This window comes from Mycobacterium sp. B14F4 (assembly GCF_039871645.1).
Taxonomy (GTDB): domain Bacteria; phylum Actinomycetota; class Actinomycetes; order Mycobacteriales; family Mycobacteriaceae; genus Mycobacterium.
This window is the reverse complement of the sequence record NZ_JBDPMF010000010.1, coordinates 57,672-173,014: the sequence shown is the minus strand read 5'-3', so window position 1 is coordinate 173,014 and position 115,343 is coordinate 57,672. Positions and strand designations below refer to the sequence as shown.

The following is a 115,343-nucleotide window of genomic DNA, read 5'->3' as shown; positions in this document are numbered from 1 at the left end:
TGCACGGGATTTGCGAGAATGATGATCTGCGAGCCGGGATTTGTGCCGTAGCCCTTCTGCGTGATCATGTTCATCGCGTCTTCGACGTCCAAACTGTCCAAGGTGGCGTTCTCGGTCGCGACGTAGTGACTCGTGCTGCTCGGGAACGTCATCCCCATATGCGGCAACGGAGCAAGGCCATCCGAGCCATTCCAGAGTCCCCGGACAGGATTACCCTCGGGCGACAGTCCCTGCGTCGGAGTGAAGATGCGCTGCAACACCTTGCCTGCGGTGAGCTTCGAATCGGCGGCCAGCACCGACGCCCAGGCTTCTCGGACCTGATCGAATGTTGCCTCGCGCAGGAACTTCCAAGTGAACCTCGTCGCGAGGTTGTAATCCTGGAAGGAGTATCCGCACAGGACCGCCGAGGCGGGGCTGACAGCCGGAGGCACCCCATACTCGGACGCGACGGTGAAGCTGTCATCCGAAAGCGTCTGCGGCACGGCGTCAGCAGCACTAGTTGTCGGATAACTCAGCAGCGCGGCGATCTTGTTTCGCTCCTCGTTCCACAAGCTGCGGATTTCGTTCAGCTCTTCCCAGACCACCGAGTAGTTGATCCCGTCGGCGGTCTTCTTAACGACGTCACCAAGAGTCTGGTAACCATTTTTGGCCATAGTGCTTCCTTCCAGGCAAGTCTTGCGATAAGCGAAGGCTACGTCTCCAAATGTGTTGACACCGGCCCAGATAAGGCCGGTTGAGTTAACAGGGAGCGATGGCGGCTCGGTGCGGACTCAGCTAGAAACCGCTATCCGCTCGAACGCGGTAGAGTAGAAGTCGTACTTCCCTGCGGGCGGAATTACCACCCGTAAGCAGTCCTCGCGATTGCGACCTCATGCGGATACGCGGAGGCAGCGAAATACACGAACGCCAACTTGGCCATCGTGTGTTCGCCATGCGAGGCCTGACCGTAAAGGGAAGCTATGTCTCGAACTTCTCCGGCACCTGCGGAGGTGCCATCGTCAAATCGTTCGACGCCTCAACCGCCGTCTGATCTGAAGCTGTCGTACGTCCCTGATATATCGCAGTACGACGGCGCGGCACGGTGGTGCAATCAACATCTTGGTGTGCCTGTCACCGGAGTGACGATCAAGAAGGCCGTCAGGAATCGGGCACTCCCGCGGACCATCCTTATGGGCCGTATGTACTTCAGCAGTCAGGACCTTTGGGATTGGTTGATGAGCCGCCGAGGGTTCCCGACCGACGATTCGGCGGTGACGCGATGAGCGAGCTCTACGACCACGAGAAGGTCGCCATGGCCGAGTATGCGCGGCGTAAGCAGGAGGAGCGCCGCGCAACTGGTGACCGTAGTGTGCCGGGGTTTCCGGAAGCGGAGTCATCGGCCGGTTTCGACATCGGCTCCGAGCCGGCCGACCTAGGCCAGGACTCGGAAGTTGCTGCGCTCGTGCGGTTTAGCAGTGACCAGGGGGACGCCGCAGCCGATCATGCTGCGCCGTATGACAATACGGATGACCTCGGACTACGCTTCTCAACGCGACTTGAGGCGCTGTTGAAGCGCATCCGCGAGCAGGTTCGGGCCAACGAATGGCATTACATGCAGTCCGACGACGGCAAGAACTGGACGCACCTGGTGTCCCGCGACGAGAAGAACTACACCATGTCGGCGCTGAAAGGCGCGATTCTGGGTGTTGTAACCCCGAGCATGCTGAGGCGCGGCGACCAGTTCCTCTACGTCATTGCGCCTGGCTCGATTCCGAAGTGGCTGGAGTACGTCGACCGGGCCGGGTGGCGGTCGTGTGCGGTTCGGCGCTGCGCGAGAAGGAACTACGGCCCGAGTGACTATCCGAACGTAGAGATCGTCGTCGTCCGGGGACAGTGGCTGTACGAGGTACCCGTCTGCTCCGGTTGCCTCAACTGGCTCCGCCATGAGTAACGACGGAAAACCCCACCGGCGCAGGCGAAGTGGACCGGGGCGGGAGGGAGACATTGAGCCGGTCGTGTACCCACATGAGCATCAGTGCTACGGCTGCGGTGCATCGACTGATGGACGGCAGATTGTTCATGCCGACGACTGCCCATATAAGCGATGACCCCGCCCAGAAGTGGCATGACCGGGCGGGGTCGAGGCACGAAAGGAAGTACCGGAATGAGTTTACCGCTGTCCCACGATCACCGTTATCTGGCCGACTGGAGTTGCCTGCCGAATGGCTTATGGCGAGCGCGGTGGGAGGTCGAGCCCCCGTGGCTGCGTGGCCTTCTGTCAGTGCCGCTGTTTGGTGGTCACGGAGATACTTTCGATGGCGGGCTGGTTGAGCTTCCCGACGTGACCGGAATGTCGAACGCGGAGGCTGCCGAGGCGTATGCCAAGGCGGGCGCTCGGATTGTTCCGGTCAAGGCGGGTACGAAGAACCCCGGGTCTTATCTCGGTCAGGGCTGGCCACAGCAGGCAACGTCCGACCTAGAAGCTGTGCGCTCGTGGTGGCGGCGATGGCCTTCCGCTGGGATCGCGATGCACGTCGGTGCAAGCCGACTGCTTGTGATCGACGTCGACCGCCCCGAAAACGTGCCCGACGAGTTGTGGCCTCTCCTGCACTCTGCGGTGTTTCGTCCAACAATGGCCGACCCCGGTTCGCGGCGCGGACATTACTTCTTTCGGCTCATGGAGGGGCAGCAGTTCGGTTGCAGCCTAGGCGCTCTCAAGCCGCCGCAGGGCGAGTCTTGGGGCGATGTGAAGTGCTACGGCGGCGCGGTCGTGCTCGCGCCCACCGTGCATCCGAAAGCAGACGACGGCCACGAGTACCGGTCGTGTCCGGCTGCGGTCGTGCCGCTGCTCCCGGTCGAGATAGCCCAGAGGCTTGTGGCGGTCGCCGACACGGGCGACTACCGCTCACTCACACCGCGAGAGCTTGCACGGCGTGCCGAGCGGTTTCTCGATGCGTACGCCGCTGAGGAGGAGCCGCGAGCGTTGAAGTCGATCCTTGCGGCGTTCGATCCGACGCCCGATGGTCGGCACGCGAGTATGTACGAGGCGCTGTGCTGGGCGATGCGGGAGGCCAAGGCCGGGCGGTTCGGCGCCCAGCATGCAATAGGTGAACTTCGAGCCGTCTGGCAGGACGCCATCGGTGGCGAGTACCGAAACGGCGACCCCGACGAGTTCGACCGCATGGTGCGCGATGCCGTCGGTGTGGCCGACGAGGAGTCGGTCGAAGAGCTTCGGGACCGAGCGCACCGGGCCGACATTCGGCGGGAGCTACAGCGGCTGCGAGTGCGTGAGTCGGCGCGCACGCTCTTCGCGGACGAGAAGGCCCGCGCCCGCCTCGGGGAACATGCGGACCGGCTGCTTGACGGCCTCGCTTTCCTGACCGACTCGTCCGCGGCAGAGCCCCTGTGGGGTCGGGGTGGCCAGGTGCTGTGGGCGCCAGGCGAGGGCCTCATGATCTGCGGACCTCAGGGCGTCGGTAAGTCGACGGTCGCGCAGGAGATCGTGCTCGCGCGCATGGGGTTACGCGCCTCCGAGCTTCTAGGATTTCCGGTCGGTACCGACGAGCGCCCTGTGCTGTATCTGGCGATGGACCGACCACCCCAGATTCGACGCTCGCTCGCCCGCATGGTCGATGTGACCGACGCTGACGTGGCGGCCCGGCTTAGACAGCGGCTTGTTGTGTGGACCGGGCCGCCCCCCTTCGACGCGGCCGAGGCTCCGGAGGTGTTCGCCGACTGGGTGGCGCAGCATGGCCGCGATCCAGGTCTCGTCATCGTCGACTCGCTGAAAGATCTTGCGTCGGGTCTGGCGACTGACGACGGCGGCGCAGGGTTCAACGCGGCGATGCAGCGCGTCTTGGCGAACGGGACGGAGTTCGTGTCGCTGCATCACCAGCGCAAGGCGAACGCCGACAACAAGAAGCCCAACAAGCTGTCTGATGTGTACGGCAGCACCTGGTTGACCTCGGGCCAGGGCTCGGTGTTGCTGCTGTGGGGCGAGCCGGGTGCGAGCAAGGTCGAGTTGAGTCACCTCAAGCAGCCCCAGGAGGTTGTCGGGCCGCTCATCGTTGACCACGCGCACGGCTCGGGCGAGTCGGTCGCGAGTGACCCGATAGAGCGACTGATCGAGTTGGCACGCCTGGCCGGCGTCGAGGGGTTCATCGAGTCGGAGGCGGTGGCCGCGCTGCATGACATTGACCGCGATCACGAGGACTACGACAAGTGCCGCAAGAAGGTCGGCCGGAAGCTGGCGCGTCTGGTCGATGAGGGAGTGCTGCTCTACGAGAAGGGCAGCCGGGGCGGCTCTGGCGGTGGCGGCACTCCGTCTCGCTGGCGGTATGCCGCAGACGCGGGCGACGCTCATGAGTGACAACGCGCAGGTGGAAAGCGAAACCCGGAACGGGCGACGTGATACGACGTCGCCCGCACGTCGCCCGGTCGCTCTGCAGCCGGCTCACGGGCGACGGAAACGCGCAGGTAGAACACGAAACCCGTTTCGGGTGACGTCCTCGGGCGACGCACCACGTATGAGCGTCGCCCGTTCCGCCCTTCCCTATAAGGGCGGGCGACGCGTAGGCCGGGCGACGGAGAACAGCCGCAGATTGTTTGTATCACTAAGGAGATCGCATGACCGACAGAGTGACTGACATCTTTCGATTTCGGAACGCGCCGAGCAAGAAATGCACGGCGCACTCGAAGCGGACTGGAGCCCCTTGCAACAACCCTCCGGTAACAGGGCTGTCAGTGTGCCGGATGCACGGTGGCGCAACGAAAGCAGCGAAGAATGCAGCGCGTCGCCGCATTGACCTTGCCGCCGACAAGATGGCGGAGCAGCTGTTGAGAATCGCCGACAGCGCCGAGTCCGAGGCAGTGAAGCTCGCTGCGGTGAAGGACGCGCTTGACCGTGCTGGCCTGAAGGCACCCGACAAGGTCGAGGTCGACGTCGGAGTGAAGCCGTACGAGAAGCTGCTCGGCGACGTTGTTGGCATCGCGCAGATGACTCGCGACGAGAGCCGGCGACAGCGCGGCCTGTCTGAGTCAGCCGCCTTGGAGTCTGCAGCACCAACAGATTCCGCCACATCCGCCCGGTCGGATGGCGAGATTGTCGACGCTGAGATCGTGGACGAGGGCGACCGACAGCCGGCCAACGGCGGCACCGAACAACGCCCTGCACGGCCCGCTGGCATGCGAACCGACGATGGCCGGGGAAACGGGCCTGGCCGCGAGCTCATGACGCTGGAGGAGGCCCAGGCGCTCGCGAACGAGGCGAACCAACGAGCAGGCGTGTACGGCAGGCGACGCCGATAGCAGAAGCATTGTGGGACAGCGTTATTCGCTAGCTCGCATTGGTACACGAGGGTACCGTTAAGGGGCGGTAACGGGCATCACCGCCCGTTACGAACCCCGAGGAGGATAGGGATGGAAGCAACCCCGACGAGGGCTATCGGGTACATCCGCGTCAGCACGAAAGATCAAGGCAGCAACGGATTTGGGTTAGAGGCCCAGACGCATCAGCTCGAATCATTCTGCGAGTCAACAGGCCTCGAACTGGTGTCAGTGATTCCCGACGTGATGAGCGGCCGGAAGGCCGACAAACTGTATGGCCGCATGGCGGCGATAGCGGCGATCCGTGCGGGCCTCGCGAACGTGCTGATCGTCAACGCACTCGACCGCGCAAGCCGCAGCACTCTAGACGGCCTGACGCTGATACAGGACGCGCAGGACGAGGGCTGGCGCGTGCTGAGCCTCGACGGCGTTGACAGTGACAAGGTCGAGAAGCTCTGGGTCACTGTGCGCATGGGCCTGGCCGAGGAGGAGCGCGACAAGATCAGCAAGCGCACCAAGGCCGGACTCATCCGCGCACGGCAGCGCGGCAAGCAGCTTGGGCGCCCGAGCCCGATTCCCCGCGACGTCGTGGCCGAGATCGTCAACCTCCGGATGCGCGACCGCCTTGGCGCGAAAGCAATCGCGACGAAGCTGACCGACGAGGGCGTGCCTCCGCCCGGTGGCGGTGAGCGCTGGCACCACAGCACTGTCCGCGGCGTCCTCGCTCGGCAAGGAATCTGCTGATGCCCCCGCTGTCCTGGCCGCAGGCATTCGCCCTCGTGTTCGCCGGCGTCCCCCTCGTTATCTTCGCGACCGCAGTCCTGGTGACATATCCGGCGATCATCCTGCCGCTCCTCGTAGTCGGTTTCAGCGCAGTATGGTTCGGGCGCAACCAATCCCGACGCGAAGCCCTTGCTGCTCGTGCGAACGAACAGCACGCCGCCCTGGCTGCGCTTGTTGCGGCGCCACTGCCTGACCTGCCAACCGTGCCGATGCGAAGGAGTGTGCGATGACCCAGCCAACCGACCAGCCCAACGACGAATCCGGCGACGACAAGCAGGCAGCCATCGAGGCCCTCGCCGACGCGATTGAGTCAACCGGCACGGCATCCGAATGCCCGGAGGGCGACTAATGGCGCACTCGAAGAAGCGGAGGACGGCGGATGGCAAGGTCGTCTGGGAGGCCGTGTGGGTCCGGGCTGATGGCAGGAGGGGCACGAAGCGACCGTTTCCGACAAAGAAGGCTGCCGACGCGTACTGCACCAAGCAGGAGGAGGCGAAGCTCCGAGGCGTCGAGTTCGACCCCAAGGCCGGACGGACGACGTTCCGTGTGGTTGCGCAGGAGTGGCTGAACTCGCGCAGCGATGTGAAGGAAACCGTGCGCGCCGCGTATCGGGATGCGCTCGCACCGACGTCTGAGACCACCCGCAAGCGCCACAAGGGGCTGGCGGGCCTCCGCATTGACGATGTGTTCGGCGGATATCCGGTCAACCGGATCACGCGGGCCCAGATTCAGGACTGGGTGAACCGAATGGTGGCCGCAGGGAGGGCACCGAGCACTGTCCGGAATGCGTACTTCCTCATTCATCAGGTGTTGAAGCAGGCGTACGTCGACGGGCTGATTCCCATAAACCCGGCGCAGCGCGGCTACATCAAACTCCCGACGAACCACTCCGTTGGGCGCCGAGCGACTGTTGATGACCCGTCGCAGTTTTTGACCGCCGCGCAGGTTGATGCGCTGGTTGCAGCGACGCCCTGGCCGTACTGCGTGCAGGTACACATCGCTGCCTGGGCGGGCCTTCGGGCGGGGGAGCTCTGTGGACTGCAGGTGGGCGATGTGCGCCTCCCCGAGCCGTCGCGGAACCCGAACGCTCCGACCCGCCCCGGCGTGTTGAACGTTGAGCGCACGGTCCAGACGATCGACGGGAAGCTGACCTACTTGACGCCGAAGACGCGGGGGAGCCGCCGGAAGGTTCCGCTGACCACCCAGACTGTCGAGCTTCTCGAACAACATCTCAATCACCACCCGCGCCGGAACGACCCAACCGCGCCGCTGTTCCCAGCAGTGTGTCTTATCACCCGTCGGCCAACCGGCGTCCGAAATCCGGACGGCGTCTCGGCGGCCACCCAGACCGCCGTCCTGGCGGGCATGTCCGTGGCCGAGGCTGAGAGTCGGCTCGACCTCGACTGGTCGCAGCCCGTTCGGCACCGCACGTTCTATAAGGCCGTGTTCCGGCCCGCGATCCTGCGTGCGAACCGCATGTTCCCGAGGGCTGCACTTCCCGAGGGCTTGGTGTGGCACGGCCTCCGCCACACGTACGCCAGCCTGTGCGTCGCAGCCGGCATTCCGCCGATGGAGATCTCGCGGTTCATGGGGCACGCGAACCCGAGCATCACGCTCGGGATCTACGCCCACCTGTTCGAGGAGAACCACGAGCCCGCCATGACGGCCCTCGGCGCAATGAGCCGGCCAGCAGTCGGCAGACCGGGCAACGTCATTCCGTTGCGGGGTTGAGCCGAGCTACTGCTGGACGTGACCGCTCTCGAACCATCCGACAAGGGTGACAGCCGCCATGACTGCTGCTTCTGCCTCAGGCTGGGTGACATCGTCCGGGAGCGGCGATTGCGGGAGCCCACCGTGCCGGTCGTGCTGCCCGACCCACAGCATCCGCAGCATGCCGAGCAAGACGTCGTGGGTCGCCGCCCTGGGGTCCTGACGCAAGTGAGGCAAATTGAACTGCCCGCCCTGTTCCATTCTGCTGATGACCTTGCCGAGAGTTGGCGCGGAATCATTCGGGATGACCACCGGTGCGCTGGCGTCCTCGACTGCCTTGACGGCGAACCAGTAGGCCTTCGAGGGATTTGGGTTGACGCCGAATGCGTCCTCCCACGCGGTGGCGAGCCGCTTTCCTGCGTTCGGCTTGTCGAAGGCAGCTTGCGCCGCAACCTTGACGCCTTCGGGCAATCGGCGAACAAGACCGACCTTGCCGTTACGTTTGCCAACTTGCCAGGCGGACCCAGCCTCAAGAAGAGAGTCCTGCAAGCTGGTGGCGTAGCTCCTGCCTGTCTCTGCCAACAAGAAGTCGACCAACCTCCAAATTTGTGGCGCCGCCGCGAAGCTTCTCCTTAATGCCGCATAGCCCTTTTCCGGAGACCAGGCACCTGCATCTCTGATTTGCACCCGCAGCACTCGCTCGCATTTTCGGGCCAGCTCAACGCGAAAGATCTCGGACAGGGTCGACGCAGACTGCCCAGTGAACCGCCTGAACACCCAGGCCCAGAGCGTGGCTTCCAGCCACGGCGGAACGTCGTCACGGAGCGCGGTGAACGTCTCGACCTCCCCGTCGCCGATCTCGAGGGGCACCCATTGGTCTTGGTCGTCGGTGGTCGTCATGCTGGTTTCGGTCCTTCTGCCCGCTTTGGGCCGCGCTTCAAGATCGCTCGTTTGTTCGAGCGTGGCTGCCAGTTTATGGCCGCCCACCGAGGAGTACGGGCATGACACGCCGTGGCGCATCCCAACTTTCGTGAGAACTCCTGCTTTAATAGCGGCCCGCTGTTACCTGTGGGGCAGGTGGGGTTTGTTCACCGCGCAGTTGCGACCGGCGTGGCGCCGCCATTCGGGGTTCGGTTGGGGTTCCAAGCCGCTGATTAAAACCAAGGCCGACCTGGGATAACTCGTCTACCAGGTCGGCCGGTGGAGCGGGCGACGGGAATCGAACCCGCGTAGCTAGTTTGGAAGACTAGGGCTCTACCATTGAGCTACGCCCGCGTGTACAGCAAGAGCAGATGGTACCGGCGGCACCCTAACCAAATCCAATTAAGGGCTTCGCGTGCTTGACCCGTAGTATCTCGCGTGGTCGTTTGAGCGTTTTTCGTCGACGACCACCACGGGAACGGGGTGTAGCGCAGCTTGGTAGCGCATCCGCTTTGGGAGCGGAAGGCCGCAGGTTCAAATCCTGTCACCCCGACCGCCACGCGAACGGACGCCAGATCCACCCCGGGAAAATGAGGAGCAGAAGTGAAGAGCACGGTCGAGAAGTTGAGCCCGACGCGGGTTCGCATCAACGTGGAGGTGCCCTTCGCCGAGCTCGAGCCGGAGTTCGACCGCGCCTTCAAGCAGCTGGCCCAGCAGGTGCGGCTGCCCGGCTTCCGGCCCGGTAAGGCGCCGCGCAAGCTGCTCGAGGCCCGCGTCGGCCGCGAGGCGATGCTCGATCAGGTGGTCAGCGAGGCCGTCCCCGGCCGCTACACCGAGGCGGTGACGTCGTCGGAGGTGAGCCCGCTCGGCCAGCCCGAGATCGAGATCACCAAGAAGGAGTACGGCGAGGACCTCACGTTCACCGCCGAGGTCGACATCCGTCCCGAGATCGCCCTGCCTGACCTGACCGAGCTGACGATCACCGTCGACCCGGTCCAGATCGACGACGACGAGGTCGACGTCGAGCTGCAGTCGCTGCGGGCGCGCTTCGGCACGCTCAAGGGTGTCGAGCGCGCCGCCGAGACCGGCGACTTCGTCTCCGTCGACCTGTCCGCGACCGTCGACGGCAAGGAACTGCCCGAGGCCGCGACCGAGGGCCTGTCGCACGAGGTTGGCTCCGGGCAGCTGGTCGAGGGCCTCGACGACGCGATCGTCGGGCTCAAGGAGGGCGAGACCCGCGTATTCACCACCAAGCTGGCCGCCGGCGAGCACGCCGGCGAGGAGGCTCAGGTCACCGTCACCGTGAAGTCGGTCAAGGAGCGCGAGCTGCCCGAGCCCGACGACGACTTCGCCCAGCTGGCAAGCGAATTCGACACCATCGAGGAACTGAAGAACTCACTGGTCGAGCAGGTGCGCCGCGTCAAGCGGGTGCAGCAGGCCGAGCAGATCCGCGACAAGGCGCTCGAGACGCTGCTCGACCAGGTCGAGGTGCCGCTGCCGGAGAAGGTGGTGCAGGCCCAGATCGACGACACGCTGCACAACGCGATCCACGGCCTCGAGCACGACGAGGCCCGGTTCGCCGAGGCGCTCGAAGCCCAGGGCAGCAGCCGTGAGCAGTTCGACGCCGACAACCGCACCAACGCGGAGAAGGCGATCAAGACGCAGCTCCTGGTGGACGCGATCGCCGACAAGCTCGACGTGCAGGTCGGCCAGAATGACCTGACCGAGCGGCTGGTGCTGATGTCTCAGCAGTACGGCATGGAGCCCCAGCAGCTGCTGCAGGCCCTGCAGCAGAACAACCAGCTGCCCGCGCTGTTCGCCGATGTGCGCCGCGGCCTGGCGGTGGCCGTCGTCGTCGAGGGCGCCACGGTCACCGACACCGACGGCAACGTGATCGACACCACCGAGTTCTTCGGCCGCCCGGGCACCCGGGCTGCGGAAGGCTCGGAAGGGTCGGAAGGCTCGGAAGGCTCTGAAGAAGCGGCCGAGCCGGCCGCGGCGGAGGCGGAACCGGCCGACGCCAAGTGACGCTGTGAGCGAACGCGGCCCGTCTGGGGAGTGCGCGTCCTCGCGGGTTGGTTAATGTCGGTGACACCGAAGACTTTGGAAGAAAGCAGGTAAGCAGTCGTGACCCACATGCGTGGCGCCTCACCAGGCCTCAATCTTGTCGACTCGGTCTACGAGCGGTTGCTGGCCGAGCGGATCATCTTCCTGGGCTCGCAGGTCGACGATGACATCGCCAACAAGCTCTGTGCCCAGATTCTGCTGCTGTCCGCCGAAGATCCCACCAAGGACATCCACCTCTACATCAACTCACCCGGCGGTTCGATCAGCGCCGGGATGGCGGTGTACGACACGATGGTGCTGGCGCCGTGCGACGTTGCCACCTACGCGATGGGCATGGCGGCGTCGATGGGCGAGTTCCTGCTCGCCGCGGGCACCAAGGGCAAGCGCTACGCGCTGCCGCACGCCCGGATCCTGATGCACCAGCCGCTCGGCGGCATCACCGGCGGCGCGGCCGACATCGCCATTCAGGCCGAGCAGTTCGCGGTGATCAAGAAGGAGATGTTCCGGTTGAACGCGGAGTTCACCGGACAGACGATCGAGCGGATCGAAGCCGACTCCGACCGCGACCGCTGGTTCACCGCACAGGAAGCCCTCGAATACGGCTTCGTCGACCACATCATCACCAGCGCCAGCATCAACGGCTCAGGACCAGGAGCAGGACTCGACTCATGACCGATCACACGGAACTCACACATCGTGGGCCTACGCCCACTGCCCGCTACATCCTGCCGTCGTTCATCGAGCACTCCAGCTTCGGCGTCAAGGAGTCCAACCCGTACAACAAGCTCTTCGAGGAGCGCATCATCTTCCTCGGCGTGCAGGTCGACGACGCGTCGGCCAACGACATCATGGCCCAGCTGCTGGTGCTCGAGTCGTTGGATCCCGACCGCGACATCACCATGTACATCAACTCGCCCGGTGGTTCGTTCACCTCGCTGATGGCGATCTACGACACCATGCAGTACGTGCGCGCCGACATCCAGACGGTGTGCCTGGGCCAGGCCGCGTCGGCCGCGGCGGTGCTGCTGGCCGCCGGCAGCCCGGGCAAACGGCTCGCACTGCCGAACGCCCGCGTGCTCATCCACCAGCCCGCGCTGTCCGGTGTCATCCAGGGCCAGTTCTCCGATTTGGAGATCCAGGCCAAGGAGATCGAGCGCATGCGCACCCTGATGGAGCAGACGCTGGCGCACCACACCGGCAAGTCCGCCGAGCAGATCCGCAGGGACACCGACCGCGACAAGATCCTGACGGCCGAGGAGGCCAAGGAGTACGGCGTGATCGACACGGTGCTGGAGTACCGCAAGCTCTCCGCGCAGACCGCCTGACCCTCGCCGGGGCCGGCGACGACAGGAGTGGCCGCGCTGACGGCCGGGCTTATTGCGGCTCGTCCGTGGCGACCCAGTAGCCGTCGATATACGTGTCCTTGCCCCAACTGCCCGCGCACGTCGAAATCCGTGTCGGCCCGCGTCCGGTCGGCCCCGGCCGCCGGTAGCAGAGCGACCCTTGCCGGAGTGCGGGTACGTTGGGGGCAGACGTCCTCTCGGTCCGGTAACGGGGGCGACACGCCAGCGACACGGCGGCGCGTTCCGAGGGGTACGTGGCTCGTCAAACGATATGTTTGCGCGACACAGTTAAATACCACCGACGCGATTCGGCTTTATCGGTCGCCCCGCGCCGGAACGAACGGGTAGCGTCGGGTTCCAACACCCGAGTGACCAGTAAAGAGATTCATTACCGACCGCGAGGAAAGTAGGACCCCACCACCATGGCGCGCATTGGAGACGGCGGTGACCTGCTGAAGTGCTCGTTCTGCGGGAAGAGTCAAAAGCAGGTCAAGAAGCTCATCGCGGGGCCCGGCGTCTACATCTGCGACGAGTGCATCGATCTCTGCAACGAGATCATCGAAGAGGAACTCGCCGACGCTGACGACGTCAAACTCGACGACCTGCCCAAGCCGGCCGAGATCCGCGAGTTCCTCGAGGGCTACGTCATCGGTCAGGACACCGCAAAGCGCACACTGGCCGTGGCCGTCTACAACCACTACAAGCGCATCCAGGCCGGCGAGAAGATGCGTGACTCCCGCACCGAGCCCGTCGAGCTGGCCAAGTCGAACATTCTGATGCTCGGGCCCACCGGCTGCGGTAAGACCTACCTCGCGCAGACGCTGGCCAAGATGCTCAACGTGCCGTTCGCGATCGCCGACGCCACCGCACTGACCGAGGCCGGCTACGTCGGCGAGGACGTCGAGAACATTCTTCTCAAGCTGATCCAGGCCGCCGACTACGACGTCAAGCGCGCCGAGACCGGCATCATCTACATCGACGAGGTCGACAAGATCGCCCGCAAGAGCGAGAACCCGTCGATCACCCGCGACGTCTCCGGCGAGGGCGTGCAGCAGGCGCTGCTGAAGATCCTCGAGGGCACGCAGGCGTCGGTGCCTCCGCAGGGCGGTCGCAAGCACCCGCACCAGGAGTTCATCCAGATCGACACCACCAACGTGCTGTTCATCGTCGCGGGCGCGTTCGCCGGGCTGGAGAAGATCGTCTCCGACCGGGTCGGCAAGCGCGGCCTGGGCTTCGGCGCCGAGGTGCACTCCAAGGCCGAGATCGACACCCAGGATCACTTCGCCGAGGTGATGCCGGAGGACCTGATCAAGTTCGGGCTCATCCCCGAGTTCATCGGCCGCCTGCCGGTCGTGGCGTCGGTGACGAACCTCGACAAGGAATCGCTCGTCAAGATCCTGTCCGAGCCGAAGAACGCGCTGGTGAAGCAGTACACGCGGCTGTTCGAGATGGACGGCGTGGAGTTGGAGTTCGCCGCCGACGCGCTGGAGGCCATCGCCGATCAGGCCATCCACCGCGGCACGGGCGCCCGAGGTCTGCGCGCCATCATGGAGGAAGTCCTGCTGCCGGTGATGTACGACATCCCGAGCCGCGACGACGTCGCCAAGGTGGTCGTCACGAAGGAGACCGTCGAGGACAACGTGCTGCCGACCATCGTGCCGCGCAAGCCGTCGCGCCCGGAGCGCCGCGACAAGTCCGCCTGACGGCTCAGTCCCGCGGCCGCAGGGGGCCGCGTTCCCGCGACACCAGGTGCGCTTCGTCGCGCCCCGGGGGGAGCACGTCGCACAGCGAGCTGGCGAGTCCCCAGATCAGGAAGACCGCGATCGCGACGAACTGCAGTTGGCTGACCATGGCTTGACCTTCCTCGTGAGACGGCTGAAGGGCATGCGTAACCGGCTACCCCACCCGCCATCGGGCTGCGGCGGGGTGGGCGGGCGGCCGAACGGATCGGCGCAGGGGCTCATCGCGCCACGGCCTGACGCTCGCTGATCACCTCGTCGACGAGGGCGGCGATCTCGGCGACCCCGTCGCGGCGGGCGAACGCCACTTCGAGTTCGCGCGCCCGGCGCAGGTACCCGTCGTCGTTGAGCACCTCCCGCACGGCGGTGCGCACCGCCCCCACACTGGGCGTGCCGGTCCTGAGGTTGACACCTGCGCCGGACCACGCCACCCGTGCGGCGACCTCCGGCTTGTCCTCGGTGTTGCCCGCGACGACCAGCGGCACGCCGGACGCCAGCGCGCGCTGCACCGCACCGAAGCCGCCGTTGGTCACCATGACGTCGACCTTGGGCAACAGCACATCGTGCGGAATGTACTCGGCGACAAAGGTATTCATCGGCAGCCTGATATCGAGCTCCGACACGTCGCGACCGCCCGTGGTGGCCACCACGACGACGTCCTCGCCTCCGAGCGCCTCGATGGTCGGTTCGAGCAGCCGCCCCAGATCGGCGTTGTCGACGGTGCCCTGCGTGACGTGCACGACCGGCCGGTCGCCGTCGAGCCGAGACCACCACGGCGGCAGCCGGAAATCCCGCGACGGGCGGGGGTGGACCGCGCCGACGTAGCGGACGTTGGCGGGCAGGTCGCTGCGCGGGTAGTCGAACTCCGGAACCGTCGGTGCGATGTAGCGGTCGGCCAGCACAGCCGAGTCGAGGACGAACATCGGCAGCGGCCGGCTGTTCAGCTGGTCCAGCAGCGAGTTGGCCACCGCGTGCGACTCGCGCAGCAGCACCTTGTGCGACAGCGCGGTCAGCGCCCGGTTGCGCAGCTGCCCTGCCCACGACGTCGACGGCGCCATCCCCATGCCGGCCGGTGCCGTGTCGCGGCTGCTGAGCATCAGCGGTGTCGTCGAATAGGTCAACACCGGCGGGCGGGCGGCGGGATCGCCGAGGAGAAACGGCGTGATGCCGAAGAACCCGGCGTCGGTGATGACGGCGTCGAACTTCGTGCGCGCCATCACGGTCGTGAGGGCACGCGCCTGGTGCGGCATGGGGCGCAGGAACAGCCTGACGATGTCCCAGTTGATCCGCTTGATGCCGGAGGTCTCGGCGCGTCCGGCGAGATCGACGTCCGGGCGGGTCAGGTCCAGATCGGCTTCGGCCGGAATGGGTTCGGCGACGGCGCCGACGGCGCGGATCTTGGCGGCATGCTCGGGTGAGGTCAGAACGGTGACACGGTCACCGCGGTCGACGAGGCCCTGGGCGACGTTGAGCAGCGGGCCGAAATGGCCGACGGGGGAGAGCGTGGCGATGAGGATCTCTGGCATGGCTCCGATGCTCGGCGACGACGGTCGCGCGAGCTTGGAGGTTTCGTGGAGATCGGGTGGAGATTGCAGGCAGGCGCGGATTCGCGCTAGCGGACCACCCGGTCGGGCCGGGTGTAGACGTTCATCGACTCGCCGCGCAGGAACGCCACCAGCGTCAGGCCGGACTGGCTGGCGAGGTCAACCGCCAGCGAGGAGGGCGCCGACACCGCGGCCAGCACGGGAATACCGGCCATGACGGCCTTCTGGGTGAGTTCGAAGGATGCGCGGCCGCTGACGAGCAGCACGGTGGCGGTCAAGGGGACGCGGTCCTGCTCGAGCGCCCACCCGATGACCTTGTCGACGGCGTTGTGCCTGCCGATGTCCTCCCGTACCGCCAGCGTGGCGCCGTCGGCGTCGAACAGCGCCGCGCCGTGCAGGCCGCCGGTGCTGGCGAACACCTTCTGCGCGTCGCGCAGGCGCTGCGGCAACCCGGACAGGGTCTCGGCGGTGACCGTGGCCGGGTCGTCGCCGGGCGCGTGCCTGCTGATCAAGCGCACCGCGTCCAGCGACGCCTTGCCGCACACCCCGCACGAGGAGGTGGTGTAGAAGTTGCGGGTCACGTCGACATCAGGCATCGCCACATCCGGCGCCAGCGTCACGTCGAGCACGTTGTAGGTGTTGACGGCGTCCGGGCCCGCGCCCTTGCAGTAGCGGACGGTCAGCACGTCGGCACGGCGGGTGATGACACCCTCGGTGAGCAGGAAGCCATGGGCGAGTTCGATGTCCGAGCCCGGCGTTCGCATGGTCACGGTGATGGGCACGCCGTTGACCCGGATCTCCAGCGGTTCCTCGACCACCAGGGTCTCCGGACGCGCGACCGCATCCTCGGCGGTGACGTGCTGCACCCGGCGCCTCGCGGTGACACGACCCATGGGACCAGCCTAGGCGGGCGGTGCGCAGCCGTGTTGGCGGTGAATTCATGCGATCGACACCACAGGGGACGCGCGTCGGCGTGCCGTATTCGACGGAATCGGCACAATGGAGTCATGGACGTAGATCCCGGACGCTCCCGCGGAGCAGCCTGGCGTGATCCGCTCTCCGTGGGTTTTTCGGCGCACCGGCAGGTGCTGCTGCTCAAGTTGCGTTGGCACGAGCGCCGCCACACCCGACCCGCCAGCCTGCGGCTACGGCGTCATCGGGTGCGTCCGCCAGAGCGCTGAGCGACTGCTTAGCCACTGCTAGCAGCCAGCTACCGATCGGTAACAAATTCCTTAGGAATCTCCGTCTCGTGACCGTGACGAACAACACAGTTCTGTCTCACGAGACCACCCGACACAACTGCTGAGCAGCGCGTTCGGCCGGCGTAACGCTGCCCCGCACCCGCGAGTCGGGTAAAGGGCTACCTAAGGAAAGTGCAATAATCGGTACTGCCAGTGACATGAAATCTTTGGTGGACGTCCACCGACGGGCGCGTCGGCTCGACTGCGACTCGGAGGACTTCGCCAGACAGGGCGGAAGGCAGGCCTAGTGGCGGCGAAGGACAACGCGGTCAGCCCGGGAAGCGCGGGCCCTCGGCAGAAGCTCGAGAAGGTCGTCATCCGGTTCGCCGGCGACTCCGGCGACGGCATGCAGCTCACCGGTGACCGGTTCACCTCCGAGGCCGCGCTGTTCGGCAATGACCTTGCGACCCAGCCGAACTACCCCGCCGAGATCCGCGCGCCGCAGGGCACGCTGCCCGGGGTGTCGTCCTTCCAGATTCAGATCGCCGACTACGACATCCTCACCGCCGGCGACCGCCCCGACGTCCTCGTCGCGATGAACCCGGCGGCGCTGAAGGCCAACATCTCCGATCTTCCCCGCGGCGGCCTGATCATCGCCAACTCCGACGAGTTCACCAAGCGCAACCTCGCCAAGGTCGGTTACGAGTCCAACCCGCTCGAGAGCGAAGAGCTCTCGGACTACGTCGTGCAGCCGGTGGCGATGACCGCCCTGACGCTGGGTGCGGTCGAATCGATCGGCGCCTCCAAGAAGGACGGTCAGCGCGCCAAGAACATGTTCGCGCTGGGCCTGCTGTCGTGGATGTACGGCCGCGAGCTCGAGCACAGCGAGGCGTTCATCCGCGAGAAGTTCGCCCGAAAGCCCGACATCGCCGAGGCCAACGTGCTCGCGCTGAAGGCCGGCTGGAACTACGGCGAGACCACCGAGGCATTCGGCACCACCTACGAGGTTTCGCCGGCCAAGCTCAAAGAGGGCGAGTACCGCCAGGTTTCGGGTAACACCGCGCTGGCCTACGGGCTCGTCACCGCGGGCCACCTCAGCAACCTGCAGATCGTGCTCGGCACCTACCCGATCACGCCGGCGTCGGACATCCTGCACGAGCTGTCCAAGCACAAGAACTTCAACGTGCTGACCTTCCAGGCCGAGGACGAGATCGCCGGTATCGGCGCCGCGATCGGCGCGTCCTACGGCGGCGCGCTCGGCGTCACCAGCACCTCCGGCCCCGGCATTTCGCTGAAATCCGAGGCCATCGGCCTGGCCGTGATGACCGAGTTGCCGCTCATCGTCATCGACGTGCAGCGTGGCGGACCGTCGACGGGCCTGCCGACCAAGACCGAGCAGGCCGACCTGCTGCAGGTGATGTACGGGCGCAACGGCGAGTCGCCGGTGGCCGTGCTCGCACCGCGCTCGCCGTCGGACTGCTTCGATGTGGCGGTCGAGGCTGCCCGCATCGCGGTGAATTACCACACCCCGGTGGTCATTCTGTCCGACGGTGCGATCGCCAACGGCTCTGAGCCGTGGCGCATTCCGGACGTCGGCGGTTACGCGCCCATCGAGCACACGTTCGCCAGCCCGGACGAGCCGTTCCAGCCGTACGCGCGCGACCCGGAAACCCTGGCGCGTCAGTTCGCGGTCCCGGGCACGCCGGGGCTGGAACACCGGATCGGCGGCCTGGAGGCCGCCAACGGCTCGGGCAACATCTCCTACGAGCCGAAGAACCACGACCTGATGGTCCGGCTGCGGCAGGCCAAGATCGACGGCATCACCGTCCCGGACCTCGAGGTCGACGATCCGACCGGGGACGCCGAGCTGCTGTTGATCGGCTGGGGCAGCAGCTTCGGCCCGATCGGCGAGGCGTGCCGGCGGGCGCGACGCAAGGGCGTCAAGGTCGCCCAGGCGCATCTGCGCAACCTGAATCCGCTGCCGGGCAACCTCGGCGAGGTGCTGAGGCGCTATCCGACGGTGGTCTGCCCGGAGATGAACCTCGGGCAGCTCGCCCTGCTGCTGCGCGGCAGGTACCTGGTCGACGTTCAGTCGGTCACGAAGGTCGAAGGCATGGCGTTCCTCGCCGACGAGGTCGAGGGCATCATCGACGCCGCCCTGGACGGAACACTGGGTGAGAAGGAAATCGACAAGGCCAAGTTCGCCCGCCTGGCGGCCGCCACGGTCGAGGTCGGTGCGACTGGTGTGGGAGTGAACGCATGACTGACTTGGTCGGAACTGACCTGGGGTTGACGACCGGCACCAGCCGGGTTCCGACGACCGACCAGCCGCAGAAGTCCAAGGACTTCACCAGCGACCAGGAAGTCCGCTGGTGCCCCGGCTGCGGTGACTACGTCATCCTCAACACCATCCGCAACTTTCTGCCGGAGTTGGGACTGCGCCGCGAGAATATCGCGTTCGTCAGCGGCATCGGCTGCTCGAGTCGCTTCCCGTACTACCTGGAGACCTACGGGTTCCACTCGATCCACGGCCGTGCGCCGACCATCGCGACCGGGCTGGCCCTGGCGCGCGAGGACCTGTCGGTGTGGGTGGTCACCGGTGACGGCGACGCGTTGTCGATCGGCGGCAACCACCTCATCCACGCGCTGCGCCGCAACATCAACATCACGATCCTGTTGTTCAACAACCGGATCTACGGCCTGACGAAGGGGCAGTACTCGCCGACGTCCGAGGTCGGCAAGATCACCAAGTCCACCCCGATGGGCTCGCTGGACTACCCGTTCAACCCGGTGTCGTTGGCGCTCGGCGCCGACGCGACGTTCGTCGGCCGCGCCCTGGACTCCGACCGCAAGGGCCTCTCCGAGGTGCTGCGGGCGGCGGCGGCGCACCGTGGTGCGGCGCTGGTCGAGATCCTGCAGGACTGCCCGATCTTCAACGACGGCTCCTTCGACGCGCTGCGCAAGGAGGGCGCCGAGGAACGGTTGATCAACCTCACCCACGGCGAGCCGGTCACCTTCGGCGCCGACGGCGAGTACTGCGTGGTGAAGTCCGGCTACGGCCTGGAGATCGCGAAGACCGCCGACGTGTCGGCCGACGAGATCGTCGTGCACGACGCCACCCTCGCCGACCCGGCTTACGCCTTCGCGTTGTCGCGGTTGAGTGAGCAGAGCCTCGAGCACATGGTGATGGGCATCTTCCGCCAGGTGAACAAGCCGACCTACGACGACGCCGCGCGCCAGCAGGTGGCGTCGGCCCGCGACGCCAAGCCGCACGACACGGCCGCACTGCAGTCGCTGCTTCGGGGCAAAGACACCTGGACCGTCGACTAACGTCACGGGCATGACGAGCACCGCTCCGCTGGCCGCAGTCATCCTGGCGGGCGGGGCATCCCGCCGCATGGGCCGCGACAAGGCCACGCTGCCGTACGGGGGCACCACCCTGGTCGAGCGGATGGTCGACGTCCTCAAACCGCGCTGCGCGCCGATATTCGTGATCGCCGCGCCGGGTCAGGCGCTGCCGGCGCTCGATGCTCAGGTCCTGCGCGACGAGGTCCGCGGGGTGGGTCCGCTGTTGGCGACGGGTCGCGGGCTGCGCGCGGCCGCCGAGGCCGGTCGGGAGCTGGCCTTCGTGTGCGCCGTCGACATGCCGCTGCTGTCGGTCGAGCTCCTCGACGAGCTGGCCGGACCAGCCGTGCGCCTCGGGGCGGACGTGGTGCTGCCGTGGGACGGCCGCGACCACTACCTCGCGGGCATCTACCGCACGTCGCTGGCCACCCGAGCGGCCGAGCTGGTGGCCGCCGGTGAGCGCAGCATGCGCGCGCTGGTTGACCGGGTGGACACGCAGCGGATCGTGATGCCCGAGCAGGCCTCGCTGACCAATGTCAACACGGCCGGCGAGCTCGCCGCCTTACGCAGCCCGCAAAGGGTCTAGCAAATTCGTTTGGCGGCTCCCGCCGAACGGATTCCACCGCGCACGCCGTTGCGACGATGTGATTGCGGTGATGGCTGCGCGTGATACGTACGAGGGCCTGTCCGGCCACTTCATCGGCGCGGCGCGGGCGGCATCGAATTGGGGGCTGAATCGTCCTGACGTCGACTGGTTTTCGCGACGTCCCGGGGCACAGTCGCGCGAGCGCTCACGAAGACGTCGCGCGGCCAGCCCTCTTCGCGGCGAGTCGGCGGCCCGTTGTCGGCGGTGGGACTGTCGGCGGCACTCGGGATGGCTCACTCATGGTTCGGCTCGACGGGAGGGGCGGGCGCGGGGCATCGGCTGACCCGCGAAACATCCTGGAAGTCAGGTGATCTCATCGGAGACGGTGCGAAACTCGGTCCGAGCGACCGCCCGTCGGCCGTCCACGCCAGGTGAGCGGTACAGGCGGTAAACTCGCTGTGTTGCAGTGTCTTTGAACGATGCCGACGGCCGGGGTGGGGCAATCGCCTGCCAGCGAACCCGATTGCCATCCACTCGGCCCAGCCAGTCGAACTCGGCGTCGACTTTGCCGCGCGCACTGCATGTTTCGAGGCCACATACCCACTCGGATGGCGCGTTCGGTAAACGTGGGCCAGGCCACAATTTGGCGGTGATATGGCTCACGGCGACACGCGGGTCACGGCAAAACCGCGGCCTCGCCAAACCCCGCGATGACCTGGGATAACGAAAAGGGCAGCCGGTCGTGATCTGGCCGTGATCTGACCGCGACACGTTCGACTCCGATATGACTTTCCCTCGGCGGGTTTGTACGGTCCGAAACGGCTTCAAACGGAGCAAATAATTTCAAAACCACGAACCTGCGCGTGAGTGGGGCTGTAACCGGGGGCCATGGGCTCCTGGCGGCCGCCGGGTGCTGATACCCGGTGAGGCACTTCCGCCTCCCGCTGTCGCACCTGACCGAGACGGTGCGGCCCTCCACATTCGCCTGTCACAGGCATTTCGCTCCCGTGCGCTCTGCACGGGTGTCGATGGCGCGCGCTTGGCGAAAGGATCGAAGTTGAAGAACATCCGCAAGACGTTCGGCCTGGCGACCATTGCCGGCGCACTCGCTGTGGCGCCGATGGCTCTGGCCACGGGCACCGCCAATGCGGACAGCGGTGTGAACTGGGATGCCATCGCGGCGTGTGAGTCGGGCGGCAACTGGGCCATCAACACCGGTAACGGCTACTACGGCGGCCTGCAGTTCACGATGGGCACCTGGCGTTCCAACGGTGGCAGCGGCTCTCCGCACAACGCCAGCCGTGAAGAGCAGATCCGGGTGGCCGAGAACGTGCTGCAGAGCCAGGGCATCGGCGCATGGCCGAGCTGCGGCGGACGCGGCTGATTTCAAGCTCCGAGACGAGGCGGCGCCGGTTCTGAACCGGCGCCGCCTCTTCTTTCTCAGAGGCCTCTTACACCAGATAAGTAACGAATAAAACTTTTGACCCTCGCGTAACAGGTGACGTTCATCACCCGAAAGACCGGATGTAACCGCGGCGCGGAACACGCCAGTTCCTCACTCGCGGGCCTTATGTCAAACGGTCGGGGAAGGACCGCAGTGATGAACATTCGCAACGCGATCACCAAGGGCTTGTGGGCCACCGTCATCTCGGGTGCGCTCGCCGTCGTCCCGATAGCCCTCTCGACGGCCACCGCACAGGCCGACTCGGTCAACTGGGACGCCATCGCACAGTGCGAGTCGGGCGGCAACTGGGCCATCAACACCGGCAACGGCCACTACGGCGGCCTGCAGTTCAAGCCGGCCACCTGGACCGCCAACGGCGGCGTCGGCAACCCGGCCACGGCCTCCCGCGCCGAACAGATCCGCGTCGCGGAGAACGTGCTGCGGACCCAGGGTTTGAAGGCATGGCCGAAGTGCGGCACCCGCGCCGGCGCGCCGGCCACCCCGGCTATCTGGACGAACCCGGCGCGGCCGTCCGCGCCCGCCACGGCCACCGGATGCGCGGCCATGCCCTCAAAGGGCCTGTTCGGCTTCGTCAACCCGCGCCAGATGTGCACCGCGCTGCTCAACCCGATGGGCACGCTCGGGGCGGCACGCTGACTCACGCCGGCTGTACGTCTCCCTCGTAGGGCAACCTGAACGCCGACCGTGCCGCCACGGTGGCCAGGTGCCGGGTCAGCAGCGCCTCCGGTCCCAGCACCGTCGCGCGACTGGCGAGCGTGCTCAGCACCGGCGGCAGGTTGACGATCCGGCCGATCAACGCCGACTCGCGCACCAGAGCGCGCACCCGTGGCCGCCGGAACTCGGTGAACCGCGCGAAGGCCGATGCGATGTCGTCGGTCCCGTCGACGAATCTCGCGAGGATGGCCGCGTCCTCCAGGCCCTGGCAGCCGCCCTGGCCCAGGTGCGGTCTCATCGGATGCGCGGCGTCGCCGACCACGACGACCGGGCCGCGCGACCACTGACGAGCCTGATCGCGGTCGTACAGGTCGTTGCGTAACACATCACCCGGATCCGTGGCGGCGAGCACGTCGGGGATGGGTTGCACCCAGCCGCCGAACCGTCCGGTGAGATAGGCGAGCTCGCCCTGCGGCGCCGCCGTCGCCTCCGCCGTCCGCTCGGTGGCGAACCAGTAAGTGTGGTCGGGGCCCAGCGGCACCAGCCCGAACTCGACCGCCGGCCCCAGCACCTCGCCGGCGACGTCGGGATCGATCCGGCAGGGGGCGACGCCGCGCCACGCCGTGTAGCCGACATATCTGTTGCGCAGCGCGCCGTTGAGGTGGCGTGCCACCACCGAATGCGTGCCGTCAGCGCCGACGACCGCGTCCGCCTCGATCGCCGCGGAGTCGGCGAGCATGACGCGGACTCCGTCGGCGGTGACGGTCAGGCTGTCGGCCGATACGCCGCAACGCAGGGTCGCTTCGGTCAGCGCGGCGGCCAGGATCGCGGTCAGTGAGGAGCGCCGGATGACGACGAGCGGTTCGCCGAGCGCCTTGACGATCCGCTGCGGCGACGGCCGCCGGAGCCAGGTGCCGTCGCGCCAGCGCAGGGCGCCGGCGGTGACCCTGCCGCCTGCGTAGCGCACCTGGTCGCCGAGACCGATCTCGTCGAGCGCGGCCAGGGCGTTGGGCCAGATGCTGATGCCCGCGCCCGACGACGTGTCGGTGCGCTCCTCCAGGAGCGTGACCTCGTGTCCGCACTGCTGCAGGGCGACGGCGGTTGCCAGGCCGGCGATGCCCGCGCCGACCACCACGATCCGCTTCGGCACCCGTCGAACGTAGCGTGCCGTGCCACCCCTTGGCACAGGTCCGTCCGCCGACGCTGTGCTACGAACGGGTCATGACCGCGACGGTTCCGGGCTTCTCGACGACTCAGTTCGACGATCTCGACGACTACCTCGCACTGCCGCGGGTGGCTGGCCTCGCGGTGTCGGCCGACGGCACCCGATTGGTGACCACCGTCGCCGAACTCAACGACAAGCGCACCGAGTACATCAGCGCCGTGTGGGAGATCGACCCGGCGGGCGAGCACCCCGCGCGCCGGTTGACCCGCGGGAGCAAGGGTGAGTCGTCACCGGTGTTCGCGGCCAACGGCGACGTGTTCTTCGTCGCCGTCCGGCCCACCGCCGACGACGACAAGCCGCCCGCCGCGCTGTGGCGCCTGCCGGCGGCGGGCGGCGAGGCGGTGGAGGTGCTGTCGCTTCCCGGTGGTGTCGAAGCGGTCCGCCCCGCACGCGAGGCCGATGTCGCGGTGGTGCGCTCGCCGCTGCTGCCGTCGGCCCGCGACGTCGACGACGACCGCCGGTTGCGCGATCTGCGCAAGGACAACAAGATCACCGCCATCCTGCACACCGGTTATCCGATTCGGCACTGGGACAGCGACCTTGGGCCCGCCGAGCCCCACCTGCTCGGGGTGGGCCCGACCGACGGGCAGGTCGACGACCTCACCGCGGCGCCGGGCGGCGCGCTGCGCGAGTCCGACTTCGACGTCAGCGCCGACGGCCGGTTCGTCGTGACGACGTGGCAGCGGCCCGCGCCCGGCGCGTCGCGGCACTCGGTGCTCGTACGCATCGATCTCGACAGCGGCGAGCGGACCGTGATCGTGGAGGAACCCGACGCCGACGCGTGGAGTCCCGCCATCGCCCCCGACGGGTCGGCGGTGGCCTACGTGCGCGAGTCGTTCTCGACTCCCGAGAAGGCGCCGCGAATGAGCCTGGCCTGCCTGCGCTTTGACGGCCAACCAGTCGCACTCGCCGCCGACTGGGAGCGCTGGCCCGCCTCTGTCACGTGGTCGCGTGACGGGTCGGCGGTGATCGTGACCGCCGACCAGGACGGCAGGCGCCCGGTGTTCCGGATCGACCTCGCCGACGGCGCGGTCACCCAGCTGACGTTCGACGACTACTGCTACACCGATGTGGTCACCGCGCCCGACGTGGCGCTGTTCGCCCTGCGCAGCTGCTACGCCGCGCCGCCGCACCCGGTCCGCATCGGCCCCGACGGGGCGGTGACCGAGTTACCGTGCGTGCCGCTGCCGGAGCTGCCCGGGACGCTGACCGAACTCGAGGCGACGGCCGCGGACGGGACGCGGATCCGGTCGTGGCTGGCGCTGCCGCCGGGCGATGCCCGGGCACCGCTGCTGCTGTGGATCCACGGCGGCCCGCTGAGCAGCTGGAACTGCTGGTCGTGGCGCTGGAATCCGTGGTTGCTCGCCGTGCGGGGGTACGCCGTCCTGCTGCCCGATCCCGGCCTGTCGACGGGCTACGGCCAGGACTTCGCCCAGCGCGGCTGGGGCGACTGGGGCGGTACCCCGTTCGACGATCTGATGGCGGCGACCGACGCGGCGTGCGCTCACCCGCGCATCGACGCCGACCGGACCGCGGCAATGGGCGGATCCTTCGGCGGCTACATGGCCAACTGGGTCGCCGGCCACACCGACAGGTTCGACGCGATCGTCACGCACGCCAGCCTGTGGGCACTCGACCAGTTCGGCGCCACCACCGATTCGTCCTACTACTGGTTGCGCGAGATGACGCGGGAGATGGCGCAAGCGAATTCGCCGCACCACCACGTGCACCGGATCACCACGCCGATGCTGGTGATCCACGGGGACAAGGACTACCGCGTGCCGATCGGCGAGGCGCTGCGACTGTGGTACGAGTTGCTCACCCACTCCGGGTTGCCCGCCGACGACGACGGCACCAGCCCGCACCGGTTCCTGTACTTCCCGTCGGAGAACCACTGGGTGCTGACCCCGCAGCACGCCAAGATCTGGTACCAGGTGGTGACCGCGTTCCTCGCCCGCCATGTGCTCGGAGAGGACGTCGAGGTGCCCGAGACGCTCGGGTAGCGTCGCGGTCATGAGCGCATCGGAGCGGGAATTCGACATCGTCCTGTACGGGGCTACCGGCTTTGTCGGGAAACTCACGGCCGACTACCTGGCCCGCGCGGGCGGCGACGCGCGCATCGCACTGGCGGGCCGGTCACCCGACAAACTGCTCGCGGTGCGAGACACGTTGGGGGAGCGGGCGCAATCCTGGCCGCTGATCACCGCCGACGCTTCGCAGCCGTCGACGCTGGACGCGATGGCCACGCAAACCCGGGTGGTGGTGACCACGGTCGGGCCGTACGCCAAGTACGGCCTGCCGCTCGTCGCGGCGTGTGCGGCGGCGGGAACCGACTATGCCGACCTGACCGGTGAATCGATGTTCATCCGCGAGAGCATCGACCTCTACCACAAGCAGGCCGCCGACACCGGTGCGCGCATCGTGCATTCGTGCGGATTCGATTCCATCCCTTCCGATCTCACCGTGTTCGCGCTCTACCGGCAGGCGCAGGCAGACAACGCGGGTGAACTCACCGACACCAACCTGGTGGTGCGCTCGTTCGCCGGCGGGGTGTCGGGCGGCACCGCCGCCTCGATGGTGGAGGTCATGCGCGCGGCGTCCACCGACGAGGAGTCGCGACGCGTGATGAACGACCCCTACACCCTCACCCCCGACCGCGCGGCGGAACCGGAACTCGGCGGTCAGCCGGACCTGCGGTGGCGGCGCGGCAGCGAGATCGCCCCGGAACTGGCCGGTTATTGGGTCGGCCCGTTCGTGATGGCCGCGGTCAACACGCGAATCGTGCGGCGCAGCAACGCATTGCTCGACTACGCCTACGGTCGTCGTCTTCAGTACGGGGAGCAGATGAGCATGGGCCGCTCGGCTCTCGCACCGGTCGCGGCGGCGCTCGCCGCCGCAGGCAACACCGCCACAATGGCGCTCGGCAGCCGTTTCATGGACCGCGTGCCGAGTCGCCTCGTCGACCGAGTGCTGCCCAAGCCGGGCACCGGCCCCAGCGAGAGCGTGCGCGAGCGCGGCCACTACACCGTCGAGACCTACGCGTCGACCACCAGCGGCGCCCGGTATCGCGCGACGATGTCGCAGCAGGGTGACCCCGGTTACAAGGCGACGTCGGTGCTGCTCGGCGAGAGCGGTCTGGCGCTCGCGCTGGACCGCGACCGGCTGCCGGATCTGCGCGGTGTGCTCACTCCCGCGGCGGCGATGGGCGACGCGCTGATGGCCCGATTCCCCGCTGCCGGAGTGGTATTGGAGACCACGCGCCTGCACTGATCGGGGTCGATAACCCCTGGTCAGCATCCTGGGCACGGCCGCTCGGCGTGGTGGCCGATGAATATCGATCGATGATGCGGTTCCATCCGCGACACGCCGGGAGTGGCGTATCGAACCGCACAACCGCGGCTCCCCAGTTTCGTCTGCCGCGCCCCATGTGGGCCCTGCTCGCGTCCATTCCTAGAATTACGGAGTGACCGCCACGCCCGATTCCGCCGCCGAAGCCCTGCCCAAGTCCTGGGACCCGGGCGCGGTGGAGAGCGACATCTACGAGGGCTGGGTCAAGGCCGGATACTTCACCGCCGACGCGTCGAGCAGCAAGCCGCCCTATTCGATCGTGTTGCCGCCGCCCAACGTGACCGGAAGCCTGCACATGGGCCACGCGCTCGACCACACGCTGATGGACGCCCTGACCCGGCGCAAACGCATGCAGGGCTACGAGGTGCTCTGGCTGCCGGGCATGGACCACGCCGGGATCGCCACCCAGACGGTGGTCGAGAAGCAACTGGCCGTCGACGGCAAGACCAAGGAGGACTTCGGCCGCGAACTGTTCGTCGAGAAGGTCTGGGACTGGAAGCGCGAATCCGGCGGCACCATCGGCGGTCAGATGCGCCGTCTCGGCGACGGCGTGGACTGGAGCCGCGACCGGTTCACCATGGACGAGGGCCTGTCGCGCGCGGTGCGCACCATCTTCAAGCGCCTCTACGACGCCGGCCTGATCTACCAGGCCGAGCGGCTGGTGAACTGGTCGCCGGTGCTGCAGACGGCGATCTCCGATCTGGAGGTCAAGTACGACGACGTCGAGGGCGAGCTGGTGTCGTTTCGCTACGGCTCTCTCGATGACGATGAGCCCCACATCGTGGTCGCCACCACCCGGGTCGAGACGATGCTCGGCGACACCGCGATCGCGGTGCACCCCGACGACGAGCGCTACCGGCACCTGGTCGGCAAGACGCTGCCGCATCCGTTCCTGGACCGCGACATCGTCGTCGTCGCCGACGAACACATCGACCCCGAATTCGGCACCGGCGCGGTCAAGGTCACGCCCGCCCATGACCCGAACGACTTCGAGATCGGTCTGCGCCACCAGCTACCCATGCCCTCGATCATGGACACCAGGGGCAGAATCGCCGATACGGGAACGCAATTCGACGGCCAGGACCGCTTCGAGGCCAGGGTCGCGGTGCGCGAGGCGCTCGCCGCACAGGGCCGCATCGTCGCCGAGAAGCGGCCGTACCTGCACAGCGTCGGGCACTCCGAGCGCAGCGGCGAGCCGATCGAGCCGCGGTTGTCACTGCAGTGGTGGGTCAAGGTCGAGTCGCTGGCCAAGGCGGCCGGCGACGCGGTTCGCAACGGCGACATCACGATTCACCCGCCGAGCCTGGAGCCGCGCTGGTTCGCCTGGGTGGACGATATGCACGACTGGTGCATCTCGCGCCAACTGTGGTGGGGCCACCGCATCCCGATCTGGCACGGACCCAACGGTGAGACGGTGTGCGTCGGGCCCGACGAGACCCCGCCGCAGGGCTGGGAGCAGGACCCCGACGTGCTCGACACGTGGTTCTCCTCGGCGCTGTGGCCGTTCTCCACCATGGGCTGGCCCGACCACACCCCCGAACTCGCGAAGTTCTATCCGACCACGGTGCTCGTAACCGGCTACGACATCCTGTTCTTCTGGGTGGCGCGCATGGTGATGTTCGGCGAGTTCGTCTCCGACGACGACGCCATCACCCTCGGCGGCCGGCGCGACCCGCAGGTGCCGTTCGAGAACGTGTTCCTGCACGGCCTGATTCGCGACGAGCACGGCCGCAAGATGAGCAAGTCACGGGGCAACGGCATCGACCCGCTGGACTGGGTCGAGCAGTTCGGCGCCGACGCGCTGCGGTTCACGCTGGCCCGCGGCGCGAGCCCAGGCGGCGACCTGGCCATCGGCGAGGACCACGCCCGCGCGTCGCGCAACTTCGCCACCAAGCTGTTCAACGCCACCCGGTTCGCGTTGATGAACGGAGCGGCCCCCGCGCCGCTGCCCGATACCGCAGAGCTCACCGATGCCGACCGCTGGATCCTCGGCCGCATGGAAGAGGTTCGCGCCGAAGTGGATTCAGCGCTGGACGGCTACGAGTTCAGCCGCGCCTGCGAGGCGCTGTACCACTTCGCGTGGGACGAGTTCTGTGACTGGTACGTGGAGCTGGCCAAAGTTCAACTGGCCAGCCAAGACAGCCGCGTGGTCCAGCACACGACGGCCGTGCTGGCCTCGGTGCTCGACACCCTGCTCAAACTGCTGCACCCGGTGATGCCGTTCGTCACCGAGGTGCTGTGGAAGACACTGACCGGCGGTGAGTCGCTCGTGATCGCCGACTGGCCGGCCCCGTCGGGTCACCGGCCGGATGCCGTTGCGACCCAACGTGTCGCCGACATGCAGAAGCTGATCACCGAGGTGCGCCGCTTCCGCAGCGACCAGGGTCTGGGCGACCGGCAGAAGGTGCCCGCCCGGTTGTCCGACATCGCGGGTGCGGATCTGCAGGCTCAGGTGCCCGCCGTCCGGTCGCTGGCGTGGCTGACCGCCGACGGCGACGGTTTCAACCCGACCGCCGCGATCGAGGTGCGGCTCGCGGGGGGTACCGTCACCGTCGAGGTCGACACCTCCGGAACGGTCGACGTCGCCGCCGAGCGGCGCAGGCTGGAGAAGGACCTGGCCGCGGCGCAGAAGGAATTGGCAGGCACCACGGGCAAACTCGGCAACGAGGCGTTCCTCGCCAAGGCACCCGCCGATGTCGTCGAGAAGATCCGCGGCCGTCAACAGCTGGCGGCCGAAGAGGTCGACCGCATCACCGCGAGGCTCGAGTCGCTGACATGAGCGACCCGGAGCCGCTACCTCCGGCCGACGTCCCGACGCCCGACGAGATCGCGGCGCTTCTGCAGGTCGAGCACCTGCTCGACCAGCGCTGGCCCGAGACCAAACTCGAGCCGAGCACGACGCGGATCGCGGCCCTGATGGAGCTGCTCGGCTCGCCGCAGCGGACCTACCCGTCGATCCACATCGCCGGCACCAACGGCAAGACGTCGGCGGCCCGCATGATCGATGCCCTGCTGTCGGCGTTCAGCCGCCGCACCGGGCGCACCACCAGCCCGCACCTGCAGTCCGCGGTCGAGCGCATCTCCATCGACGGCAAGCCGATCACCCCGGCGCGCTACGTCGACACCTACCGCGAGATCGAGCCGTTCGTCCACCTGGTCGACCAGCAGTCCGAAGCCGCAGGCGGTCCGGCAATGAGCAAGTTCGAGGTGGTGACCGCGATGGCGTTCGCCGCCTTCGCCGACGCGCCGATCGACGTCGCGGTCGTCGAGGTCGGGTTGGGCGGCCGCTGGGACGCCACGAACGTGGTCGACGCGCCCGTCGCCGTGATCACGCCGATCGGGGTGGACCACGTCGAGTACCTCGGCGACACCATCGCCGAGATCGCCGCGGAGAAGGCGGGGATCATCATCAAGCAACAAGACGATCTGGTACCCACCGACACCGTCGCCGTGATCGCCCGCCAGGTGCCCGAGGCGATGGAGGTGCTGCTGGCGCAGACGGTGCGCGCCGACGCGGCCGTCGCGCGCGAGGACTCGGAGTTCGCGGTGCTCGGCAGGCAGGTGGCGGTCGGCGGGCAGCTGCTGGAGCTGCAGGGCCTCGGTGGCCTGTACTCCGACATCTACCTGCCGCTGCACGGTGAGCACCAGGCGCACAACGCGGTGCTGGCGCTGGCGGCCGTGGAGGCGTTCTTCGGCGCGGGCGCCCAGCGCCAGCTCGACGTCGACACGGTGCGCGCCGGCTTCGCCGCGGTCACCAGTCCCGGCCGTCTCGAGCGGATGCGCAGCGCCCCAACTGTTTTCATCGATGCCGCGCACAACCCCGCGGGTGCTTCGGCGCTGGCGCAGGCCCTGGGCGAGGAGTTCGACTTCCGCTACCTGGTCGGTGTGGTGTCGGTGATGGGGGACAAGGACGTCGACGGCATCCTGGCCGCGCTCGAGCCGGTGTTCGACCAGGTCGTCGTCACCCACAACGGCTCGCCGCGCGCACTGGATGTCGAGGCGCTGGCGCTGGCCGCCGAGCAGAAGTTCGGGCCCGAGCGCGTCATCACCGCGGCGACGCTGGCCGACGCGATCGAGACGGCCACCGCGATCGTCGAGGAGTCCGCCGGGGAGGGCGAACTATTCGGCGGCGCCGGGATGGTGATCACCGGTTCGGTCGTCACCGCCGGGGCAGCGCGGACGCTGTTCGGAAAGGATCCTCAATGACCGAGCCGCACGAGGCGCAGCAGCCCGACCCGTGGCGCAGCTTCCGCGGCGTGATGGCGGGCACGCTGATCCTGGAGGCCATCGTCGTGCTCCTGGCGTTGCCCGTGGTCGGCAAGGTCGGCGGCGGGCTGACCCCGGCCAGCACCGCCTACCTGATCGGGCTGGCCGGGGTCCTGGTGCTGCTGTGCGGCGTGCAGGGTCGGCCGTGGGCGATCTGGGTGAACGTGGCCGTGCAGGTGGTGCTCGTCGCCGGCGTCGTCGTGTCCGGGCCGGTCGGCATCATCGGGGTGATCTTCCTGGTGGTGTGGCTGATGATCGCGTATCTGCGGGCCGAGGTGCTGCGCAGGCAGCGGCGCGGGCTGCTGCCGGGACAGCAGCATCCTCCCGAGTAGTCGATCGCGGCGGCTATCCTGTCGGCCGTGACTGAGCCGACCGAGCGCACCCTGGTGTTGATCAAGCCCGACGGCGTCAAGCGGCGCCTGATCGGCGAGATTCTGAGCCGAATCGAACGCAAGGGGTTGTCCATCGCGGCGCTGCAGCTGCAGAACGTCGGCGACGACCTGGCCCGTCGGCATTACGCCGAACACGAGGGCAAGCCGTTCTTCGGATCGCTGCTGGAGTTCATCACCTCCGGTCCCGTCGTGGCGGCCATCGTCGAGGGTCCGCGCGCCATTGCCGCGTTCCGTCAGGTCGCCGGCGGCACCGACCCGGTCGAGAAGGCCGCGCCGGGCACCATCCGCGGTGACTTCGCGCTGATCACGCAGGACAATCTCGTGCACGGTTCCGATTCGCCGGAGTCGGCCGCGCGTGAGATCGAGCTCTGGTTCCCCGGCGTCTAGAGGCCCGCAACGGCGCGCTCGCCCGGTCTGGTCGGGCAGCGCGACGTGATGTGGGATACTTGGCTCGGGTAGCCGGCCGCCAACCGGGGCCGGACGCCCGAATGAAGACTTAGACGTGCGCGACCATCGCCACGCGTGATGCGGCGCCGACCGTCCAGCCATCATTCAGACCGGCACCGGGACGGTTCCTCACGGGGAACCACCCGGGGCGAGACCACAACAAGTCCGGGCGAAGTCACCCGGGCCAATAGCGGAAGCCCTCGCGTGGCCGCGTCAAACAGGACGCGCCCGGGGGCTTAGAGGAGACTACGTGGCCGAAGATGCCCCCACCGAAGACCAATCAGAAGAGACGCAGCACGCGGAGGACTCTCAGCCCGACAAGCTGAGAGTGCATTCGCTGGCGCGGGTTCTCGGCACCACCAGCAAGCGGGTCCTCGACGCGCTGGCCGCACTCGACGACCGGCCGCGCACCGCGCAGTCGACCGTCGAGGAGGACGAGGCGCAACGGGTCCGCGAAGCCCTCGCCGACGCTCCCGACGAGCCGGCGCAGCCCGACCAGCCCGTCGACCCCGCCGACAGTCAGCCGGAGGACGGCGAGGAGCCGGAATCGCGGCTGATGCTCGAGACCGCGTCGCAGGACCCGGCCCAGCCCGCGGACTATCTACCGCTGTTCGTGGCGCCGCAGCCCGTCCGGTTCGAGTCCGACTCCGACGACGACGATGACGAGGACGACGGCGAGGACGAGGACGGGGACGGCGGCCCCGAGGCCGACGACGACCAGTCCGACCGGCCGTCGGGCCGGCGCCGCCGCCGGGGCAGGCGGGGCAGGGGTCGCGGCCGCGGTGAGCAGAACGGCGAGGACTCCGACACCGAGGGCGACGACAGCCAGGGCGGCGATCAGGACACCGACGATTCCGACGACTCGGACGACGACACCGGCGACGAGGACAGCGCGGGCGGCGAGGGCGGCAACCGCAGGCGGCGGCGCCGCCGGCGTCGCAAGGCCAGCCCCGGCGACGACGGCGACACCGGTTCGCCCGACGACCCGCCCAACACCGTCGTGCACGAACGCGAGCCCCGCAAGGGCAAGGCGGACAAGGACAGCAACGAGATCCAGGGCATCAACGGGTCGACCCGTCTGGAGGCCAAGCGGCAGCGTAGGCGCGACGGACGGGATGCCGGGCGGCGGCGCCCGCCCATCCTGAGCGAGGCCGAGTTCCTGGCCCGCCGCGAGGCGGTCGAGCGGATGATGGTGGTGCGCGACAAGGTGCGCACGGAACCGCCGCACGAAGGCGCCCGCTACACCCAGATCGCCGTGCTTGAGGACGGCGTGGTGGTGGAACACTTCGTGACGTCTGCGGCCTCGGCTTCCTTGGTGGGCAACATCTACCTCGGCATCGTGCAGAACGTGCTGCCGTCGATGGAGGCCGCGTTCGTCGACATCGGCCGTGGCCGCAACGGCGTGCTCTACGCGGGCGAGGTGAACTGGGAGGCCGCCGGCCTCGGTGGGCAGAACCGCAAGATCGAGCAGGCGCTCAAGCCCGGCGACTACGTCGTCGTGCAGGTCAGCAAGGACCCGGTCGGGCACAAGGGTGCCCGACTGACCACCCAGGTGTCGCTGGCCGGCCGGTACCTGGTGTATGTGCCGGGTGCGTCGTCGACCGGGATCAGCCGCAAGCTGCCCGACACCGAACGGCAGCGGCTCAAGGAGATCCTGCGCGAGGTGGTGCCGCCCGACGCCGGCGTGATCATCCGGACCGCCTCGGAGGGCGTCAAGGAAGAAGACATCCGCACCGACGTCGAACGCCTGGCGAAGCGGTGGTCCGAGATCGAGGCCAAGGCCACCGAGATCACCGGAAAGAAGGCCGGCGCGGCGGTCGCGCTCTACGAGGAGCCCGACGTGCTGGTCAAGGTGATCCGCGACCTGTTCAACGAGGACTTCACCGGGCTGACCGTCGCCGGCGACGATGCCTGGAAGACCATCAACGAGTACGTGAACTCCGTTGCGCCCGAACTGCTTCCGCGACTGACGAAGTACGAGCCGGCCTCAACGGACGGCCCCGACGTGTTCGCCGTGCACCGCATCGACGAGCAGCTGACCAAGGCGATGGACCGCAAGGTGTGGCTGCCGTCGGGCGGCACGCTGGTCATCGACCGCACCGAGGCGATGACCGTCATCGACGTCAACACCGGCAAGTTCACCGGCTCGGGTGGCAACCTCGAGCAGACCGTCACCCGCAACAACCTCGAGGCGGCCGAGGAGATCGTGCGCCAGCTCCGGCTGCGCGACATCGGCGGCATCGTCGTCATCGACTTCATCGACATGGTGCTCGAGTCGAACCGCGACCTGGTGCTGCGCCGGCTGACCGAGGCGCTGGCCCGCGACCGGACCCGCCACCAGGTCTCGGAGGTGACCTCGCTGGGCCTGGTCCAGCTGACGCGCAAGAAGCTCGGCACCGGGCTGATCGAGGCGTTCTCCACGTCGTGCACCCACTGCGGTGGGCGGGGAATCGTGCTGCACGGCGATCCGGTCGACTCCGGCTCGTCGACGGGGCGCAAGTCCGAGAGCGGCGGCAGTCGCCGCGGCAAGCGCGGTAAGCGCAAGTCCGAGGACGTCGAGGTCGCCAAGGTGCCTCCGCACCCCGCCGGTGAGCATCCGATGTTCAAGGCGATGGCGGCCGCGAACGGCCGTCACGACGAGGACGAGGACGAGGACGAGCAGAAGACCTCCGCCGAAGAGACGGCCGAAGCCGACTCCGAGGCCATCCGCGCGGCCGTCGGCGGCGGGGACGACAGCGACGACGAGAACCTCGAGGACTTCGACGAATCGGACGAGGACGAATCGGACGAGGACGAGACGGACGAGGACGAGGACGAGATCGACCTGGACTCCGATGACGACGAGGACGACATCGACGACGACATCGAGGTCATCGGCGACGACTCCGAGGACGAGGACGAGGACGAGGACGATTCGGACGACGAGGACGACTCCGAGGACGAGGACGAGGACGTGGACTCCGACGACGAGGACTCCGACGACGAGGAGTCCGACGACGAGGAGGAAACCGCCGCGGTGACCGTCCGTGGGGGCCGGCACCGCCGCCGTGCGGCCGTCCGGCCCGCGGGTCCACCCGCGTACGACGGCTGATCGTCGCGGGCGCCCTGGCGACGAGCCGTGACCTGCGGTGATTTGACCCTCGCGCGGCGTCTCAAGTAGCCTTGAGCAGTTGTCGCCAGGCTGTGGACCAAGCGAGTCGGCGGCAGTCGGAGATTCGGAAAACCCAGACATGCGCAGCAGCGACTAGCGCGCGCCCAGTGAACGACGTAGGAGCAGCAACACGATGGCGACGTACGCAATCGTCAAGACCGGCGGCAAGCAGTACAAGGTTGCCGTCGGCGACGTGGTCAAGGTCGAGAAGCTCGACTCCGAGCCGGGTGCGAACGTCTCGCTGCCCGTCGCGCTCGTCGTGGACGGGGCGAAGGTCACCACCGACGCCAAGGACCTGGCGAAGGTCTCCGTGACCGGCGAGGTGCTCGAGCACACCAAGGGGCCGAAGATCCGCATCCACAAGTTCAAGAACAAGACCGGCTACCACAAGCGGCAGGGCCATCGCCAGCAGCTGACGGTCCTCAAAGTCACCGGCATCAAGTGATGAGCCGTCAGGCGAAGAACAGCTAGCTCAGAGGGGCGAAGACATGGCACACAAGAAGGGCGCATCCAGCTCTCGCAACGGTCGCGACTCCGCCGCGCAGCGGCTCGGCGTCAAGCGCTTCGGCGGCCAGATCGTCAAGGCCGGCGAGATTTTGGTGCGGCAGCGGGGTACTCATTTCCATCCCGGCACTAACGTCGGCCGTGGCGGTGACGACACCCTGTTCGCCACCGCCCCTGGGGCCGTCACGTTCGGCTCCAAGCGCGGCCGCAAGACGGTCAGCGTTCTGCGACCGGAGGCGTAACTTCCTGCCGCGAATGTGAAGCTACTGCGAATTCTCGGCTGAATTCTCGCGGTAGCTTCACACTCGTCACCGAAAGGAAGTCCGATGCCTCGGTTCGTCGACCGCGTCGTGATTCACGCGAAGGCGGGCAACGGCGGTAACGGCTGCGCCTCGGTTCACCGCGAGAAGTTCAAACCGCTGGGCGGACCCGACGGCGGCAACGGCGGACGGGGCGGCAGCGTGGTGCTGGTCGTCGACCCGCAGGTCCACACGCTTCTCGACTTTCACTTCCATCCGCACGTCGTCGCGCCGTCGGGCAAGCAGGGCGCGGGCAGCAACCGTGACGGAGCCGCAGGCGCCGATCTCGAGGTCAAGGTCCCCGACGGCACCGTCGTGCTCGACGAGAACGGCCGGCTGCTCGCCGACCTCGTCGGCGCGGGCACTCGGTTCGAGGCCGCCGCCGGCGGACGCGGCGGGCTGGGCAACGCCGCGCTGGCGTCGCGGGCCCGCAAGGCGCCCGGCTTCGCGCTGCTCGGCGAGAAGGGCCAGGTTCGCGACCTGACCCTGGAGCTCAAGACCGTCGCCGACGTCGGCCTCGTCGGGTTCCCGTCGGCGGGCAAGTCGTCATTGGTGTCGGTCGTCTCCGCGGCGAAGCCGAAGATCGCCGACTATCCGTTCACCACCCTGGCACCCAACCTCGGCGTGGTGTCCGCCGGCGAGCACACCTTCACCGTCGCCGACGTTCCCGGCCTGATCCCGGGCGCCTCGCAGGGCCGCGGGCTGGGCCTGGACTTCCTGCGGCACATCGAGCGCTGTGCGGTGCTCGTGCACGTCGTCGACTGCGCCACGATGGACCCGGGCCGCGACCCGATCTCCGACATCGACGCGCTTGAGGCCGAGCTGGCCGCCTACACCCCGACGCTGCAGGGCGATTCGGTCCTGGGTGACCTCGCCGAACGCCCGCGGGCGGTGGTGCTGAACAAGATCGACGTGCCCGACGCCCGCGAGCTGGCCGACTTCGTCCGCGACGAAGTCGCCCGCCGCTACGGCTGGCCGGTCTTCGAGGTGTCGACCGTAAGCCGGGAAGGCTTGCGGCCGTTGGCTTTCGCGCTGTGGGACATGGTGTCGGCATACCGCAAGACGCAGCCCGAGGTGGTGCCGCGCAGACCGGTCATCCGGCCCGTGCCGGTCGACGAGAGCGGATTCTCCGTCGAGCCCGACGGCCACGGTGGCTTCGTCGTGCACGGCACCCGGCCCGAACGGTGGGTGGCGCAAACGGATTTCGACAACGACGAGGCGGTCGGCTACCTCGGCGACCGGCTCGCGCGTCTCGGTGTCGAAGACGAACTGCTCAAGCTCGGCGCGCGGCCGGGGTGTGAGGTCACCATTGGGGACGTCACGTTCGACTGGGAGCCGCAGACCCCCGCCGGGGTCGACGTGCCGCTGTCGGGCCGCGGTACCGACGCGCGACTCGAGCAGACCGACCGGGTGGGTGCCGCGGAGCGCAAGGCCGCACGACGCGAGCGCCGCAAGCCCGGGGTCGAATCGTGAGTGTGTACCGCGAAGCCGTCCGCACCGCGCGCAGCGTCGTCGTCAAGATCGGTACCACCGCGCTCACCACGCCGTCCGGCGTGTTCGACGCGGCCAGGCTGGCGACGCTCGCCGACGCCATCGAGGGCCGGATGAAGGCGGGCTCCGACGTGGTGATCGTGTCGTCGGGCGCGATCGCGGCCGGCATAGAGCCGCTCAAGCTGTCCAAGCGGCCCACGGACCTGGCCACCAAGCAGGCCGCGGCCAGCGTCGGGCAGGTCGCGCTGGTCAACGCCTGGAGCGCGGCGTTCGCCCGCTATGACCGCACGGTCGGCCAGGTGCTGCTCACCGCGCACGACATCGCGATGCGGGTGCAGCACACCAACGCGCAACGCACACTGGACCGGTTGCGCGCGCTGCACGCGGTCGCGATCGTCAACGAGAACGACACCGTGGCCACCAACGAGATCCGGTTCGGCGACAACGACCGGCTCTCGGCGCTGGTGTCGCATCTGGTCGGCGCCGACGCGCTGGTGCTGCTCTCCGACATCGACGGGCTCTACGACGCCGACCCGCGGAAGGGCAACGCCAGCTTCATCAGCGAGGTGAGCGGTCCGGAGGACCTCGACGGCGTGGTGGCCGGTCGCGGCAGCCACCTGGGCACCGGGGGGATGGCATCGAAGTTGTCGTCGGCGCTGCTGGCCGCCGATGCCGGCGTGCCGGTGCTGCTGGCCGCGGCGTCGGACGCCGCAACCGCGTTGGCCGACGCTTCGGTGGGCACGGTGTTCGCGCCGCGGCCCGAGCGGATGTCGGCGCGCCGGTTTTGGGTGCGCTACGCCGCCGAGGTGGCCGGGGCGCTGACGCTCGACGACGGGGCGGTCCGCGCGGTGCTTCGCCAGCGGCGCTCGCTGCTGCCCGCAGGCATCACCGCGGTGTCGGGCCGGTTCTACGGCGGCGATGTCGTCGAGTTGCGTGCGCAGGACGCGACGATGGTCGCGCGCGGCGTGGTGGCCTACGACCACACCGAACTGGCGACGATGCTGGGCCGCTCGACGGTCGACCTGCCGCCCGAGTTGCGCCGCCCCGCAGTGCATGCCGACGACCTGGTCGCCGTCTAGTCACACCCGGAGGCGGTCCTGCAGCTTGACCAGCATCGACTTGATCTGCTCGGCGCGCTCGTCGGCCCTGTCCATGACGTCGTCGTCGGCGGGTAGCACCGACACCCCATGTGCGCGGGCGGTCGCCTCGAAACACTGCCGCACGGCCGGATCGGCGAGGATTACCGCGGCGAGCATGCCGGGCGTCAGCTCGCGGGTGCGTAACAGGCCGTCGTAGCGGACCTCGGCGGGGATGCGGATCTCCAGCGCCCCACCCTCGAGTTGCTGCTTGGCGGCGGCCAACAGCAGCGTCAGCGCGGCGCGCGAGATCGCGCCGAGCACCGTGCGGCGGAACGGAAACCACGGCAGGGGCAGCTTGTCGATCTGCTTGTCGACCCCGCCGGTGAACAGGTACTCGATCAGGCTGCGGGTGCGGACCTCCTCGACGTCGGCCCAGTCGACGCGGTCGCCGTCGAACTCCACGGAGTCCTCACTGATCGCCACCCCGCCGAAGTGGTTGAGCTTGCGGACCAACCAGTGCAGCCGCTTCGGCGTCAGCGAGTGGTCGGCGACCATATCGCCGACGCCCAGCGCCCACCTGCCGGAAACGGGACCGGGATCGGGCCGTCGTCGCTCGAGCAGCGTCTGCAGCCAGGAGGCATCGTCTTCGTCGGACACGTCGACATTCAAGCCGAATTCGCCACGGCGGGCAGTTCGTCGACCAATAACGCCAGCATGGGCGAGCAGCCGTTGTCGACTTTCACCGTCGCGAGGTCGTCGCCGCGTGTCGGCCCGCGGTTGACGATCGCGATCGGCCTGCCCGCGGCCGCGGCGTGCCGGACGAAGCGGTAGCCGGAGTACACCGTCAGCGACGAGCCGGCGACCAGCAAAGCGTCGGCCGCGTCGACGAGTGAATACGCCTGCTCCACAAGCTCTTTGGGCACACTTTCGCCGAAGTAGACGATGTCGGGTTTGAGCATCCCGCCACACCGCGCGCAGTCGACGATCCGGAACGACGCGGTGTCGCCGACGACGGCGTCGGCGTCGGGCGCGACCGCGAGGCCGCCGACGGACTCCGCGCGCCGGGCGAACCCGGGGTTGGCGGCCTCCAGCAGATCGGCGAGCGCCGCCCGCGACATCGTGTGCCCGCAGTCCAGGCAGATCACCTGCGCGTACGTGCCGTGCAGGTTGACGACGTTGTCGCTGCCGGCCTTGGTGTGCAGCAGGTCGACGTTCTGGGTGATCAACCCGGACACCACCCCGGCGGCTTCCAGCGCGGCCAGCGCGCGGTGCCCGGCGTTGGGCAACGTCGCGTCCATATGGCGCCAGCCCAGGTGGTTGCGCGCCCAGTAGCGCTGCCGGAACACCGGGTCGGAGGTGAACTGCCGGATCGTCATCGGATTGCTCGGCGGCGAGTCCGGTCCGCGGTAGTCGGGGATGCCCGAGTCGGTGGACATGCCCGCTCCGGTCAGCACCGCGATCCGGCGACCCCGCAGCAGGGCGACGAGTTCCGGTGCGTCCACCCCGTCGAGGGTATGCGTCGACTCAGCCGACGGGCTGTTCGGCCTGGTCGTGACCGTTGTGCGCGGTTTGGACCCCGTCGTCCCCGTCGTCCCCGTAGTCCTCGTCGGCACCCGCGGGCAGGGCGACGGTGCGCTCGAACGTGCCGTACACGAACTCCGAGCGACCGCTGGGCTCGCTCGGCTCCCGGCGCGAGGCCCTGACGGCCAAATGCCCGTCGCGGACGGTGACCTCGAGATCCTCGATCGGGTCCACACCGGGCAGCTCGGTGCGCAACAGGTAGTAGCCGTCGCGCGTCTCGTCCGCCATCCGCAGGACGCGGTTGTCGGAGAACAGGCCGGCGAACGACCAGCCCGCGAAGAGTTCGGACAGCTCCGGCAGCAACTGCCGCGATTGACGTTGGGAGACAGCCTTGTTCACGGTTCCTCCTGGATTCGGTCCGCCGATCACGATGCGCGCCGAAGGGAAAATCGCCGGATCCTGCACGGTGCCGGAGAGCGAACGGCAGACCAACAGAAGGCCGTCAGTCCAAGCACTCGGCTGCACTGCGGATTTCGGCGCTCATGTTGCTCTTCATCATCGTCAGCGCCGCGTCGCTGAGTTCGGGATCGATGTGGGCGACCGCGTCGGGCGGCACCACGACTGGGAAGTGCCGAACGTAGGCGTCCAACGCGGTGTAGAGGATGCACTGCTCGGTGACCTGTCCGGTCAGGACGACGCGGCGCGGTTCCAGTTGACCGAGCAGGTAGGCCAGCGACGTCGCGTAGAACGCACTGTGGCGCACCTTCGTCATCAGTTGGCAGCCCTCGACGGGCACGATCGGTTCCACCAGATCCGGGCGCTCGCCGTCGAGCGCCGCCCGGACGAGGTCGCCGAACTGCGCGGTGAAGTCGCCGTAGTTGTCGTTGACGTAGATCAGCGCGACGTCGTCGCGATCACGCGCCTCGGCCACGAGTCCGGCGAGCGGGTCGATGATCTCGGAGACGTTCGGCGCGAGTTTCTCGGCGTCGGGGTGGCGATAGGTGTTCATCATGTCGATGACCAGCAGGGCGACATCACTCATGGCCAGTTGCATACCCCGTTCGAGTTTCGGGCAACAATGAGGCATGGACTTCTACTCGGCGTATCGCCAGGGCTTCGTCCGTGTCGCCGCCTGCACGCACCACACGACGCTTGCCGACCCGCGCACGAACGCCGACTCGGTGCTGCGCATGGCGCGCGACTGCCACGACGACAGCGTCGCCCTCGCGGTCTTCCCGGAGTTGACGCTGTCGGGTTACTCCATCGAGGACATCGTGATGCAGGACTCGTTGCTCGACGCGGTCGAGGACGCGCTGCTCGACGTCGTGACAGCCTCGACCGAATTGATGCCGGTGCTGGTCATCGGGGCACCGCTGCGGTACCGCCACCGGATCTACAACACGGCGGTGGTCATCCACCGCGGCCGGGTGCTCGGCGTGGCGCCGAAGTCGTATCTGCCCACCTACCGTGAGTTCTACGAGCGCCGCCAAATGGCCCCCGGCGACGATGTGCGCGGCGCGATCCGGATGGGCCGCGACGGTGAGTGGGCCGACGTGCCCTTCGGCCCCGACCTGCTGTTCACCGCGACCGACATGCCGGGGTTCGTGCTGCACGTCGAGGTCTGCGAAGACATGTTCGTGCCGATACCGCCCAGCGCGTCGGCGGCGCTGGCCGGCGCGACGGTGCTGGCGAACCTGTCGGGCAGTCCCATCACGATCGGGCGCTCCGAGGACCGATGCCTGCTGGCGCGCTCGGCGTCGGCGCGGTGCCTGGCCGCCTACGTCTACGCCGCGGCGGGCGAGGGGGAGTCCACCACGGATCTGGCGTGGGACGGCCAGACGATGATCTGGGAGAACGGCGAATGCCTCGCCCAGTCCGAGCGATTCCCGAAGGGGGAGCGGCGGTCGGTGGCCGACGTCGACCTGGAACGGCTGCGCGCCGAACGGATCCGGATGGGCACGTTCGACGACAACCGCCGCCACCACGCCGCGGCCACGGATGCGTTCCGGCGCATCGAGTTCGCGCTCGATCCGCCGTCAGGTGACATCGGGCTGCTGCGGGAGATCGAGCGGTTCCCATTCGTGCCGTCGGATCCCGAACGGCTGGAACAGGATTGCTACGAGGCCTACAACATCCAGGTCGCCGGTCTCGAGCAGCGACTGCGGGCGCTGGACTATCCGAAGGTGGTGCTCGGCCTGTCCGGTGGCCTCGACTCGACACACGCCCTGATCGTCGCCGCGCGCGCCATGGACCGCGAAGAGCGGCCGCGCAGCGACATTCTCGCGTTCACCATGCCCGGCTTCGCCACCGGCGACCGCACGAAGGGCAACGCCCTGCGGCTGGCCGAGGCGTTGGGTGTGACGTTCGCCGAACTCGACATCTCCTCGACCGCCGAGTTGATGCTGAAGAACATGGACCATCCGTTCGGGCGCGGCGAGAAGGTCTACGACGTCACCTTCGAGAACGTGCAGGCCGGGCTGCGTACCGACTACCTGTTCCGGTTGGCCAACCAGCGCGGCGGCATCGTGCTGGGCACCGGTGATCTGTCCGAACTGGCGCTAGGCTGGTCGACCTACGGTGTCGGCGACCAGATGTCGCACTACAACGTCAACGGGGGCGTGCCCAAGACCTTGATCCAGCACCTGATCCGCTGGGTGATCGCGTCGCACCAGTTCGACGACGCCGTCAACGACGTCCTCGAGTCGGTGCTCGACACCGAGATCTCGCCGGAGCTGGTGCCGGCCGGCGAGGACGAGGAGATCCAGAGCAGCGAATCCAAGGTGGGTCCGTATGTGCTGCAGGACTTCTCGCTGTTCCAGGTGCTGCGCTACGGGTTCCGGCCGTCGAAGGTGGCGTTCCTGGCCTGGCATGCGTGGAGTGACCCGCAGCGTGGCGACTGGCCAACCGGGTATCCGGAGAGTAAGCGACCGGCCTACTCGCTCAAGGAGATTCGTCACTGGATGCAGGTGTTCGCACAGCGCTACTACTCGTTCGCCCAGTTCAAGCGTTCGGCGTTGCCCAACGGACCGAAGGTGTCGCACGGCGGATCGCTGTCGCCGCGTGGCGACTGGCGGGCGCCGTCGGACATGACGGCCCGCACCTGGCTCGACGAGATCGAGCGCGAGATACCCGAAGAGTAGGGGTCAGCGCCGCAGGCCGACCCCGGGGACGAAACGCCCCACGCCCGCCAGGTATTCGCGGTACCCGTTGCCGTGCGTGACCAGCAGGTACGGTTCCTCGACCACGCGCACCTGCAGTTCGATCGTGACGATCAGCAGCGCCAGGCCGACGAGGGCCAGCGGGTTCGGCGTGACGGCAGCCAGTCCGACGGCGAAGACGATCATCGCGCTGAAGACCGGGTTGCGCACCCAACCGAACGTCCCGCTGCGGACCAGGGTGGTGGTCTCGTCGGCGTCGACCCCGATCCGCCAGGAGTCGCCCATGTCGACCTGGGCGTAGAGGGTCGCGGCGATTCCCAGCACGGCCAGGACTGTGCCCACGATGTTGACCCACGGCCGGTCCAGCGGCGGCAACGGGGCCAGGACGCCCAGTAACTGCAGGATCGGCGCGAAGACCGCCGCGGCCATCGCCACGACGAAGCCGACCCCGGCGAACCATTCGACCGACAGCGGCCTACCGCTGATCCCGCGAAACCCCGTCGACCCGGTCCGGCGACGTTGTGCCCAACTGCGCCAACCGAATCCGAGCACGGCGAACACCGCGAACAGGATGAGTGCGATGACGGGCATGTGCGCTCCTCTCAATCCTCGGTCGCGACTTGTGGCGCCGCACCGGCGGTGAGCGCCGGTAGCGCTGCTCGAATCGCAACCTAGAGGCGGCCCTCGACGCGCAGGTCGGGGTGCACCCAGCTGGGGGAGCGCCGCTCCTTGAACGAGCGGAACCCCTCGATGATCTCGGGTGACGACAGGCTGGCCTGCATGCCGATGCGGTCGAACAGGCCGAGGTAGCTGTCCAGGCTGGACTTGACCAGGCTCCTGGCGCCAGGCGCGGTCCGGCAGCACTGGCCGAGGACGTCGCGCGCCGCGTCGAGCAATTCGTCGTGCGGGACGACGCGCGCGACCATGCCCCAGTCCTCCGCCTCCTGCGCGGTCAGCGTCCGCCCGGTGAACATCAGGTCGCGGGTGCGCACCGGCCCGATCAGCCGCGCCAGCATCTGGCTGTAGTAGGTGTCCGCGATGCCGCGCAGGAGCTCGGGCACCCGGAACGTCGCCTTGTCGCTCACCACGGTCATGTCGCTGCACAGCGCTATCTGCAGGCCGCCGCCCTGACACAGCCCGTTGACCGCCGACACCACCGGCTTGACCGACTGGCGCAGCGTCTCGAACGGGGTCACGTCCATGCCGAGCGCCGAGCCGAAGGTCAGCCAGTTGTCGGTGCCGTCCCCGCCGCCCATGTCACCGCCGGGGGCGAACACGTCGCCGGTGCCGGTGATCAGCAGACCCGCGAGGTCGGGGTCGGCGTCGACGTGGCGCACCGCGTAGCGGATCCCGAAGTACATCGCGGGCGTCATCGCGTTGCGGGCCTGCGGCCGGTCGAGCCGGCACACCCCGAACGGGCCCTCGCGGGTGAACTTCAAGTACGGGGTGCCGAGCCAATCGCCTTCCGGCGGACGCGGTGCGGTGCTGGTTTCTGTCATCGATGTCCCTCGGTTGCCTTTCGGTCGGCTACAGCATCGTCGATGGCCTCGGCGTACGGCGCGCAGTCCCCCGCGCCAGGGACCAGTGTCGACAGGGCGGCCGCGGCGCAGGCGCGCCGCAGCGCCGTCTCGTGGCCCTCGAGCCAATGGGCGGCGAGCACGCCGGCGAACACGTCGCCCGCGCCGGTCGTGTCGACCGCCTTCACTGCGGGAGCGGGCACTCCGAAGCGCTCGTCGTCGCCCAGATAACTGGCCCCGCGGGCGCCCCGCGTGATCACCAGGTGCGGCACCGGCCAGTGCCAATGGCCCGCTTCGGTCTCGTTGACGACGACGACGTCGGCGGACTCGGAGAGCGCCAGCAGGTCGTGCGGCGCGGCGCCGGCGGGTGATGCGTTGACGATGACGACCGCGTTGGCGGCGCACGCGGCCCGTGCCGCGGCGATGGCGGTGGGGACGGGAATCTCGAGTTGCAGCAGCACCACGTCGCTGCCGGCGATGACGGCCCGGACGTCGGCGGACTCGACGCTCAGCTCGGCGTTCGCGCCGGGTGCCACGACGATCGTGTTCTCCGCCGAGGAGTCGACGAAGATGACCGCCGATCCGCTGGAGCCCGGAAGGGTGACGACACCGTCCAGCCCGACGTCGTTGGCGCGCAGGTGGCCGCGCAACTGGTCGGCCGCGGCGTCGCTGCCGAGCGCGGCGACGAGTTGCACCGAGGCGCCGGCGCGGGCGGCCGCGACCGCCTGGTTGCCGCCTTTGCCTCCGGGTGAGGACGACAGCCCGGATGCGAGCACGGTCTGGCCGGGCCGGGGCAGCGTGCGCACGCTGAAGGTGAGGTCGGCGTTGACGCTGCCCACCACACATACCCGGCTGCACACCCGTGCCACCCTGGGGACGTTAGGGAGCGCGTCGCGCTAGCACAACCTCAGGTGTCCGCACGGGTGGGCCGGTCGCCCCAGCCGGCGGCCTCGACGACGTCGAACCACGTGAGCGAGCCGCTCTCCGGATAGTGCAGCCGGTGCAGATGGTCGGGGAAGGTCAACGGCAGCCCCTTGGCCGGGTTGTCATGCACCTGCCGCGCGATCACCCCCGCCAGGGCGTACCCCAGGTCGTGGCGAGGCCAGCTCGCGTGCACCCGATCGGCGAAACCGGGCCGCAGCCGGTCTCGCCCCTGGCCGACGATGTCGGCGGCGATACCGCTTTGCGTCAAGCCCTCGACGACGCCGAACCGGGGAGCCAGCCCGGGGCTGGTGTGCAGTGCGATCGCCGTCCAGACGGTTGTCGCGCGGGCCTCGTCCATGCCCCGGTCCCGGAGGAAACCCGCGGCGGCGTCGGCCCCGTCGACCTCGAACCGCTGGTCTCCGTTGGCGTACTCGGTGACCCCGAGATCGTGCAGGACGCACGCCAGGAACAGCAGCTCGTCGTCGTAGTCCCGGCCGGCCAGGGCACCGGTCACCGCGGCGAGCTCGCGGGCGAACAGATAGCTGCGGACGGTGTGGTGGTAGACGAAGTCCGGCGAGACCTCCGCAGCCAACCGCCGGGCCGCCTGCGCCAGCGTGGTGTCCGGCAGGTCGAACGATGCCTCGGTGCGGTCGGTGGTGGTCACGGTCGTCCTTTCGTCGGTGGTCTCGAGGATGTCGCCGCAGCCGCGGTGTGGCCAGTGGCCTGAAGGACACGTACCCCTCAGATCCGGCCATCGGTCTCCCGGACCCTGGCCTCAACGCGCCGAAGGAACACCCGATACGCTGGACTGATGACTGTGCAGGCGCCAGCAGCTGTGGACTTGCGCGGGCAGGTTCACGACGCCGCCCGCCGCGCTCGCGTCGCCTCGCGTGCCCTGGCCACGCTGAGCACCGACGTCAAGAACCGCGCTCTGAACACGGCCGCCGACCACGTCCTCATGTCGACGCGGCAGATTCTCGAGGCCAATCAAGCCGATCTCGACGCCGCGCGTGCGGCAGGCACCCCCGAGGCGATGCTCGACCGGCTGGCGTTGAACCCGAACCGCATCGATGGGATCGCCGACGGGTTGCGCCAGGTGGCCGGCCTGCCCGACCCGCTCGGCGAGGTCCTGCGCGGCCGCACCCTGCCCAACGGCCTGCAGCTGCGCCAGCAGCGCGTGCCGCTGGGCGTGGTCGGCATCGTCTACGAGGGCAGGCCCAACGTCACGGTCGACGCCTTCGGGCTGACGCTGAAGTCGGGCAACGCGGTGCTGCTGCGGGGCAGTTCGTCGGCGGCGAGGTCCAACGCGGCGCTGGTGACCGCGTTGCGCGCCGCCCTGGCCACCGAACTGCTCGAGGTGGACGCGGTCCAGCTGCTGCCCAGTGACGACCGCTCCAGCGTCACCCATCTCATCCAGGCGCGCGGTCTGGTCGACGTCGTCATTCCGCGCGGCGGCGCCGGGCTCATCGACGCGGTGGTCCGCGACGCGACAGTGCCCACGATCGAGACCGGTGTGGGCAATTGCCATGTCTACGTTCATGAATCGGCCGATCTCGACGTCGCCGAGCGCATCCTGCTCAACGCCAAGACGCGCAGGCCCAGCGTCTGCAACGCGGCCGAGTCACTGCTGGTCGACGCGGCCATCGCCGAACGTGCGGTGCCCCGGTTGATCAAGGCGCTGCAGGACGCGGGGGTGACGGTGCACGCCGACCCCACCGAAGACGAGCTGCGCGCCGAGTTCCTGTCGATGGACATCGCGCTGGCCGTGGTCGACGGGGTCGACGGCGCGATCGCACATATCAACGAGTACGGCACCGGGCACACCGAGGCCATCGTTGCGACGGACCTTGCCGCTGCACAACGCTTCTCCGAACGGGTCGATGCCGCGGCGGTGATGGTGAACGCGTCGACGGCGTTCACCGACGGCGAGCAGTTCGGCTTCGGTGCCGAGATCGGCATCTCGACCCAGAAGCTGCACGCCCGCGGACCGATGGGTCTGCCCGAACTGACGTCAACCAAGTGGATTGTGTGGGGAGACGGCCACACCCGCCCGGCCTGAACAGGAGACCGATGAGCGCTTGCGCGAAGAGAATTGGACCCAGCACGTGAGCGTCCCCGCACGTCCCGCGCCGCTGTTCGCCGACATCGACGATGTCGCGCGCAAGCTGGCCGAGACCGGCTACCTGCCCGACACCGCCACCGCGACTGCGGTTTTCCTCGCCGACCGGCTCGGCAAGCCGCTGCTGGTCGAAGGCCCCGCAGGCGTCGGCAAGACCGAACTGGCCCGCGCGGTGGCGCAGGCGACCGGGTCGGGGCTGGTGCGGCTGCAGTGCTACGAGGGTGTCGACGAGGCCCGCGCGCTGTACGAGTGGAACCACGCCAAGCAGATACTCCGGATCCAGGCGGGCCACGGCGATTGGGACGCCACCCGCGACGACGTGTTCTCCGAGGAGTTCCTGCTCTCGCGCCCGCTGCTGACCGCGATCCGCCGCACCGAGCCGACGGTGCTGCTGATCGACGAGACCGACAAGGCCGACATCGAGATCGAGGGCCTGCTGCTGGAGGTGCTGTCCGATTTCGCGGTGACGGTGCCCGAGCTGGGCACCATCAGCGCCGAGCGGGCGCCGTTCGTCGTGCTCACCTCCAACGCGACCCGCGAGCTGTCCGAGGCGCTCAAGCGCCGCTGCCTGTTCCTCCACATCGACTTCCCCGACCCTGACCTCGAGCGGCGGATCCTGTTGTCGCGCGTGCCGGAACTGCCCGAACGGCTGGCCGACGAGTTGGTGAAGGTGATCGGCGTGCTGCGCGGTATGCAGCTCAAGAAGCTGCCGTCGGTGGCCGAGACCATCGATTGGGGCCGCACCGTGCTGGCGCTGGGCCTCGACACGCTTGACGACGCGACCATCGCGGCCACCTTGGGTGTGGTGCTCAAGCACCAGTCCGATCAGATCAAGGCGGCCGGCGAGCTGAGGCTGAACTGACATGGCCGTCCGCCGGACCCGTCCGCCGCAGCCGCTGGCGCCGCACGGCCTGCCGGGCCATCTGGTCGGGTTCGTCGAAGCGCTGCGCGCACAGGGCATTTCGGTAGGGCCGTCCGAGACCGTCGACGCGGGCCGGGTGATGTCGGTGCTGGGCCTCGGCGACCGGGAGGTGTTGCGCGAGGGCATCGCGTGTGCGGTGCTGCGCCGTCCGGATCACCGCGACACCTACGACGCGATGTTCGACCTGTGGTTCCCCGCCGCACTGGGCGCCAGGACCCTCGTGCTCGACGCCGAGGACGCCGACACCGACGATCAGGGCCTGCCGCCCGAGGACATCGAGGCGATGCGCTCGGCGCTGCTGGACATGCTCGCCGACAACGAGGACCTGGCCAACCTCGACGAACGGCTGGCGGCGATGATCGCCCAGATCGTCGAGGCCTACGGCCGGTACAACTCCAGTCGCGGGCCGTCGTACTCGTCGTATCAGGCGCTCAAGTCGATGAACCTCGACGATCTCGAGGGCCGGCTGTTGGCCGGGTTGCTGGCGCCGTACGGCGACGAGCCCACACCCACGCAGGAGCAGATCGCCAAAGCGCTTGCCGCGCAGCGGATCAACCAGCTGCGCAAGATGGTCGAGGCGGAGACCAAACGTCGCACCGCCGAGCAGCTGGGTCGCGACCACGTGCAGATGTACGGCGTGCCGCAGCTCACCGAGAACGTGGAGTTCCTGCGCGCGTCCGGCGAGCAGCTGCGCCAGATGCGCAATGTGGTGGCGCCGCTGGCACGCACACTGGCCACCCGGCTGGCCGTCAAGCGGCGGCGCTCGCGCGCCGGCGAGATCGACCTGCGAAAGACGTTGCGCAAGTCGATGTCCACCGGCGGCGTGCCGATCGATGTGGTGCTCAAGAAGCCGCACCCGGCCCGGCCGGAACTCGTCGTGCTCTGTGACGTCTCCGGCTCGGTGGCCGGTTTCAGCCACTTCACGCTGATGCTCGTGCACGCGCTGCGCCAGCAGTTCAGCCGCGTTCGCGTGTTCGCCTTCATCGACACCACCGACGAGGTGACCGAGCTGTTCGGACCCGACGCGGACCTGGCGGTGGCGGTCCAGCGCATCACCCGCGAGGCCGGGGTGTACACCCGCGACGGTCACTCCGACTACGGGCACGCGTTCGTGTCGTTCATGGATCGCTGGCCGAACGTGTTGTCGCCGCGCAGTTCGCTGCTGGTGCTCGGCGACGGCCGCAACAACTACCGCAACCCCGAGCTGGAACTGCTGGCGCACATGGTCAACTCCAGCAGGCATGCGCACTGGCTGAATCCCGAGCCGAAGCACCTGTGGGGCAGCGGCGATTCGGCGGTGCCGCGCTACTGCGACGTCATCACCATGCACGAATGCCGCTCCGCCAAGCAGCTGGCGTCGGTGATCGACGAGTTGCTGCCGGTCTGATCCTCGCCGACCCTCCCGTAAGCTGGCTATTCGTGGCTTCTCGACGCAGGCTGGGCGTGATGGGTGGGACGTTCGATCCCATCCACAACGGCCACCTGGTCGCCGCCAGCGAGGTCGCCGATCTGTTCAGCCTCGACGAGGTGGTGTTCGTTCCGACCGGGCAGCCGTGGCAGAAGCACCACCGCTACGTGACCGCCGCCGAGGACCGCTACCTGATGACCGTCATCGCGACCGCCGCCAATCCCCGGTTCAGCGTGAGCCGGGTGGACATCGACCGTGGCGGGCCCACCTACACCAAGGACACGCTGCGCGATCTGCGGGCGCTGAACCCGGGCGCCGACCTGTTCTTCATCACCGGCGCCGACGCGCTGGCGTCGATCCTGTCGTGGCAGAACTGGGAGGAGATGTTCGCGATCGCCAGCTTCGTCGGCGTCAGCAGGCCCGGCTACGAACTGGACGGCAAGCACATCTCGGCCGCGATGAAGGAACTGCCCGCCGGCGCGTTGCAGCTCGTCGAGGTCCCCGCACTGGCGATCTCGTCGACCGACTGCCGCAAGCGCGCCGAGGAGAACCGCCCCATCTGGTACCTGGTGCCCGACGGCGTCGTGCAGTACGTGGCCAAACGCAGGCTCTACACCGCCCAACAACTGGCAACCCACGGGAAGGACCAATGAGCGCCTCCGACGAAGCCGTCCGCATGGCCGCGGTGGCCGCGCAGGCGGCCGCGTCCAAACTCGCCGACGACGTGGTGGTCATCGACGTGTCGGGACAACTCGTCATCACCGATTGCTTCGTCATCGCCTCGGCGACCAACGAGCGCCAGGTCAACGCGATCGTCGACGAGGTCGAGGAGAAGATGCGCGTGGCCGGCTATAAGCCCGCCCGACGCGAGGGCGCCCGCGAGGGCCGCTGGACGCTGCTCGACTACGTCGACATCGTGGTGCACATCCAGCATCAGGACGAACGCAATTTCTATGCCCTGGACCGGCTTTGGCGCGACTGCCCGACGATCCCCGTCGATCTGGACGGCCAGTCGTGAGAGTCCGCCGCCTGGTCATGCTGCGGCACGGTCAGACCGAGTACAACGCGGGCAGTCGCATGCAGGGCCAGCTCGACACCGACCTGACCGACCTGGGCCGCGAGCAGGCGGTCGCGGCCGCCGAGGTGCTGGCCAAACGGCAACCGCTGACGATCATGTCGTCGGATCTGCGGCGTGCGCTGGACACCGCGGTGTCGCTCGGCGAGCGCGCCGGAATGCCGGTGCTGGTCGACGCCCGGCTGCGGGAGACACACCTCGGTGAGTGGCAGGGCCTGACCCATCTCGAGGTGGACGCCGTCGCGCCCGGCGCCCGGCTGGCGTGGCGCAACGACTCGCGGTGGGCGCCACCCGGCGGCGAGAGCCGGGTCGACGTCGCCGTCCGCAGTTTGCCGTTGGTCACCGAACTCGTTGCCGCACAACAGGAATGGGGGCGCGACGACCCCGACCGCCCAGTGGTGCTGGTGGCCCACGGCGGATTGATCGCCGCGCTGACAGCGGCGCTGCTCGGCCTGCCGGTCGACAACTGGCCGATTCTGGGCGGCATGGGCAACGCCAGCTGGGTGCAGCTGTCAGGACACAGCGTGCCCGATGCGCCTGCCGAGGACATCCGCTGGCGGCTCGACGTATGGAACGCCTCGGCTCAGGTGGCCAACGATGTCCTGTGAATCGGGGACCCGACCGACCCTGCTGGTCTTCTGCGACTCGCTGTCCTATTACGGGCCCGAGGGCGGGTTGCCGGCCGACGATCCGCGGATCTGGCCCAACATCGTCGCCCGCCAACTCGACTGGGATGTCGAAGTCATCGGCCGGATCGGCTGGACGTGCCGCGACGTCTGGTGGGCGGCCACCCAGGACCCGCGGGCGTGGGCGGCACTGCCGCGCGCGGGCGCGGTGGTGTTCGCGACGGGCGGGATGGACTCGCTGCCGTCACCGCTGCCGACCGCGCTGCGCGAGTTGATCCGCTACGTGCGACCGCCTCTGCTGCGGCGCTGGGTGCGCGACGGCTACTGCTGGGTGCAACCGCGCCTGTCGCCGGTCGCGCGGCCGGCGCTGCCACCGCACCTCACCGCGGAATACCTCGAGATGACCAGGGGCGCAATCGACTTCAACCGGCCCGGGATCCCGGTGGTCGCCTGCCTGCCCTCGGTGCACATCGCCGAGACCTACGGCAAGGCGCACCACGGTCGCGAGGGGACCGTGGCGGCCATCACCGAATGGGCCGACCAACACGACGTTCCGCTCGTCGACCTCAAGGCCGCGGTCGGGGAGTACGTCATGAGCGGGCGAGGCAATCCGGACGGCATTCACTGGAACTTCGAGGGCCATCAGGCAGTGGCCGATCTGATGCTCAAGGCGCTCGCGGAGGCCGGCGTGCCGTGTCGGTGATCGTCGTGACCGACTCGTCCTCGCGGTTGCAGGCCGACGAGCGCAAGCAGTGGGACATCCGCCAGGTGCCGCTGCATGTGCTCGTCGACATGGTCGACCTGCGCGACGGCATCGACGACGTGCCCTACGACGTGCACGACGTGCCCCGCGCCAGCACCGCAGGGGCGACGCCCGCCGACCTGACCGAGGCCTACCGCCAGGCGTTGCACGACAGCGGCGGCGACGGCGTTGTGGCCGTGCATATTTCGGCGGCGCTGTCGAGCTCCTACAGTTCGGCGGTGCAGGCCGCCCGCGAGTTCGGTTCGGCGGTGCGGGTGGTCAACTCGAGGTCAGCCGCGATGGGCGTCGGGTTCACCGCGTTGGCTGCGGCCAGAACCGCGGCGACCGGAGCTGCACTGGACGCCGTCGAAGCGGCGGCCCGCGTCGCGGTGGGGCGTACGCACGCGTTCATCGTTGTGCACCGGCTGGACAACCTGCGCCGCAGCGGGCGGATCGGCGCCGCCGCGTCATGGATGGGCACCGCGCTGTCGGTCAAGCCGCTGCTGTGTCTGGACGTCGACGGCCGGCTCGTGCTCGACCAGCGGATCCGCACCGTCAGCAGGGCCCACGCCACGATGGTGGACCGGGTCGTCGAGATCGTCGGCGAGCGGCGGGCCGCGATCGCGGTGCACCACGTCGACAACCACGACGGCGCCGACGAGGTCGGTGCCGCGCTGACCGGCCGGCTGCCGCAGATCGAGGCGCTCACCGTGACCGACATGGGGCCGGTGCTGTCGGTACACCTCGGCGCGGGCGCGATCGGCGTCGTCGTCCAGCTCTCCGAATAGCCGCCGGGGGTCCGGGGACCCTTGCCGCGGCGCTTCGGTAAGTGCTAACTTACGGTTCGTGCCGACTTACCAAGAGGCCGATGCGTGGGTGGCGATGGCCGACCGCACCCGACGGTCGATCGTCGAACGACTCGCGCACGGCCCGTTGGCGGTCGGTGAGCTGGCCCGCGACCTCCCGGTCAGTCGGCCGGCGGTGTCGCAGCACCTCAAGGTGCTCAAGCGTGCCGGGCTGGTCTGCGACCGCGCCGACGGGACCCGGCGGGTCTATCAACTGGATCCGTCGGGACTGGCCGCCATGCGCGCCGAACTCGATCGGTTCTGGTTGCAGGCCCTCGCCGGATTCAAGGAGATCGTCGAACGCGAAGGACGTGAAGGAGATGCATCATGACCCAGGCTCAATCTGCGACAGTTCGGCACGACATCACGGTCAACGCTCCCCTCGACAGGGCGTTTCGGGTGTTCACCGAGCGGTTCGGCGACTTCAAACCGCGCGAGCACAACCTGCTGGGCGTGCCGATCGCCGAGACGGTGTTCGAGGCCCGCGTCGGCGGCCACATCGTCGACCGCGGCGTCGACGGCAGCGAGTGCAGGTGGGCCCGCATCGTCGCCTTCGAGCCGCCGACGCGGGTCGTGTTCACCTGGGACATCGGCCCGACGTGGCAGGTGGAGACCGACCTGGACAAGACCAGCGAGGTCGAGGTCGTGTTCGCCGCCGAGGCGGACGACCGTACCCGCGTGACCCTCGAGCACCGTCACATCGACCGGCACGGCGAGGGCTGGGCATCCGTCGCGGCGGGTGTCGACGGGGAGGCCGGCTGGCCGCTGTATCTGCGCCGCTACGGCGACCTCGTCGAGGGCGACGCGTGACGATGACGGCCGGCCTGATGGACATGGCCCGCGCCGAGCGGGCCGACCTGGCGGAGTTTCTGGCCGGGCTGACCCCTCAGCAGTGGGACACGCCGAGCCTCTGCACGGGCTGGACGGTCAAAGACGTTGTGGCGCACGTCGTCAGCTACGAGGAGTTGGGTTTCGGCGGCCTGGCCAAGCGGTTCGCCAGAGGCTGGATCGTGCGGGCCAATCAGGTGGGCGTCGACGATTTCGCCGCGCTGTCGCCCGACGAGTTGCTCGACTTCCTCGACCGGCACCTGTACCCGTCGGGGCTGACCGCCGGCTTCGGCGGCATGATCGCTCTTGTCGACGGCACGGTCCATCACCAGGACATCCGGCGAGCGCTGAACCGGCCCAGGGTCATTCCCGCCGACCGGCTTGCCCGCGTGCTGCCGCTGATCCCGGGCAACCCGCGCCTGGGCGCCGGCCGGCGGATCCGCGGGCTGCGGCTGCGCACCACCGACGTCGACTGGGCACACGGCGACGGTCCCGAGGTGACCGGGCCGGGCGAGGCGCTCATGATGGCGATGACGGGTCGGCCCGCCGCCCTGGCAGACCTCGACGGGCCCGGTAAGACGACGCTGGCACAACGACTCTAAGGGTCGCCGAGCGCACAGTGTGGTACGGAAAAAGCCGAGAAAACCGTACCTAGCTGTGCGCTCGCCGCGTGGTTTACACCGCCGCGCGGCCGGTGACCGGCGGCAGGTCCTTCAGCGTGACGATGCCTGCCGGTGCGGCGACCACGGCGGGCACCGCGTTGGTGACCGGCAGTGCGGTGTAGATCATGCCCAGCCCCATGAAGCCGGGCTCGGTCCAGTCTTTCGGCGGCAGACAATGCAGCACGGTGCGCATGTTGGGCACACCGAACACCTGAATGACGTGGCCGTGTTCGAGCGGCTTCGGTGGCGTGACGTGCTCACCCATGATCCAGTTGAAGCCCACGCTCACGACGTTCTTGTCCCCGGCCCAGCCGCGGTGGTAGCCGTAGACACCGGCGACGGTCCCCGCCGGGATCTGCATGAAGCCCAGGTCCGAATCGCCGGTAGCCGCAGTGAAAGTCACGTCGAACGTCATTCGGTCCAGCTTGGCACCGATCGCGTCGGCCATCATCGCCGCCGACTCGGCGAACACCTCGCTCTCGCGCCGCACACTTTCGGCCAGTCCGGGGGTGTCGGGGTCCTGGGAGAAACCCATCGCCGTCTGCGTTCCGGCCGACTCGTAGGTCGAGCAGTCCACCGACTCGGTGATGCGGATCTCGTCGACCCGCTCACAGGCCCCGCTGAGCACCATGCCGACCATGTTGGTCATCCCGGGGTGCGCGCCGCTGCCGAAGATCGTCGAACTGCCCTTCTCGCAGGCCTTTCGGATGCGGTCGAGGTCTTCGGGTGTCTGCTTGCCGCCGGTGATCCACGCCGCGCTGGAGCAGACGTTGACCCCGGCTTCCAGCAGCCGGGTCAGTTCGTCGATGTCCGGCCACAGCGGGTTGTAGCAGCAGGCGTCCGGCTTCTGGGCCAGCAGCGCCTCGATGTCGTCGGTGGCGGTCACGCCGGTGGGTTCGGGCCATCCGGCCAATTCCGCCGCATCGACGCCGACCTTCTCCGCGCCGTGGGCGTACACGCCGACCAGTTCCATGTCGTCGCGGCCGATGATGGCGTGCAGCGACCGGCGCCCGATGTTGCCGGTGGTCCATTGGATGACACGAATCGGCTCGGTCGGCATGGTGTGGCGTCTCCTCGGTGTCCGGTGTGACCACGACCCTAGCGGTCACCGTGTCGGCCAACGGTCGACCCGGGCGGATTCCTCGTGGTTGGATGACCGGTCGTGAGCACCAGTGCAGTCCGCGCGTTCACGTTCAGTCCGGCCGACGGGGTGCCACCCGCCGTCGCTCCGTTCGCGCACGCCACCTCGGCCGGGCCCACCCTCTATGTGACCGGACAGATGCCGACCGATCTCGACGGCCGCCTTGTCGGCGCCGAGGTCGCCGCTCAGACCGACCAGGTGATGCGCAACCTGTCGCGGGTCACCGAGTTGTGCGGCGGGACGGTGAACGACGTCGTGCAGGTCCGCGCATACCTCCTCGACTGGGACGACTACGACACCTTCAATGCCGCCTACGCGCCGTGGTTCCCCGAGCGGTTGCCGTCGCGCACCTGTGTCGGCGTGACCGGACTCGCGGCCGGCGCACGCGTCGAGATCGACTGGGTGTGCTGGCGAAGCGACGGCTGGGGCTGATTCGGCCGTCGCTACATGTGTGTGCCGCCGTCGATGCGCACCTCGGTGCCGGTGATGAAGTACGCCTCGGGGGCGCCGAGCATCGCGACCACCGCGGCCACCGCGTCCGGTTCGGCGAACATCGCACCGCCGTCGAGCGGTAGCGTCGGCACGATCTTGCCGAACAGGGAATAGTCGGCGTCCGCGGGTAGGCCGGGCCCGACGCTCTGCTTGGATTCCCCTGTGCCATCGGTCATCCCGGACGAGATCGAGCCGGGCTGCACACAGTTGAACCGGATGCGCTCCTTGCTGAACTCCAGCGCCAACGCGTGCGTCATCGCCTGAATGCCGCCCTTGGAGGCCGCGTATGCCGCCATGTAGGGATGGGCGAAGCTGGCCGAGGTCGAGCTGAAGTTGACCACGGCCGGGGCGGTACCGCCGCGCAGCGCAGGAAGGGCTTCGCGCGTCACGAGAAAGGTGCCGATGAGATTGACGCGCAGGACCTGTTCGAAATCGGCGAGCGTGGTGTCGGCGAAGTGCCAGGACCGCAGTATCCCCGCGACGTTGACCAGCGTGTCCAGGCCGGCCAACGCGTCGACTGCGCTGTTGACCCCGGCGCTGACCGAGTCCTCGTCGCCGACGTCCATCACGATGGTGGTGAGCCGGTCCTGCTGCTCGCCGGCCTTGGCCCTGGTGTCGGCCAGACCGGACTCGCTGATGTCGGCCGCGGCGACGGTGCCTCCCTCGGCGAGGATGCGCAGGACCGATGCCTGGCCGATGCCGGACCCGCCGCCGGTGATGAGCACCCGACGGCCGGTGTAGCGCTGCAACGTATTCACCGGGGGGATGCTAGTTCGTCCGCGGCGACGGCCCCGACGGATTCGCCTACCGCCGACCCGAACTTTTCGCGGCCCGCGCTCGTGACTCTAGGGGGTGCTACACACGGGGAGCCGAGATGAGTATGCGGATGAACCCAGGTGTCGCTTCGGCCATCGCGGCGGTCAGCGCGGCCGCCGTCGTGGGCGGTGTGGTGACAGCGCACCCGCCGGCGGTGGAACTTCCGGCGCAGCCACCCGAGGTCCGCCTCGTCGCGGCAGACGTTCCACCCATCGGCGCGATCCCATTGGCATTCGTTCGCAACCAGTTTCAGTACTGCGCCGTCATCTGCCCCCATGTCGTCTCGGGTGTGGTCGAGGTGCCCGTCGCGGTGGCCCAGGTGCCGGGCGCGTTCATCGATGCGCTGACGACGACGGCCTCGGTTCTGAAGGCCGCGGGTGCCGCCGCGGCGTCGGTGACCGGACCGGTCGACGCGGCAGCGACACCGATTCTCGAAAACGACGTATACCGCGTCGTACCGAAGGCGTTCAACAACTTCGCGGTGGTCTTGGTCGAACTCTCGAACCTCGCCGCGGCCGTCGGTCGACCCGCCCAGTGGCTGTCGGCGGTCAACGCGGCCCGAGTGAACATCCTCGCCGCGCTGAGTCAGCCGTTGCCCCCGCCGGCGCCCACCGAGACCGGCGCACGGACCCTCCCGCAGGTGCTGGCCGTGGAAGCCGTCAAGGTGTTCAGCGCCGTGGTTTTCCAGGCGGGCGAGCTTGTCCTGCTCGGAGTCGTGCAATCGGCGGATGCCGCTGCGCGGGAGCTCGCCCGGTCGGGTGACCCCGCCGCGTCGCTGACGGCGGGCGCGTCCCGGGCCGCCGAAACGATCGGCGTCGCGGGCGGCATCGTCCGTGACGCGGTCGACACCGCGGTGACCAACATCGGCGGTTCGCTCGCCGATCCCTTCCCGGCGGCGCCGAGCCGACCGGTGGTGCTAGCCGGCGAAGAGACGCATTCTGCGGTGGCGAGCGGCGCGGATCGGCAACGCCTCAGCGCCGATTCGGACACGCCCAGCAACGGGGGCATGGATTCGCCGGAGGCCGGTGAGCAGCCGATCGGATCAGCAGGCGCCGACGCCGACACCGAGGAGGACGACGGCGGGACTCAGTCGTCGGCGCGCCCGTCGGCGGCGTCGGGTTCGACCGCTTCGACGTCCGAGCCGTCGCCGTCCGACTCGCCGTCCGCCGCGATCGGACCTGCGACGGGGTCGGTCTCGACGGACAGCGCGACGCCGAGTGCGAGGAAGAACAGGATCATCAGCGGCCCGCCGAGGTAGAAATTCATCGGCCCGCCCGGCGAGACGAAGCTGGCCGGTGGACCGATGATCGTGATCGTCTCGATCAGCTGCTCGACGGCGAAAACCGCGGCGACGATGCCGAGCCAGCGAGGAAGACGGCCGTCGTTGGCGGCCAATAGGATCGGCGCCGCGACCATGATGTTGGCCACGGTGAGCACCGGCCCGAACATCGCTACCACATCGGCGACGGTGCGCGCGGTGGCCGAGCCCAGTTCGCCGGGATGCAAAGCGATTCCGGCGGTGAACCACGTCGCGATGCTGATCTGGACCAGCACGACGGCGGCGCCGATGGTGAACATGAACGCATACGGCCCGGCCAACCGGTCACGCGCATGGCTCAGCACCACCACCAGCGCGAGCGAACCGAACGTCACCAGCAGTGCCTGTGCCCGCATGGCGCCGGAATGCTCGTTGACATGGGTGACGATGTCGTAACCGGCCTTGTCGATGCCGGGGAGGGTGGGAACCGTCGTCAGCGCAACGGTGTAGAGCACCGCGAACGCGATGGCGGCGACCATCGGCACTCGACGATCCACAGCAAGGATCGTAGACACCAGCGTTATGCACAACGCTGATTTCATCCACAGGGCGCGTCGCGCGGCCGGCTCACCGGGTCCGGAGGTCGGCACCCCGGCCTACGTTTCGGACATGCGAACCGAACTCGCGGCCCAGCGCCTTCACCGCCGATTGGGCACCGAACCCGAGGCCGAACCCGACACCGACGACGACGTCCGGCATGCCGATACCGCCCTGACACGTTGGCTGCCCGAATCGAAATCCGGCGATGCGACCGGTTGGTTCTCTTCGGTGCGGGCCGATCCCGGACGGGCCGGCGTCGTGGCGCTGGCCGTGGTGGGTGTCGTCGCCGTGCTGGTGACGGTGTTCGCACTCGTGCGAGACAAAACGCCCGCGGTGGCATCGGCGAAGTTGCCTCCGGTGCAGATGGTTTCATCGTCCAGCCCGACACCCGCCGCGGCCGATGCGCCCGTGGTGGTCAGCGTCGTCGGCCTGGTGCACGAACCGGGACTGGTCACACTCGACGCCGGCGCGCGGATCGCCGACGCGCTGGAGGCCGCCGGTGGGCCGCTGGACGGCGCGGACCTGGTGGGCCTCAACATGGCACGGCGGGTGGCCGACGGCGAGCAGGTCGTGGTGGGGATCGCCGCACCGCCCGGTGAGCCGGTCACGATGGGCAGCTCGGTCAGCGGCGGTACCGCAGCGGCCTCACCGCCTCAGGCACCCGCGAGCACCGGTGGTGACGCGGCGCCGGCCGGGCTGGTCAACCTCAACACCGCCACCGTCGACGAACTCGACACGCTCCCGGGGATCGGCCCGGTGACCGCCGCCGCCATCGTGGCGTGGCGCGACGCCAACGGGCAGTTCACCAGCGTCGAGCAACTCGGCGATGTGGACGGCATCGGGCCGGCGCGGCTGGAGAAGCTGCGCAACCTGGTCCATGTGTGACGTCGGTGGCCGACGCCGCCGCGACACCGCTCGATCTTCGACTGGTACCGGCCGCGGTGACCGGTTGGGCGGTGACGGCGGCCGGAATAATCTGGGCGACAAGCGGATCGGTGGTTACGGGTGTCGTCGCGGTCGCGGCTTCGCTCGCGGCGGGGTGGTGGGGTAGTGCCCGCCGCGGTGAGGTCGACAGGCGCGCCGTCGGTGCAGGCGTCGCCGCGGTCGGTGTGGTCGCGGCGGCATTCGGCGTCGCGGTCGGACTGCGGGTGGACGAGTTACGGCACCATCCGCTGGCCATGCGCTACGGCACGGTCGCCGCCGTCGTGGTCACACCGAGCGAGACCCCGCGCGCCGTCGGCGGTAACCGCACGATGTTTCGCGGCTCGCTGGTGCAGGCCGACGGACAGCCGATGTCGGGTCGGGTGGTGGTGTTCGCCTCCGGCGCCGCCGTAGCCGCGTTGCCGGCCGGCACGCCGGTGGCGGTTCGTGCGCGGATCGGGCGGCCCAACCGGCGCGACCTGACCGTGGCGGTGCTCTCCGTCGTCGGGAAACCGACCATCGGCGAGGCGGCCGCCATCCACCGCGCCGCGCACGGTGCCCGCGCGGGTTTCGCCGACGCTGCGCGGCGGGCGTTACCCCCCGACCAGGCGGCGATGTTGCCTGCGCTGGTGCTCGGGGACACGTCGGCACTGTCTGCGCAGACGACGGCGGAGTTCCGGGCGTCCGGGCTGACTCACCTGACCGCGGTATCGGGGGCCAACGTCACGATCGTGTGCGGTGCAGTGCTGTTGTCCGCGGTTCTTGTCGGCCCGCGGGCCGCGGTCTGCCTCGCGGCGGTCGCGCTGACGGCATTCGTGGTCGTGGTACAGCCCACCGCGAGCGTGCTGCGCGCCGCCGTGATGGGTGCGGTCACGTTGCTGGCCGTCTTGTCGCATCGGCGCCGTCAGGCGATCCCGGCGTTGGCGGCCAGCGTGCTGGTGCTGCTCATCGCGTCGCCGGAACTCGCCGTTGATCTCGGCTTCGCGTTGTCGGTGTCGGCGACCGCCGCGCTGATAATCCTGGCGCCCGTGTGGTCGCGGCGCCTCGTCGGACGCGGATGGCCCAAGCCGGCGGCCGACGCCGTCAGTGTCGCCGTCGCGGCGCAACTGGTCACCGCACCGCTGATCGCCGGAATGTCGGGTAGGTTCAGCGTCGTCTCGATTGGCGCCAATATCGCTGCGGCCGTGGTGATTCCGCCGATCACCGTGGTCGGCACCGCCGCGGCCGCGCTGGGCCCGATCTGGCCGGCGGGGGCCGAGCTGCTGATCCGCTTCACCGGGCCCGAATTGTGGTGGCTACTGCGGGTGGCGCGCTGGGCGGCGGGTGTGCCCGGCGCGTCGATACCGGTGCCCTCCGGAGTGCTCGGCGTGTTCACCATGGCCGCTGCCGGAGTGTCGGCGGTGCTGGCGTGGCGGTCGCGGTGGGTGCGGGTCGCGACGTACGGCGTCGCGCTGTGTCTGCTGGCATGGACGGTGTCGGGCCTGTCGGGCGGGCGTGACACGATCGTGGGGTGAGCCACGAATCGCGCCTGCATCTGGTGCTCGGGGATGAGGAGTTGCTGGTCGAACGCGCCGTGGCGGCGGTGCTGCGTGCGGCGCGCAAACAGGCGGGCACCGCGGATGTGCCGGTCGACCGGCTGCGCGCCGGCGAGGTCAGCACCAGTGAGCTGGCCGAGTTGCTCAGCCCGTCGCTGTTCGCCGACGAACGCGTCGTGGTGCTGGAGGCCGCCGCCGAGGCCGGCAAGGACGCCGTCGCGCTGATCGCCGAAGCCGCCGCCGACCTGCCGCCGGGCACCATGCTCGTGGTGGTGCACTCCGGCGGCGGGCGTGCCAAGGCGCTGGCAGACCAGCTCAAAAAGCTTGGCGCCGAGGTGCATCCGTGCGCACGGATCACCAAGGCCGCCGAGCGGGCGGACTTCGTCCGCCGCGAGTTCCGCGCGCTGAAGATCAAGGTCGGCGACGAGACGGTCACCGCCGTGCTGGACGCGGTCGGTTCGGACATCCGCGAGTTGGCATCGGCGTGTTCGCAATTGGCCGCCGACACCGACGGTGTGGTCGACGCCGCGGCCGTACGCCGCTACCACTCCGGCAAGGCCGAGGTGAAGGGGTTCGACATCGCGGACAAGGCCGTCGTCGGCGACGTCGCGGGCGCCGCGGAGGCGCTGCGGTGGGCGATGCTGCGCGGCGAGCCGCACGTCGTGCTGGCCGATGCGCTCGCCGAGGCGGTGCACACCATCGCCCGGGTCGCGCCGCTGTCGGGCGATCCGTACCGGCTGGCTTCCGAGCTCGGCATGCCGCCGTGGCGGGTGCAGAAGGCGCAGAAGCAGGCGCGGCGGTGGTCACGCACCTCGGTCGCCGAGGCGCTGCGCTTGGTCGCCGCGCTGAACGCGGACGTGAAGGGCGCGGCCGCGGACGCGGACTACGCGCTGGAGGCGACCGTCAGGAAGGTCGCGGAGCTCGTAGAGGACTGAGCGGACGAGCGATCAGAGCCTGTTGAGCGCCTGGGCGAGGGCCGACTTGCGGTTGGCGGCCTGGTTCTTGTGGATGACGCCCTTGCTGGCGGCCTTGTCGAGCTTGCGGCTGGTCGCTGCCAGCAGCTCGCTGGCCTTTTCCTTGTCGCCGGACTCGACGGCTTCCCGGAATCCGCGGACCGCCGTGTGAAGCGAGGACTTCACCGACTTGTTGCGCAGTCGGCGGCGCTCGTTGGTCTTGATGCGCTTTTCCTGCGACTTGATGTTGGCCACGCGCGTGTTCCTTCGTAAGTCTCGTTCGGAGTGGGTAAGTCTGTATGGCCCGGCGACGGGCAGCGACTGTTCAGGGTACCAGCGGGGCCGACCATCCCCCAAAGCGAGGGCTGCTGGCCTGCCGAAATGCATGATGTGATGCAGCATGGCAGGGGTGAGCCTGCGAACACCGCGCACGCGAGGGGCAGAAACGATGCCGCGCACCGGCGGAGCGAATGTGGCCCCGCGCCCGCGAGGAGCCGACCCCGCCGTGCCGACGCAGACCGCGCGACCGTCGCGCGGCACGGCCAAGGCGGCCAATCGGTACGAGGGCGTCTTCGCCGGCTACGGCGACCTCGGCAGCTACGCCGAAGCCTTCGACGAGATGTTCGACGGTCAAGGCAACGTGCGCGGACCCTACAAGGGCCTCCACGCCGAGCTGGCCCCCTCGGACGCCTCCGAGCTGGCGGCCCGCGCGGAGGCGCTGGGCCGGGCGTTCATCGATCAGGGCATCACGTTCTCGCTGTCCGGTCAGGAGCGGCCGTTCCCCCTCGACCTGGTGCCGCGCGTCATCTCCGCGGCGGAGTGGACCCGCCTCGAACGCGGCATCATCCAGCGGGTCAAGGCGCTCGAGCTCTATCTCGACGACATCTACGGCGAACAGGAGATCCTGCGCGACGGGGTGATCCCGCGGCGCCTGGTCACCTCCTGCGAGCACTTCCACCGCGAGGCGTTCGGCATCATCCCGCCGAACGGCGTGCGCATCCACGTCGCCGGCATCGACCTGATCCGCGACGCCAAGGGCGACTTCCGCGTGCTCGAGGACAACCTGCGCTCCCCGTCCGGGGTGTCCTACGTGATGGAGAACCGCCGCACCATGGCGCGCGTGGTGCCCAACCTGTTCGCCACCCACCGGGTGCGCGCCGTCGGGGACTACTCGTCGCATCTGTTGCGGGCCCTGCGCAACGCCGCGGCCAACAACGTCGCCGACCCGACCGTCGTCGTGCTCACCCCGGGCGTCTACAACTCGGCGTACTTCGAGCACTCGCTGCTGGCCCGCCAGATGGGCGTCGAGCTGGTCGAGGGCCGCGACCTGTTCTGCCGCGACAACGCCGTCTACATGCGCACCACAGAGGGCGAACGCCAGGTCGACGTCATCTACCGCCGGATCGACGACACGTTCCTCGACCCGATGCAGTTCCGGCCGGACTCGGTGCTGGGGGTGGCGGGCCTGCTCAACGCCGCGCGTGCGGGCAACGTCGTCATCTCCAGCGCGGTCGGCAACGGCGTCGGCGACGACAAGCTGGTCTACACCTACGTCCCGACGATCATCGAGTACTACCTCGGCGAGAAGCCACTGCTGGCCAACGTCGACACCTTCCGCTGTTGGCTCGACGACGAACGCGAAGAGGTGCTCGACCGCATCGACGAGCTCGTCATCAAACCCGTCGAGGGCTCCGGCGGCTACGGCATCGTGTTCGGCCCGGACGCCTCGGACAAGGAACTCGCCGCGATCGGCAAGAAGATCCGCAGCGATCCGCGGGGCTGGATCGCCCAGCCGGTCATGCAGCTCTCCACGGTGCCGACCCAGATCGGCGACCAGCTGGTACCGCGCCACGTCGACCTGCGCCCGTTCGCGGTCAACGACGGCGACGACGTCTGGGTGCTGCCCGGCGGGCTGACGCGCGTCGCGCTGCCCGAGGGCTCCCTGGTGGTCAACTCCAGCCAGGGCGGCGGGTCGAAGGACACCTGGGTGCTGGCGTCGCGCGCCTCGGATGCCGACCGCGAGCTCGGCGCCGCCGAAGTGGTTCGCTCGCTGCCGAAATCGGCTCGGGGGTCCAAACCGGAGAACGCCGACGGCCAGTCGCAAGACCAACAGCAGCAGCAGTAGGCGGTGATGAGACATGTTGGCCCGCAACGCTGAATCGCTGTACTGGCTCGGCCGCTACGTCGAACGTGCCGACGACACCGCGCGCATCCTCGACGTGACCGTGCATCAGCTGCTCGAGGACTCCAGCGTCGACCCCGACCAGGCGTCGCGCACGCTGCTGCGGGTGCTGGGCATCGACCCGCCCGACGAGCCGCTCGACGTCTGGTCGCTGACCGACATCGTCGCGTTCAGTCGGGGCACCGAGGGCTCGATCGTCGACGCGATCTCGGCGGCCCGCGAAAACGCCCGCGGTGCACGGGAAGTGACCTCCACCGAGATCTGGGAATGTCTCAACACCACCTACAACGGGCTGGCCGAACGGGAGCGGGCCGCCAAGCGGCTCGGCCCCCACGAGTTCCTGTCATTCGTCGAGGGCCGCGCGGCGATGTTCGCCGGACTGGCCGACTCGACGCTCTCGCGCGACGACGGCTACCGGTTCATGGTGCTCGGCCGGGCGATTGAGCGCGTCGACATGACGGTCCGGCTGCTGCTGTCGCGGGTCGGGGACAGCGCGTCGTCGCCGGCCTGGGTGACGTTGCTGCGTTCGGCCGGTGCGCACGACACCTACCTGCGCACCTACCGCGGCGTGCTCGACGCCGGCCGCGTCGTCGAGTTCATGCTGCTGGACCGGCTGTTCCCGCGCTCGATCTTCTATTCGCTGCGGCTGGCCGAGCACAGCCTCGACGAATTGATCAACCGCCCGCAAAACCGCCTCGGCGCCACCGCCGAGGCGCAGCGGCTGCTCGGCCGGGCCCGCAGCGAGCTGGAGTTCCTGCGGCCCGGTGTCCTGCTCGAGTCGCTCGAACAGCGGCTGGCCGGTCTGCAGAAGACCTGTTCGGATGTCGGAGAAGCGTTGGCGCTGCAGTACTTCCACTCTGCGCCGTGGGTGGCGTGGCATGACGCCGGGCACAACGGGGCGCTGGTGATCGAGGAAGGCGAGATCTGACCGATGAGCGCTTGCGCGAAGAGCAACAGCTGATGTGGCGGTTGCGGGTGGTGCACTCGACGGGGTATGCGTACAAGTCGCCGGTGACCGCGTCGTTCAACGAGGCGCGGCTGACGCCGCGGTCGGACTCGCGGCAGAACGTCATCCTCAACCGCGTGGAGACCGTGCCTGCGACGCGGTCGTACCGCTACGTCGACTACTGGGGCACCGCCGTCACGGCCTTCGACCTGCACGCCCCCCACACCGAACTGGAGGTGACGTCGTCGTCGGTGGTGGAGACCGACTCGGGCCAGTTGCCCGACGACCGGGTCAGCTGGGACGACCTGGCCTCCGAGGCGGTCATCGACCGCTTCGACGAGGTGCTCTCGCCGACGCACTACACCCCCGACAGCAAGCGCATCCGGCGGGTGGGGCAGCGCCTCATGAAAGACCACGCGCCGCGGGAGGCCGTCACCGCCGCGGCGCGCTGGGTGCACAGCGAACTGGAGTATGTCGCGGGCACCACCGGTGTGCACTCGTCGGGCCTCGACGCGCTGCGCGAAGGCAAGGGCGTATGCCAGGATTTCGCGCACCTGAGCTTGATCCTGCTGCGCGCCATGGGGATTCCCGCTCGCTACGTGTCGGGGTATCTGCACCCGAACGGCAAGGCCGTCGTCGGCGAGACGATCGACGGTCAGAGCCACGCCTGGGTGCAGGCGTGGACGGGCGGCTGGTGGAACTACGACCCCACCAACGACGCCGCGATCAACGAGCAGTACGTCAGCGTCGGCGTCGGCCGCGACTATTCCGACGTCAGCCCCCTCAAGGGGATCTACTCCGGCGAGGGCTCGACCGACCTGGACGTCGTCGTCGAGATCACCCGCCTGGCGTAGGTCCCCGTCCGCCGAAGGTGAATTACCGCTCGAGGAATTGGCGAGAACTCGCACACAACATCACGGTCGGCAACCGAGTCAGGAAGCGTGACACACGCCGGGGTGGATCTCGACGCGGTGCAGGTCGTCGCCGAGCTCGATCTGCCGGTCGAAGTGTTTGGCCGCCAACGCCCGCCACTCATCCTCCTGGCCGGGCGCGATCGCGGGCACGTAGTGCGTGAGGATCAGGATGCCGACACCCGCTCGCGCCGCGGTGGCGGCGGCCTGCTCGACCGACGAGTGGTAGTCGCAGATGTCGCGGATGCGCTGCTGGGGCAACAAGTCGACGAGGTCCTTGCGAATGACGGTGTGCACCAACCCGCCTGCGCCGGTAGCGAGTTCGTCGAGGCTCTCGCACGGCACCGTGTCGCCGGCCAGCACCACCGAGGCGTCGGCGTGCTCGATGCGGAAGCCGATCGTCGGCGCGACGGGCCGATGGTCGGTGGGCGCGACCCTGATCCGCACGCCGTCGCTGCCCCACACCACACCGTCGGTGACCTCCTCCACCTGAACCGACGGCGGGGCGGTGAGATCGGCGTGGTGCGCGATCCGGTAGCCGATGTCGTGGCCGAACGCCTTCAGCGTGGCGTCGACCACCTCGGCGGTGCCCGGCGGACCGATGATCGGCAGGGGTGCCGGATCGGGTCGGAAGGTGGTGATCCACCTGGTGATGAGCAGGTCGCCCAGGTCGGCGATGTGGTCGCTGTGCAGATGCGTCAGCAGCAGGGCCGTCAGCGCATTGGCGCCCACACCCGCGGCGGTCATGCGTTGTTGAACGCCACGGCCGCAGTCGATGAGAAACGTCTGGCCGCCCGCGCGCACCAACGTCGACGGACCGGCGCGATGCGCGTCGGGGACAGGGCTACCGGTGCCCAGCAAGGTGACCTCGATCATGGCCCAGGTATACCCGGCGGGCGGTGCTCGCGGGCGCTATTCGCGGCCGGCTGCGCGGAAAGCCTTGCCCGACCGCCGATCCGATGTGCCGGACCGCCCGGGGAGGGAACCCGCGCCCAGGCGGGGACGCCGGGCGACGCGACTCGCCGCGTGCGGACCCGGCCAAAGTGCTTTCACCCGACACTCCGGCGACCTAGCCTGGTGTGAGGGACATCACGAGCGGAGGCGGAGATGCGTATCGCGGACGTGTTGCGGAACAAGGGCGCGGCGGTCGCCACGATCACGCCGGAAACCTCGGTCGCGGGGCTGCTGACCGAACTGACGGTGCACAACATCGGCGCAATGATCGTGGTCTCACCCGACGGACTGGTCGGCATCGTCTCGGAGCGCGACGTCGTGCGGGCACTGCACCGCCGGGGCGCCGACCTGCTCACCCAACCGGTGTCGGAGATCATGACCACGCTGGTCGCGACGTGCGCCCCCGGGGATTCCGTGGACAGCCTCAGCGCGTTGATGACCACCAACCGGGTGCGGCATGTGCCGGTGGTGGAGAACGGCAGGCTGTGCGGCATCGTCAGCATCGGCGACGTGGTCAAGACTCGGATGGAAGAGCTCGAGACCCAGCAGGAGCAGTTGCAGGCCTACATCACCCGTGGCTGACGTCGAGGTCGCGCCTGCGAGGCAACGCGCCGCCCGCCGGATCGGCACGGTGCTGGCGCGCGCCTTCTACGAGGACCCCGTCACGTCGTGGATGTTGCCCGACGACCGCACCCGCTTGAAGGCGCTGACCAGGGCGTTCACCGGGCTGGCGCGGCTGCACTTCCTGCCGCGCGGAGGATCCGAGGTGGCGCAGCGTGCCAACGCCATCGGCGGGGCGACGCTGTGGGATCCGCCGGGTCAGCGCAAGGCATCGCGGGTGGAGGAGCTGCTCAGCATGCCGGTGATGATGTGGTCGTTCCGCTCCCGCGTCTCCGAGCTTGCGCAGGTACAGGAACTCATGGAGAAGAGCCATCCCGAAGAGCCGCACTGGTATCTGATGCTGATAGGCAGCGACCCGTCGGTGCGCGGCGCGGGGTTCGGGCAGGCCCTTATGCGCTCGCGCCTCGACCGCTGCGACGCCGAGCGCGTTCCGGCCTACCTCGAGAACAGCAACCCGCGCAACGAGGCGTACTACCTGCGCTTCGGGTTCGAAGTGATCGGCGAGATCACGCTGCCCGACGGCGGGCCGAGCATGTGGCCGATGTGGCGCGACCCGCGCTGACGCACGCTTACGCAATCCGACCGGCTAGCTCCAGGAGTAGTGGGTGCGCAGGCGGGTGGCGATGATCTCGAACTTATCGCGCTCGAGGATCGCGCCTTCGCGGCGGATGCCCTCCTCGGGGACATCGAGCACCCGGTCCAGGCGCACCCAGCTCTGCCGGCTCTCGTAGTCCCAGCCGCCGCTGCCGATCGCGACCCAGTCGGGGTCGTCGCGGTGATGGTCCTGGCTGGACAGCATGAGGCCGAGCAGCGTGGAGCGGTCGCGGCCGACGACGAGCACCGGGCGGTCCTTGCCTCGGGTCGGGTCGTCCTCGTAGACCACCCAGGTCCAGACGATCTCGCCGGGGTCGGCGCGGCCGTCGAGGTCGGGTGCGTACACCAGCTTGCGCGCGCGGTGCGCCGTCGGCACGAAGTTGCGGCTGACCGGCCGGCCCGCGGTGATGGCGGGTACCTCGTCCCGCGGCGGACCCGCGAGCACGTCAATACCTATCCGGATGCCCTGCTGAATGCCGCGTTGCACGGTTTCGGACTGGCCGATCTGACGGATGAACTTCGGCGCCTCGTTGAACACCAAATTCTCCGCGAACTTCTGGAATGTCTTCCATGGCGGAGCCATGACTCGAGCATAACGAGGCCCGCTCCGGCGCGATTGTGTGCGCGCGGCCTCACCTGGATACGCTGGTAATTCACCCGGACCGTCCCACCAGGAGATTCCCATCAGCACTTTCGCCGACAAGACCTTCACGGCGCCGGCGCAGATCCGGAACTTCTGCATCATCGCCCACATCGACCACGGCAAGTCGACGTTGGCCGACCGGATGCTGCAACTCACCGGGGTGGTCGCCGACCGCGATATGCGTGCGCAGTACCTGGACCGGATGGACATCGAGCGGGAACGTGGGATCACGATCAAGGCGCAGAACGTCCGGCTGCCGTGGAAGGTCGACGACACCGAGTACGTGCTGCACCTGATCGACACCCCGGGCCACGTCGACTTCACCTATGAGGTCTCGCGGGCGCTCGAAGCGTGCGAGGGTGCGGTGCTGCTGGTCGACGCCGCCCAGGGCATCGAGGCGCAGACGCTGGCCAACCTGTACCTGGCGCTGGACCGCGACCTGCACATCATCCCGGTGCTCAACAAGATCGACCTGCCCGCGGCCGATCCGGACCGCTACGCCGCCGAGATCGCCCACATCATCGGCTGCGAACCCGAAGACGTGCTGCGCGTCTCGGGCAAGACCGGTGCCGGCGTGCGCGAACTGCTCGACCACGTGGTCCGGGAGGTGCCGCCGCCGGTCGGCGACGCCGACGCCCCGGCCAGGGCGATGATCTTCGACTCGGTCTACGACACCTACCGCGGCGTGGTGACCTACGTCCGGGTCGTCGACGGCAAGATCGTCCCGCGCGAGCGCATCAAGATGATGTCCACCGGCGCCACCCACGAACTGCTCGAGGTCGGCATCGTCTCGCCGGAGCCGAAACCCTCCGACGGGCTCGGCGTCGGCGAGGTCGGCTACCTCATCACCGGTGTGAAGGATGTGCGCCAGAGCAAGGTCGGCGACACCGTTACCAGCGCGCGCAACGGCGCCGAGAATCCGCTGACCGGCTACCGTGAGCCGCGGCCGATGGTCTACTCGGGGTTGTATCCCGTCGACGGCTCCGACTACCCGGACCTGCGCGAGGCGCTGGACAAACTGCAGCTCAACGACGCCGCGCTGACCTACGAGCCGGAGACCTCGGTGGCGCTGGGATTCGGTTTCCGCAGCGGCTTTCTCGGCCTGCTGCACATGGAGATCACCCGCGAGCGCCTCGAGCGCGAGTTCAACCTCGACCTGATCTCCACCTCGCCGAACGTCGTCTACCGCGTGATAACCGAGGGGACGGCGCCCGATGATCCAGGGCTCGTCGTCACCAACCCGTCGGACTGGCCGGACGGCAAGATCCGCACGGTCTACGAGCCGGTGGTGAAGACCACGATCATCGCGCCCAGCGAATTCATCGGCACCATCATGGAGCTGTGCCAGTCGCGGCGCGGCGAGCTCGGCGGCATGGACTACCTCTCTCCCGAGCGGGTGGAGCTGCGGTACACGATGCCGCTGGGCGAGATCATCTTCGACTTCTTCGACGCGCTGAAGTCGCGTACCCGCGGCTACGCCAGCCTGGACTACGAGGAGGCCGGCGAGCAGGAGGCCGAGCTCGTCAAGGTCGACATCCTGCTGCAGGGCGAGCCGGTCGACGCGTTCAGTGCGATCGTTCACCAGGAGTCGGCGTACGCCTACGGCAACAAGATGACGACCAAGCTCAAGGAGCTGATTCCGCGCCAGCAGTTCGAGGTTCCGGTGCAGGCGGCCATCGGTTCGAAGATCATTGCTCGCGAAAACATCCGCGCGATCCGCAAAGACGTGCTATCGAAGTGCTACGGCGGCGACATCACGCGCAAGCGCAAGCTGCTCGAGAAGCAGAAGGAAGGCAAGAAGCGGATGAAGACCATCGGCCGGGTCGAGGTGCCGCAGGAGGCGTTCGTCGCGGCGCTGTCCACCGATTCGTCCGCCGACAAGGCCAAGAAGTAGCCGGCCCCCCTGACGATGATGCGCTCGGCGGCGATGGCGATGGCGGCGGTGGGCGCAGCCGCGATGCTCGCCGGCTGCTCGGCCCCGTCCGCCCCGGCGCCGGCCGTGCAGGTCGCCGAGGCCGTCCAGCCGACACCGGACCGTGCGCTGACCCTGGCCATGCCGACCGCCGACGAGTTGGCGAGCATGCTGGGCGCCAGCGGGTTCATGGGCCAACTCGTCGAGGGCGGTCCCGACATGCTGCTGCAGGGGGTGCGCGAGGCCGAGGCGACCCCCGTCGACTGCGTGAGCACCCGCTACCAACTGCAGAAGGTGGTGTACGAGGCCAGTCCGGTGCGGTCGGTGGCCAGCCAGTCGTGGGCGGGCGGCGACGCCGACGGGCCGTCGGCGACGGGGTTTTTCGGCGTCGTGCAATTCGGTGACCCCGCCGCCGCGCAAGCCTTCTTCGGCGCCTCGGCCGACAAGTGGCACCGGTGCAACGGCCAGACGCTGGTGCTGACCCAGCCCGACCGCGGCACGCAGGGCGCGAGCCGGATCAGCGACGTGGGAGTCGAGGACAGGATCGTCTCGGCGGTGGTGATGCACGACGCGGGGTCGACGATCCAGCGGGCGCTCGGGATCGCCTCGGACTGCATTGTCGACGTGGAGATCTCCGACGTCGCGGGAACCAGCGCACCGGGCGCGAGCGATGCGGTCGCGGTCGCGAACCTGATGCTGCAGAAGATGGGGGTCTCGTGACGGCGGGGACGGAATTGACGGCCGCCGCACGTATTTGCCATACGTCGGTCACAATAACGCGGTGACCTACATCGGTACGACGGCCCGGGCCTGCGCGGCGGGCGTCGTCTTGGCGGCATCGGTACTGCTCTCCGGCTGTGTGAGCACGGTCGCGGGGACGGCGGTGCGCGGGCAGGGCGGAGGCCGGCAGGACGTGCCGCCGCTGTCCGCCTCGAAGCTCGACGATGTGTTGCTGTCGATCGGCGAGCTCAACGGCATCATGGGCTCCACCACGATGACGGTCACCAGTGAGCTCGAGGAGATGACCGACCACTCCGACCAGGTGTCCGACAGCGACTGCCTCGGTGCCATCTACGGCGCCGAGGAGCCGGTGTACGCGGGCAGCGGATGGACTGACGTGCGCGATCAGGTGGCGCGCGAGCCCGACGAGGACAACAACCACTGGGTGGAGCAGACCGCGGTGTTGTACCCGTCGGCCGAGAAGGCCAGCAAGTTCTTCGACGAGTCGGCATCGGCATGGGAAAACTGCGCGAACTCGACGGTGGCCGTGGATGATTCGGGCTTGTCGTATCTGTGGGACCTGGACGACGTGATCACCGAGGACACGTTGATCACCCAGGTCACCACGCAGCAGGACGCCGACGGCTGGGCCTGCCAGCACGCGCTGTCGGTGGTGTCCAACCTGACCGTCGAGGCGTGGGCGTGCGGGTACGGCATCGGCGACGAGGCGGCCACGATCGCCACCGACATGGTGGCCAACGCGGCCGAGTAGGCCCCGCTACGCGGGACTCAGCTCCCGGCGCCCGACCAGCTCACCCCACACGGTGAACGCTTCGGCGTGGGCTGCACACGCCTGACCGCTGGCCAGTGCGACGAGCCCCGCGGCGATGCTGCCGATCCCGACACCGGTCTGGTTGACCACCCGCACGAGTTCGTCGAAGGCCTCGCGCTGGGTGCAGCCGCGCAGTCCCACCAGAATGCCGGTGGCGACGTCGATCACGCGCCGCGAGGTGTCGGCTTCGGGGCGATAGCTCATGACGGCCATGGTGCGCGCCGAATGCCCAACCGAGAAGATTTCGGCGCGACTAGACGCAAAGTCGCAACAAACCCGTCGTCCTATCGCTACGTCGCATTCAAACCCGGTGCGTCTCGTACATCCGCACCGCCACCACGAGTCCCGAGACGACGGTGATGCCCGCGGCGACCCACACCGCGGCCCGCAGACCCCACAGGTCCGCCGCACCGCCTCCGACGATCGCCCCGGCGGCATAGCCGCTGTCCCGCCAGAGTCGATAGACCCCGACGGCGCGGGCCCGCCACAGCGGATGGGCGACATCGCCGACCGCGGCCAGCAGCGTGGGATAGACCATGGCCGTGCCCGCGCCGAGTAGTGCGCCGGCGACGATCCACCAGGTGAAGGTGTCGACGCTCGCGATCAGCCCCAGCGCGCCCGCCTGGGTGAGCATGCCCGCGGTGATCAGATGCTTGCGGCCCCAGCGGTCCGACAGCGCACCGGTGAGGATCTGACCGACGCCCCACACGGCGGGATACACCGCGACGAGGATGCCGATGCGCTCGATCGACATGCCGGTGCTGGCGAACAGGATCGGGAACAGGCCCCATGACAGCCCGAAGTTGAGGTTGTTGACCAGGCCGGCCTGGCTCGCCGACGACAGCGCGGGCTCGGTGAAGGTGGTGAGGGCGAAGATCTCGCGGTTCGTCGTGTGGGCGCCTGCGCTCTCGTGGTGCAGGTCGGCCTCTAGGCGGGCGTGACCGCGCGTCTCGTGCACCAGCACCGCGCTGACGGCGAGCCCGATCACCGCGTAGCACAGACCGAGCAGAAACGGTGCGGGCCGCAATCCGTAGTGGGCGGCGAGATATCCGGCGAGCACGGCGGTCACCGCGACGGCGCCGTACCCGGCGGCTTCGTTGAAACCCATCGCCAGGCCGCGCTGGCGCGGACCGACGAGGTCGATCTTCATCACCACGGTCGTCGACCAGGTGAGCCCCTGACTGAGTCCGAGCAGCACGTTGGCGGCGACGACCCACCCCCAGGACGGCGCCCAGATCAGCAGCAGCGGTACCGGGATCGCGAGCAACCAGCCCGCCACCAGGACGGGTTTGCGACCGAAGCGGTCCGACCACGTGCCCGCGAAGTAGTTCGCCGCGGCTTTGGTGATCCCGAACGCGAGCACATAGGTGAGCAGGAACGTGTAGCCGGTCAGGTGGAAGTGTCGCTCGGCCAGCAGTGGCAACACCGTCTGTTCCTGGCCCACCATGCCGCCGACAAGGGCGTTGACGGCCACGAGGAGGGAGAACTGAAAGAGGTTGGCGCGCAACCCGAGCCGCGCCGGATGGGGCTTGACCGTCATGACCCTGTCTCGAGTCGGCTGCCGGTGGCCTCGGCCCAGTCGCCGGGTCCGCCGTCGAGCACCACCAGGTCGCGATGCCCTGCGGCCTCCAGCAGGCTCGCCGCGCCCATCGCGCGTTCGCCGTGGCCGCACATCACCACCGTGGGCCGGTCGGGGACATCGGCGGCCCGGTCCCCGACATCGCCGAGCTCGATGTGCAGGGCGCCGGGCAGGTGGCCGCTGTCGAATTCCGACTGCTGCCGGATGTCGAGAACGCGGCGACCGTCGATGTCGCCCGGTCGTATGAGCGGGATGCTCGCGGCGTCGTGGCCCGCCGCCAGCCAGGCGGTCATGCCGCCGCGCAGTTCGCCGACGATGGTGTCGTAGCCGATCTTGGCCGCCTGCCAAGCGATCTCGGCCGGGTCCTGGTCGTCGTCGCGCACGATGATCAGTGGCCGGTCATTCGGCGCCAGCCACCCGAGCCAGCTGGCGAAGACCGGCCGCAGGGGGATCGAGATCGCCCCGCGCACATGGCCTGCCGCGAACCGGTCCAGCGGTCGGGCATCGACCAGCACGGCGCCGTCGGCCAACCTGGCGGACACCTCGCCGACGTCCAGTGCGGCCGGCACCGGCTCGCCGTCGAGCAGCGGCGGGCCGATCCGGTTGAGCTCACCCAGCCTGCGGAAGTACGGCGGATAGCTGCCCAGCGATCCGAGAAGCCTTTCGACGAACGTATTCTCGTCCGGTGCGGCCAGTAGCGGGTTGGTGGCGAGTTCGCGGGCGATGGCGCTCGTCCGGTCCGTCCCCGGCGGCGCCGAGCATAACGATCCCGCGCCGTGGGTCGGCCACACGCCGACCTCGCCGGGCAGCTCGGCCAGCCGTCGCAACGACGCGTACTGCGCGCGGGTGAGCTCGTCGGTCCGCTCCTCTGAGACCAGGTCCGTGCGCGCCGCCGAGCCCACGATCAGCGAGCCGCCCGAGAAGACGCCGACCTCGCGGTCGCCGTCGAGCAGCAGGAACGCCATGTGCTCGTGGGTGTGGCCGGGTGTCAGCAGCGCACGAAGTCGCAGACCACCGAGGTCGACCTCGTCACCGTCGTCCAGCCCGGTGTGCGCGAACTCGCGGTGACCTGCCGCCGACGCCAGCACCTGCGTTCCCTGATTCGCGGCGAGTTGCCGTGCGCCGGAGAGGAAGTCGGCATGCAGGTGAGTGTCGGCGGCGAAGGCCACCGACAAGCCCCGCTCGGCCGCGGCGGCATGGACCGCCCGCAGGTCGCGGCTGACGTCGACGGCCAGCGCGCGGCCGTCACCGAGGTCGACGAGGTATGCCGAGTTGCCGAGGCCCTCGTCGACGATCGGCAGCAGGTCGACGCCGGATGCCCTCATCGCGGTGTCCTGCCGGATCATGCCGGGCGCGCGGTGGTGTCGGGTGCCGAATCGCCGCCGTGCCGGTGCAGGCCGGGGATCAGCATTCCGGTCCGGCTGCGGTACCGGCGGTAGTCGTCGCCGAGTGCGGCGGTCAGGTCGTGTTCCTCGAGCTGGATCGCGACGAGGATGTAGCCCGTCGTCGCGGTGGCGAAGAGCAAATGGCCCGCGGTCATGGTGGGCGTGGCCCAGAACGCGACGATGAACCCCACCATGATCGGGTGGCGCACAGTGCGATACAGCATCGACGTGCGGAACTCCAGATCGGTGTACGGTTGGCCGCGCCACGCCAGATACACCTGGCGCAGCCCGAACAGGTCGAAGTGGTTGATCATGAACGTCGACGCCAGAACGGTCAGCCAGCCCACCGCGAACAAGGTCCACAGCAGGAACCGCCCCGGCGGCCAGGCGACGTCCCAGACGATCGCCGGCATGGTGCGCCACTGCCAGTAGAGCAGGACCAGCGCCAGGCTCGCGATCAGGACATAGGTGCTGCGCTCGACCGTCGCCGGCACCAACCGCGTCCACCACCGCTTGAACCCCGGCCGCGCCATCACGCTGTGCTGCACGGCGAACAGCCCGAGCAGCAGCACGTTGACGACGATGGCCTCACCCAGTGACGCCTGTACGCCGTGATCGATGCTGCGCGGCACCACGACGTTGCCGACGAAGCCGATCGCGTACAGGAAGGTCACGAGGAATACGACATAGCACACGGCTCCGTAGCCGATGGTGAGTGAGCGCTTCATGGTGTCCTCCTACGACGCCGTGCGGACCGGGCGACCCGCAAGCCTCCATTCCGGGAATCCCTCGGAAAGCCGTTGTGCTGGAAGGCCGTTAGCGCGCAACAACGCCACCGCCTCGTCGGCGTAGACACAGTAGGGCCCTCGGCAGTACGCGATGTACTCCTTGTCGGGCCGAAGCTCGGGGAGTCGGGCTTCAAGGTCGGACACCGGCATGGAACGCGCTCCGGCGATGTGTCCGGCCGAGTACTCCTGCGCCGGACGGACATCGAGCAGCACGACGTCGTCGTCGGCCAGGCGCCGGGCCAGCTCGTCGGGCGTCACGGGTTCGAAACCGTCGCGGTCGCCGAGGAAGTCACGCACGACGCGGTCCACCTCGGCGAGGTGCTGTTCGGCGGTGTGCCGCAGCGCCAGCATGAGCGCGAGCACCTCAGGCCCGGCGAGCCGGTAATGCACGAACAGTCCCTCGCGTCGGGTGTGCACCAGCTGTGCCTGCCGCAACTGCTGAAGGTGGCGCGACGCGTTGGCGACCGACAGTCCGGTTTCGGCCGCCACGGACTCCACGCTGCGTTCACCCTGCGCCAGAACCTCGAGGATCTCCAGACGGGGAGCGCTGCCCAGCGCCTTGCCGATTCGGGCGAATTCCGCGTACAGCCGGTTCTTGAAGTCCCGCTTCACCGCGGGGTCCATAATCACCAATTCAATGTAATTCGTGAATAACGAGATGGGAAGCCTCAATCCCGAGCGGGCTGTGCGGTTTCATTCGCGACGCGCCGCGGGGTGCGCAAGACACCGCACAACCGCGCCTGGCCCAGCTCGCGCCAGGGCTACATCGGGGCGTTGGCGGGCACGAACACCCCGGAGCTATCGGCTTCCTCCTCGGCGCGGATCACGTGCACCACCGCGTTGATCAGCGCCAGGTGGGTGAATGCCTGCGGGAAGTTGCCCAGATGCCTGCCGGTGCGCGGCTCGATCTCCTCGGCGTACAGGTGCAGCGGGCTGGCGAACGACAGCAGCCGCTCGCACAGATGCTTGGCCCGGTGGATCTCGCCGATCTCGACGAGCGCGGAGACCAGCCAGAACGAGCAGATCGTGAACGTGCCCTCCTCGCCGGACAGGCCGTCGTCGGTCTCCTCGACCCGGTACCGCAGCACCAGCCCTTCCTCGGTCAGCTCGTCGGCGATCGCCAGCACGGTGGCCCGCACCCGCGGGTCGTCGGGCGGCAGGAACCGGGTCAGCACCGCCAGCAGCAGCGAGGCGTCCAGCGCGTCGTCGTCGTAGCGCTGGGTCATCACCCCGCGCGCGTCCACACCGTGCTTGAGCACGTCGGCCTTGATCTCCTCGGCGATGGCCCGCCACTGCTGGGCATAGCTCTTCTCGCCCTGCAGTTCGGCCAGCTTGGACCCGCGGTCCAGCGCCACCCAGCACATGATCTTGCTGGAGGTGAAGTGCTGCGGCTCACCGCGCACCTCCCAGATGCCGCGGTCGGGCTCCTTCCAGTGCTTGATCGCCTCCTCGACCTGTTGTTTGAGCACCGGCCACAGCGTGTCGGAGATATGCTCGCGCGACTTCGCGTGCAGGTACACCGAATCCAGCATCGTGCCCCAGATGTCGTGCTGCATCTGGTCGTACGCGCCGTTGCCGATGCGCACCGGGCGCGCGCCGTCGTAGCCGGACAGGTGGTGCAGCTCCTCCTCGTCCAGCGTGCGTTCGCCGCCGACGGCGTACATCACCTGAAGCGGATGGCGCTCACCGTTGTTCGCACCCGACACGTCGGCGATGAACGCGAAGAAATCGTCGGCCTCGCGGTCCAGGCCCAGCGTGTAGAGACCCCACAGCGCGAACGTCGAGTCACGGACCCAGGCGTAGCGGTAGTCCCAGTTGCGCTCGCCCTGAGGGGTTTCCGGCAACGACGTGGTCGGCGCGGCCAGCAGCGCACCGGTCGGCGAGTACGTCAGCCCCTTGAGCGTCAACGCGCTGCGCTGCAGATAGGCCCGCCACGGGTGGTCGGGGAAGTCGCCGATGTTGATCCACTGGCGCCAGCACTCGCTGGTCTGCCACATCTTGTCGGCCGCCTCGTCGTAGGTCTGCGGCGCCGGGTGCTTGGACCACGACAGCGCGACGAACGCGTTGTCGCCCTCCTTCATCCGCGTGCGGGCCCGCGCCTCGTGGCCCTCCAGGCCCAGCCGCAGGTTCGTGGTGAGCCGCAGCGTCGGGTGCGCGTCGGGGTCGCGGCTGGCGCGCGCGATCGCCTCGCCGTACGCCTGGGCCGAGTACTCCCACGTCGCCGCGGTGCGGTGGTAGTCGAAGGCAGGCTCGCAGTTCATCACCAGTTCGACGGTGCCGCTCACACAACGCACGGTGCGCAGCAGAATGTGCTCGGCGTCCCAGTCCATCGGCGTGCGGCGATGCGTGCGCGAGCGAGCCTCGAGGTCGTGCCACGGACCCATCACCAGCGCCTCGCGCACGATCAGCCAGCCGGTGTGGGTCTGCCACGTGGTCTCGAGGATCAGGCTGCCGGGTAGGTAGCGGCGGGCGGCGGGCACGGAAACCCCGTACGGGCCGAGCCGGAAGTGGCCGGCGCTGCGGTCGAGGATCGCGCCGAAGACGCTGGGGGAGTCCGGTCGGGGCACACACAGCCACTCGATCGAGCCGGCCGAGGAGATCAGGCACGTGTTCTCGCAGTCGGACAGAAACCCGTAGTCGGCGATCGGCGGAAAGGGGTTCCGCAACGCCCCGGTCGGCGCGTAGGGCGTCGGCGCCGTCACCGTCAGCGGGGTGCTCGACGAGACGGCGGGCGCGCGTTTGAGCCCGTTATCGGTCTCCGAAGAGGCATCCGACGGCCCGGTCTGTTGCAGAACCATGCCGACATCATCGACTGCCGACGTGCCCGGCGTCCACTCGTCGCCGCGTGTTGACGCGGGTCTGTGATCAGCGGCGGGCAAACGCCGGAATGTGTTCGGGAAGAGGTCCGATAGCGACCCCGTACCCCGCCACGGTGCGCAGGAACGGCACCTTCGACGCCATCCGCACGACCCGCGGTGCCGCCGCGGGTCCGGTCGACGTCACCGCCACCGCGATGACGTAGCGGTGGATCAGTCGCTGGACGGACTGGATGAGGACCGCGGGCAGCCACCGCCGGGCCTGGATGCGGGCCAGGTGGCGGGTCGAGACGGTGCCGGAGCGCAGGGGGCCCGCGAGCACCCGGCCGGCCGCGACCGCGTCGGCGACGGCGAGGTTGATCCCGACCCCACCCACCGGCGACATCGCGTGGGCGGCGTCGCCGATCAGCAGCAGACCGTCGGCGTACCAGCGCCGCAACCGGTTGAGCTGGACGTCGAGCAGCTTGACGTCGTCGAAGGAGGTGACGGCGGTGACGTGATCGGCCAGCCACGGCACCAGCGCCACGACCCCGCGGTGCAGCGACGCGATGCCCTGCGCGCGCAGCTCACGGTCGCGGCCCTTGGGGATGACGTAGGCGCACTGGAAGTAGTCACCGCGGTCGATGACGATCTGTGCCTGCCCCGCCCCGAGTACACCGGCCAGGCCGTGCGGGTCGTCGGGGTTGCGGGGCAGCCGGAACCACCACACGTCCATCGGCGCCCCGAAGTTCCTCGGCCGCATTCCCATCGCGGTGCGCAGCGTCGAGGAGCGGCCGTCGCAGGCGACGGTCAGTGCGGCGCGCATCTGGCGTTCCTCGCCGTCGGCGCCGCGGTAGCGCACGCCGGCCACTCGACCGCCCGCGCCGAGTACCGGGCCCAGCACCTCGGTGCTGCGCAACAGCGTGAACGTCGGCTCCTTCTCGGCGGCCGAGGCCAGCAGTTCCAGGAAATCCCATTGCGGAACCAGCGCAATGTGCTTGTGCGGGCCCGGGATTCGGCGCAGGTCCATGGTGACCTCGGTACCCTGCACCGTCATCACCAGGGTGTCGATCTCGCGATGCGGCACGTCGGCGAACCGGTCGGTCAGGCCTAGCTCGTCGAGCATCCGCAGCGTGCTGGCGTGCACGGTGTCGCCGCGGAAGTCGCGCAGGAAGTCGGCGTGCTTCTCCATCACCGTGACGTCGACTCCGGCGCGGGCGAGCAGGAGCCCGAGCATGATGCCCGCGGGGCCGCCGCCGACCACGATGCAGGTGGTGTCCTCAGCCGGCACGGGGTCATCTTCGCATCGCCTAGGCTGGCGGCGTGGGCGGCTTCCTCAATTGGTGGGACGGGGTCGAACTCTGGCTCTCCGGGCTGTCGTTCGTCGCCCAGACCGCCGTGGTGATGCCGGTGGTGCTCCTCCTGGCCTATGGGATGGCCGTTGTGCTCGACGGTGCGCTGGGCAACGGGATCCGGTTGCTGCACCGGGTGCGCCACCACGACGAGGACGCCGACCACCGATGAGCGCTTGCGCGAAGAGCAACAGGTCATGAGCGGCGGCATGCCCCGCTCACGGGTGACGTTGGTGCTGGTCATCCTGGTGCTGCTGGTCCTCGTCACGTGGCTGCTGACGCGCTGACCGGGTTCGGCTTGACCGGGCGATGAGCGCCAACTCTGTTATTGTTCGCGCCATGCGCACAGCGTCCGGCAACAAGAGCGGCCACATCCTGGCCCTCATTGCCGTGGGATTCACTGCTGTCGCAGACGTCTGTTGTTGTCGCTGACTCCATGCCCGTCCGCGGTCTGGTGTCGGTAGTGGCTGCCATTCGGTCCAGATACTGATCCCTCGCCTTGCCGTCGTGACGGTTCCCCCGTCGGTCAACCGCAAGGAAAGGTCACAATGCCCACCATCGGAAAATCCTGGCGCGCCGCAGCGGCGCTCGCGACCACCGCGACCCTTCTCGCCGCGTGCGGCGGCGGCTCGAGCGACGTCGCTGGCGGCGACGAGCAGGCCGGAGACGCCGAGACCACGCTCACCCTGGCCGCCTACGCGGTGCCCGAGCCGGGGTGGAGCAGGATCATCCCGGCGTTCGCGGCCACGGAGGAGGGCCAGGGCGTCGCGGTGACGACCTCCTACGGCGCCTCCGGCGACCAGTCCCGGGCGGTCGTCGAGGGCAAGCCCGCCGACCTCGTCAACTTCTCCGTCGAACCCGACGTCGCCCGGCTGGTGAAGGCCGGCAAGGTGGCCGAGGACTGGAACGCCGACGCCACCAAGGGCATCCCGTTCGGTTCCGTCGTCTCGCTCGTCGTGCGCAAGGGCAACCCGAAGAACATCAGGGACTGGGACGACCTGCTCCAACCCGGGCTCGAGGTGGTCAGCCCGAGCCCGCTGAGCTCCGGTTCGGCCAAGTGGAACCTGCTGGCGCCGTACGCCGCCAAGAGCAGCGGCGGGCAGAACTCGCAGGCCGGGCTGGACTTCGTCACCAAGCTGGTCGGTGAGCACATCAAGACCAGACCGACGTCCGGCCGGGAGGCCACCGACCTGTTCCTGCAGGGCACCGGCGACGTGCTGCTCAGTTACGAGAACGAGGCGATCAACATCGAGCGCCAGGGCAAGCCGGTCGAGCACGTCAACCCGCCGCAGACGTTCAAGATCGAGAACCCCGTGGCGGTGGTGTCCACGTCACGGCACCTCGAGCAGGCCAACGCGCTGAAGAACTTCCTCTACACCCCGGAGGGCCAAAAGATCTGGGCGCAGGCCGGCTTCCGGCCCGTCGACCCCGCAGTCGCCGAGGACTTCGCGATCGACTTCCCGACCCCGGAGAAGCTGTGGACGATCGCCGACCTCGGCGGGTGGAGCGCCGTCGACCCCGCGCTGTTCGACAAGGACAATGGGTCGATCACCAAGATCTACAAGCAAGCCACGGGATGACAGCCAGCCTCGACTCGAGCATTTTCACCGGCCGCTACGGCCGCACCCGCCTGCGGGTCGGGGTGGCGACGACGTGGCTGTCGGTCATCGTGCTGCTGCCGCTGGCCGCGATCGTCTGGCAGTCCGCGGGCGGTGGCTGGGCGGCGTTCTGGCAGGCGGTGACGTCGAACGCGGCGCTGGAGTCCTTCCGCGTGACACTGACGGTCTCGACCGGGGTCGCGGTGGTCAACCTGTTCTTCGGTCTGCTGGTCGCCTGGGTCCTGACGCGCGACGACTTTCCGGGCAAGCGACTTGTGGACGCGATCATCGACCTGCCGTTCGCCCTGCCCACCATCGTCGCCAGTCTGGTGATGCTCGCGCTGTACGGCCCGAGCAGCCCGGTGGGCATCCACATCCAGCACACCAAATGGGGCGTGGCCGTCGCGCTGCTGTTCGTCACCCTGCCGTTCGTCGTGCGCTCGGTACAACCGGTGCTGCTCGAACTCGACAGGGAGGTCGAGGAGGCCGCCGCGTCGCTGGGCGCGGACAACTTCACGATCTTCCGGCTCGTGATCCTGCCGGCCTTGCTTCCGTCGCTGCTGTCCGGCGCGGGCCTGGCGTTCTCGCGCGCGATCGGCGAGTACGGGTCGGTGGTGCTGATCGGTGGTGCGGTGCCGGGGGAGACCGAGGTGTCCTCCCAGTACATCCGCACCCTGATCGAGTTCGACGACAAGACCGGCGCCGCAGCGGTTTCCATCGTGCTGTTGGCGATCTCCTTCGTCGTGCTGTTCATCCTGCGCAGCATCGGTGCCCGGGCGGCGAAACGGGATGAGCTGGCGACGTGATCCTGTCGCCCGTCACGCGGCGTGTCCTGCGCTTCCTCGCGCTGGGCTATCTGCTGGTGCTGCTCGTGGTGCCCGTCGGGCTGATCCTGTGGCGCACCTTTGCGCCCGGAGTCGGCGCGTTCGTCGAGTCCATCAGCACGCCTGCAGCGATCTCGGCGCTGCAGCTGTCGCTGCTCGTCGTCGCAATCGTGGTGCCGCTCAACGTGGTATTCGGCGTCCCCACGGCACTGGTACTGGCGCGCAACCGGTTCCGCGGCAAGAGCCTGCTGCAGGCGGTCATCGACCTGCCGTTCGCGGTGTCTCCGGTGGTGGTGGGCGTCGCGCTGATCCTGTTGTGGGGCAGCGCCGGAGTCTTCGGCTTCGTTGAGAACAACCTCGGCCTGAAGATCATCTTCGGCCTTCCCGGAATCGTGCTGGCGAGCATCTTCGTCACGGTCCCGTACGTCATCCGTGAGGTCGAACCCGTCCTGCACGAGTTGGGCACCGACCAGGAGGAGGCGGCGTCGACCTTGGGTTCGACGTCGTGGCAGACGTTTTGGCGGGTGACGCTGCCGTCGATCAAGTGGGGTCTGATGTACGGCGTGGTGCTGACCGTCGCCCGTACCCTCGGCGAGTACGGCGCTGTCATCATGGTGTCGTCGAACCTGCCCGGCACCTCGCAGACGCTCACGCTGCTGGTGTCGGACCGGCACGCGCGCGGTGCGGAATACGGTGCGTATGCGATCTCGACGCTGCTGATGGCGGTGGCCGTGATCGTGTTGATAGCCCAGATCATTCTCGATGCCCGCCGCCAGAAGACGAGCAAGTAGGACAGGAGACGACGGTTGTGACGAATGCGATCACCGTGCGCGGCGCGAACAAGCGCTACGGCGACTTCGCCGCGCTCGACGATGTCGACTTCGACGTGCCCGCCGGGTCACTCACCGCGCTGTTGGGACCCAGCGGATCCGGCAAGTCCACGCTGCTGCGCGCGATCGCCGGGCTGGATCAACCCGACACCGGGACGGTCACCATCAACGGACGCGACGTCACCAAGATACCGCCCCAACGGCGCGGTATCGGCTTCGTGTTCCAGCACTATGCGGCGTTCAAGCACCTCACCGTGCGCGACAACGTCGCGTTCGGTTTGAAGATCCGCAAGCGGCCCAAGGCCGAGATCTCCGAGAAGGTCGACAACTTGCTGGAAGTCGTTGGGCTGGCCGGGTTTCAGACCCGCTACCCGAACCAGCTCTCCGGTGGTCAGCGCCAGCGCATGGCGCTGGCGCGCGCGCTCGCGGTGGACCCGCAGGTGTTGTTGCTCGACGAGCCGTTCGGCGCACTCGATGCCAAGGTGCGCGAGGACCTGCGCGCCTGGTTGCGCCGGCTGCACGACGAAGTGCACGTGACGACCGTGCTGGTCACCCATGACCAGTCGGAGGCACTCGACGTCGCCGACCGGATCGCGGTGCTGAACAAGGGCCGCATCGAGCAGGTCGGCTCGCCGACCGAGGTGTACGACGAGCCGGCAAACGCGTTCGTGATGTCGTTCCTCGGCGCGGTGTCGTCGCTGAACGGAACGCTGGTGCGACCGCACGACATCCGGGTCGGGCGCAATCCCGAGATGGCCATCGCCGCGAGCGACGACCCGGTGCAGGCGACTGGTGTCGTGCGGGCGACCATCGACCGGATCGTCATGTTGGGCTTCGAGGTTCGCGTCGAGCTGACGAGCGCCGCCTCGAATACGCCGTTCACCGCACAGATCACCCGTGGCGACGCCGAAGCGCTGGGGCTCAAGGAAGGCGACACGGTGTACGTGCGCGCCACGCGTGTGCCGTCGATTCCCGGCGGCTCGGAGGTGCCGAAGGCCGACGGCGCCGACGACGACGAGGCGCTGACCACGGCGTAAAGTGCCAGCCCGACGCGCCTCCGCTGCGGGAGTGCGCAGGGAGGCGACCGATGACGAACGAAACCGGCGCCGCCCGGGCAGGCGGTGATGCGGCCGACGACGAGCCGGACTACCGGTTCACGCTGGCCAACGAACGCACCTTCCTGGCGTGGCAGCGCACCGCGCTCGGCCTGCTGGCCGCGGCGGTCGCGGTGATCCAGTTCGTTCCGGAACTCGGGATTCCCGGCGCGCGCCACGGCCTGGGTCTGCTGCTCGCGGCCCTGGCGATCCTGACTGCAGGCATGGGGCTGGTGCGGTGGCGACAGGTCGATCGTGCCGTGCGCAGCGGTCTGCCGCTGCCGCGTCACCCGACCCCTGCCTATCTCGCCGTGGGCCTCGCGGTGATCGCCGTCCTCATCGTCGGCCTGATGATCTGGCGGGCGGCGGGCGGTTGACCTCTTCACCCGGCGCGGCGGACACCGGGCTGGCGGCCGAGCGCACCGTGCTGGCGTGGACCCGCACCTCGCTGGGCGTGCTGGCCAACGGCGCGCTGCTGCTGTTCCGGGACCTGCACGGCCATTTCGGCCTGCTCGGGCTCGCCGCGGTCGGCCTCGCCCTGGCAGTCGCCCTGTACACCTTCGTGGTCGGGATCCGCCGGCAGCGCACGCTGGCCTCCCGCCCCCTGCCGAGTCCCATCACGCCGCGCTGGGAGGTTTACCTCGTCGCCTCGGCGGTGATGTCCCTGATCGTCGTCTCGGTGGCGTCGCTGGACTTCTGAGCCCCCCTATGCGAGGCCCTTGAGCATCAGGTTCCAGTACATGAACGGCAGCCCGTACTTCTTCAGGTACCAGTAGGTCCGGTGCGGCTTGGTCGGATCGAGTAGCGGGAACGTCGGTTCCAACTGGAACTCGTAATCGAACTCGGCGAGCAGCATCGCGTGCGAGGACGTGACGATCGGACACGACGCGTACCCGTCGTAGCTGGCGCCGAGCGGTTCGCCGGCGAGGAACGACACGATGTTGTCCACGACGACGGGCGCCTGCTTGCGAATCGCCGCACCGGTCTTCGAGTTCGGCGTCGAGCCGGCGTCGCCGAGGCTGAAGACGTTGGGGTACCGCACATGCTGCAGGGTGTGCTTGTCGACCTCGACGTATCCGTTGGCGTCTCCGGTCGACAACGGGCTCGATTTGATCCAGTCGGGCGCCGACTGGCGCGGTGCGACGTGCAGGACGTCGAAGGGCAGCATCGTGCTGGTGCCGCCTTCACCGACGCTGCTCAGCGCGACCTTGTGGCCCTCGGCGTCGACGGAGGTCACCTCCGAATTGGTGTGCAGGTGGATTCCGTAGTCGGCGATCACCTTGTCGAGGTTGTCCGCGATGGCGCCGATGCCGAAGATCCGCGGAGTCGGCACGACGAGGTGGACGTCGATGTTGTTCAGCACACCGGTCTTTCGCCAGTAGTCGGCCGCGAGGTAGGCGATCTTCTGCGGTGCGCCCGCGCACTTGATCGGGCCGGACGGCATCGTGAACACGGCGCTGCCGGACCGGGTCGACCGAATGAAATCCCACGTTCGCGGCGCCAGGTCGAAGCGGTAGTTCGACGAGACACCGTTGCGGCCGAGCGAATCCCGCAGACCCTCGGTGCGGTCCCAGTCGAGTTGAATACCCGGACAGACCACGAGGACGTCGTATTCGTAGGTCGCGCCGTCGGCACAGGTGACGGTGTTGGCCGCCGGGTCGACGGACGCCGCGGCGTTCTTGATCCACGTCGCGTCCTTGGGCATCACCGACGCTTCGGGGCGTGCCGTCGACGCCGCGTCCGCCTGCCCGCCGCCGACCAGGGTCCACATGGCCTGGTAGTAGTGGGTCGGCGAGGGTTCGATCACCGCGACGTCGCGTAATCCCTTGCGCAGCAACCGGGCCGCCACCGTGATGCCGGCGGTGCCACCGCCGACGATGAGGGCGTGGTGGTGGTTTGTGGTCATCGATTTCTCCTGTCTGCTGTGTCTCAAACGTTCTGGACGGCCTGTCGCCAGGCCTCGTAACCGCCGACGATGTCGCTCACGTCGGTGAACCCGCGCTGCCGCAGCAGGCTCGCGGCGACCGAGGAGCGGTACCCGCCCGCGCAGTACACGACGGTGGGCACTGCGGCGTCGAGCTCGTCGAGCCGGCCGGCCAACTGCGCGACCGGGATGTTGACCGCGCCCGCGATCGCGCCGCCCTCGAACTCGCCGGGGTTGCGCACATCCACGATCTGCAGGCCGGGCACTTGCTCGACGCGCTCGTCGAACGCCCTCGCGGTCAGTCGCGATGCGACCACGACGTCGGGCTGGTGTTCGTACATCGTCTTGGCCGGCGACGCGAGATAGCCGATCACCCGGTCGAACCCGATGCGGGCGAGCCGGTTCTTGCCCTCCAGTTCCTGTCCCGCTTCGGTCATCAGCACGATGTCGACGTCGGAAGGCAGGATCGAGCCGGCGAACTCCGCGTACCGCCCGTCGAGGCCGATGTTGATCGCCCGCCGGAAGTGGCCCTGGGCGAATTCCTCCGGGCTGCGGCCGTCGACCAGCACGGCACCGCCGTCGAGGGCGGCCATCACCTGTGCGTAGGTCATCGGGATGGGCCGCTTGCTCTCGTCCAGCAGGCCGTGCGCCTTGCGGTTGAGGATCGCGTCGTAGACGAAGTACGACGGCGCGGGCGGCTGGCCCTCCGTGACGAGTTGCATGAAGGTCGCCTTGTCGGGCGCGCGCAGCGCATAGTTGGTCGCCTTCTGGTCCCCGATCGTCGACCACCGCTCGGTGGACAGGTTCTTGCCGCACGCCGAGCCGGCGCCGTGCGCCGGGTACACCCGGGTCGCGTCGGGCAGGGTCATCAGCTTGTCGTGCAGCGAGTCGTAGAGCTTGTCGGCGAGTTCCTCGCGGGTGAAGCCGATCGACGCCAGGAGGTCGGGACGGCCCACGTCACCGATGAACAAGGCGTCACCGGTCAGCACGCCGTAGGGGATCTGGTCGTCGGCGTGCTCGTAGACCACGATGCTCAGCGACTCGGGCGTGTGTCCCGGCGTGTGACGGAACTCGAGCGTCACGTCGCCCAGCGAGTAGCGCTCGCCGTCGTCGACACCCATGAAGTCGAACTCGGCCTCGGCGACCGAGGAGTAGACGATCCTGGCGCCCGTGGCCTGCGCCAGCTCGAGGTGCCCGGACAGGAAGTCGGCGTGGAAGTGGGTCTCGATGACGAGGTCGATGGTCAGCCCGTATGTCTCGGCGTCGGCGAGGTAACCCGACACGTCGCGTTGCGGATCGACCACCACCGCGCGTCCGGTTCCCTCGTCGCCGATCAGGTACGACGCATGCGATAGGCAGTCCAGGTAGTACTGGATGAACTTCATGGCCCTGATCCTTCGTCGGCCGGGGCATCTATACCCCAGCGGGTATTGCCACCATACCTCCGGGGGTATAGGGAGCGCCAGGGACCAAAGTCCCTCGTTGGCTCGACACCGGCTGACGAGCAGACGCAGAACCGACCAATTTGCGGCGATTTACGGCGGGTTTGCGACTGCTCGCCGCGAGGAAGTCAGGCGCCGTCGGGGCGACTTGCCTTGTCGTAGCGCTGTCGGGCGGCATTGACCTCGTCCATGTGCGTCTCCGCCCAGCCCTTGATGCCCAGCATGACGGGCAACAGCGTGCGGCCCAGGGCGGTGAGCTCGTAATCGACGCGAACTGGGACGGTCGGGGTGACCGTTCGGGTGACCAGGCCGTCGCGTTCGAGTGTGCGCAGCGTCTGGGTCAGCATCTTCTGGCTCACACCGGCGATGCGGCGGGCCAACTCGCTGTGCCGCTTCGGTCCCTCGGCCAGCGCGCCCAGCACGAGGCCAATCCACTTGTCGCTCAGTGTCTCCATCAACTCGCGGGTGGGACACTCGGCGAGGAAGGCGTCGTACCCCCGCCTGGCCTGCTGCCGGCGTTGTTCGGCGGTTCGCATCGCCAGGGAGCCCTGACCCTGCGCGTCGCCCACACCTATCCGCTGAAGGACGCGGTGCGAGCGCATACCCGGCTCGAGAAGGGCGGTGTGCGCGGGCGTCTGGTGCTACAGCCGTGACGATCAGCGCGCTTGCGCTGCGACCACCGTTCTGAGCTCGTCACGGGAGCGGATGCCGAGCTTCTGATAGACGTGGCGGAGATGGTATTCGACGGTCTTCGGGCTGAGGAACAGCGCCGCCGCGGCCTCTCTGGTGGTCGCCCCGTCCCCGAGCATCTGGGCGATGCGCAGCTCCTGCGGCGTCAGGTGGGTCGAGTACCCGTCACCGTCTCGCCGGGCGCGCTCGCCGGTGGCGTCCAGTTCGTTGGCGGCGAGCTCGGCCCACGGTTGCGCGCCCAGCCGCTGGAAGTCCTCGAGTGCGGTGCGCAAGTGACGCCGCGCGGCCACCCGCTGTTTGTCGCGGCGCAGGCTCGCACCGTAGGCGAGCCGGGTGCGTGCGGCTTCGAAGGTGTCCGGGCTCAGTTCGTGCAGCCGCAGCGCCTCGTCGAAATGCCGGGTGCGGTCCGTCGCGTCGAAGGCGACGAGCGCCATCGCGCGGTGGGCGCGGGCCAGCGCCCACGGTTGGCACTTGTCCTGGGCGCGGCGAAAGTAGTCGCGGGCGGCCTCGGTGGCGGCGTCGGCACGGCCGCTGCGAATATATGCTTCGACCAGCTCGGGCCCGGGGGAGACGTCGATATCGCGGAAGCCCATGTCGGTCAACATGGTTGACAACGCCTCGTACTGTTCGATGGCTTCTGCGGCGTGGCCGGCGGCCAGCGCGAGGTCGCCCAACGCGTACTGCGCCCAGATCTGCGCCAGGGCCATGTAGTTGCGCTGGGCAAGCGCCTGCGCCTCGGCGGCGTTGGCGCGGCACTCGTCGTCCCGGCCCATGCGGGCCTGAAGCCATGCCAAGCCCGCAAGTGACGCGGCGAGATCGGTCGTCTGGCTGGTTTCCCGCGCGAGCGCCACACTCTCGCCGTAGCTCGCGAGCGCCGACTGCCACTTGTCGGTCGTCGCCTCGTCGCGGCCCGTGTGGAACAACAGGTTCGGCAACGCGCCGATGGCCGTCCGCGCCCGGCGATCCCGAACGACGTGCTGGACGAGATCCCGGCCGGCGGCGGACTCACGCAGGAACAACGTGCCGAGGATCGGCCAGTCCGGGCGGCGCGGATCGTCGAGTACCGACGGTTGATCGCTCAGCGTTGCGACGGCGCTGCGCAGCCACCGGACACCGTCTTCGCCGGCCAGGATGCGGGCGATGCCGATCGCCAGCTCGCCGCGGACGCGAGCCGAAACCGAGCCACACGAGGACAGCAGCGCCTCGATACGGCCGGCCGTGACGAGGCCGGTTGCGGTGTCGCACAGACAGAAACAGGCGCTCACCGCGTCGGCGAGCAGGGCGACCGCGGCCTGCGGGTCGGACGGTTCGGCTCGAGAGGCCGCGTCGATCAGGAGGTCGCGGGCATCGCGGAGAGACCCCGTGCGCAACGCGATCATGCCTCGCAGGGCGGCGATCTCGGTCAGCGAGGCGACGTCGGCGGCGATCGCTTCGGCGTCGCTGAGCAATTCGCCCGCCCGCGCGATGTGTCCGGAGAACCACGCCGCCTCGGCGGCAGCGATCAGCCGTGTGCAACGCAGCGGGTCGTCGTTGGTCAGCTCGGCGCTTCGGGTCAACGCTCGGGTCGCGACGCCGTGCGCGCCTCTGGCAGAGGCGGTTTCGGCCACCTCCACCAAGTCGTCGGCGACGGCGTCGTCGGGGCCGACGGCCGCCTCGCTGAGATGCCACACCCGGCGTGCCTGCGCGGCGGCAGGCATTGCCGCTGCGACGGCGCGGTGCACCGCGCGGCGCGTCGAGGCATCGGCGGCACCGTAGATCGCCGATTTCACCAGCGGGTGCCGGAACTGTGCGCGAGCTGCGGAGACGCGAAGCAGGCCCGTCGGCTCGGCGTCTGCGATCGACGCGAGCGACGTGCCCATCGCCGTCGCGGCGCGCGATGCCAGACCGAGATCGCCGTCGGCGACCACGGCGAGCAGCAGCGCCAGCCGGGTTTCGTCGGAGAGTGCGGTGATCCGGCGCCCGAAAGCCGCGGCCACCGTTTCGCTCACCGGCACCGGCAGTTCGTCCGGGGTGTCACGGATGCGTTCGATATCGCGCGCCAACTCGACGATTGCCAGCGGGCTGCCCAGCGTGACGCGGTGGAGATGGGCGGCTTCCTCGGCCGTTGCGGTTTGGGGTGCCGACATCGCGATCAAGGCGGATGCCGCGGCGAGATCCAGCCCCGCGAGGTCGATGACCGGCAGGTCGGTCGTCGCGAACGCGGACCCGGGTTCGGGCCGGGTGCAGATGACCATGGCGACCGGATCGGCCAGCAGTCGACGGGCAACGAACTGCAGTGCATCCGCCGACGGCGGATCGAGCAGGTGCCCGTCGTCGATCAGGATCAGCAGCGGACGGTCTTCGGCGTGCCTGCTGAGCAGGCTCAGCGTCGCCGCACCGACCGCGAACCGTTCCGGGGCCGGACCCGCGCGCAGCGTCAGCGCGACGGCGAGCGCGTCGGCTTGCGGACCGGGCAGGCGATCGATGAGATGCAATGCGGACCCCAGCAACTGGTGAAGCCCCGAGAACGCGAGCGCCGACTCGGCTTCGGTGCCCGACGCCCGAACAACCGCCATGTCGTCCGCGCGTGACGCAGTGTCCTCGAGCAGTGCCGTCTTGCCGATCCCGGCCTCACCGCGCAGTACCAGCACACCGCTTTGTCCGAGGCGCGCACCGGCGACCAGTTCGGCGATGCGCTGCTGCTCGGGTTCGCGGCCGAGGAGCATGGGCCGATCCTAGGCGGCGGAACCAGGGGGGTCACCTGATTCGGCGGAGTGGCCGGCGGGCCCACCCTGGAATCGCCACAGGAAGGGGTACGACATGACCACCACCGCCACCACCGAGGCGATCGACTACGAGAAGCTCATGGCATTCGTCATGCGCGCGGTCGAGGAGACCGGCGCCGCACTGAACTCCGCGCTCGTCGTGATGGGCGACCGGCTCGGCTACTACCGCGCGCTGGATGAACACGGGCCCAGCACACCGGCCGAACTGGCCGAGCACACGGCGACCGACGAGCACTACGCCCGCGAATGGCTCAACGCGCAGGCCGCCGGTTCATTCGTCGCCTACGACACCACGACGGGGCGCTACCATCTCCCGCCCGAACAGGCCGTGGCGCTCGTCGACGAGTCCAGCCCCGCGTACGTCGGCGGGCTCTTCCAGCTCGCCTACGGAACCCTGCGGGACGCAACGCATATCGTCGACGTCGCCCGCACGGGTGACGGCATGGGGTGGGGTGAGCACAACTCCGACGTCCACGTCGGCTGCGAGAGGTTCTTCCTTCCGACGTACGCCGCCAACGTGGTCGACAACTGGATCCCGGCATTGGACGGGGTGGTGGACAAGCTTCGGGCCGGCGCCCGCGTCGCCGACGTCGGATGCGGGCACGGTGCATCGACGATCATGATGGCGAAGGCGTTCCCCGCCTCCACTTTTCACGGCACCGACGCGCACGCCGCGTCCGTCGAGACCGCCAGGGAGCGGGCCCGCGCGGCCGCGCCGGACCTGGCCATCAGCTTCGATGCGAGCGGCGCCGGCGACCTGCGCGGTGGGCCGTACGACCTGGTCACGATGTTCGACTGCCTGCACGACATGGGCGACCCGATCGGCGCCGCGCGGCAGGTCCGCGGGGCGATCGCCGACGACGGCACCTGGATGATCGTGGAGCCGGCCGCCGGTGATCGCGTCGAGGACAACTTCACCCCGATCGGGCGCGCCTACTACGGGTTCTCGACGCTGCTGTGCACGCCCTCGTCGCTGTCGCAGCCCGTGGGTCTGGCGATCGGGACGCAGGCCGGTCCGGCTCGGATCCGCGATGTGGTGACCGCCGCCGGCTTCACCCGGTTCCACCTGGCCGTACAGACGCCGTTCAACAACGTTTTCGAGGTTCGGCCCTGAAGCCGGCCGAACCGACGAGGATGGAAGCCGTGGATGGTTCGCAGCGCCGAGCCAGGCCACCGGACCTGACGGGTTCGGTGGCCCGCGGCGGCGTGTCGCTGCACTACGACGTGTATGGCGACGGACCGACGACGGTGATGCTGATGCCCACCTGGTCCATCGTGGACTCCCGGTTCTGGAAGGCACAGGTGGCGTTCCTGGCGCGGCACTACCGGGTCGTGACATTCGACGGCCGCGGTTGCGGTCGCTCCGACCGACCGCGCGGTGCCGCCGCGTACACCGACCGCCAGTATGCGGCCGACACGGTGGCGGTGCTCGATGCCACCGACACCCCGCGCTGCGTGCTGGTCTGTCTGTCGCGGGGAGCGGAGTGGGCGGTGCGCGTCGCGGCCGCTCACCCCCACCGGATCACGGGCATCTTCGCGATCGCCCCGGCCTGCGGGGTGCCCGCCGCGAAGCTGGACCTCGAGCGGGAGTGGTTGTGGTCACCGCCGGCGGTCGATGCGCCGGCCGGCTGGCAGACCTACAACCGCGAGCACTGGCTGCGCAGCGGACTGGACGGCTTCCGCCGGTTCTTCTTCGACGCGATGTTCCCCGAACCGCACTCGACCAAGCAGATCGAGGACATGATGGCGTTCTCGGCCGACATCGACGCCGAGACACTGGCCCACACCACCGACGCGCGGCTGGATCCGAATGTGCTTGCCGCAGAGCCGTTCGAGCAGTTCGCCACGGCGGTCCGCTGTCCTGTCCACGTGGTGCACGGGACGGCGGACCGCGTCAGCCGCGCCGCGGTCGGCGAGCAGTTAGCCGAGCTGACGGGTGGGTCGCTGACCCTGGTCGAGGACGCGGGGCATGCGCCGCTGGCGCGGGATCCGGTCCGCGTCAACATGATGATCCGCGACTTCGTCGAATCGGTCGCCCCGTCGGCGCCACGGCGCACGACGTGGGTGCGTGCGCCGCGCCGACGCCGGCGGGTGGTGTACCTGTCCTCGCCGATCGGGCTGGGCCATGCCCGTCGTGACGTGGCGATCGCCGCCGAATTGCGTGCTCTGGAACCCGATCTCGACATCGAATGGCTGGCGCAGGACCCGGTCACCCGCGTGCTGGCCGCCGCAGGCGAGCGGCTGCACCCGGCGTCGGCGCATCTGCTCACGGAGTCGTCACACGTCGAGCACGAGTCCGGCGAGCACGACCTGCACGTGTTCGAGGCGATCCGCCGGATGGACGAGATCCTGGTCGCCAATTTCATGGTGTTCGCCGAGATCATGACCGAGGATCCACCCGATCTGGTGATCGCCGACGAGGCGTGGGAGGTCGACCATTACCTCCACGAGAACCCGGAACTCAAGCGGTGTCAGTTCGCGTGGATGACGGACTTCGTCGGGTGGTTGCCGATGGCCGACGGCGGTTCTCGCGAAGCGGGCCTGACCTCCGATTACAACTCCGAGATGATCGAGCACCGCGACCGATTCCCGCACCTGCGGGACCGGTCGATCTTCGTCGGCAATCCCGAAGATGTCGTCGACGAACGCTTCGGCGCCGATCTGCCCGAGATCCGCGAGTGGACCGAACGCAACTTCGACTTCTCCGGATACGTGCTCGGCTCGCCCCCGCCGACCGGCCCGGAGCGGAAGGCGTTGCGCCGCAGGCTCGGTCTGCGCGAGGACCATAGGCTCTGTGTCGTCACCGTGGGCGGGACATCGGTCGGGGCGCCGCTGCTGCACCGCATCCTGGCGGCCGCCCCGATGGTCCGCCGCGCGATACCGGAACTGCGCTTCCTCGTCGTGACGGGCCCGCGGATCGATCCAGCGACGTTGCCGCGCAGGCAGGGCGTGCGGGTGCGTGGGTTCGTCCCCGATCTTTCCGACTACCTGGCCGCGTGCGACATCGCCGTGGTGCAAGGCGGGTTGACCACCTGTATGGAGTTGACCGCCGCGGGCACGCCGTTCGTCTACGTGCCGCTGGAGCACCATTTCGAGCAGAACTTCCATGTCCGTCACCGGCTCGAGCGCTACGCCGCCGGACGGCGGATGCGATACGCCGAGACCGCCGATCCGGATCTGCTGGCCAAAGTCATCGTCGACGAGATGACGGCCGCGCCGTCGTTCCGACCGGTCGAGACCGACGGGGCCAGGCGCGCCGCGGCGATGCTCGCCGAATTGCTCTGAGTCCTGCTCGCCGAGAGGAAGTCAGGCCGCGGCGCGGACGGCGGCCACGGCGTCGAACCGCTCGAGCACCGTGGCGGCGACCAGGTTGTGCGAGCCGAGCGGCTCGGCCATCGGAATGCCTTGTGACTCGGCGAAGGTCGCGATGCGGTCGGTGATCCGGCCGTGAGCCAGGAACCACGGCGCGATGACCAGTCGTTGGGCGCCGTCCGCCCGCAGCCGGGCCGCGGCGTCGGCGACACCGGGATGGGGGCCGGTGGCGAACGCGACTGCGCTGCCGCGCCAACGGGTTCCAGTGCTCAACGCCTGCGCCACGGTCGCGGTGCGCGAGTTCGCGGACTCGTTCGACGAGCCGACCGCGACCACGAGGACGCCGAGGCCGTCGTCGTCGGGGGAGACCGCCGCCTCGGCAAGGCGCCGGCGCAGCACCGTCAGCAGCGCGGGGTCCTCGCCGAGCACCTCGGCCTGCGCGACGGCCGCGCCCGAATCGTCGATCAGCGCGGGGATGTCGACCCGCGCGTGGTAGGCGTCGGCGAGCAGGAACGGGACCACCACCCCACCATCGGCCAGGCCGGCCAGCGTGTCGCGCAGGCTCGGGCCGTTCTGCTCGAGGAACGCCGGGCGTACGTCGAGCCACGGGCGCAACCGGCGGATCCGGCCCGCGACCGCGTGTGTCACCGCCGCCGACCGCGGATCGGCGCTGCCGTGGGCAGCGAGGACGAGCGTCACGACGCGTGCAGCCCGCATTCCGTCTTCGCGCTGCCCACCCAGCGGCCGCTGCGCGGGTCGGCCCCCTCGACCGGCTTCGCCGTGCACGGCGCGCAGCCGATCGACGGGTAACCCTCGTAGACGAGCGGATTGACCAGGATGCCGTTGGCGTCGATGTACGCCTGCATATCGTCGTCGGTCCAGGCGGCGAGCGGGTTGATCTTCACCAGGCCGAATGCCTTGTCCCAGCTGATCAACGGCGCGTTCGCCCGCGTCGGCGCCTCGACGCGGCGGATGCCGGTCACCCATGCGGTGTAGCCGCGCAGCGCCTTGCTCAGCGGCTCCACCTTGCGCATCCGGCAGCACTCGTTGGGCTCGCGGGCGAACAGGTCCTTGCCGAACAACTCGTCCTGCTTGGCCACGCCGTTCTCCGGTGTGACGTTGACGACGTTGACGTCGTAGACCGCCTCCACCGCGTCGCGGGTGCCGATGGTCTCCACGAAGTGGTAGCCGGTGTCGAGGAACAGCACATCGACGCCGGGCCGCACCTTCGCCGCCAGGTCGACGAGCACCGCGTCCTGCATGTTCGACGCGACAATATAGTTGCCGCCGAAGTTCTCGTCGGTCCAGCGCAGCAGGTCCAACGCGCTCGCGTCGTCGAGTTCGGCCGCGCCGCGCTCGGCCAGTGCCTGCAGGTCCGTTTCCGTCGTCGTCACCCGATTCACCTCAGATCCGCTTCGTCGGCTCGTATCGCCCACGTAGCGAAACGCTCACCCTGCTCGCGTTGTTTCACGAAGTTGCGGACGATCCGGTCGATGTAGTCACCGAGCTCGGTGGACAGCACCTTGTGCTGGCGCAGCTTGCGGCCGAACCCGCTGTCCAGACCGAGGCTGCCGCCGAGGTGGACCTGGAAACCCTCGACCGGGTTGCCGTCGCCGTCGTCGACCATCTGGCCCTTGAACCCGATGTCGGCGACCTGGATGCGGGCGCACGAGTTCGGGCAGCCGTTGATGTTGACGGTGATCGGCACGTCGAGCTGGGCCCCCATTTCGTTCGAGATGTCCTCGAGCCGCTTCTCCAGCTCCGGCACCAGCACCTGCGCGCGGTTGCGGGTCTCGGCGAACGACAGCTTGCAGTACTCGATGCCGGTGCAGGCCATCAGGTTCTTGCGCCAGTGCGACGGCCGCGACGGCAGCCCGAGCGCGTCCAGGCCGGCGACCAGCTCGTCGAGCTTGTCGTCGGGCACGTCGAGGATGACCAGCTTCTGGTACGGCGTGAACCGGATCCGGTCCGACCCGGCGGCCGCGGCCAGGTCGGCCACCTTGGTCAGGATGGTGCCCGACACCCGGCCGGCGATCGGCGCGACGCCGACGGCGTTGAGGCCGTTCTTGAGCCGCTGGATACCGACGTGGTCGATCGGATGCTTGACCGGCTCGGGTGCCGGGCCGTCGATCAGCTTGCGTCCCAGGTACTCGCCTTCGAGCACCTGCCGGAATTTCTCGACGCCCCAGTCCTTGATGAGGAACTTCAGCCTGGCCTTGCTGCGCAGGCGCCGATAGCCGTAGTCGCGGAAGACCGAGGTGACGCCCTCCCAGACGTCGGGGACCTCCTCGAGCGGAACCCAGGCGCCCAGCCGCTGGGCCAGCATCGGGTTGGTGGACAGGCCGCCGCCCACCCACAGATCCAGGCCCGGCCCGTGCTCGGGGTGGTTGACGCCGATGAACGCGACGTCGTTGACCTCGTGCGCGACGTCCTGCAGGCCCGAGATCGCGGTCTTGTACTTGCGCGGCAGGTTGGAGAACGACGGGTTTCCGACGTACCGCTTGACGATCTCGTCGATGGCCCACGTCGGGTCGAGGACCTCGTCAAGCGATTCGCCGGCCAGCGGCGAGCCCAGCACGACGCGGGGGCAGTCGCCGCACGCCTCGGTGGTCTGCAGCCCGACCGCGGCCAGCCGTTCCCAGATCTGCGGCACGTCCTCGATGCGGATCCAGTGGTACTGGACGTTCTCCCGGTCGCTGATATCGGCGGTGTCCCGGGCGAACTCCGTGGAGATCTCCCCCAGCGTGCGCAGGGCGGCGTTGGTCAGGGCGCCGCCGTCGCAGCGCACCCGCATCATGAAGTACTCGTCCTCGAGCATGTCGGTGTTCTCGTCACCGGTCCAGGTGCCGTCGTAACCCTGCTTGCGCTGGGTGTAGAGGCCCATCCAGCGCATCCGGCCCCGCAGGTCCTGCTTGTCGATGGACTCGAAGCCCAGCTTGGAGTAGACGTCGACGATGCGGGCGCGCACGTTGAGCGCGTCGTCGTCCTTCTTGAACTGCTCGTTGGGGTTGAGCGGCTCGCGGTAGCCGAGCGCCCATTGGCCCTCTCCGCGGGGGCGCTTGACGGGCTTGGGCTTCGATTCCGTGGTGGTCATGGTATTCGGCTCCTTTGTGGAGCCGGATCGCGCGTCATCACCGGGGCTGCCGGCGGCGCAGATCCGGCGGCCAGCTGAAGTACAGGTGGGCAGGTCAGCGCGTCAGGGCAGACAGCAACAGGTACAGACGCGCTTGAAATCGACATGCCGCCGCGCCACCAGCGAGACGCGCTGGGGGAAGATGCGGGCGGCGGTCACGTGGCCAATTGTGCCACGGACACCGACATATGCCCTAACCGGGAGCCCTCGACGAGATTGCATCCATGCAGCGGAAGTCCGAGTGGACGCCTGCGCGCGTGCAATCTCGCGGTGAGGCGGACAATTACTCGCATGACCGCGCCCGTCGAGCTGCCGGCCATGGCGGTGACCCCGGGCCGGCCGTTCGGCATCTACGTCCACGTCCCGTTCTGCGCCAGTCGCTGCGGCTACTGCGACTTCAACACCTACACGCCCGCCGAACTGGGCGGGGCGAACCCGGACGCGTGGCTCGGGGCGCTGCGCACGGAGCTGACGCTGGCCGCGCGCACCCTGGGCGCCGCGCCGGACGTCGACACCGTGTTCGTCGGCGGTGGCACGCCGTCGATGCTCGGCGGGCCCGGCCTGGCGGCGGTGCTCGATGCGGTGCGCACATCGTTCACGCTGGCCGGCGACGCCGAGGTGACCACCGAGGCCAATCCGGAGTCCACCTCGCCGCGGCTGTTCGAACAGCTCCGGGAGGCCGGTTACACACGGGTGTCGCTGGGCATGCAGTCCGTCGCGCCGCACGTGCTCGCGGTGCTGGACCGGGTGCACTCGCCGGGCCGCGCGCTGGAGGCGGCGCGCGAGGCCCGCGCGGCCGGCTTCGCGCACGTCAGCCTCGACCTCATCTACGGCACACCGGGGGAGACCGACGACGATCTGCGGCGCTCGGTCGACTCGGCCGTCGCTGCGGGCGTCGACCACGTGTCGGCCTACGCGCTGGTGGTCGAGGACGGGACGGCGCTGGCGCGCCGGGTACGTCGTGGTGAGCTGCCCGCCCCCGACGACGACGTGCTGGCCCGCCGCTACGAACTGCTCGACGCGACCCTGGCCGCCGCCGGGTTCGACTGGTACGAGGTCTCCAACTGGTGCAGGCCCGGTGGCGAGTGCAGGCACAACGTCGGCTATTGGAACGGCGGCGAGTGGTGGGGCGCCGGACCGGGAGCACACGGCTTCGTCGGCGCGACGCGGTGGTGGAATGTCAAGCACCCCAACGCCTATGCGCAGTCGCTGGCGGCGGGTGAGCTGCCGGTCGCCGACTACGAACAGCTCGACGCGGACTCCTCGCACGTCGAGGACGTGATGCTGCGGGTGCGCCTGCGCGACGGCCTGCCGATGGCGATGCTGCGCGAGTCCGAACGGCGCCGGGTCGACACCGCCGTCGGCGACGGCCTGCTCACCCTCGACGCCGACCGACTGGTGCTCACCGACCGCGGCCGCCTGCTGGCCGACGCGGTGGTGCGCGACCTGCTGGACTAGCTGCGGCGAACGTGGATTACCCGCTCGAAAATCCGCAGAATTTCGAGCGGTAATCCACGTTCGGCGGCGGTGGTGGTGAACGATTGGCGGGTGTGTTCCGTTGTGGTCATCGACGACGGGAGATCAAGGGTGTGCGTTGACTGAGCCGGACCAGGCCGCGCTGCTGCGCGCGATCCACGACGAGCACAGCCAGGCGCTGCTGCGTTACGTGCTGCGGTTGACGCGCGGCGACATGCCGTTCGCCGAGGACGTGGTGCAGGAGTCGCTGCTGCGGCTGTGGCGCAAGCCGGAGATCCTGCAGCAGCCCAGCGAGTCGGCCCGCGCGTGGTTGTTCACCGTCGCGCGCAACCTCGTGATCGACGACCGCCGCAGCGCGCGCTACAGCCGCGAGTTGCAGACCGACGACATCCCCGAACGGCCGTCGGTGGACGCGATCGGTCCCGCGTTCGACAAGTGGATCCTCTCCGACGCGTTGCAGTCGTTGAGCCCGGACCACCGCACCGCGATCGTGCGGGCCTACTACCTCGGCCAGACCGTCGCCGATATCGCCCAGCAGGAGGGGATACCCGAGGGCACCGTGAAATCCAGACTTCATTACGCGTTGCGCGCGTTGCGAATTGCGCTGCAGGAAAGGGGGGTGGTCCGATGACCGATCGCATGCCGGACGACGACGTCGCCGAATGGGACGCCGCCTACGTGCTCGGCGCGTTGAGCCAGCAGGACCGGCGCACCTACGAGAACTACGTCGCTTCCGACCCGCAACGGGCCGCCGAACTGACCGAGCTCGCCGGCATGCCCGGCATCCTCAACGCACTGAGCCGCGACGAGGCCGTGGCGTTGACCGACCTCGGTGGCGGCGGCGCGCCTGAGGCCGAGCGGCCCGACAACGTCGCCTCGCTGGCCCGGGCCGCGGCGAAACGGCAACGGCGGTCCCGGCGCACGGTGCTCGTGGCCGCGGTCGCGTCGGCGGCGGCGCTCGCCATCGTCGGCGGTGTCGTGGGGTCGACGGTGTTCCCGCGGGAGCAGCCCTCCGTGCAGACCGTGGCGATGCAGCCCATGCAGCAGACGCCAGGCCAGGGGCTCACCGCGCAACTGGCCGTGACCGAGAAGAAGTGGGGCACCGAGCTCAGCTGGGCGTGCGAGTACACCACGGACTGGGCGCGCGACGTCGAGAGCTACGACATCGTGGTGACGACGCGCGACGGCGCGCAAGAGACCGTCGGATCGTGGCGCCCGGCCGGTGATGAGGCCACCGGGTTGTCGGCCGCCACGAGCATTCCGACCTCCCAGATCCGCAGCGTCGACATCCGGGTGTCCGGCAGCGACGAGCCGCTGGCGATCCGCACGCTGTAGCAACCGCGTCGGCGACGCTCGCAACGTGACCGGCGCCACCGTCGACGGCCGCGCGTGGGTCCCAAAGATCAGCGCGGTTATGCCAAGATTGCCGCCATGGCGGCTGAGTTCTTAGGCAAGGCTATCCAGACTTCGATGGGCCCGAGGTCCAGCTGACGTGGCCGAACCGATCGCGATCGTCGGCTTCGGCTGCCGGCTGGCCGGTGGCGTCGGGACGCCCGCGCAGTTCTGGCGCTTCCTGCTCGACGGCGGCAGCGACGTCAGCGAAGTTCCTGAGGAGCGCTGGGAGCCCTACCTGCGCCGCGACCCGCGCAACGCCGCGGTGCTCAAGGACGTCACCAGGCTCGGCTCCTTCCTCGCGGACCTGCCCGGGTTCGACGCCGAGTTCTTCGCGGTGTCGCCGCGCGAAGCGGAGTTGATGGACCCGCAGCAGCGGCTCGCGCTCGAAGTCAGCTGGGAGGCACTCGAACACGCAGGCGTATCGCCGAAAGCGTTGGCAGGCAGCGACACCGCGGTGCTGATGGGTGTCAACTCCGACGACTACGGCAAGCTCATCATGGAGGACCTCACCGGCATCGAGGCCTGGACCGGGATCGGCACCTCGCTGTGCGGCATCGCCAACCGGGTCTCTCACCTGCTGGACCTGCGCGGTCCCAGTGTGGCGCTGGACGCCGCCTGCGCCGCCTCGCTGGTCGCGGTGCACCAGGCCTGCCAGATGCTGCGGTCCGGCGAGACGTCGCTGGCGCTGGCCGGCGGCGTCAGCGCGCTGATCGGTCCCGGGTTGACCCGCGTGCTCGACGTCGCCGGGGCGACCGCGCCCGACGGGCGCTGCAAGACCTTCGACGCCGCCGCCGACGGTTACGGGCGCGGCGAGGGCGCCGGGGTGGTGGTGCTCAAGCGCCTCGCCGACGCGGTCCGCGACGGGGACCACGTGTACGCGCTCGTGCGCGGCGGCGCCGTCGCGCAGGACGGCCGCACCGTCGGCATCATGTCGCCGAACGGCGACGCGCAGGCCGACATGTTCCGGCGCGCCTGCCGATCCGCTGGGGTGGCCCCCGCGAGCGTCGGCTTCATCGAGGCGCACGGCACCGGGACGCCGACCGGTGACCCCACCGAGGTGCGCGCGCTCGCCTCGGTCTACGGCGCCGACCGCCCCGCCGACGAGCCGTGCCGCATCGGCTCGGTGAAACCGAACGTCGGCCACCTCGAAGGAGGCGCAGGTGTTGTCGGGCTCATCAAGGCCGCGCTCGCCCTGCACCACGAGACCATCCCGCCGACGGCGGGGATCACGACGCTGACCCCGGCCGTCCACTGGACGAACAGCGGACTGCGGGTGCCGACCGCGGCCGAACCGTGGCAGCGCACCGCGGATGCGCCGCGCCGGGCGGCGGTGTGCGGCTACGGATACGGCGGCACCATCGCGCACATTCTTCTCGAGGAGGCGCCGGCCTGGACCGGCTCTGAACCCCTTGCGCCACAGTCAGTTCCGGTGATCCTCCCGGTCTCAGCGCGCTCGACCGCACGGTTGCGCGCCCAGGCCGGCGCGCTCGCCGAGCGCTTCCGCGACAGCAGCGACTCGCTCGACCGGCTCGCCGCGACCCTGTGGGCGCGCCGCGCGCATGACCAGGTCCGCGCGGCGGTGATCGCCGACGATCTCGAGGCGGCGACCGCGGGTCTGGCCGCGCTGGCCGCCGACACCCCGGACCCCGCGGTGGTCACCGGGACGGTGCTGCCGTCGGCTGCCGAGGGCGCGGTGTGGGTGTTCTCCGGCCACGGCTCGCACTGGAGCGGGATGGGCCGCGAACTGCTCTCCACAGCGCCGGAATTCGCGACAATCGTCGACACGATCGACCCGGTGTTCGAGGCGGAGCTCGGCTTCTCGGCCCGCGAGGCGCTCACCACCGGTGAGCTCGGCGGCACCGACCGGGTGCAGGCGCTGACGTTCGCGATGCAGGTCGGCCTCGCGGCCGTGCTGCGCAGTCGCGGCGTGAAACCCGCTGCCGTGATCGGGCATTCGGTCGGCGAAGTCGCCGCGTGCGTGACGGCCGGGGTGTTCGACCTGAGGACCGGCGCGGCGGTGGCGTGCTACCGGGCTCGCGGCTTCCGGTCGGTGGCGGGACAGGGGGCAATGGCACTCGTGCGCCTTCCGTTCGCCGAGGCACAACGCCGCTTGAGCGGACGAACCGACATCGTGGCGGCGATCAGCGCGTCGCCCGAATCGACGGTGGTGTCGGGCACCGCGGCCACCGTGGCGGCGGCCGGCCAGGAGTGGACGCAGCGGGGCGTGATGGTGCGCCGCGTCAACACCGACGTCGCGTTCCACAGCCCCGCCATGGACGGGCTCACCGGTGAACTCGCCCGCCTCACCGCGCAGCTGCCGCCTCCGCGTGAAGCCGAAACACCGCTGTACACCACGGCATTGGCCGACCCGCGGTCGCCAGCGCCACGGGACCGGCACTACTGGGTGGCGAACCTGCGCGACCGCGTGCGGTTCGCCGAGGCCGTTGCGGCGGCGATCGAGGACGGGCACCGGATCTTCCTGGAGGTGTCGGCGCACCCGGTGGTCGCGCACTCGATCGCCGAAACCCTGGCCCACACCGGCATCGACGATCATGCGGTGATCCCGCTGCTGCGTCGCGAACGGCCCGAAACCGCTTCGGTCGCAACGGCTGTGGCCGCGTTGCACTGCCACGGCGCGCCGGTCGCCCACGGCATCGACGCCACCGCGCCGTGGGCCGACGACCTGCCGGTGACGCAGTGGCGACACCGACGCTACTGGCGCACCCCGACGACACCGCCCGGCGGCCGCGGCGTGCACGACGTGGACGGCCACACGCTGCTCGGCGGCCGAACCGATGTGACAGGAGCCGTCGCGTCGAGGATGTGGCAGACCCGCCTGGACATGAGCACCCGGCCCTATCCGGGTGACCATCCGGTCAAGGGCACCGAGATCGTGCCCGCCGCGGTCATCGTCAACACCTTCCTCGGCGCGGCGGCGGGCCTGAACACCCGACCCGACCGCGCGGGCACCGATCTGGTCGACGTCCGGCTGCGCACGCCGGTGGCGCCGGGGCGCGCCCGCGACGTCCAGGTCGTGCTGCAGGACCGCGGGCTCACCCTGGCCACGCGCCTGGTCGACGACGACGACGGCGCCGACGACGGGGGCTGGCTGACCCACAGCAGCGCGGTGGCCGCGGCCGACGACGACATCGAGGACCTGCTCGGCCGGGTGCTCAACGAAGCCGCCGCGCGCGGGCGCTGCAGCCGGGTGCTGCCGATGGACCACGTGGTCGACACGCTGGCCACGCTGGGCGTCGCCGCGATGGGGTTCGACTGGCAGATCCTCGAAATGCACGGCGGCGACGGCGAACTGCTCGCAAGGGTCGGCGCCCACCGCGACGGGTCGGCCCCCGCCACCTGGGCGTCGCTGCTGGACGCGGCGACGTCGGCGGCGTCGACGGTGTTCGACGGTCCGCCGCGGCTGCGGATGCCCGCGAGCATCGAGCGGGTGCAGGTCCACGGCCGCGCGCCCGGGGTTGCCCTGCTGCATGTGCGGCGTCGCGCCGGCACCACGACGACCGACGTGCTGCTGGCCGATGAGTCCGGCACGGTGCTCGCGTCGCTGACGGGGATGGCGTTCGAGCAACTCGAGAATCCCTCGGGCAGCGACATTTCGCGCATGCTGCACCGGGTGGCGTGGTATCCGGTGCCGTGGCGCGAGGACAGCAGGCCCACCGCGGTGGTGGTCGTCGGCGGCGACACAGGCAGCCGCGACGTTGCCGTCCGCGAGCTGGCGGCTGCCGACGTGCCGTACTCGGCGTGCGACGAACCGGCCGAGATCGCCTCGTCGGCAGCGGTTTTGGGGCGGGATGCCGTCGTGCTGATGATCCCGCGGACGCACGATTCGCCCGAGCAGTCGGTCGCGCTGGCGACGCGGACGCTGCGGGTCATGCTCGACGAGGGTGTGAGGGCCCGGATGTGGATCCTGACCCACGAGGTGTACGAGGGCGCCAACGTGGTGCACGCGCCACTGTGGGGACTGGCCCGGGTCGCCGCGGCCGAACACCCGGAGGTGTTCGGCGGCGTCCTCGACGTGGCCACCGCCGGTCTGCCCGTCGGGGTGCTGTCCTCGGTGCAGGGGCACCCGGTCGTGGTGGTGCGCGACGGGGTCGCGCACTCGGCACGCCTGGCGCCCGCCGGGCGCGGCGCGGGCGCGCCGATGCGGTGCTCGGCCGGTGGCACGTACGTGATCACCGGGGGCACCGGCGTATTGGGGTTGCGCATGGCGCAGCGACTGGCCGACATCGGCGCGCGGCGACTGGTGCTGCTGTCCCGGTCCGGCATACCGGACCGGTCCGAGTGGCGCGGTGACTCGGAGCTGATCCACACCGTCGCGGCCCTCGAGGAACGCGGCGTGTCCGTCCACGCCGTTCCGGTGGACATCGGCGCGCCGGGGGCCGCCGACGTGCTGCGCGCGGCGCTACGTGACCTGCCGCCCGTGCGCGGCGTGATCCACGCCGCCGGCGTCGAGGCGGGCGCCCTGCTGGTCAACACCACCCCCGAGGATTTCCACGCGACGATGCACCCCAAGGTCGACGGGACACTGACTCTGCACGAGGTGTTTCCGCCCGAGCAGTTGGACTGGATGGTGCTGTTCTCGTCCTGCGGCTATCTCGCCGGCTTCCCCGGTCAGGGGGCGTACGCGTGCGCGAACTCCTTCCTCGACGCGATGGCCCGGCACCGCCGCCGCCTCGGCGACCGCACCGTCAGCGTGGCGTGGACGGCGTGGCGAGGCCTGGGCATGGGATCGACCTCGGGCTTCGTCGCAGCACAGCTGGACGCGCTCGGCATGGACACGATCGGCGCAGACGAGGCGATGCGGGCGCTTGACCTCGCGATGCGCGACGACCAGTCGAACGTGGTTGTGCTGCCGGTGCTCCCGGCCGCCGCCGCGGTGCCGATGCTGGCCGAGGTGGCCCCGACGGAGGAGGACGACGCCGGCGAGGCGCCGGTCGCCACCCTCGTCGGCGAGGACGCCGCCCCGGAGCGGGTGACCCGCCTGGTGATCGCCGCGGTCGCCGCCCAGCTGGGGTTCTCCGACGGCGATGTCGACACGGGGCTCCCGCTGGTGGAGGTCGGCGTCGACTCGATCATGACCGTCGGGCTGCTGCGGACCCTGGAGAAACGGACCGGGCTGTCGCTGCCACCCACACTGTTGTGGGAACACCCCACGGCCGCAGCGGTTTCCGACCGGATCGTCGAACTGCTGACCTCGCCCGACGTGGCCGAGCAGGTGGAGGTGTCCTGACGGGTCAGGACGCCAACTGCGCGACGACCTTCTTCTTGTCCACCTTGCCGATCGCGGTCATGGGCAGGGCCGGCAGCGGCGCCAGCACATCGGGTCGGCAGTGCGCCGATACGCCGCGGTCGTCGAGGAACCGGTTCAGCTCGGCGAGCGTGATCGGTGCGTCCTGGAAAACCACTGCGGCGCAGATCTTCTCACCCAGGAAATCGTCGGGTAGCGCCACCGCCGCCGCGGCGTAGATCGCCGGGTGCGCGAAGAGGTGCTCCTCGAGGTCCGACGCCGAGACGGTCTCACCGCCGCGGTGGATGACGTCCTTGATGCGGCCGGTGACCTCGACGTAACCGGCCCGGGCGCCGTCGGCGAAGATGCGCACCCGGTCGCCGGTGCGGTAGAAGCCGTCGGGGCTGAAGGACCGTGCGTTCGCTTCGTCGGCGCGGTAGTAGCCGTTCAACGTGTACGGGCCGCGCACCAGCAACTCGCCCTCCTCGCCGGGCGCGACCTCCACCCCGGTGTCGTCGACCACCCGCATCTCGTCGTGTGCGGACATCGGCCGGCCCTGCGTGTTGACCACGACGTCGACGGGATCGCCGGGCCGGGTGAAGTTCAGCATGCCCTCGGCCATCCCGAAGATCTGCTGCAGTCCCGGTGTCAGCCCGCCCAGAATGTAGTCGGCCTCCTGCGGGGTCATCCGTGATCCGCCCACCTGCACCAGGCGCAGTGTCGTCGGGAGAACCGGTTCCCATTCACATGCCTGTGTCCACACCTTGGCCAGCGCGTTGACGAGGGCCGTGACGGTGACGCGGTGGCGGTCGATCACCGCGAAGGCCGATTCCGGGCTGGCGTCGGTGGTGAAAACCGTTGTGGCGCCGACGGTCATCGACCCCAGGATGCCCGGACATGCCAGCGGGAAATTGTGCCCGGCAGGCAACACGACGAGATACACGTCGTCCCCGGTCATCCGGCACTCCCGAGCGCTGGCCGTCGCGTTGTAGACGTAGTCGTTGTGGGTGCGGGCGATCAGCTTCGGCAGCCCGGTGGTGCCGCCCGATACCAGCAGCAGGGCAGGCGAATCGGGGTCGACGCGGGCACGGTGTGGCAGTGGCCCGTCGAATCCGGCCAGCGCCGAGAAGGATTCGAAGTCGCCGGGCTCGCCGTCGACGAACACGTGTCGCAGGCCCGGATTGGCGGCGATGAGCTCGCCGGCGAGGTCGCGATAGTCGAAACCCGCGACGGTGTCGGGGACGATCAGGCCGACGGCGCCGCTGGTCGCAGCGAAATGATTGAGTTCTGCCGAGCGGTGCCCGGGCAGGCACATCACCGGAACGGCGCCCGCGCGCAGCACGCCGAACAGCGCGACGGCGAATTCGCACGTGTTGGGGAGTTGGAGCAGCATGCGGTCGCCGGGGGAGATGCCGCGATCGGCCAGCGCCGCCGCGATGCGGTCGGCGCGCGCGTCCAGTTCGGCGAACGTGTATCCCACGGTCTCGTCGATCACCGCCGTGCGGTCGGGCCATGCGGCCGCCGCGTCGCCGAGGATCGAATCCAGCGGGCGATCGGTCCAGTAGCCCGCTCGCCGGTACTCCTCGGCTCGGCCGGCCGGAAACGGCACGAAGCCGGTCGTGAGATCGCTCGGCCGAGCTGATGATTCTGCGGTGATGCGCTGTTCGAAGCCGGTGCTCATGGCGGATCGGGCCCCTCGGGGTAGGTGTGTGGGTGCCTCGAATATAAGGTAGCGTTCCCCGGGTTAGTTAGGGCAGCCTGCACTAATTCGGAGGATGGCGTGAGTGTTGCTGAGACCAGTCGGGAAACCGTGCGTGAGGAGGTCGCCGAACTTCTCGGCGTGACCCCCGACGCGGTCGACCCGGACGCCGACCTGATCGCATCGGGCCTCGACTCGATCCGGATGATGTCGCTGTCCGGACGATGGCGTAAGCAGGGCATCGACGTCAACTTCGCCGCGCTCGCCGAGAACCCCACCGTGGCGGCCTGGTCGGCCTTGGTGGCCGAACGCCGCGGCGACAGCCGGCCCGCGTCCGGCACCGCACCCGAACGCGGCGCCGCCGCCGACGCGGCGTTCCCGCTGGCGCCGATGCAGCACGCGATGTGGTTGGGCCGCAACGCCGACCAACAACTCGGCGGCGTGGCCGCCCACCTCTACGTCGAGTTCGACGGCGCAGGCGTCGATCCCGGACGGCTGCGCGCCGCGGCGGCGAAACTCGTTGCCCGCCATCCGATGTTGCGGGTGGAGATCCTGCCCGACGGCACCCAGCGCATCGGCGACCGGGGCCTCCCCGTCACGGTCCACGACCTGCGCGAGCTCGACGCCGAGGCGGCCGGGCAACGGCTCGAAGCGATCCGCCGGGCGAAGTCGCATCAGATCCTCGACGGCGACGTGCTGGAACTCAGCCTGACGCTGCTCCCCGAAGGGCGCACCCGCCTGCACGTCGACATGGACATGAACGCCGCCGACGCGGTGAGCTACCGAAAGTTCATGGCCGACCTGGCGGTGTTCTACCGCGGCGGGGACCTGCCGGAACTCGGCTACACCTACCGCGAATACCGCGCCGCGCTGACGGCGGCCGATCCCGGGCCCTCCGACGAGGACCTTCGCTGGTGGGCCGAGCGGATCCCCGAACTCCCCGAAGCGCCCGCGCTGCCGCTCGTCCCGCCGGCCGAGCAGGAAGATCCCCGCCGCAGCGTGCGACTCTGGCACATCTTCGACGTGCCGATCAGGGACGCGCTGTTCGCCGCGGCGCACCGCCGCGGGATCACGCCCGCGATGGCGGTGGCGGCGTCGTACTCCAACGCGCTGGCGCGGTGGTCGAGCAGTCCACGGTTCCTGTTGAACCTGCCCATGTTCGGCCGCGAACCCTTCCACCCCGACGTCGAGAAGCTCGTCGGATGCTTCACCTCGTCGCTGATGCTCGACATCGACGTGTCGACGGCACGCACACCCGCGCAGCGGGCGCGGGCCGTGCAGGAGACGCTGCACAGCACCGCAAGGCACTCGAGCTACTCGGGCCTGTCGGTGCTGCGCGACCTCGGTCGTCATCGCGGCAGCCAGACGCTCGCGCCGATCGTGTACACCAGCGCACTGGGACTCGGTGACCTGTTCGCCGGCGAGGTCACCGACCAGTTCGGTGCGCCGGTCTGGACGATCTCCCAGGGCCCGCAGGTGCTCATCGACGCGCAGGCGACCCCGCTGGCCGACGGCCTGATGATCAACTGGGACGTCCGCGTCGACGCGTTCCGGCCCGGCGTCGCCGACGCGATGTTCGCCTACCATCTCGCGGAATTGACCCGGTTGGCCACCGACGACACCGCATGGGACCGGCCCGACCCGCCCGCGGTGCCCGAGGCGCAGCGCGTCGTCCGCGGGGCCGCGAACGGCGCCACCGCACCACCCAGCCGAGAGGCGTTGCACGACGGGTTCTTCCGCAACGCCGATGTCGCGCCCGAGGCCCCCGCGGTGTTCAGTAGCGACGGCGCGATGAGCTACGGCGAACTGCGCCGTCGCGCACTCGGTGTCGCGGCGTCATTGCGCGACAACGGAGTTCGACCGGGTGACCTCGTCGCGCTGATCGGGCCGAAGTGCGCCGAGCAGATCCCCGCGGTGTTGGGCATCCTCGCCGCCGGGGCGGCGTACCTGCCGATCGGCGCCGACCAGCCCGTGGAGCGGACCGCGCGCATCCTCGCGACCAGCGGTGTTTCGGCGGTGCTGGTGTGCGGCGGGGCCGGCCCAGTGCAGCTCGGTGTGCCTGCCATCGCCGTGGCCGACGCCGTGCGACACGAGGGCGACGGGCCGGTCGGCCCCGTCGATCCGAATGCCCTTGCTTACGTGCTGTTCACGTCGGGGTCGACGGGCGAACCCAAGGGCGTCGAGCTGACGCACGACGCAGTGATGAACACCGTCGAGGTCGTCACCGACCGGTTCGGTCTCGACGCGACGGACCGCAGCCTGGCGCTGGCATCGCTGGAGGCCGACATGTCGGTGCTGGAGATCTTCGCTATCCTGCGCGCCGGCGGAGCGGTCGTCGTGGTGGACGAGGACCAGCGCCGCGCCCCCGACGTCTGGGCGCGGTTGATCGCCGAACACAGTGTGACGTTTCTGAACTGGATGCCGGGGTGGCTGGACATGCTGCTCGAGGTCGGCGGCGACCGGCTGCGCAGCCTGCGGGTGGTCCTGCTGGGCGGCGACTGGGTACGTCCGGAACTAATTCGCCGACTTCGCCACTCGGCCCAGGGGGTGCGCGCCGCGGGCCTTGGCGGAGCCACCGAGACCGCGGTGCACGGCACCATCTGTGAGGTCGACGATCTGCCGGTGCACTGGACGTCGGTGCCGTACGGCATGCCGTTGCCGAACAACGTCTGCCGCGTCGTGGCCGCCGACGGCACCGACTGCCCGGACTGGGTGCCCGGTGAGCTGTGGTTCAGCGGACGGGGCATCGCCCGCGGTTATCGCGGGCGGCCCGATCTGACGGCCGAGAAGTTCGTCGAGCACGACGGCCGGAGGTGGTACCGCACCGGCGATCTCGCGCGATACTGGCCCGACGGCACGCTGGAGTTCGTCGGCCGTATCGACCATCGCGTCAAGATCAGCGGCTACCGCGTCGAAATCGGCGAGGTGGAGGCGGCGCTCAAGCGCGTGCCGGGCGTCGATGCGGCGGTCGCCGCCGTCGTCCCCGGCGAACGGGAGGCGCTGGCGGCGCTGGTGCGCAGCGGGGATCCGGCCGTCGACGCGCAGACCGTCGCGGCGGTGCTGACCGGCCTCGTCCCGGCGCACATGATCCCCAAGGTCATCGTCATCGCCGGGACCATCCCGTTCACCGTCAACGGCAAGATCGACCGCCGGGCGGTGGCGCGACTGCTGGCCGAGGCCGAACCGCCTGCGGCGCAGGCCTATCGGGCACCAGCGGGCCCGCTGGAGTCCGCGCTGACCGCGATCGTCGCCGAGGTGCTCGACGTCGACGCCGGCGGGATCGGCGTCGACGACGACTTCTTCTCGCTTGGCGGTGATTCGGTGCTGGCGACGCAGGTGATCGCCCGCGTCCGCGACTGGCTCGACACTCCCACGGTGTTGGTGACCGACATGTTCGCCACCCGCTGCGTGGCCGGTCTCGCCGAGCGACTTCTCGCCCGCGAGTCGGACGCCGAGCGGCTCACCGCGGTCGCGGAGGTGTACCTCGAGGTGGCCGGAATGGACAGCGCCGCGGTGCTTTCCGAGCTCGAGTCGTCAGCCTAGGGCCGCGGCCAGCCGTCGCCACTGCTCGTGGGGGAACTCGCGCGGGTCGGCGGTGAGAACCTGAACGCAGACGTGGTCGGCGCCCGCGTCGCGGTGCTCCTGCACGCGGCGCAACACCGTCTCCTCGTCTCCCCAGGCGATGATCGCGTCGAACAACCGGTCGCTGACCGACGTCACGTCGTCTTCGGTGAAGCCGGAGCGCAGCAGGTTGTTGGCGTAGTTCGGCAGTGCGAGATAGGAACGCAGCCAATCGGTTCCCAGCGCGCGGGCCTCGTCCGCGTCGGTCGTGAGCAGGACCGTCTGCTCGGGCAGCAGCAGGGGGCCCTCGCCGAGGTGCTCACGCGCGTAGCGGGTGTGGTCCGGGGAGACGAGGTAGGGATGCGCGCCGCGGGACCGGGTCGCCGCGAGCTCGAGCATCTTCGGACCCAGCGCTGCGAGCACTCGATTGGCCACGGGCACAGGCTGTTCGGTGGCATCGATCCCGTCGAGGTACTTGCGGGTGGCGGCCAGCGGTTTGCGGTATAGCCCGGGCTCCCTGGAGTCGATGAGCGGTGCGTGGCTCACGCCGATGCCCAGCAGGAACCGCTCTCCGTGTGCCGCGGTCAGCTGCGCGTAGCGGGCCGCCACATCGGCGGGTTCGTGCATCCACAGGTTGAGGATGCCGGTCGCGATGACGACGTTCTCCGTCGCCGACAGCAGGTGCTCCACCGAGTCCATAACCGGACCGCCGACGTCGGGGATCCACAGCGCCTCGAAGCCGAGCGCCTCCAACTCCGCGGCGGCCTCGGCGGCCTCGCCCTGATCGCCGTAGCGCAACTGCGAACTCCAAATGCCGACGCCCGCCAGATCCATGCCGTTCATCCTTTCCGCTAGCCGACAGCCTCACGTTACGGAGCGTCCGACGACGCCTCGTAGGCCGGTGGGCACAGACCCGGAGGTAAACGTCTCCGATCGGGGAAGGATAGGGTAACCTCACCGACGACTTAGGACAGCCTGCGCTAATTCCCCGGAGGACCTGGATGCGTGTTTTCGCTGCGGACCCGCAACGATGATCGAGGAACAGGTCTTCAAGCCCTGGATCAAGCGCTCGCCCGGGCGGCCGTCACGCGATGCGACGATCGTGTTCCCGCACGCCGGTGGGGCCGCCGCGGCCTACCGGGCGCTGGGGTTCGCGCTGTGCCGGGGTGGCGGTGACGCGTTCGTCATGCAGTACCCCCAGCGGGCGGACCGGTTGAGCCATCCCGCCCCGGACACCGTCGAGGAGTTGGCCGCGGATCTCTTCGCGGCGGGTGACTGGGCCAGGCTGGGACCGCTGCGCCTGTTCGGCCACTGCATGGGCGCGGTGATCGCGTTCGAATTCGCCCGCGTCGCCGAGCGACACGGCGTCGACGTCCGGCAGCTCTGGGTGTCGGCCAGCCAGGCGCCGTCCACGATCGCGACGTCACCGCGCCTTCCGACCGCCGATGCCGACATCGTCGCCAACATGATCGATCTCGGCGGCACCGACCCCCGCCTGCTGGCCGACGAGGACTTCATCGACCTGCTGGTGCGGGCGGTGCGTGCCGACTACCTGGCGTTCAACCGCTATGCCTGCGGAACCGACGTGCGGCTGCGCGCCGACATCCACGCGCTCGCCAGCCGTGACGACCACCGCGTGAGCCAGGACATGCTGCGCCGCTGGCAGATTCATACCGACGGTGCGTTCACCCTTTCGGTGTTCGACGGCGGACACTTCTATCTCGACGACAACGTCGACGCAGTCGCGGAGCTGGTCAATGCGGGATAGCGGGCCAGGAAGCACTGCCGGCGACCCGATCGTCATCGTGGGCATGGCGATCGAGGCCCCCGGGGGCATCGCCACCGCCGACGACTACTGGGCGCTGCTGTCGCAACGGCGCGAAGCCCTGGGTCCGTTTCCGCGCGACCGCGGCTGGCGGGTTCGCGACGTTCTCGACGGCTCCGCGCGCGACGGCTTCAAGCGGATCTGCGACCTGGGCGGATTCCTTGGCACCGCAGCCACTTTCGACCCCGAGTTCTTCGGCATCTCGCCCCGCGAGGCGGTCGCCATGGACCCGCAGCAGCGGGTGGCGCTGCGGGTGGCGTGGCGCGCGCTGGAGAACGGCGGCATCAATCCCGACGACCTCGCCGGCCATGACGCCGGCTGCTACGTCGGCGCGTCGGTGCTGGGGTACGGGCCCGATCTCGCCGAGTATTCCAATCTCACCGGGCATCTGATGTCGGGAACCGCCCTCGGCGTCATCTCCGGACGGATCGCCTACACATTGGGCCTGGCCGGTCCAGCGCTGACCATCGACACGTCCTGCTCGTCGGCGCTGACGGCGGTGCACACCGCGGCGCAGGCGCTGCGGTCGGGCGACTGCGACCTGGCGCTCGCCGGTGGCGTCTGTGTGATGGGTTCGCCGGGATTCTTCGTCGAGTTCGCCAAACAGCATGCGCTGTCCGACGACGGCCACTGCCGGCCCTACAGCGCACAGGCCAGCGGCACCGTCTGGGCCGAGGGCGCGGCGATGTTCGTGCTGCAGCGGCGTTCGGCCGCTCGTCGCGAGAACCGCCGCGTGCTCGCGGAGTTGCGCGCCACCTGCCTGAACCAGGACGGCCGGTCCGCCGGCCTGACCGCCCCGAGCGGGCAGGCGCAGGCCCGGTTGTTCCGCCGTGCGCTCGAGCAGAGCGGTGTGCAGGCCGAGGACATCGGGATGATCGAGGGGCACGGCACCGGGACCCGGCTCGGCGACCGCACGGAACTGCACTCGCTCGCCCAGACCTACGGAGCCACCGCACCCGGCGAAGGTGCGCTGCTGGGCTCGGTGAAGTCGAACCTCGGGCACACCCAGGCCGCCGCGGGTGGGCTGGGACTGGCCAAGGTGCTGATCGCCGCTGAGCACGGCACCGTACCGGCCACCCTGCACAGCGAGCACGCGAGCCGCGAAATCGACTGGGACGGACAGGGTCTGCGGCTGGCGTCGCAACCGGCAGGGTGGCCCGCGGTCGACGGGCAACGCCTTGCCGCCGTGACCGCGTTCGGTATGAGCGGCACCAACGCGCACGTCATCGTCTCCATCCCGTCGGGTGCGGAGGCGGCATGACGGTGGCCGGCCTGCCCGACGGGCGCGTACCCGTCGTGCTGAGCGCACACGCCGACGACCTCATCAGGGCCGACGCCGAGGCGATCCTGCGCCACCTCGATCGACGGCCCGAGGTGCAGGCCGTGGCGGCCACCGTGCTGCGGACCCG

Annotated in this window: 101 protein-coding genes, 2 tRNA genes and 3 pseudogenes (2 of these 106 cut by a window edge); 69 read left to right on the top strand and 37 right to left on the bottom strand. The window is 69.1% G+C overall.

Annotated features, from left to right (window positions below):
- Positions 1-653, bottom strand: the 5' portion of a protein-coding gene (locus ABGB19_RS23455; protein ID WP_347688377.1) for a hypothetical protein. It extends 460 nt beyond the left edge of the window; the window shows 653 of its 1,113 coding nt (coding positions 1-653); the start codon lies at positions 651-653; its stop codon lies off the left edge, out of view.
- 605 nt (positions 654-1,258) lie between these two features.
- On the opposite strand from ABGB19_RS23455, the gene ABGB19_RS23450 reads away from it, so the two are divergent.
- The 6 genes from ABGB19_RS23450 to ABGB19_RS23425 all read left to right on the top strand — a co-directional run bounded on the left by ABGB19_RS23450 (position 1,259) and on the right by ABGB19_RS23425 (position 7,818).
- Complete coding sequence (locus ABGB19_RS23450) at positions 1,259-1,930, top strand: hypothetical protein (protein WP_347688376.1); 672 nt, start codon at positions 1,259-1,261, stop codon at positions 1,928-1,930.
- 174 nt (positions 1,931-2,104) lie between these two features.
- Positions 2,105-4,348: a bifunctional DNA primase/polymerase gene (locus ABGB19_RS23445; RefSeq protein WP_347688375.1), complete on the top strand. Its 2,244-nt coding sequence runs from the start codon at positions 2,105-2,107 to the stop codon at positions 4,346-4,348.
- Between the two features lie 257 nt (positions 4,349-4,605).
- Positions 4,606-5,286, top strand: coding sequence for an HGGxSTG domain-containing protein (locus ABGB19_RS23440; protein ID WP_347688374.1), 681 nt, complete (start codon positions 4,606-4,608; stop codon positions 5,284-5,286).
- Positions 5,287-5,397: 111 nt separating this feature from the next.
- Positions 5,398-6,048 carry a recombinase family protein gene (locus ABGB19_RS23435; protein WP_347688373.1) on the top strand — a complete coding sequence of 217 codons (651 nt, stop codon included), beginning with the start codon at positions 5,398-5,400 and terminating at the stop codon, positions 6,046-6,048.
- Positions 6,049-6,313: 265 nt separating this feature from the next.
- On the top strand, positions 6,314-6,436 hold the full coding sequence (locus ABGB19_RS23430; RefSeq protein WP_347688372.1) for a hypothetical protein: 123 nt from the start codon (positions 6,314-6,316) through the stop codon (positions 6,434-6,436).
- The gene (locus ABGB19_RS23425) at positions 6,436-7,818 is read left to right on the top strand and encodes a site-specific integrase (RefSeq protein WP_347688371.1); all 1,383 of its coding nucleotides are present in this window, start codon (positions 6,436-6,438) and stop codon (positions 7,816-7,818) included. The genes ABGB19_RS23430 and ABGB19_RS23425 overlap by 1 nt, the downstream gene beginning before the upstream one ends.
- A gap of 6 nt (positions 7,819-7,824) precedes the next feature.
- Here ABGB19_RS23425 and ABGB19_RS23420 read toward each other — a convergent pair whose 3' ends face one another.
- Positions 7,825-8,817: a hypothetical protein gene (locus ABGB19_RS23420; RefSeq protein ID WP_347688370.1), complete on the bottom strand. Its 993-nt coding sequence runs from the start codon at positions 8,815-8,817 to the stop codon at positions 7,825-7,827.
- 181 nt (positions 8,818-8,998) lie between these two features.
- Positions 8,999-9,072 (bottom strand) — tRNA-Gly (locus tag ABGB19_RS23415).
- 125 nt (positions 9,073-9,197) lie between these two features.
- Here ABGB19_RS23415 and ABGB19_RS23410 point away from each other — a divergent pair.
- The 5 genes from ABGB19_RS23410 (at position 9,198) to clpX (ending at position 13,831) form a co-directional block, all read left to right on the top strand.
- Positions 9,198-9,271 (top strand) — tRNA-Pro (locus ABGB19_RS23410).
- A 50-nt stretch (positions 9,272-9,321) separates the two neighbouring features.
- Positions 9,322-10,746, top strand: coding sequence for a trigger factor (gene tig, locus ABGB19_RS23405; protein ID WP_347688369.1), 1,425 nt, complete (start codon positions 9,322-9,324; stop codon positions 10,744-10,746).
- A gap of 108 nt (positions 10,747-10,854) precedes the next feature.
- Positions 10,855-11,457 carry an ATP-dependent Clp protease proteolytic subunit gene (locus tag ABGB19_RS23400; RefSeq protein ID WP_347688400.1) on the top strand — a complete coding sequence of 201 codons (603 nt, stop codon included), beginning with the start codon at positions 10,855-10,857 and terminating at the stop codon, positions 11,455-11,457.
- Positions 11,454-12,110: an ATP-dependent Clp protease proteolytic subunit gene (locus ABGB19_RS23395; RefSeq protein WP_347688368.1), complete on the top strand. Its 657-nt coding sequence runs from the start codon at positions 11,454-11,456 to the stop codon at positions 12,108-12,110. The genes ABGB19_RS23400 and ABGB19_RS23395 overlap by 4 nt, the downstream gene beginning before the upstream one ends.
- A 440-nt stretch (positions 12,111-12,550) precedes the next feature.
- Positions 12,551-13,831, top strand: coding sequence for an ATP-dependent Clp protease ATP-binding subunit ClpX (gene clpX, locus ABGB19_RS23390; protein WP_347688367.1), 1,281 nt, complete (start codon positions 12,551-12,553; stop codon positions 13,829-13,831).
- Between the two features lie 4 nt (positions 13,832-13,835).
- On the opposite strand, the gene ABGB19_RS23385 is transcribed toward clpX, so the two are convergent.
- The 3 genes from ABGB19_RS23385 to fdhD form a co-directional block, all read right to left on the bottom strand.
- The gene (locus ABGB19_RS23385) at positions 13,836-13,979 is read right to left on the bottom strand and encodes a hypothetical protein (protein WP_347688366.1); all 144 of its coding nucleotides are present in this window, start codon (positions 13,977-13,979) and stop codon (positions 13,836-13,838) included.
- Positions 13,980-14,088: 109 nt separating this feature from the next.
- Entirely contained in the window at positions 14,089-15,393 is a 1,305-nt protein-coding gene (locus ABGB19_RS23380; RefSeq protein WP_347688365.1) for a nucleotide disphospho-sugar-binding domain-containing protein, read from the bottom strand.
- 86 nt (positions 15,394-15,479) lie between these two features.
- Positions 15,480-16,304 (bottom strand): formate dehydrogenase accessory sulfurtransferase FdhD, encoded by an 825-nt coding sequence (gene fdhD, locus ABGB19_RS23375; RefSeq protein WP_347688364.1) that lies wholly within the window; start codon positions 16,302-16,304, stop codon positions 15,480-15,482.
- A gap of 595 nt (positions 16,305-16,899) precedes the next feature.
- Between fdhD and ABGB19_RS23370 the strand changes: the two genes are divergently transcribed.
- The 5 genes and pseudogenes from ABGB19_RS23370 to ABGB19_RS23350 all read left to right on the top strand — a co-directional run.
- A complete protein-coding gene (locus ABGB19_RS23370) occupies positions 16,900-18,855 on the top strand; it encodes a 2-oxoacid:acceptor oxidoreductase subunit alpha (protein ID WP_347688363.1) in 1,956 nt (651 codons plus the stop codon).
- Positions 18,852-19,922: a 2-oxoacid:ferredoxin oxidoreductase subunit beta gene (locus ABGB19_RS23365; protein WP_347688362.1), complete on the top strand. Its 1,071-nt coding sequence runs from the start codon at positions 18,852-18,854 to the stop codon at positions 19,920-19,922. Before ABGB19_RS23370 ends, ABGB19_RS23365 begins: the two co-directional genes overlap by 4 nt.
- 10 nt (positions 19,923-19,932) lie before the next feature.
- Positions 19,933-20,523: a molybdenum cofactor guanylyltransferase gene (gene mobA / locus ABGB19_RS23360; RefSeq protein ID WP_347688361.1), complete on the top strand. Its 591-nt coding sequence runs from the start codon at positions 19,933-19,935 to the stop codon at positions 20,521-20,523.
- A 1,159-nt stretch (positions 20,524-21,682) separates the two neighbouring features.
- A pseudogene (locus ABGB19_RS23355) lies at positions 21,683-21,907 on the top strand (transglycosylase family protein); the annotation flags it as partial.
- Between the two features lie 321 nt (positions 21,908-22,228).
- A pseudogene (locus ABGB19_RS23350) lies at positions 22,229-22,450 on the top strand (transglycosylase family protein); the annotation flags it as partial.
- A gap of 175 nt (positions 22,451-22,625) precedes the next feature.
- Here ABGB19_RS23350 and ABGB19_RS23345 read toward each other — a convergent pair.
- Complete coding sequence (locus tag ABGB19_RS23345) at positions 22,626-23,792, bottom strand: FAD-dependent oxidoreductase (protein WP_347688360.1); 1,167 nt, start codon at positions 23,790-23,792, stop codon at positions 22,626-22,628.
- A 71-nt stretch (positions 23,793-23,863) separates the two neighbouring features.
- Between ABGB19_RS23345 and ABGB19_RS23340 the strand changes: the two genes are divergently transcribed.
- The 11 genes from ABGB19_RS23340 (at position 23,864) to proB (ending at position 38,844) form a co-directional block, all read left to right on the top strand.
- On the top strand, positions 23,864-25,870 hold the full coding sequence (locus ABGB19_RS23340; RefSeq protein ID WP_347688359.1) for a S9 family peptidase: 2,007 nt from the start codon (positions 23,864-23,866) through the stop codon (positions 25,868-25,870).
- Between the two features lie 10 nt (positions 25,871-25,880).
- The gene (locus tag ABGB19_RS23335) at positions 25,881-27,137 is read left to right on the top strand and encodes a trans-acting enoyl reductase family protein (protein ID WP_347688358.1); all 1,257 of its coding nucleotides are present in this window, start codon (positions 25,881-25,883) and stop codon (positions 27,135-27,137) included.
- A 193-nt stretch (positions 27,138-27,330) separates the two neighbouring features.
- The gene (locus ABGB19_RS23330) at positions 27,331-29,994 is read left to right on the top strand and encodes a valine--tRNA ligase (RefSeq protein WP_347688357.1); all 2,664 of its coding nucleotides are present in this window, start codon (positions 27,331-27,333) and stop codon (positions 29,992-29,994) included.
- Complete coding sequence (locus ABGB19_RS23325; RefSeq protein WP_347688356.1) at positions 29,991-31,421, top strand: folylpolyglutamate synthase/dihydrofolate synthase family protein; 1,431 nt, start codon at positions 29,991-29,993, stop codon at positions 31,419-31,421. Before ABGB19_RS23330 ends, ABGB19_RS23325 begins: the two co-directional genes overlap by 4 nt.
- Positions 31,418-31,813, top strand: coding sequence for a DUF4233 domain-containing protein (locus tag ABGB19_RS23320; RefSeq protein ID WP_347688355.1), 396 nt, complete (start codon positions 31,418-31,420; stop codon positions 31,811-31,813). Before ABGB19_RS23325 ends, ABGB19_RS23320 begins: the two co-directional genes overlap by 4 nt.
- A 27-nt stretch (positions 31,814-31,840) precedes the next feature.
- A complete protein-coding gene (ndk, locus tag ABGB19_RS23315; RefSeq protein ID WP_347688354.1) occupies positions 31,841-32,260 on the top strand; it encodes a nucleoside-diphosphate kinase in 420 nt (139 codons plus the stop codon).
- Positions 32,261-32,570: 310 nt separating this feature from the next.
- The gene (locus tag ABGB19_RS23310; RefSeq protein ID WP_347688353.1) at positions 32,571-35,411 is read left to right on the top strand and encodes a translation initiation factor IF-2 N-terminal domain-containing protein; all 2,841 of its coding nucleotides are present in this window, start codon (positions 32,571-32,573) and stop codon (positions 35,409-35,411) included.
- 193 nt (positions 35,412-35,604) lie between these two features.
- Complete coding sequence (gene rplU / locus ABGB19_RS23305; RefSeq protein ID WP_347688352.1) at positions 35,605-35,916, top strand: 50S ribosomal protein L21; 312 nt, start codon at positions 35,605-35,607, stop codon at positions 35,914-35,916.
- Positions 35,917-35,959: 43 nt separating this feature from the next.
- Positions 35,960-36,217 (top strand): 50S ribosomal protein L27, encoded by a 258-nt coding sequence (gene rpmA / locus ABGB19_RS23300; protein ID WP_067226446.1) that lies wholly within the window; start codon positions 35,960-35,962, stop codon positions 36,215-36,217.
- Between the two features lie 84 nt (positions 36,218-36,301).
- Complete coding sequence (obgE, locus tag ABGB19_RS23295; RefSeq protein WP_347688351.1) at positions 36,302-37,747, top strand: GTPase ObgE; 1,446 nt, start codon at positions 36,302-36,304, stop codon at positions 37,745-37,747.
- Positions 37,741-38,844, top strand: a complete 1,104-nt coding sequence (gene proB, locus ABGB19_RS23290; RefSeq protein WP_347688399.1) for a glutamate 5-kinase — start codon at positions 37,741-37,743, stop codon at positions 38,842-38,844. The genes obgE and proB overlap by 7 nt, the downstream gene beginning before the upstream one ends.
- Here the strand turns inward: proB and ABGB19_RS23285 are convergent, their stop codons facing one another.
- The 4 genes from ABGB19_RS23285 to ABGB19_RS23270 form a co-directional block, all read right to left on the bottom strand.
- Positions 38,845-39,501 (bottom strand): hypothetical protein, encoded by a 657-nt coding sequence (locus ABGB19_RS23285; protein ID WP_347688350.1) that lies wholly within the window; start codon positions 39,499-39,501, stop codon positions 38,845-38,847.
- Between the two features lie 8 nt (positions 39,502-39,509).
- Positions 39,510-40,346: an NAD-dependent protein deacetylase gene (locus ABGB19_RS23280; RefSeq protein ID WP_347688349.1), complete on the bottom strand. Its 837-nt coding sequence runs from the start codon at positions 40,344-40,346 to the stop codon at positions 39,510-39,512.
- A gap of 22 nt (positions 40,347-40,368) precedes the next feature.
- Positions 40,369-40,764 (bottom strand): Hsp20/alpha crystallin family protein, encoded by a 396-nt coding sequence (locus tag ABGB19_RS23275; protein ID WP_347688348.1) that lies wholly within the window; start codon positions 40,762-40,764, stop codon positions 40,369-40,371.
- 103 nt (positions 40,765-40,867) lie between these two features.
- A complete protein-coding gene (locus ABGB19_RS23270; protein WP_347688347.1) occupies positions 40,868-41,407 on the bottom strand; it encodes an isochorismatase family cysteine hydrolase in 540 nt (179 codons plus the stop codon).
- A 43-nt stretch (positions 41,408-41,450) separates the two neighbouring features.
- Between ABGB19_RS23270 and ABGB19_RS23265 the strand changes: the two genes are divergently transcribed.
- On the top strand, positions 41,451-43,505 hold the full coding sequence (locus tag ABGB19_RS23265) for an NAD(+) synthase (RefSeq protein WP_347688346.1): 2,055 nt from the start codon (positions 41,451-41,453) through the stop codon (positions 43,503-43,505).
- A 3-nt stretch (positions 43,506-43,508) separates the two neighbouring features.
- Here ABGB19_RS23265 and ABGB19_RS23260 read toward each other — a convergent pair whose 3' ends face one another.
- The 4 genes from ABGB19_RS23260 to ABGB19_RS23245 all read right to left on the bottom strand — a co-directional run bounded on the left by ABGB19_RS23260 (position 43,509) and on the right by ABGB19_RS23245 (position 46,628).
- Positions 43,509-44,114 carry an isoprenylcysteine carboxylmethyltransferase family protein gene (locus ABGB19_RS23260; RefSeq protein WP_347688345.1) on the bottom strand — a complete coding sequence of 202 codons (606 nt, stop codon included), beginning with the start codon at positions 44,112-44,114 and terminating at the stop codon, positions 43,509-43,511.
- Between the two features lie 80 nt (positions 44,115-44,194).
- Positions 44,195-45,022: an enoyl-CoA hydratase/isomerase family protein gene (locus ABGB19_RS23255; protein WP_347688344.1), complete on the bottom strand. Its 828-nt coding sequence runs from the start codon at positions 45,020-45,022 to the stop codon at positions 44,195-44,197.
- Complete coding sequence (locus ABGB19_RS23250; RefSeq protein ID WP_347688398.1) at positions 45,019-45,900, bottom strand: ribokinase; 882 nt, start codon at positions 45,898-45,900, stop codon at positions 45,019-45,021. The genes ABGB19_RS23255 and ABGB19_RS23250 overlap by 4 nt, the downstream gene beginning before the upstream one ends.
- Before the next feature lie 47 nt (positions 45,901-45,947).
- On the bottom strand, positions 45,948-46,628 hold the full coding sequence (locus ABGB19_RS23245; protein WP_347688343.1) for an HD domain-containing protein: 681 nt from the start codon (positions 46,626-46,628) through the stop codon (positions 45,948-45,950).
- A 147-nt stretch (positions 46,629-46,775) separates the two neighbouring features.
- Here ABGB19_RS23245 and ABGB19_RS23240 point away from each other — a divergent pair, with 147 nt between their 5' ends.
- The 11 genes from ABGB19_RS23240 to ABGB19_RS23190 are packed head-to-tail and all read left to right on the top strand — an operon-like array spanning position 46,776 to position 55,131.
- The gene (locus ABGB19_RS23240) at positions 46,776-48,023 is read left to right on the top strand and encodes a glutamate-5-semialdehyde dehydrogenase (RefSeq protein WP_347688342.1); all 1,248 of its coding nucleotides are present in this window, start codon (positions 46,776-46,778) and stop codon (positions 48,021-48,023) included.
- A 46-nt stretch (positions 48,024-48,069) separates the two neighbouring features.
- Positions 48,070-48,945 carry a MoxR family ATPase gene (locus ABGB19_RS23235; RefSeq protein WP_347688341.1) on the top strand — a complete coding sequence of 292 codons (876 nt, stop codon included), beginning with the start codon at positions 48,070-48,072 and terminating at the stop codon, positions 48,943-48,945.
- 1 nt (position 48,946) lies between these two features.
- Positions 48,947-50,392, top strand: coding sequence for a VWA domain-containing protein (locus tag ABGB19_RS23230; protein WP_347688340.1), 1,446 nt, complete (start codon positions 48,947-48,949; stop codon positions 50,390-50,392).
- A 59-nt stretch (positions 50,393-50,451) separates the two neighbouring features.
- On the top strand, positions 50,452-51,066 hold the full coding sequence (nadD, locus tag ABGB19_RS23225) for a nicotinate-nucleotide adenylyltransferase (protein WP_347688397.1): 615 nt from the start codon (positions 50,452-50,454) through the stop codon (positions 51,064-51,066).
- Positions 51,063-51,431 carry a ribosome silencing factor gene (gene rsfS / locus ABGB19_RS23220; protein WP_347688339.1) on the top strand — a complete coding sequence of 123 codons (369 nt, stop codon included), beginning with the start codon at positions 51,063-51,065 and terminating at the stop codon, positions 51,429-51,431. The genes nadD and rsfS overlap by 4 nt, the downstream gene beginning before the upstream one ends.
- Complete coding sequence (gene gpgP, locus ABGB19_RS23215; protein ID WP_347688338.1) at positions 51,428-52,096, top strand: glucosyl-3-phosphoglycerate phosphatase; 669 nt, start codon at positions 51,428-51,430, stop codon at positions 52,094-52,096. The genes rsfS and gpgP overlap by 4 nt, the downstream gene beginning before the upstream one ends.
- Positions 52,086-52,817, top strand: a complete 732-nt coding sequence (octT, locus tag ABGB19_RS23210; protein WP_347688337.1) for a diglucosylglycerate octanoyltransferase — start codon at positions 52,086-52,088, stop codon at positions 52,815-52,817. Before gpgP ends, octT begins: the two co-directional genes overlap by 11 nt.
- Complete coding sequence (locus ABGB19_RS23205; protein WP_347688336.1) at positions 52,808-53,644, top strand: DegV family protein; 837 nt, start codon at positions 52,808-52,810, stop codon at positions 53,642-53,644. Before octT ends, ABGB19_RS23205 begins: the two co-directional genes overlap by 10 nt.
- Positions 53,645-53,702: 58 nt before the next feature.
- Complete coding sequence (locus tag ABGB19_RS23200) at positions 53,703-54,032, top strand: metalloregulator ArsR/SmtB family transcription factor (protein ID WP_347688335.1); 330 nt, start codon at positions 53,703-53,705, stop codon at positions 54,030-54,032.
- Positions 54,029-54,511 (top strand): SRPBCC family protein, encoded by a 483-nt coding sequence (locus ABGB19_RS23195; RefSeq protein ID WP_347688334.1) that lies wholly within the window; start codon positions 54,029-54,031, stop codon positions 54,509-54,511. The genes ABGB19_RS23200 and ABGB19_RS23195 overlap by 4 nt, the downstream gene beginning before the upstream one ends.
- 2 nt (positions 54,512-54,513) lie before the next feature.
- Positions 54,514-55,131 carry a maleylpyruvate isomerase family mycothiol-dependent enzyme gene (locus ABGB19_RS23190; protein WP_347688396.1) on the top strand — a complete coding sequence of 206 codons (618 nt, stop codon included), beginning with the start codon at positions 54,514-54,516 and terminating at the stop codon, positions 55,129-55,131.
- Positions 55,132-55,204: 73 nt separating this feature from the next.
- On the opposite strand, the gene ABGB19_RS23185 is transcribed toward ABGB19_RS23190, so the two are convergent.
- Complete coding sequence (locus ABGB19_RS23185; protein ID WP_347688333.1) at positions 55,205-56,251, bottom strand: dihydrodipicolinate reductase; 1,047 nt, start codon at positions 56,249-56,251, stop codon at positions 55,205-55,207.
- Between the two features lie 102 nt (positions 56,252-56,353).
- Here ABGB19_RS23185 and ABGB19_RS23180 point away from each other — a divergent pair, with 102 nt between their 5' ends.
- Positions 56,354-56,764, top strand: a complete 411-nt coding sequence (locus ABGB19_RS23180; RefSeq protein ID WP_347688332.1) for a RidA family protein — start codon at positions 56,354-56,356, stop codon at positions 56,762-56,764.
- 11 nt (positions 56,765-56,775) lie between these two features.
- Here ABGB19_RS23180 and ABGB19_RS23175 read toward each other — a convergent pair whose 3' ends face one another.
- Positions 56,776-57,582, bottom strand: coding sequence for an SDR family oxidoreductase (locus tag ABGB19_RS23175; RefSeq protein ID WP_347688331.1), 807 nt, complete (start codon positions 57,580-57,582; stop codon positions 56,776-56,778).
- 1,144 nt (positions 57,583-58,726) lie between these two features.
- Entirely contained in the window at positions 58,727-59,455 is a 729-nt protein-coding gene (locus ABGB19_RS23170) for a hypothetical protein (protein ID WP_347688330.1), read from the bottom strand.
- Positions 59,456-59,567: 112 nt separating this feature from the next.
- On the opposite strand from ABGB19_RS23170, the gene ABGB19_RS23165 reads away from it, so the two are divergent.
- Genes ABGB19_RS23165 through holA form a run of 3 tightly spaced genes read left to right on the top strand, consistent with a single transcriptional unit; the run spans position 59,568 to position 62,889 of the window.
- Complete coding sequence (locus ABGB19_RS23165) at positions 59,568-60,383, top strand: ComEA family DNA-binding protein (RefSeq protein WP_347688329.1); 816 nt, start codon at positions 59,568-59,570, stop codon at positions 60,381-60,383.
- A 5-nt stretch (positions 60,384-60,388) separates the two neighbouring features.
- Positions 60,389-61,933 (top strand): ComEC/Rec2 family competence protein, encoded by a 1,545-nt coding sequence (locus ABGB19_RS23160; protein WP_347688395.1) that lies wholly within the window; start codon positions 60,389-60,391, stop codon positions 61,931-61,933.
- Positions 61,934-61,947: 14 nt separating this feature from the next.
- Positions 61,948-62,889: a DNA polymerase III subunit delta gene (holA, locus tag ABGB19_RS23155; RefSeq protein WP_347688394.1), complete on the top strand. Its 942-nt coding sequence runs from the start codon at positions 61,948-61,950 to the stop codon at positions 62,887-62,889.
- A gap of 12 nt (positions 62,890-62,901) precedes the next feature.
- Here the strand turns inward: holA and rpsT are convergent, their stop codons facing one another.
- Positions 62,902-63,162, bottom strand: coding sequence for a 30S ribosomal protein S20 (rpsT, locus tag ABGB19_RS23150; protein WP_347688328.1), 261 nt, complete (start codon positions 63,160-63,162; stop codon positions 62,902-62,904).
- Between the two features lie 193 nt (positions 63,163-63,355).
- Here rpsT and ABGB19_RS23145 point away from each other — a divergent pair, with 193 nt between their 5' ends.
- From ABGB19_RS23145 to ABGB19_RS23135, 3 genes are read left to right on the top strand one after another with little or no spacing between them, the layout of a single operon-like run.
- Entirely contained in the window at positions 63,356-65,032 is a 1,677-nt protein-coding gene (locus ABGB19_RS23145) for a circularly permuted type 2 ATP-grasp protein (RefSeq protein ID WP_347688327.1), read from the top strand.
- Positions 65,033-65,045: 13 nt separating this feature from the next.
- A complete protein-coding gene (locus ABGB19_RS23140; protein WP_347688326.1) occupies positions 65,046-66,017 on the top strand; it encodes an alpha-E domain-containing protein in 972 nt (323 codons plus the stop codon).
- Positions 66,018-66,049: 32 nt separating this feature from the next.
- Positions 66,050-66,889, top strand: a complete 840-nt coding sequence (locus tag ABGB19_RS23135; protein ID WP_347688393.1) for a transglutaminase family protein — start codon at positions 66,050-66,052, stop codon at positions 66,887-66,889.
- A gap of 78 nt (positions 66,890-66,967) precedes the next feature.
- On the opposite strand, the gene ABGB19_RS23130 is transcribed toward ABGB19_RS23135, so the two are convergent.
- Positions 66,968-67,822, bottom strand: a complete 855-nt coding sequence (locus tag ABGB19_RS23130) for a ribonuclease Z (RefSeq protein ID WP_347688325.1) — start codon at positions 67,820-67,822, stop codon at positions 66,968-66,970.
- Between the two features lie 231 nt (positions 67,823-68,053).
- Between ABGB19_RS23130 and ABGB19_RS23125 the strand changes: the two genes are divergently transcribed.
- Both ABGB19_RS23125 and ABGB19_RS23120 read left to right on the top strand, forming a co-directional pair.
- A complete protein-coding gene (locus ABGB19_RS23125) occupies positions 68,054-68,482 on the top strand; it encodes a CBS domain-containing protein (RefSeq protein WP_347688324.1) in 429 nt (142 codons plus the stop codon).
- A complete protein-coding gene (locus ABGB19_RS23120; protein WP_347688323.1) occupies positions 68,475-69,083 on the top strand; it encodes a GNAT family N-acetyltransferase in 609 nt (202 codons plus the stop codon). The genes ABGB19_RS23125 and ABGB19_RS23120 overlap by 8 nt, the downstream gene beginning before the upstream one ends.
- 24 nt (positions 69,084-69,107) lie before the next feature.
- Here ABGB19_RS23120 and ABGB19_RS23115 read toward each other — a convergent pair whose 3' ends face one another.
- Entirely contained in the window at positions 69,108-69,698 is a 591-nt protein-coding gene (locus ABGB19_RS23115) for a type II toxin-antitoxin system PemK/MazF family toxin (protein ID WP_347688322.1), read from the bottom strand.
- 32 nt (positions 69,699-69,730) lie between these two features.
- Here ABGB19_RS23115 and lepA point away from each other — a divergent pair.
- The 3 genes and pseudogenes from lepA (at position 69,731) to ABGB19_RS23100 (ending at position 73,162) form a co-directional block, all read left to right on the top strand.
- Positions 69,731-71,652 (top strand): annotated as a pseudogene (lepA, locus tag ABGB19_RS23110) (translation elongation factor 4).
- A 15-nt stretch (positions 71,653-71,667) separates the two neighbouring features.
- On the top strand, positions 71,668-72,390 hold the full coding sequence (locus tag ABGB19_RS23105) for a sensor domain-containing protein (RefSeq protein WP_347688321.1): 723 nt from the start codon (positions 71,668-71,670) through the stop codon (positions 72,388-72,390).
- A gap of 70 nt (positions 72,391-72,460) precedes the next feature.
- Entirely contained in the window at positions 72,461-73,162 is a 702-nt protein-coding gene (locus tag ABGB19_RS23100; RefSeq protein WP_347688392.1) for a sensor domain-containing protein, read from the top strand.
- A 6-nt stretch (positions 73,163-73,168) separates the two neighbouring features.
- Here ABGB19_RS23100 and ABGB19_RS23095 read toward each other — a convergent pair whose 3' ends face one another.
- The 7 genes from ABGB19_RS23095 to ABGB19_RS23065 form a co-directional block, all read right to left on the bottom strand.
- A complete protein-coding gene (locus tag ABGB19_RS23095) occupies positions 73,169-73,426 on the bottom strand; it encodes an ANTAR domain-containing protein (RefSeq protein WP_347688320.1) in 258 nt (85 codons plus the stop codon).
- A 97-nt stretch (positions 73,427-73,523) separates the two neighbouring features.
- Entirely contained in the window at positions 73,524-74,762 is a 1,239-nt protein-coding gene (locus ABGB19_RS23090) for an MFS transporter (RefSeq protein WP_347688319.1), read from the bottom strand.
- Positions 74,759-76,126: a rhodanese-like domain-containing protein gene (locus ABGB19_RS23085; RefSeq protein ID WP_347688318.1), complete on the bottom strand. Its 1,368-nt coding sequence runs from the start codon at positions 76,124-76,126 to the stop codon at positions 74,759-74,761. The genes ABGB19_RS23090 and ABGB19_RS23085 overlap by 4 nt, the downstream gene beginning before the upstream one ends.
- 17 nt (positions 76,127-76,143) lie before the next feature.
- The gene (mddA, locus tag ABGB19_RS23080) at positions 76,144-76,914 is read right to left on the bottom strand and encodes a methanethiol S-methyltransferase (RefSeq protein ID WP_347688317.1); all 771 of its coding nucleotides are present in this window, start codon (positions 76,912-76,914) and stop codon (positions 76,144-76,146) included.
- 9 nt (positions 76,915-76,923) lie between these two features.
- Positions 76,924-77,598 carry a metalloregulator ArsR/SmtB family transcription factor gene (locus ABGB19_RS23075; RefSeq protein WP_347688391.1) on the bottom strand — a complete coding sequence of 225 codons (675 nt, stop codon included), beginning with the start codon at positions 77,596-77,598 and terminating at the stop codon, positions 76,924-76,926.
- Between the two features lie 137 nt (positions 77,599-77,735).
- Entirely contained in the window at positions 77,736-79,772 is a 2,037-nt protein-coding gene (locus ABGB19_RS23070) for a glycoside hydrolase family 15 protein (protein ID WP_347688316.1), read from the bottom strand.
- Between the two features lie 67 nt (positions 79,773-79,839).
- On the bottom strand, positions 79,840-81,060 hold the full coding sequence (locus tag ABGB19_RS23065) for an FAD-dependent oxidoreductase (protein ID WP_347688315.1): 1,221 nt from the start codon (positions 81,058-81,060) through the stop codon (positions 79,840-79,842).
- A gap of 32 nt (positions 81,061-81,092) precedes the next feature.
- Here ABGB19_RS23065 and ABGB19_RS23060 point away from each other — a divergent pair, with 32 nt between their 5' ends.
- The 7 genes from ABGB19_RS23060 to ABGB19_RS23030 all read left to right on the top strand — a co-directional run bounded on the left by ABGB19_RS23060 (position 81,093) and on the right by ABGB19_RS23030 (position 86,167).
- Complete coding sequence (locus ABGB19_RS23060) at positions 81,093-81,293, top strand: hypothetical protein (RefSeq protein WP_347688314.1); 201 nt, start codon at positions 81,093-81,095, stop codon at positions 81,291-81,293.
- 376 nt (positions 81,294-81,669) lie between these two features.
- Positions 81,670-82,701 carry a sulfate ABC transporter substrate-binding protein gene (locus tag ABGB19_RS23055; RefSeq protein ID WP_347688313.1) on the top strand — a complete coding sequence of 344 codons (1,032 nt, stop codon included), beginning with the start codon at positions 81,670-81,672 and terminating at the stop codon, positions 82,699-82,701.
- Entirely contained in the window at positions 82,698-83,525 is an 828-nt protein-coding gene (cysT, locus tag ABGB19_RS23050; protein ID WP_347688312.1) for a sulfate ABC transporter permease subunit CysT, read from the top strand. Before ABGB19_RS23055 ends, cysT begins: the two co-directional genes overlap by 4 nt.
- Positions 83,522-84,334 carry a sulfate ABC transporter permease subunit CysW gene (cysW, locus tag ABGB19_RS23045; RefSeq protein ID WP_347688311.1) on the top strand — a complete coding sequence of 271 codons (813 nt, stop codon included), beginning with the start codon at positions 83,522-83,524 and terminating at the stop codon, positions 84,332-84,334. Before cysT ends, cysW begins: the two co-directional genes overlap by 4 nt.
- Positions 84,335-84,351: 17 nt before the next feature.
- Positions 84,352-85,410 carry a TOBE-like domain-containing protein gene (locus ABGB19_RS23040; RefSeq protein ID WP_347688310.1) on the top strand — a complete coding sequence of 353 codons (1,059 nt, stop codon included), beginning with the start codon at positions 84,352-84,354 and terminating at the stop codon, positions 85,408-85,410.
- Positions 85,411-85,460: 50 nt separating this feature from the next.
- Complete coding sequence (locus ABGB19_RS23035) at positions 85,461-85,844, top strand: DUF202 domain-containing protein (protein WP_347688309.1); 384 nt, start codon at positions 85,461-85,463, stop codon at positions 85,842-85,844.
- On the top strand, positions 85,841-86,167 hold the full coding sequence (locus tag ABGB19_RS23030) for a DUF202 domain-containing protein (protein ID WP_347688308.1): 327 nt from the start codon (positions 85,841-85,843) through the stop codon (positions 86,165-86,167). Before ABGB19_RS23035 ends, ABGB19_RS23030 begins: the two co-directional genes overlap by 4 nt.
- Positions 86,168-86,173: 6 nt before the next feature.
- Here the strand turns inward: ABGB19_RS23030 and ABGB19_RS23025 are convergent, their stop codons facing one another.
- The 3 genes from ABGB19_RS23025 to ABGB19_RS23015 all read right to left on the bottom strand — a co-directional run bounded on the left by ABGB19_RS23025 (position 86,174) and on the right by ABGB19_RS23015 (position 89,375).
- Entirely contained in the window at positions 86,174-87,373 is a 1,200-nt protein-coding gene (locus tag ABGB19_RS23025; protein WP_347688307.1) for an FAD/NAD(P)-binding oxidoreductase, read from the bottom strand.
- Positions 87,374-87,396: 23 nt separating this feature from the next.
- Entirely contained in the window at positions 87,397-88,776 is a 1,380-nt protein-coding gene (locus tag ABGB19_RS23020; protein ID WP_347688306.1) for an MBL fold metallo-hydrolase, read from the bottom strand.
- Positions 88,777-88,961: 185 nt separating this feature from the next.
- The gene (locus tag ABGB19_RS23015; protein ID WP_347688390.1) at positions 88,962-89,375 is read right to left on the bottom strand and encodes a helix-turn-helix domain-containing protein; all 414 of its coding nucleotides are present in this window, start codon (positions 89,373-89,375) and stop codon (positions 88,962-88,964) included.
- On the opposite strand from ABGB19_RS23015, the gene ABGB19_RS23010 reads away from it, so the two are divergent.
- The gene (locus ABGB19_RS23010) at positions 89,352-89,486 is read left to right on the top strand and encodes a zinc-binding dehydrogenase (RefSeq protein ID WP_347688305.1); all 135 of its coding nucleotides are present in this window, start codon (positions 89,352-89,354) and stop codon (positions 89,484-89,486) included. The two genes, ABGB19_RS23015 and ABGB19_RS23010, sit on opposite strands and share 24 nt — an antisense overlap.
- 3 nt (positions 89,487-89,489) lie before the next feature.
- Here the strand turns inward: ABGB19_RS23010 and ABGB19_RS23005 are convergent, their stop codons facing one another.
- Positions 89,490-92,228 carry an AAA family ATPase gene (locus ABGB19_RS23005; protein WP_347688304.1) on the bottom strand — a complete coding sequence of 913 codons (2,739 nt, stop codon included), beginning with the start codon at positions 92,226-92,228 and terminating at the stop codon, positions 89,490-89,492.
- A gap of 94 nt (positions 92,229-92,322) precedes the next feature.
- Here ABGB19_RS23005 and ABGB19_RS23000 point away from each other — a divergent pair, with 94 nt between their 5' ends.
- Complete coding sequence (locus ABGB19_RS23000; RefSeq protein WP_347688303.1) at positions 92,323-93,402, top strand: class I SAM-dependent methyltransferase; 1,080 nt, start codon at positions 92,323-92,325, stop codon at positions 93,400-93,402.
- 29 nt (positions 93,403-93,431) lie between these two features.
- A complete protein-coding gene (locus ABGB19_RS22995) occupies positions 93,432-95,573 on the top strand; it encodes an alpha/beta fold hydrolase (protein WP_347688302.1) in 2,142 nt (713 codons plus the stop codon).
- Between the two features lie 21 nt (positions 95,574-95,594).
- On the opposite strand, the gene ABGB19_RS22990 is transcribed toward ABGB19_RS22995, so the two are convergent.
- Genes ABGB19_RS22990 through ABGB19_RS22980 form a run of 3 tightly spaced genes read right to left on the bottom strand, consistent with a single transcriptional unit; the run spans position 95,595 to position 98,694 of the window.
- Entirely contained in the window at positions 95,595-96,317 is a 723-nt protein-coding gene (locus ABGB19_RS22990) for a sirohydrochlorin chelatase (protein ID WP_347688301.1), read from the bottom strand.
- Positions 96,296-97,003 (bottom strand): phosphoadenylyl-sulfate reductase, encoded by a 708-nt coding sequence (locus tag ABGB19_RS22985; RefSeq protein ID WP_347688300.1) that lies wholly within the window; start codon positions 97,001-97,003, stop codon positions 96,296-96,298. Before ABGB19_RS22985 ends, ABGB19_RS22990 begins: the two co-directional genes overlap by 22 nt.
- Positions 97,000-98,694, bottom strand: coding sequence for a nitrite/sulfite reductase (locus ABGB19_RS22980; protein ID WP_347688299.1), 1,695 nt, complete (start codon positions 98,692-98,694; stop codon positions 97,000-97,002). The genes ABGB19_RS22985 and ABGB19_RS22980 overlap by 4 nt, the downstream gene beginning before the upstream one ends.
- Positions 98,695-99,024: 330 nt before the next feature.
- Here ABGB19_RS22980 and hemW point away from each other — a divergent pair, with 330 nt between their 5' ends.
- The 4 genes from hemW (at position 99,025) to ABGB19_RS22960 (ending at position 106,852) form a co-directional block, all read left to right on the top strand.
- Entirely contained in the window at positions 99,025-100,191 is a 1,167-nt protein-coding gene (gene hemW, locus ABGB19_RS22975) for a radical SAM family heme chaperone HemW (protein ID WP_347688298.1), read from the top strand.
- A gap of 136 nt (positions 100,192-100,327) precedes the next feature.
- Complete coding sequence (locus ABGB19_RS22970; protein WP_347688297.1) at positions 100,328-100,840, top strand: sigma-70 family RNA polymerase sigma factor; 513 nt, start codon at positions 100,328-100,330, stop codon at positions 100,838-100,840.
- Positions 100,837-101,544, top strand: a complete 708-nt coding sequence (locus ABGB19_RS22965) for a hypothetical protein (protein WP_347688296.1) — start codon at positions 100,837-100,839, stop codon at positions 101,542-101,544. The genes ABGB19_RS22970 and ABGB19_RS22965 overlap by 4 nt, the downstream gene beginning before the upstream one ends.
- A 157-nt stretch (positions 101,545-101,701) precedes the next feature.
- Complete coding sequence (locus ABGB19_RS22960) at positions 101,702-106,852, top strand: type I polyketide synthase (RefSeq protein ID WP_347688295.1); 5,151 nt, start codon at positions 101,702-101,704, stop codon at positions 106,850-106,852.
- 4 nt (positions 106,853-106,856) lie between these two features.
- On the opposite strand, the gene ABGB19_RS22955 is transcribed toward ABGB19_RS22960, so the two are convergent.
- Positions 106,857-108,530, bottom strand: coding sequence for an AMP-binding protein (locus tag ABGB19_RS22955; RefSeq protein WP_347688294.1), 1,674 nt, complete (start codon positions 108,528-108,530; stop codon positions 106,857-106,859).
- A gap of 99 nt (positions 108,531-108,629) precedes the next feature.
- Between ABGB19_RS22955 and ABGB19_RS22950 the strand changes: the two genes are divergently transcribed.
- The gene (locus ABGB19_RS22950; RefSeq protein WP_347688293.1) at positions 108,630-112,091 is read left to right on the top strand and encodes an amino acid adenylation domain-containing protein; all 3,462 of its coding nucleotides are present in this window, start codon (positions 108,630-108,632) and stop codon (positions 112,089-112,091) included.
- On the opposite strand, the gene ABGB19_RS22945 is transcribed toward ABGB19_RS22950, so the two are convergent.
- Positions 112,083-112,943, bottom strand: coding sequence for an LLM class F420-dependent oxidoreductase (locus ABGB19_RS22945; RefSeq protein WP_347688292.1), 861 nt, complete (start codon positions 112,941-112,943; stop codon positions 112,083-112,085). The two genes, ABGB19_RS22950 and ABGB19_RS22945, sit on opposite strands and share 9 nt — an antisense overlap.
- 196 nt (positions 112,944-113,139) lie before the next feature.
- Here ABGB19_RS22945 and ABGB19_RS22940 point away from each other — a divergent pair, with 196 nt between their 5' ends.
- The 3 genes in view from ABGB19_RS22940 to mbtD are tightly spaced (each overlapping or abutting the next) and all read left to right on the top strand, a layout consistent with a single transcriptional unit that may run on beyond the window.
- A complete protein-coding gene (locus ABGB19_RS22940) occupies positions 113,140-113,877 on the top strand; it encodes a thioesterase domain-containing protein (protein WP_347688291.1) in 738 nt (245 codons plus the stop codon).
- Positions 113,867-115,195 carry a polyketide synthase gene (locus ABGB19_RS22935; protein ID WP_347688290.1) on the top strand — a complete coding sequence of 443 codons (1,329 nt, stop codon included), beginning with the start codon at positions 113,867-113,869 and terminating at the stop codon, positions 115,193-115,195. Before ABGB19_RS22940 ends, ABGB19_RS22935 begins: the two co-directional genes overlap by 11 nt.
- Positions 115,192-115,343 carry the 5' end (the start) of a mycobactin polyketide synthase MbtD gene (gene mbtD, locus ABGB19_RS22930; protein ID WP_347688289.1) on the top strand. It continues 2,791 nt past the right edge of the window, so only the first 152 of its 2,943 coding nucleotides appear in the window; it begins with the start codon at positions 115,192-115,194; its stop codon lies beyond the right edge, outside the window. Before ABGB19_RS22935 ends, mbtD begins: the two co-directional genes overlap by 4 nt.

What these genes read in the sequence shown, in the direction of transcription:
- ABGB19_RS23335 (WP_347688358.1), top strand. Translation starts at nt 25,881, where the DNA reads ATGAGCGCATCGGAGCGGGAATTCGACATCGTCCTGTACGGGGCTACC.
- ABGB19_RS23130 (WP_347688325.1), bottom strand. Translation starts at nt 67,822, where the DNA reads ATGATCGAGGTCACCTTGCTGGGCACCGGTAGCCCTGTCCCCGACGCG.
- ABGB19_RS23145 (WP_347688327.1), top strand. Translation starts at nt 63,356, where the DNA reads ATGCCGCGCACCGGCGGAGCGAATGTGGCCCCGCGCCCGCGAGGAGCC.
- clpX (WP_347688367.1), top strand. Translation starts at nt 12,551, where the DNA reads ATGGCGCGCATTGGAGACGGCGGTGACCTGCTGAAGTGCTCGTTCTGC.
- ABGB19_RS23385 (WP_347688366.1), bottom strand. Translation starts at nt 13,979, where the DNA reads ATGGTCAGCCAACTGCAGTTCGTCGCGATCGCGGTCTTCCTGATCTGG.
- ABGB19_RS23430 (WP_347688372.1), top strand. Translation starts at nt 6,314, where the DNA reads ATGACCCAGCCAACCGACCAGCCCAACGACGAATCCGGCGACGACAAG.
- ABGB19_RS23005 (WP_347688304.1), bottom strand. Translation starts at nt 92,228, where the DNA reads ATGCTCCTCGGCCGCGAACCCGAGCAGCAGCGCATCGCCGAACTGGTC.
- ABGB19_RS23440 (WP_347688374.1), top strand. Translation starts at nt 4,606, where the DNA reads ATGACCGACAGAGTGACTGACATCTTTCGATTTCGGAACGCGCCGAGC.
- ABGB19_RS23070 (WP_347688316.1), bottom strand. Translation starts at nt 79,772, where the DNA reads ATGGTTCTGCAACAGACCGGGCCGTCGGATGCCTCTTCGGAGACCGAT.
- octT (WP_347688337.1), top strand. Translation starts at nt 52,086, where the DNA reads ATGTCCTGTGAATCGGGGACCCGACCGACCCTGCTGGTCTTCTGCGAC.
- obgE (WP_347688351.1), top strand. Translation starts at nt 36,302, where the DNA reads ATGCCTCGGTTCGTCGACCGCGTCGTGATTCACGCGAAGGCGGGCAAC.
- nadD (WP_347688397.1), top strand. Translation starts at nt 50,452, where the DNA reads ATGGGTGGGACGTTCGATCCCATCCACAACGGCCACCTGGTCGCCGCC.
- ABGB19_RS23425 (WP_347688371.1), top strand. Translation starts at nt 6,436, where the DNA reads ATGGCGCACTCGAAGAAGCGGAGGACGGCGGATGGCAAGGTCGTCTGG.
- rplU (WP_347688352.1), top strand. Translation starts at nt 35,605, where the DNA reads ATGGCGACGTACGCAATCGTCAAGACCGGCGGCAAGCAGTACAAGGTT.
- ABGB19_RS23020 (WP_347688306.1), bottom strand. Translation starts at nt 88,776, where the DNA reads ATGAAGTTCATCCAGTACTACCTGGACTGCCTATCGCATGCGTCGTAC.
- ABGB19_RS23190 (WP_347688396.1), top strand. Translation starts at nt 54,514, where the DNA reads ATGACGGCCGGCCTGATGGACATGGCCCGCGCCGAGCGGGCCGACCTG.
- ABGB19_RS22965 (WP_347688296.1), top strand. Translation starts at nt 100,837, where the DNA reads ATGACCGATCGCATGCCGGACGACGACGTCGCCGAATGGGACGCCGCC.
- ABGB19_RS23165 (WP_347688329.1), top strand. Translation starts at nt 59,568, where the DNA reads ATGCGAACCGAACTCGCGGCCCAGCGCCTTCACCGCCGATTGGGCACC.
- ABGB19_RS22955 (WP_347688294.1), bottom strand. Translation starts at nt 108,530, where the DNA reads ATGAGCACCGGCTTCGAACAGCGCATCACCGCAGAATCATCAGCTCGG.
- ABGB19_RS23105 (WP_347688321.1), top strand. Translation starts at nt 71,668, where the DNA reads ATGATGCGCTCGGCGGCGATGGCGATGGCGGCGGTGGGCGCAGCCGCG.
- ABGB19_RS23025 (WP_347688307.1), bottom strand. Translation starts at nt 87,373, where the DNA reads ATGACCACAAACCACCACCACGCCCTCATCGTCGGCGGTGGCACCGCC.
- hemW (WP_347688298.1), top strand. Translation starts at nt 99,025, where the DNA reads ATGACCGCGCCCGTCGAGCTGCCGGCCATGGCGGTGACCCCGGGCCGG.
- ABGB19_RS23260 (WP_347688345.1), bottom strand. Translation starts at nt 44,114, where the DNA reads ATGCCCGTCATCGCACTCATCCTGTTCGCGGTGTTCGCCGTGCTCGGA.
- ABGB19_RS23185 (WP_347688333.1), bottom strand. Translation starts at nt 56,251, where the DNA reads ATGCCGACCGAGCCGATTCGTGTCATCCAATGGACCACCGGCAACATC.
- ABGB19_RS23095 (WP_347688320.1), bottom strand. Translation starts at nt 73,426, where the DNA reads ATGAGCTATCGCCCCGAAGCCGACACCTCGCGGCGCGTGATCGACGTC.
- ABGB19_RS23270 (WP_347688347.1), bottom strand. Translation starts at nt 41,407, where the DNA reads ATGAGTGATGTCGCCCTGCTGGTCATCGACATGATGAACACCTATCGC.
- ABGB19_RS23255 (WP_347688344.1), bottom strand. Translation starts at nt 45,022, where the DNA reads ATGACAGAAACCAGCACCGCACCGCGTCCGCCGGAAGGCGATTGGCTC.
- ABGB19_RS23420 (WP_347688370.1), bottom strand. Translation starts at nt 8,817, where the DNA reads ATGCGCCACGGCGTGTCATGCCCGTACTCCTCGGTGGGCGGCCATAAA.
- fdhD (WP_347688364.1), bottom strand. Translation starts at nt 16,304, where the DNA reads ATGGGTCGTGTCACCGCGAGGCGCCGGGTGCAGCACGTCACCGCCGAG.
- ABGB19_RS23195 (WP_347688334.1), top strand. Translation starts at nt 54,029, where the DNA reads ATGACCCAGGCTCAATCTGCGACAGTTCGGCACGACATCACGGTCAAC.
- ABGB19_RS23395 (WP_347688368.1), top strand. Translation starts at nt 11,454, where the DNA reads ATGACCGATCACACGGAACTCACACATCGTGGGCCTACGCCCACTGCC.
- ABGB19_RS22945 (WP_347688292.1), bottom strand. Translation starts at nt 112,943, where the DNA reads ATGGATCTGGCGGGCGTCGGCATTTGGAGTTCGCAGTTGCGCTACGGC.
- ABGB19_RS23085 (WP_347688318.1), bottom strand. Translation starts at nt 76,126, where the DNA reads ATGAGGGCATCCGGCGTCGACCTGCTGCCGATCGTCGACGAGGGCCTC.
- ABGB19_RS23380 (WP_347688365.1), bottom strand. Translation starts at nt 15,393, where the DNA reads ATGCCAGAGATCCTCATCGCCACGCTCTCCCCCGTCGGCCATTTCGGC.
- ABGB19_RS22940 (WP_347688291.1), top strand. Translation starts at nt 113,140, where the DNA reads ATGATCGAGGAACAGGTCTTCAAGCCCTGGATCAAGCGCTCGCCCGGG.
- ABGB19_RS23230 (WP_347688340.1), top strand. Translation starts at nt 48,947, where the DNA reads ATGGCCGTCCGCCGGACCCGTCCGCCGCAGCCGCTGGCGCCGCACGGC.
- ABGB19_RS23450 (WP_347688376.1), top strand. Translation starts at nt 1,259, where the DNA reads ATGAGCGAGCTCTACGACCACGAGAAGGTCGCCATGGCCGAGTATGCG.
- ABGB19_RS23265 (WP_347688346.1), top strand. Translation starts at nt 41,451, where the DNA reads ATGGACTTCTACTCGGCGTATCGCCAGGGCTTCGTCCGTGTCGCCGCC.
- ABGB19_RS22935 (WP_347688290.1), top strand. Translation starts at nt 113,867, where the DNA reads ATGCGGGATAGCGGGCCAGGAAGCACTGCCGGCGACCCGATCGTCATC.
- ABGB19_RS22990 (WP_347688301.1), bottom strand. Translation starts at nt 96,317, where the DNA reads ATGCGGGCTGCACGCGTCGTGACGCTCGTCCTCGCTGCCCACGGCAGC.
- ABGB19_RS23325 (WP_347688356.1), top strand. Translation starts at nt 29,991, where the DNA reads ATGAGCGACCCGGAGCCGCTACCTCCGGCCGACGTCCCGACGCCCGAC.
- mddA (WP_347688317.1), bottom strand. Translation starts at nt 76,914, where the DNA reads ATGAAGCGCTCACTCACCATCGGCTACGGAGCCGTGTGCTATGTCGTA.
- cysT (WP_347688312.1), top strand. Translation starts at nt 82,698, where the DNA reads ATGACAGCCAGCCTCGACTCGAGCATTTTCACCGGCCGCTACGGCCGC.
- ABGB19_RS23125 (WP_347688324.1), top strand. Translation starts at nt 68,054, where the DNA reads ATGCGTATCGCGGACGTGTTGCGGAACAAGGGCGCGGCGGTCGCCACG.
- mobA (WP_347688361.1), top strand. Translation starts at nt 19,933, where the DNA reads ATGACGAGCACCGCTCCGCTGGCCGCAGTCATCCTGGCGGGCGGGGCA.
- ABGB19_RS23135 (WP_347688393.1), top strand. Translation starts at nt 66,050, where the DNA reads ATGTGGCGGTTGCGGGTGGTGCACTCGACGGGGTATGCGTACAAGTCG.
- ABGB19_RS23340 (WP_347688359.1), top strand. Translation starts at nt 23,864, where the DNA reads ATGACCGCGACGGTTCCGGGCTTCTCGACGACTCAGTTCGACGATCTC.
- ABGB19_RS23000 (WP_347688303.1), top strand. Translation starts at nt 92,323, where the DNA reads ATGACCACCACCGCCACCACCGAGGCGATCGACTACGAGAAGCTCATG.
- ABGB19_RS22980 (WP_347688299.1), bottom strand. Translation starts at nt 98,694, where the DNA reads ATGACCACCACGGAATCGAAGCCCAAGCCCGTCAAGCGCCCCCGCGGA.
- rpmA (WP_067226446.1), top strand. Translation starts at nt 35,960, where the DNA reads ATGGCACACAAGAAGGGCGCATCCAGCTCTCGCAACGGTCGCGACTCC.
- ABGB19_RS23320 (WP_347688355.1), top strand. Translation starts at nt 31,418, where the DNA reads ATGACCGAGCCGCACGAGGCGCAGCAGCCCGACCCGTGGCGCAGCTTC.
- ABGB19_RS23075 (WP_347688391.1), bottom strand. Translation starts at nt 77,598, where the DNA reads ATGGACCCCGCGGTGAAGCGGGACTTCAAGAACCGGCTGTACGCGGAA.
- ABGB19_RS23400 (WP_347688400.1), top strand. Translation starts at nt 10,855, where the DNA reads ATGCGTGGCGCCTCACCAGGCCTCAATCTTGTCGACTCGGTCTACGAG.
- ABGB19_RS23035 (WP_347688309.1), top strand. Translation starts at nt 85,461, where the DNA reads ATGACGAACGAAACCGGCGCCGCCCGGGCAGGCGGTGATGCGGCCGAC.
- ABGB19_RS23115 (WP_347688322.1), bottom strand. Translation starts at nt 69,698, where the DNA reads ATGGCTCCGCCATGGAAGACATTCCAGAAGTTCGCGGAGAATTTGGTG.
- ABGB19_RS23365 (WP_347688362.1), top strand. Translation starts at nt 18,852, where the DNA reads ATGACTGACTTGGTCGGAACTGACCTGGGGTTGACGACCGGCACCAGC.
- ABGB19_RS23445 (WP_347688375.1), top strand. Translation starts at nt 2,105, where the DNA reads ATGACCGGGCGGGGTCGAGGCACGAAAGGAAGTACCGGAATGAGTTTA.
- ABGB19_RS23240 (WP_347688342.1), top strand. Translation starts at nt 46,776, where the DNA reads ATGACTGTGCAGGCGCCAGCAGCTGTGGACTTGCGCGGGCAGGTTCAC.
- ABGB19_RS23055 (WP_347688313.1), top strand. Translation starts at nt 81,670, where the DNA reads ATGCCCACCATCGGAAAATCCTGGCGCGCCGCAGCGGCGCTCGCGACC.
- ABGB19_RS23140 (WP_347688326.1), top strand. Translation starts at nt 65,046, where the DNA reads ATGTTGGCCCGCAACGCTGAATCGCTGTACTGGCTCGGCCGCTACGTC.
- ABGB19_RS23090 (WP_347688319.1), bottom strand. Translation starts at nt 74,762, where the DNA reads ATGACGGTCAAGCCCCATCCGGCGCGGCTCGGGTTGCGCGCCAACCTC.
- ABGB19_RS23435 (WP_347688373.1), top strand. Translation starts at nt 5,398, where the DNA reads ATGGAAGCAACCCCGACGAGGGCTATCGGGTACATCCGCGTCAGCACG.
- rsfS (WP_347688339.1), top strand. Translation starts at nt 51,063, where the DNA reads ATGAGCGCCTCCGACGAAGCCGTCCGCATGGCCGCGGTGGCCGCGCAG.